This is a genomic window from Leptolyngbya sp. NK1-12 (assembly GCF_032598965.1).
GTDB lineage: Bacteria > Cyanobacteriota > Cyanobacteriia > Elainellales > Elainellaceae > Elainella.
Genome location: NZ_CP053586.1, coordinates 6,086,942 through 6,201,739 on the forward strand (window position 1 = coordinate 6,086,942; position 114,798 = coordinate 6,201,739).

Consider the following 114,798-nt stretch of genomic DNA (forward strand, 5'->3'; position numbering starts at 1 on the left):
AAGCCAAAATGTTTGTCACTCCTCTGCCGCAGCTTCAGCTACCCAGTGCTGCCGATTTTGGCATACCCGAATCTATTCCCAGCCTAGTGCTAACCTTGATAACCGGACGCAGCTACTCGCAGCACAACACCGTGGTTTACAAACCGGGCGATCGCTATCGCGGCATGCCTCACCGCAACTGTATTTTGATGCATGCAGATGATGTAGAACGAGCGGGATTTCGCGAACACCAGCAGGTAACAGTCCAGGGCGATGCTGGCAAACTAGAAAACGTCGAAATTATCCTCGGTTCGGTGCGTCCTGCCTCAGCTCTGATGTTTTATCCTGAAGTGAATGTTATCTTCAAAGCCAGAATCGACAAACGCTCAGGTACTCCGGCCTTTAAGCGCGTCCCGGTCGTCGTCTATGCCGGGTGAAGCCTGAATCGCTGCCAAAGCCTCATCGCACCAAGCCACCCAACTTTCTTGATAGCGAATGGCGCGGCGAATAATCAAATGCATATACAGATCCTTCAACTCCAGCGTTGCTAAATTTTGGGCAAACGGTTCATCTAAGGCTTGAACTTGTTGCAGCATTTCAGCGTGGAACTGGCGGCGGCGTTCGATTTCGCGAATCACCGCTGGTACAGGCACCAGATGTCCGGCTAGCCCCATGACACCCAGATCTTCCCGGATCGCGGCAGGTTCGGAGGGCTGCATCAACCAATCGATCAGTTCCTGCTGGCCTTGTTCGGTAATCGAATAGATTTTTTTGTCCAATCGTCCTGGCTGGGGAATCGCTTCATAGGTGACGTTGCCCTGTTGCTCTAGCTTGGTGAGTTCGGCATATACCTGCTGCTGGCTCGCCTTCCAAAAGCAACTGCCAAAGCCTTCGGCAAACTCCTTTGCCACCTCATAACCGCTGAGGGGCTGACGAGACAGAAATGCCAGAATTGTGTGCTTGAGTGCCATAGAGGGTGGAGGGTGGAGGGTGGAGGGTGGAGGGGTAGAGGGTGGAGGGGTAGAGGGTGGAGGGGTAGAGGGTGGAGGGGTAGAGGGATTGGCGTCTGCGGTAGGTTCTCACCAACTGCTTGACGAATTAGTTCTTTGAGTATACCTTAGTTTTTGTATTCAATTTTTTGAATACAAGAAGTAGATTATTGCGCCGGCGATGTCCCGGCTACACCTATGTCAACAATCAAGCAAGCCATTGGGCAATTGTCGCGGCCAGTTTCAGTAGTGGGAGTGGTGGGTGGGGTGTGCCTGCTGGGTGTTGGGATGGTTTATTGGGGAGTGCTGCATCGCCCTGCTCAACCGACAGTAACAGCAGCCGTGCCTGCGGTAGAAGCCGTATCAGCACTGGGACGCTTGGAGCCAGAAGGGGAGGTAATCCAGGTCTTTGCGCCCACTTCCCTGGATGGAGCCAGAGTGGAAACGTTGAAGGTGAATCACGGTCAGCAGGTGCGTCAGGGAGAGGTAATTGCCATTCTGGATACCTACGCTCGCCGTCAGGCCAGCCTGCAAGAAGCCGAACAACAAGTCGAGGTTGCGCTGGCCCGCCTAAAGCAGGTGGAGGCTGGAGCCAAACAGGGGCAAATTCAGGCTCAGCAGCGAGTCGTAGAGAGGCTGCAAGCCGAATTGCAAACCGAAACCGCTGCCCAACTGGCTACTATCAGCCGCATAGAAGCTGAACTCGACAATGCAACACTGGAAAACCAGCGCCACCAATACCTGCAAATCGAGGGAGCTGTTTCTGCCTCCTTGCGGGATCAAAAGCAGCTAACCGCAGACACTATCCAACAACGCTTAAACGAAGCCCAAGCCGAGTTAGCGCGGATCCGTCAGTCCCGCCAGATGCAAATTGCCGAAGCCAGAGCTACTCTAGCTCAGATTGCCGAAGTGCGCCCGATTGATGTGGAGGTAGCCCGGTCGGAAGTAGGGCAAGCACAGGCGAATTGGGCACGGGCCAAAGCCGACTTGGATCTGGCTGTTGTGCGTTCACCCCAGGACGGGCAGGTGCTCAAAATCCATACGCGCCCAGGTGAGTTAGTCGGTGAACAAGGAATTATTAGCCTGGGCCAAACGCAGCAGATGGTGGCTGTTGCTGAAGTTTATGAGGTGGATGTGAGCCGAGTCCGGGTGGGGCAGTCGGCTATTGTAATCAGCAAAAATCATGCCTTTCCCGATCGGTTGCAGGGCAGAGTTGTGGAAGTCGGATTAGAGATCAATAAACAGGATGTGCTCGACACTGATCCAGCCGCTCAGTTTGATGCTCGCGTTGTAGAAGTGAAGGTGCGGCTAGATCCGTCCTCCAGTCGTCGGGTTGCCGGATTGACGAACTTGAGTGTTCAGGTAGAAATTAATGTTCAGTCTTGATCTTCAAACTTTATGTTCTGTTAAATAGTTCATTATGGATACTGCTCAATCACCGTTTCATTCATCACTGAGGTCAAAATGGCAAATCTATCTGCCAATCGTGATTCTAATTTAAACCATGCTCAAAACTCTAAAGGTGCTCCAAACCGCATTAAGCGCAAACCGCCGCTGTTTCTCTCCTGGCTGCAGTTACGCAAGGAACGGGTCAGATTACTGGTGGCGATTGCCGGGATCAGCTTTGCAGACGTGCTGATGTTTTTGCAAATGGGATTTCGGGGGGCGTTGTTCAGTAGTGCGGTAGAGTTTCACCATAGTTTGAATGGCGAAATTGTGATGCTGAGCAGCCGCTATCGCTCATTGATTTCGCTGGATCGCTTTACAGAACGTCGCCTGTACCAAGCTGCCGGAGTGACAGGCGTGGAGTCGGTTAGCCCGATCTATCTCAATTTCATGCAGTGGCGCAATCCAGATAACAAAGAAATCTGGGACATTTTTGTGATTGGCATTCAACCAGACGATCAGGTCATGAATTTACCGGACGTGCAGGCAAACCAGCAGCGACTACGCGACCCCGATACAGCCTTGTTCAACAGAGGTTCCCGAACCGAATTTGGTCCGATTGCCCGACGGTTTCAAGCCGGAGAAGTGATTTCTACCGAAGTGAATCAACGACAAGTTCAAATTCGAGGTTTGTTTCAACTCAGTCCTACGTTTGGGATCAATGCCTATTTGATTACCAGCGATTTGAATTTTCTGCGTCTGGCTCGATTTCGGCAGGGTGGATTAATTGATGTTGGCGTGATCAAGCTTCAGCCTAATGCCGATGTAGAAACCGTGCTAGCCAGATTGCAATCGCGCTTACCAAACGATGTCAGAGTCATGACTAAAGCAGATTACGCCAAAGCCGAAGTCGCCTTTTGGAATGCCAGTACCCCGGTTGGCTACACGTTCGATTTGGGAGTGGTGATTGCCTTTATCGTAGGAGCCGTGATTGTTTACCAAATTCTCTACAGTGATGTGACTGATCATCTACCAGAATATGCCACGCTGAAAGCAATCGGATTCCGCGATCGCTATTTATTAGTAGTTGTATTTCAGGAATCGCTGATTCTGGCAGCGCTGGGATTTATTCCAGGCACCGCAATTGCGCTAGGACTTTATCAGATCACCCATGTCGCCACCTTATTGCCAATGGCGATGAATGCAGGACGAGTTGTATTTGTTTTTGTGCTCACTGCTTTGATGTGTTCGGTTGCAGCGTCAATGGCGGTACGCAAATTACAGCAAGCCGATCCAGCTGATATTTTTTAGAGGTTGATGATGATTCACACAATATCTTCTTTATCACCTACTAATCTGTCTACTTCAGGTAATGCCATTGCCATCCTCAATTTAAATCACTACTATGGTCATGGTTCACTGCGGAAACAGGTATTGACTGATATCAATTTACAGATTCAACGTGGTGAAATTGTGCTGCTAACAGGTCCTTCCGGCTCCGGCAAAACAACGTTGCTAACCTTGATTGGCGGGTTACGTTCAGTTCAGTCCGGCAGTTTGAAGATTCTGGGAGATGAATTGCTGAATGCCAATCGAGAGCAATTAACGCTGACGCGCCGCAAGATTGGATATATTTTCCAAGCCCACAATCTCCTGAACTTTCTCACCGCCTATCAAAATGTGGAAATGGCATTAGAAATACAGCACGTCAGTGCGCTAGAGGCCAATACTCGCATTACAGATATGTTGACCGCAGTTGGTTTGGCTGAGCGGTTGCACTACTATCCTGAAGCACTGTCGGGCGGACAAAAACAGCGAGTCGCCATTGCTCGTGCCCTCGTGAGCCAACCCCAAATCATCCTGGCCGACGAACCCACCGCTGCCCTCGATAAAAAATCAGGACGGGATGTAGTTGAAATACTGGAAAAACTAGCGAAAGAACAGGGTTGCACGATTCTACTCGTCACCCATGACAACCGGATTCTCGATTTGGCCGATCGAATTATCACGATGGAAGATGGGCATTTAGTGGATGGTTAAAACTTGGTTAAGAGGAGCCATAACAGACCTATCGTCATCGCTTAGCGATCTTGAATGTTTGTTAACTGATGCGGCACCGCGAAACAACCGCTATTCGGCGTAGTGTAAGGCTTGAAGCGTTGGTCAGATGTCATCTTTTTTTAGGATTTCTTGTCAAATCTACTGCTGTCTTTGGGCAAGTCCGCAGTTATGATGAAGAAGTCAGCGAGCGTTAATTTCGGATGTCTAAGTCGTTTTCATTAACTGGTGAGCGTCTCTCCGAATTTCAACCTCTGCATTTTTCAAATTCTGGAGACACGCCATGTCAATTTACGTTGGAAATCTATCCTACTCTGTCAGTGAAGAAGACCTGACCCAGGTTTTTGCAGAATATGGCAGCGTCAAGAGCGTTACCCTTCCGACCGATCGTGAAACGGGACGGATGCGCGGCTTTGCGTTTGTCGAAATGGAATCTGCCACTGATGAGTCTGCCGCCATCGAAGCGTTGGACGGTGCAGAGTGGATGGGGCGCGATCTGCGCGTCAGCAAAGCCAGACCCAAGGGAGAACGGCCTGCAAACGGAACCCGCGACAGCTTCAGCCGGAGTGGAGATAGCTTCAGCCGCGGTGGTCGTCGCTATTAGTCGCTCCCAGGGCGTTCGGTCGAGCACAAGCCTGAATAGCTCAAGTTTAAAGGAATTTGGTTCGACTAATTAACTTTAAAGAAAGCAAGCAGTGAGTTTTATCCCGCTTGCTTTTTTGCTTTCTAACGCTCCAATTCGTCGATCGCCTTCGGCACCCCTGCCGTTAAAATCTCGCAACCATCCGGCGTCACCAGCACATCATCTTCGATGCGAATCCCGATGCCGTGCCACTTGGGGTCTACCTCAGGCTGACCTTCCACCGGCTTGATGTAGGGCGAAATATAGATGCCGGGTTCTACCGTCAAAACCTGCCCTGGCGCTAAGTTATGGGGCGTTTCGCCATGCTGATAGACGCCGACATCATGCACATCCAGGCCGAGCCAGTGCCCGGTGCGGTGCATATAGAAAGGTTTGTACTTCTCTTCTTTGATAATTTCTTCGATATCGCCTTGCAGTAGCCCCAAATCCATCAGTCCTTCCACGATCACCCGCACTGCCGTATCGTGAATTTGCTGATAGGGATTTCCCGGCTGTACTTGGGCAATCGCTTGGAGTTGGGCCGTTAGAACAATTTCGTAGATCGCCTTTTGTTCGGGCGTGAACTTGCCGCTAATCGGAAAGGTGCGGGTAATGTCGGAATTGTAGTAGTCGTAGGCGCAACCCGCATCGATCAGCAGCAGATCGCCCGCCTGCATTTGGCGCGTATTTTCGGTGTAGTGCAGCACGCAAGCATTCGCTCCGGAGGCCACAATCGAGGGATAGGCCGGTCCCATTGCGCCCCGTTTACGAAAGATATGCTCCATTTCGGCCTGCACTTCATATTCATACTGACCCGGTCGGGCAAACTGGCGGGCATGGTTGTGGGCATCTACCGCGATTTGGGCCGCTGTTTGCATCAGCTCTAGTTCGGCAGCGCTTTTAATTTGGCGCATGGGATGCAGCACCGGAGCCGGATCTTCTAGCGCAATCGGACCGTACCCCTTCTTGGGATAGGTCGCCAACAGCTTTTGCCAATGCCGCAGCACCGTGTCGTTGAAGGCCCGGTCGCGTCCGAGGCGGTAATAGATGCGGTCGGCTTTCTCTAGATACTGAGGCAGCTTTTCGTCCAGTTCGTTGATCGGATAGACCTCATCTGCCCCAAATCGCTCTTTCGCCGCCTCAACCCCCACCCGATAGCCGGTCCAGGTTTCTTTCTCCAAATCCTTTGGCTGCACAAACAACACAAACTTGTGCTCTTCATGGTGGGGAGCCAGCACCGCCACGGCTTCCGGCTCGTTAAACCCAGTCAGATAGAAAAAATCGCTGTCTTGCCGAAAGTTGTACTCGACATCATTGTGCATCACCGCCATCGGCGCACTGCGAAAAATAGCGGTGCCTTTGCCAAGTTTGGCCATCAACTGTTCACGACGCTGGGCATACTCGGTTTGCATAGGTTGCTCAAGAAGAAGGGGGGAGGAGTTTGAGTTTTGAGTTTTGAGTTTTGAGTTTTGAGTTGGGGGAGGGGGAGGAGTTTGAGTTTTGAGTTTTGAATTTTGAGTTTTGAATCGGGAAAGCGAGTGATCGGCTTTAGAGCTTGAAGCAGCATTCGTGAAAAGCAATGTCAAGGCCGCCCTACCCTATTCATAAACTCAACACTCAAAACTATCTTATGTATCCAACCTACTAATTCATAAACTCAACACTCAAAACTCAACACTCAAAACTATCTCATGTATCCAACCTACAATAGAGCCAAGCATGGAGCCAAGCGCATTGGAGTGAGAGCATGACTTCGACTGTGCCAGTTTCGCCTCTTGGGCTGACTCTACCCGATCACACCCAGCTACCAGAGTCGGATGGAACGTTTGTGAAAAACTTTCAAGAGCACCCTGAGAGTGTCTTACTGACTGATTCTATCTATCCTACGCTACAGGCTCTCCATCCTGACGGTCAGTTCTGCATCGGCCAAGATTCTGGCATCTACTGGCGGTTGACCGATCCCCCTGAGCGCGGAGCTGTAGCTCCAGATTGGTTCTATGTCCCGAATGTGCCACCCACGCTAGACGGACAACCTCGTCGCTCTTATGTGCTTTGGCAAGAGTATGTGGCTCCCCTGATTGTGATTGAATTTGTCTCTGGCGATGGTTCAGAAGAACGCGACCGAACGCCTCCGGCCCAGGGAACCAATCGAGTCGGTAAATTTTGGGTCTATGAACAGGCCATCCGTGTGCCCTACTATGCCATCTACGAAGCCGAAAACGCGCAAGTCGAGGTCTACCATCTGCTAGACAACACCTATCAGCGCATGACGCCCAACCCTGAGGGACGGTATCCGATTCCGCCGATGGGAGTAGAATTGGGCCTCTGGCAGGGCCGCTACCAAAACATCGAACTACCCTGGTTGCGCTGGTGGGATCGGCAAGGAAATTTGCTGCTCACGGGTGACGAACGTGCCGAACAAGAACGACAGCGAGCCGAAGCAGAGAAACAAAAGCGGCAGCAGTTGGTAGAAAAATTGCGAAGGCTCGATCCAAGCCAACTAGAGGCGCTAGGAATTGCTCCAGAATTGCTTGATCTCTAATTAATTAGAAATTAATTTGGCTAAACCGACGCTATCAAGCTCTAGGCAAGCACAAAAGAATGTGAAGCACTTAAGCAAAAACCAGAGGAGGAACACAATGGCAGCAACGGTTAAAGTACAAATTTCATTTGAATCATTGATTGAAGCGCTGTCTTCTTTAAGTTTGACTGAACAGCGCCAAATTCTAGAAATTTTGGAGCAGAAAATCTTCGAGGCAGAGGAAGCATTATACGAAGATGATGCCGAAACGATTGCAGAAATTCAAGCTGTCCGTGCAGAGTATGAGGCCGGTGAGTATCAAACTTTAGAAGATTATCTTGCCGGTCGATCGCAGCTATCATCATGAGCTACAAAATCGTCATTTCTAAAGCAGTGCAAAAACAAATCAATGCTTTGCCAGGTGATGTTTACGATCGGGTGATTGAGAAGCTCCAGCACTTACTAGAAGAACCGCGTCCATCTGGCGTCGTTAAGCTCAAAGGCACTGACAATGAGTACCGAATTCGAGTTGGTGACTATCGAGTTCGATATGAGATTGATGATCAAAACAGGACAATTCAACTCTTGCAATGCAAGCATCGAAGAGAAGTCTACCGAGAGTAAATTGCATCAGCTAATGCTATCTCTGAACCCAGAGGAATAATTGTTAACTACAACTTTCACAAACAGGTTGTGAACAGGGGGTGAGGGGGCAGTGCCTCCACGCAAGGGTTTCACCCCTGCACCCCGTTTATATCCACGAAAGCGAGGTAGCTTTGTCTACCCCGCTCTTTTGCATCCGAAGTTGAGTAACCTGCGTAGGCGGATTTTAATCGCCAGATCCAGTTTTTGTCAGTCGATCAGCCTAGCAGTCCATGAACTGACCATTAGCTGAACAGGCTAATGCGAGTGGAAGGTAGAAAAGTCCATCGTTGTCCTCAAAAACTATCCTATGGGAATCAATTGGCATGGGAAGTTGCTGAGCGCAGCCCAATTGCAGGATTGAGTCTGGCTCAGAAACCTTTTGCCTCATAAAGATTACCCAGATGAAAACAAACCTTCAGGAGGATTAGTCTAAAATTCTTCCAAGCTCAAAATAAGGCTATGCCGATTCGCCGTTTAGAACCCCACGAAATTAACCTACATCGGGAAATCCGTTTGCGTGCCCTGCACGACTCGCCCAATTCGTTTGGTGAAACCCTGGCAGAAGCGGAAGCAAAACCGATCGCCTATTGGGAAGCGCTGACCGAATCCGTTACAACCGGCTCCCATGTCATGTTTCTGGCTTACAACAGCGACACAATTCAGGGATGCGTGTATGGGTTGCTGGATCGGGAACGCGAGCAGGCTGGCAGAATTGGCGGCATGTGGGTTGCGCCCGCGTATCGCCGGCAGGGAATCGGACAAACTTTACTTGAAGCGGTTTTAGCTTGGGCTGCCGAGCAAGGGCTAACTCATCTGGGCCTATGGGCACCCGTTGCTAATCCTGCGGCCATCCATTTATATCAAAACGCTGGGTTTCGCCCGACGGGACAGCAAAAAGTCCTCTCTGCTGCAAATACACCACTCCAGATTGTTGAAATGGAACTGAACATCCTCGGACCCTGATGCTCAGCCATCCACTCGTCAGCACCGATCAGGCATAGCTCATGACGCGAATCTGGGTGCTGCCTGGTAAATCGCCCGGAGCAACGCTGATCGAATTGCCTACCTGCTGCACCGGAGTACCGCCCATCAAGGCCAGAAAGTTATCGATTGGCAGAATATCGCAAGTTGCAGCATCAGCAGCGGCTGTGCGGAAGTGGGTGGGAATCACCAGTTTAGGATTGAGCAACTGAATCGCGGCTTGGGCTTCTTCGGGCGTAAAGGCTTTGGGACCATTGCCGACGGGAACCAACAGCACATCCGGACGCCCCATTAAAATCTGCTGCTCAGTCGTGATCGGAGCCGCCGCGCCGCCCAAATGCAGGATATTCACGCCACCCTGCACCCATCTCCAGGCCACGTTGGTGCCAAACCGCCGTCCGCCGACATCATCGTGATCCATGGCGATGCCGTTCACCTGTAGCCCATTCACGTCATACACGCCTGGTTCAAACAAAATTCGCGGATTTCCCGGCAGCCCTTCGACGGCTCCTTCGTCCAGCAAGCGGCTGCTAATCATCACCAAATCGGCTCCAACCTGAGGCGCAGAATAGCCCGCGGTACAGCCAACCGGACGAAAGGGGTTGACCAGAATCCGCCGTCCATCGCCCGTGAACAAAAAGCAGGTATGGCCCAGATATTGAATGCTGACCGCTCCCGATTGGGCCTGAGCCGGCAGCCGATCCACCAAGCTCAACCCTAAACCCGCCAATAAGCCTGCCCCTGTGTATTGTACAAACTGCCGTCGTTTCATCGTCTCCTCACATCCTTTTGATTGAATTTCACGCTTTGCCTTCAGCCAAGGCAATCTGGAATGTTTGATCAGGAATTATTACCATGCCAATCCAGAAGTCTTGAAACCATTCGAGCACTGATTCATTCGAGCACCCGTTGGAAACTGGTTCAGATCTGGCCGAATCACGTGATAGGTAAACCCTACCCGATAGTTGTCGATTTCCAGCCCGCGAAAGTGCCAGAATCCTGCCGAATTGTCACATCCTCCCACGAAGACGAGGCTGTTTGCTCCGGTCTGATTCCCGCGGCCAGACAAATTCACCATCAACAAAAAACTCTACCCTGTCTGCGGGCATTCAGCGATGAAAATTCTCTTTGGTGGGTGAGCAGTCAGCTTAGACGCCTGCATCCTGTGTCATGGCTGGATGAGTAGCCTGCTGAAGCAGAATGCACAGCACTAAATCTAGGTCTTCTGGAATTCGATAAAAACATAATTAAACATAGAAACCAAGGAGGTGTTGTCGCTGCCCTTCGGGCAGCAAAACACCTCCTTGGTTTTAATTAAGTTGAATTACTTAGCTGTCTAGTTCTTGCTAACGTCGTTGGCTGACTTCCAACAGAAAGTTTCTTAAAAGCTGTTTGCCCGACTGCGTCAGTACGCTTTCTGGATGGAATTGAACGCCCTGAATGTGGGGATAATCTCGATGCCGCACACCCATAATCGTGCCATCTTCCACCCAGGCGGTAATTTCCAGAATGTCGGGGCAAGTGTCGCGGTCAATTACCAAACTGTGGTAGCGGGTGGCCGTCAGCGGACTCTCCAAGCCAGCAAAGACCCCAGCACTAGTGTGCTGCACCGGAGAGGTTTTGCCATGCATCAGCTCAGAGGCGCTCGTAATTTTGCCGCCAAACACCTGACCGATCGCCTGATGCCCCAAGCAGACGCCTAACACCGGCACAGTCGGTCCGAGTTGCTCAATCACCGCCAGCGACACCCCCGAATCCTCCGGACGCCCCGGCCCCGGCGAAATCACAATCGCATCCGGCTGCAACCGCCGAATTTCCTCTAACGTAATCTTGTCGTTACGGTAAACCTGCACCTCAGCCGCAATCGGGATTTCCTGACCCAATTCACCCAAGTACTGCACTAGGTTGTAGGTAAAGCTATCGTAGTTATCGATGACGAGAATCATTGCAAAAGTTTTGCTTAAGTTTTGCTTAAGTTTTGAGTTTTGAGTTTTGAGTTTTGAGTTTTGAGTTTTGAGTTTTGAGTTTTGAGTTAGGGGGTTCAACAAGTTTTGAGTTTTGAGTTTTGAGTTAGGGGTTGAAGAAGTTTTGAATTAGAAATTATGAGCCTTGAGATTTGTCAGTTCAGATGTTTAAGTGCTTCTAAATCCACGGTTTCGACTGTTTCAACTCAAAACTTAAAATTCAAAACTCAAAACTCAAAACTATTACTCCCCGCTGTTTCAACTCAAAACTCAAAACTTAAAACTCAAAACTGTTTGAATCAAGGGTGGCAGCAGTAAAGAACCCGCAACTAAGACCGCTGCCAAGGCAGAAATCAGCACGGCTCCGGCGGCACAGTCTTTAGCAATTTTGGCAAGCTCATGATAAGTCTGACGCACCGTCAGGTCTACAACTGACTCAAGCGCGGTGTTCAGCAGTTCCATCGTCAGGACAGCCCCCGTAGTTAAGCCAATAATGGCAATTTCTACCCGACTCAGATGCAAAAAGATACTTAACCCAATCGCCACCAGACCCACCACGACATGAATTCGAAAGTTGCGCTGCGTCTGAAAGGTGTAACTAACGCCCGTCCAGGCATATCTGAAGCTCACAAATAAGTTGGAGGCAACGCGCCATGACAAGGTTCGGTTTGGCGAATTGGGAGGCGCAACAGGGCGGAGCGGCGGAGTCTCGGTTGAGAGTTCTTGGGTCATGAGTCGTACTCGTTAGCCAACAAAGCGAACAGGTGAAGAAAGCGGGATACTCATCATCGGGGACTCACGGACTAAAGGTGGACTAGTCCAGACTAAAGTAATGTTGCCACAGCTAGAAACGAATTCATTGAAAGTTTATCAACAGAAAATAGAAACGCTAAGTGGGCAATTAGTCCGATTCTAAGGCTAGTTTTGCAGCCACCAACGGCTAAGCTAGCAATTCCTCTTGATAATATCCGCTGCTGAGGCCGATCGTCTGTAGCAAAAACTCCTGCTGTTGTAACATGCGGCGCAGACTGGTTTCATCCGGATGATCCCACCCCAGTAGATGTAGCAACGCATGAGCTGCGAGCCAAGCCAACTCTTGCTCTAACGAATGACCCTGCTGTTGGGCTTGCGCTTGCGCCGTTTCTACCGAAATCACAATGTCGCCTAAATACAGAGGTTCTGTCTGGGCAACTGCTGGCAGCGGCAGCTCTGTTTCTAGGGCTGCAAAAGCTAACACATCAGTAGGCTGGTCTTTCTGGCGGTACTGAGCATTGAGCTGTTGGATTTCCGCATCATCGGTTAACCGCAAGCTCAGCTCATAGGCTTGTTCGCTGGCCAAATCGGGTTGCAGCGCCTCTAACCACGACCGGAACCAGCTGTCCCATGTAGCCAATTCAATCGGTGGGGCTGGAGCAGTTTCGCCTGCCTCTTTGGCCAGAGTTTGGACAATCTCGATGGAATTCTGTCCATCACTCGCTGCCCCATCGCCAAAGAAATAATCCTCGACATAGACTTCGACTTGTATCGGGCCGGTTGCCATGCAGCGACTCCCTCAGCGCGTCAGGTAGGCTAGACCCACCAAAACGGTTAGCAATCCGACTACGGTCAAGCTGAAATGATACAGCGACTTGCCGCGCTTGCGGACCATGTTGCGCATCGCCAACTTGACAAAACTGGGAGGCCGGCTAGGAGCCGTGGGTGCATTTGCTGTGGGCGGGGCAGAGGATTCTGGAATCGGTGACGATTGACTCATAGCAGAATTTGAACTCATTCAGTTCACACAAATTTAAGTTTAAGCTACTTTCACTGTAACAATTGAACACACTCCCATAAAGAAATTGCCCTCAGCCGCCTTCGTCAAGCCGCAGCTCGAGAGCAAATCATCGAGAGCAAATCATCGAGTGTGATTTAAGTTTTTTGAGTTTTAGGTGGAGTTTAAGCCAATACTTAAACGCTGCTGCTCTCTACAAGCTGATTCTCCTGACGCAAACAGCTTTCAATAAATTGATCTAGATCGCCGTTCATCACATCGGTAATAGCAGTAGTCTCGGTGCCAGTACGCAGATCCTTGACGAGCTGGTAGGGATGGAACACATAGTTGCGGATCTGGTTGCCCCAAGCTGCTTCTACGATGTCGCCCCGGATATCGGCAATTTCTTTGGCGCGTTGCTCTTGCGCAATCACCAGCAGTTTGGCTTTCAGGCGAGCTAGGGCTTTCTCTTTGTTTTGCAACTGGGAGCGTTCTTCGGTGCAGCGCACCATGATGCCCGTAGGCAGGTGTTTCACTAGAACCGCTGTTTCCACCTTGTTGACGTTTTGCCCACCTTTACCGCCAGAACGGGTAGTGGTGATCTCAAGATCCTTATCGGGAATCTCTAGCTCGATTGATTCATCCAAGATTGGCATCACCTCTATGCCCGCAAAGCTAGTTTGCCGCTTGCCGTTGGCATTAAAGGGAGAAATGCGGACCAGACGATGGGTGCCCTTTTCGACTTTGAGATAGCCATAGGCATATTTGCCTTCCACTTCCAGCGTGGCCGATTTAATTCCAGCCTCATCGCCTTCCGACAAGTCAGATAGGTGCACTTTGTAGCGATGCGCCTCGGCCCAGCGGGTATACATCCGCAGCAGCATTTCAGCCCAATCCTGAGCATCAGTACCGCCCGCCCCTGCCGTAATCGTGACAACCGCGCCATGCTGATCGTAGGGACCAGACAGAAGCTGCTGTAGCTCCCACTGATCGAGTTCTCGGCTTAGGAGATTGACGTTAGTTTGGGCTTCTTGCAGCAGGGCTTCGTCCGCTTCCAGTTCCAGCAGTTCCAAAATCGCTTTTGTATCGTCTAAGCTCGACTGCCAGCGATCGATTTGCTCCAAGTGGGATTTCAAGTCGTTCAGCTCTTGCAGCGTTTGCTGAGCCTTGGTTTGGTTATCCCAGAAGTCGGGCTGAGCGGCAATTTGCTCTAGATCTTGAATCTTGGCAGTCAGGGCCGGTACGTCAAAGATAGTCCTGGGTTTTCCCCAGGCGACTCGTCAATTCTTCAACTTCGCGCTTAATTTCGAGAGCTTCAAGCATAAGGGAATGTAGGCGTATAAATTTGTTCTGTAATTTTAGGGCTAAGTATCCAAAATACCTGCTAAAACGCAGGTAAAAGCAGTGAAGGCTTTGCTCCTACTAGTCTCTACTCTAGCTCAAGCAGTGATGGCCTGTTCATACCGCCGGTTTACTTCCTCCCAGTTGACTACATTCCACCAGGCATTGAGATACTCATCGCGTTTGTTGCGGTACTTCAGGTAGTAGGCATGCTCCCAGACATCATTGCCCATAACCGGATAAAGCCCCTGCATGAGTGGGCTGTCCTGATTAGCGGTACTGGTAACTTGTAGCCTGCCGTCGGGCATCATCACCAACCAGGACCAACCGCTACCAAAGCGTTTTGTTCCGGCTTCATTAAACGCTTTTTTGAAGGCATCAAAGCTGCCAAAGGTCTCTGCAATTGCCGCCGCCACAGGTCCAGTCGGTTCACCGCCGCCATTTGGACTCATAATTTCCCAGAACATCGAGTGATTGACATGGCCGCCGCCGTTATTGATCACGGTTTGGCGAATCGCTTCGGGAACGGTATTGATTTGACGCATGAGTTCTTCGGCAGTCAGCAGCTTCAGGTCAGGGTATTGATTGACGGCTGCATTCAGGTTCTTTACATAGGCCGCATGATGCTTGTCATGGTGGAACTGCATTGTCTCTGCATCAATGTACGGCTCGAGGGCGTTGTAATCGTAAGGAAGCGGCGGCAGCGTAAAGGTATCCCCCTGCGCTACTTTGGTGCCAAATAGCCCAGCCAACCCAGCCGCACTGGCACCCTCCGGCCTCAACCCGATCACACCCAGCACCGCGGCACCTGTTGTTGCACCCAGCAGTGAAAGAAACTGACGACGATTGCAAACCATAGCAGTTAGCCCTCTAGCGACTATCTAGCACCAAACCCAGCATCAATTAATTTCAGTATCAATCAACACTGTTCATAACAAACCATAGCGCGGGATGGGCTGGCTCACAAGCGAAGATAGGAGTCAGGCTTCCCAGAGCGTCAGCCGACGGGAGTCAGGAGTCAGGAGTTAGGAGCCAGGAGCTAAAACCAGAATGGCTCTTAACTTCATGATGAGGGTGTCCGTTGAGAATCCACTGGTTGAGAATCCACTGACTGTTATCTTGCGGCGGACCCTACTTCTGCCTCCTGCCCCCAGACCTCCTATTAATCTCGCTTAACTCAATTAACCTCGATTCTTAATCATCATCACTTCCACAATTTTTAGGGCCAATGTCTCGTTGATTTCTAGCGCGCGATAGAGCTGGTTTAAGAAATCCTGTTCCTGCTCAGTCACCACGCCATCGGCCAAAATTAAGTCAGTTGCGACGGCAAAAGCAGATTCTCGTAGCTCAAACGGCAACGAACCCTTGGCACCGTTGAACAAGGCATCGGCTCCCTGCCGCCGTAGAATTCCAAATAGTTTGTCGAACATACGGCGCATCACATCGCGTGGATAGCTTTTGAATAACTGCATCCGGTTGATTGAATTGATTAAGCCATCTAGTTCTTCGTCGGCCAAATAGCCATCCGAAGCAATCGCCGATAGGCAGATAGCGGCAAATGCTTCCGCTGGGTTAAAGGTTTCCTGCACCTGGCTTTGCACTCCAAAAACCTTGTCAAATAAACCCATGATGTTCTCCTTGGTTTGTTGATTTTCTTAGCATTCCCACATTGCAACTAAACCGTGGGAACCAAGAAACCCTAGCCAGAGGAGATAGCCAATTATGCATTTCTCGCTATGCTGGAAGATAAAGTTGAGCCATGCCGAATTGAGCAGGTTGATAAATTTTCATGCCTACTGATGAACTCGAAACTGAATTGCAATCTGCGGTAGAAAAGCGACGCAATTTTGCCATTATTTCTCACCCAGACGCAGGTAAAACAACGCTGACGGAAAAACTGCTGCTCTATGGAGGTGCAATTCACGAAGCTGGGGCAGTGAAAGCGCGACGGGCACAGCGGCATGCTACCTCCGACTGGATGGCTATGGAACAGCAGCGGGGCATTTCGATCACCTCAACCGTGCTGCAATTTCAATACGACGGCTACTGGATCAACCTGCTCGACACTCCCGGCCACCAAGATTTTAGTGAAGACACCTACCGCACCCTAGCGGCGGCTGATAATGCCGTGATGCTGGAAGATGCAGCCAAAGGTCTAGAGCCACAGACCCGCAAGCTGTTTGAAGTCTGCCGGATGCGGGGGATTCCCATCTTCACCTTCTTCAACAAGCTGGACCGGCCCGGACGCGATCCGTTTGAGCTGATGGACGAGATCGAGCAAGAGTTGGGTTTGCAGACCTATGCGGTCAACTGGCCAATCGGTATGGGCGATCGGTTTAAAGGAGTATTCGACCGCCGCCAGCGGCAGATTCATTTGTTTGAGCGGTCGGCCCACGGTAGCCGGGAAGCGGCTGATACGGTAATTGATTTGGGCGATCCGCGAATCGAAGACCTGTTAGAGCAGGATCTGTACTACAAGCTCAAAGAAGATCTAGAGCTGCTCGATGGCGTTGGGGCCGAGTTTGATCTGGATTTGATTCATCAAGGCAAAATGACGCCGGTTTTCTTTGGTAGCGCCATGACCAATTTTGGTGTCGAGCTGTTCTTGACTGCTTTTCTCGACTATGCGCTGAAACCCGCATCTCGCCGCAGCACGATTGGCGAAATTCAACCAACCCATCCAGACTTTTCGGGGTTTGTCTTCAAGCTGCAAGCCAATATGGACCCCAAACATCGGGACCGGATTGCCTTTATCCGCGTCTGCTCTGGCAAGTTCGAGAAGGATATGGTGGTGAACCATGCCCGCTCCGGCAAAACCGTGCGGCTCTCTCACCCCCAAAAGCTGTTTGGTCAGGATCGGGAATCGTTGGCCGAAGCCTATCCAGGTGACGTGATTGGCTTGAATAACCCCGGCGTATTTGCAATTGGCGATACGATTTATAACGGCCAAAAGCTGGAGTACGAAGGCATTCCTATGTTCTCGCCAGAGCTGTTTGCCTATTTGCGCAATCCTAACCCCTCAAAGTTCAAGCAATTCCGCAAGGGGGTGAATGAACTGCGCGAAGAAGGAGCGGTACAAATCATGTACTCTGCCGACGAATCGAAGCGGGATCCAATCTTGGCGGCGGTGGGTCAGCTTCAGTTTGAGGTGGTGCAGTTCCGCTTGCAGAATGAATATGGCGTGGAAACTCTGCTCGATCCGCTGCCCTATAGCGTTGCCCGTTGGGTGGAGGGCGGTTGGGAAGCCTTGCAAAAGGTAGGCCGTTTATTCAACACGGTTGCCGTTAAAGATAGCTGGGGCCGTCCGGTGCTGCTGTTTCGTAATGAGTGGAATTGTCAGCAGGTGGAAGGCGAGCACCCAGAGCTAAAGCTGAAGAAGGTGGCTCCGGTGGTGTCAGGTCAGGAGCCGGAAGCGCTTTAGAAAAAGCTAGGAGTCAGGAGTGGGGTTTGCTGTAGGGCAACGGTTAGCGGAGCATCAACGGGCAAACTCGCTGGTGCAGGAGTAGGTAATGTTCTGACTCCCGGCTCCTGCGGCCCTTTTCATGACTGATCAGCCTGCTATAGCTTTTTCCACTCTGGTAAGGTACGAGGGGTGTGGGGGCTTCGCCCCCACGTAGGGGCACGGCCCCTGCACCCTATTTTTTGTACTTCATTAGCCTGGAAAAGGCTGTATTACAAGTCTGAAGTTTTTGTTAATCCTACCTAGAAGGCGCGAACGGCCCTCCTATAGTTGAAAACGTTACAGGATATTGCTGAATCATGACTAATCGTAATAATCTGCTTCGCAACATCTTAGTGGGTGCTGGCATTGCTACCGTCGGCGCAATTGGCACCAAAGCCGCGGTTGATTACTTCAAGAATCGGGGTGAGGAAGATGTCCCGGATGAAAGCCAGGGTGATCAACTGCCTGCTTCTGCCGCAGAAGTGGCCTATGCCAAAGTCCAAGACGCCTCGCTGCAAAAATTCCTCGATGTTAGCTTTGGCGAACCAGGCCGCTATGTTCCCAATCGTCCAGCCAAGGTGTTCGACTACCAGGGCAAGCAGTACATGGTGGTTTGGGCACGCGACAATAAGAAAAACAAAAACCAAATGCTGGCCTTTATTTACACACCCGAAGGCCGCAAGATGATTGCCAGCGTTGGCTATACCAATCAGGAAACCGATTACAACATCAACTTGGGCAGCACTCCCTTTGCTGTAGAGGTAAAAGGGCAGAAACTGACCAGTGGCCAGGGCAAAACCAAAGGCGCTGATGAGGTTGACTTTGTGCTTGCTTAACTGACTTGAAAGATTTGCAAAGTTTGAAGATATAAGGCTAACTAAGCCCTCCTGCCCCCCAATTTGGGGGGTTTCTATCACTCAAAGCTTACCTAAGTGAACTGCTGACTCAGGGTGACTGGATTGTGAACGGTAATCTTTTTCTTATGAATGGAAATCATTTTGTCTTGCCGCAAGTCGCCTAGCAGCCGCGTTACTGTTACTCGCGTCGAGCCAATTGCCTCTGCAATCGCCTGGTGGGAAAGTTTGAGATCGATGGTGATGCCATCCTGAGCAGGAACACCAAAATCGCGGCAGAGAATTAGCAAAAAGCTAACTAGACGGGAACCCATATCCCGATGCGCCAAGGTTTCGATCATCATCTCAGTCTGCAGGATGCGAGACGACAAACCCTGCAGCATGATCATCGACAGCTCTGGGTTATCCTTGAGCGCCTTCTCAACCTGCTCAATGGGTACTGAAAGCAACTCCACGGGCGTAAAGGCAACAGCGTGGTAGAAGCGGTCGGCGCGGTGCCCGGTAATCAGAGAGAGTACGCCAAAGACGCTATTCTCGCGCAGCAAGGCTACGGTAATCTCTTCCCCAGCTTCGTAAACCCTAGAGAGTTTGACCGCCCCTCGCATCAGGAAGTAAACCCGTTCCGCTGGATCACCTGGAAAGAAGATGGTTTTGCCGCGCTCGTAAGTCTCTACGACAGGCGGGAAGGCACCACCGCTCAACTGACGGAATACATTTGCTAACGGTCTATCTTGCAACGCTACCATGCCTTTATCCCTAGCCTATTATCGTGAGCCTGTATGAGCCTGTAGTTGTAATAACCCCCGAAGCGCTCTTCGTACTTATTTACGCTTACTACCAGTTTTTAGCCAGAACTCTTAGGATAAATTGTGCTGCATAACACAATCATACTGTGATAGAACTCTGACTTTAAAACACTAAACTTAAGAATGCGATAGTTTTTTGTAGCAAGAATTACACAATGCTGAAATCTCAGACCAGAATGCTATTTGCTGAGATATTTTCAGAATTTTTTCTGAGTAATGAAAATAGAGCATAGCCGTTCAACCCAAAAGTTGCAAGGCAGTAGAACTTAAACCCCTGCTACTGCCTCTGGCAACGCTACATCTGGGCAACATCGGTTCACAAGACTTCCACAGCAGCAAGCTACAAAACTACACACCATGCCTAAGCAAAGACTAACGCCCAGCGTACAGGCTATGTCGCCAAAACTCAAAACTTAAAACTCCCTCACCAGTTTCTTTCCGTCCCCGTTTTTCAGTATTCTTGAGACGCCAAACGACATTGGGTGAAGGGTCATGTTGAATTTGTCTGGAAAAAATGCCCTGGTGACAGGAATCGCTAACAACCGCTCAATCGCTTGGGGAATTGCCCAACAGCTTCACGCCGCAGGAGCCAATCTGGGTATTACCTATCTGCCTGATGAAAAGGGCCGCAACGAAAAGAAAGTGGCAGATTTGGTAGAACCGCTCCAACCCAGTTTGTACCTCCCCTGTGATGTGCAGAATGAAGCTCAGATGCAGGAAACATTCGAGGTGATTCAGGATAAGTGGGGCCGCTTAGATATTTTGATTCACTGCCTTGCGTTTGCTAGCAAAGATGCCTTGAGCGGTGACTTCAGCAGCGTATCGCGTCAAGATTTCTCTCTAGCAATCGAAGTGAGCGCCTATTCGCTGGTCAGCCTCAGTCGCTATGCGAAGCCATTAATGACCGAGGGCGGCAGCATTCTCACTCTCAGCTATTTGGGCGGCGTGCGAGTGATCCCCAACTACAACACGATGGGGATCGCAAAAGCAGCGCTGGAAATGAATGTGCGCTACCTCGCGGCTGAACTGGGACCGCAAAAGGTACGAGTCAATGCGATCTCGGCTGGCCCAATTCGCACGCTAGCCTCTTCTGCCGTGGGTGGCATTCTAGACATGATTCACCATGTGGAACGGGCGGCTCCGCTGCGGCGTACCGTTACGCAACTGGAAGTTGGCAATGCAGCCGCATTTCTGTGCAGCGATCTGGCTAGCGGCATTACCGGGCAGATCCTCTACGTAGATGCGGGCTACGAAATTATGGGCATGTCTGAGCCTGCAAAAGCTGAGGAATAAGCTGAATTGCCTGAATTGATGGAACTGCGCCTGCCTGTCGTTGCTCTGAAGCCAGAGCGTTTTTTGCGGAAACTACTGAGCTACTGGTTTGACCAGACGTAACGATTCGTGAAATCACGGCAGAACAGAGGTCAATTTTTCGGTATTCTCCAGGAAGCTTGGCAGAACTTGATCAAACAAAATCGGTGATTCTAGCCTTACTCCTCAGCGAATGCAAGTGGTTTGATCGAGTTAACAGATGCAAGTTAACAGGCGTAAGCATCAAGGAATTCAGCAGCATGGTACTCTACATCACTGGCGCGCTTCTTGTCTTTGGCGTTTCATTTCGTGCCTTTTGGAAGGACACTTCTACACCCAAAACCGATCGCCTCTCCTGGATGGTTTTGATTATTGCTACACTCTTTTGGCCGCTAGTTTTGCCTTCCATTATCCGCAAGAAGCTCGCCAAATCGACAGCTACCCCGCTTAAGGCCCAATTGTCTCAGTAGCAGGGTTAATCTCAGTAGCAGGGTTATCGTCCAAGCAATCCCTACCCTAAGAATTGGTCACGTCAAATGGTTTACGTCACTCTGGTCTGAGTGGCGTTTTTTTGTCAGATGCTGAGGCAAAATAGAGATCTTGCAGAAAACTTTTGCAGAAACTTTTGCAGAAAATCTTGTAGCCATTCTTCGGCATCTCACCATGCAGACTCGCGACTCTCGCACCAACCTTCCCGACAATCAGCCTGCTTCGCGTCAGTTAGAATTTCCTAGCCGCACTGCTTCAGTCCATCGGGTTACCGGAGAAACGAATGTGCAGGTCAGCCTGAATCTAGACGGGCAAGGAAGCTGCATTGCCAAAACCGGCATTCCGTTTCTGGACCACATGCTGCATCAAATTTCGTCGCATGGGTTAATTGACCTAGACGTGCAGGCAACAGGTGACATCGAGATTGACGATCACCACACGAATGAGGATGTCGGGATCACGCTGGGGCAGGCATTGACCAAAGCGTTGGGCGATCGCAAAGGCATTGTCCGCTTTGGGCATTTTGTTGCACCCTTGGACGAAGCGCTGGTGCAAGTATCGCTGGATTTTTCTGGCCGCCCTCACCTCAGCTATGGGCTACAGATTCCCACCGAGCGGGTCGGTACCTACGACACCCAACTGGTACGCGAGTTTTTTGTAGCGGTGGTGAATCATGCCCAGATGACGCTCCACATCCGCCAGCTCGATGGCATCAATTCCCATCACATCATTGAAGCAACCTTCAAGGCGTTTGCTCGCGCTATGCGTATGGCAGTGGAAATTGACCCCCGGCGGGCGCAAACCATTCCTAGCTCGAAGGGAGTGCTGTAGACCGCTGATTCTGTCCAACCCTTGGCTGGTAATCGATTAGCAAAGCTGGAAATAGGGCCGCGATTAGCCGTACTCGCAGACGATGGTAGGCTAGAGAAATCCGCCTACTCCCGACTCGTCGAAGTCGCCCGACTCGCGTTTTGGGCGCTTGCTCGATCTGGGACTGTTCCCGAAAATAGTGCGCTTTTGCGTCTGGTGTGGATTGCCCTTTGCGAATCCGGATCGTTTCAATTCGGTCGTCAAAAAAATCCAGTCCCGCCATTTCGCTGTGGTGAACTGGAAAGCCACTCTTCACGGCGGCCAGCGCCATCGCGTAGGTGGGATGCTGGTGCAGTCCCAAAGTATCGGCGTAGATCGCCAATTCGCCCCACAACCGCAGAAATTCCTGTTCCCGTCCGGCTTGGGCCGTTACCACAAACAAAAACTCGTTGATGAACTTCACGTCAGGCGCATATAAATCCACATCTACTTTGCGGGCCATCGCTTCAATGATTTGCTTTTTGCGCTGACTACTAGCTGATGGGTTGGGCCGCTCGAACTGCTCCTGCCAGTGTTTCCGCAACTCACCGCAACTGCGAGCCGTTAAACCGGGCGCAAAGGTCAACGCTGGCACTGGCGCACAGATTCGCACATCCGCATCCAGGTACATCACCGCATCGGCCAAGCGGAGGGCTTGCTGCAGGGCAAATCGGCGTTCATGATAGGCCTGTACCCCGCGACACCAATGCTGAACAGCGATCACGTTGGCATGGTCGCGAAACCGTTCTGGCAAGTCGGTGAGGATCAGAAACGGCTGATTGGGCGCAAACTGGCGCAGATCGGCAGCCAGCAGTTGGGCAAGCCGCACATATTTATCACCAAAGGCGGCAGTGCAAAAGCAGAACTGGGAGTTGGATTGGGCCATACGGAAGGATGCTCGTCTCGATAGAAGTCGTCTCGATCAGAGTTCCCCAAAGCCAAAACTCACTCCTCATCCAGTGCTTCGCCGCCTACCACCACATTGCGAATCCGCAGACTCGGACCGCCACAGCCTACAGCTAGCCCGTTTTGTCCGCCTTTGCCGCAGCCGCCTGACTCATCCCAGTAGAAATCATCGCCAATTGCCTCAATGTCTGCCAGTGTGGTGAACACATTGCCCGACAGGTTGACATCCCGCACGGGTTCGGCAATTTTGCCGTCGCGAATCATCCAGGCTTCTCCCGCCGCAAAGGTAAACATTTCGCCATTAGTCATGCCGCCCAGCCAGTTGCGGGCATAGACGCCTTCTTTGATGCCATGAAACAGATCGGCAACGGGTGTAGTTCCCCGCTCAATCCAGGTGTTGGTCATGCGGACAAGGGGCGGATAGTGGTAGTTGAGGCAGCGGGCATTGCCGGTGGGGGCTTCGCCCAGCTTGCCAGCGGTTTCGCGGGAGTGCAGTCGCCCGACCAAAACGCCATCTTTGATCAACTGAGTCGTGGTAGCTGGAACCCCCTCATCGTCGTAGTAATAGCTGCCGCGATGCCCTTCGGGAGCTGCTCCATCAAAGATTTGCAGTTCAGGAGAGCCAAAGCGTCGTCCCAGTGTCATTACCTCCATCAGGTCGGGGTTTTCGTAGATCATGTCGGCTTCGGAAAGATGCCCAAACGCCTCATGTACAAACAATCCGGCTAGGATGGGATCGATCACAACGGTATAGGTATTGCCCTTTACCGGGGGGAGGGCCAAGGCCTCTACAGCCCGCTGTGCTGCGCTCTGCACTTGAGTATCAAGCTGTTCCAAGTCTTCGTAGGCTTTGCGGGAGCCGGTGGTTTCCCGCCCAGTCTGAACCGTTTCACCATTGCGAGCCGTCGCCGCGAAGCGCATTTCTAGATCAACCCAAGATTGCTCGATTAGTGTCCCATCGGAAGTAGCTAAGATCACGCGCTGAGCGCTATCGCCATACCGGACTGACGTGGTCGTGATCCGGTCGTCTACACTCCTAAGAATTTCGGCATAGTGGCTGCACAGGGCTTTCTTTTGAATCAGGGGAATTTGCCGAGGATCCGTGCCCGATAAGGGGAGATGGCAGCTAGCCTGGATCGGCTCAACTGAAGCTAGCGTGGTCTCCTCATCTCCTACAAGCCGTGCTGCTGCAATCGCTGCCTCAACCTGTTCCGTCAAACTAGACAAACGGTTAAAGCTGGCAAAGCCCCAGCCGCCTTTGTAGCAAGCACGCACCTGTCCGCCAATCGAGATGCCTTCGCTGAGGGTTTCCACCTTGTTACCCCGCAGTAGAATATCGGTGCCTTCAGCCTCTTCTAAGCGGATGGCTAAGTAGTCTACGCGATGGCGATAGCGGGCAACCAGATCGGAAAGCAGGTTTTTAGCATCGGCTAATGAAGTGGAGAGGCTCATAATGGTTTGATTGCGGGACTGCTTCTACGGTTGTATCAAATTATGGGGAAGCAATTGAATTTGAAGTCGGCAAAATTATCTTGTATGGCACAGGTATGGCAGAGTTGGGAAAGCGGAGATCAGGAGACAGAAGGCAGAGGTGCTTCCCTTGAGGCGGAAAACCAGGTGGCGTGGGAGCGAATGAAATGGTGAAGGCAGCGAAGCAAGCCAAAATTTGGCAGCGTAACTCTGGTTGGCGGCGAATGCTGGCCTTGGGGTGGGGCATGCTGATTGTGTTGAGCAGTCGCCCTGTGTACGCAGCAGATCAAGATACTTTATTCCTGCTGACTACTCCCCTCGATCCCGCCTTGTTTCAGCCTGGAGCCTCAATTGATCCTGCTGTTGTGACGCCCGACCGCATTTCCCAAACTGGATTGACCCCGCCCAGTCTCTGGTGGGCCGAGGAGCAGTTTGCTAATTTAAGCTGGGTGGGAGAGTCGTTTGGAAACACGGGTTGTATTGCGGAACGGTTCAGTCAGGAGTTGCTCAATTACTGGTTGGCCTATCCAGGAGCGGATGGGACACCCCGTCGAGTTGATCTGCTAGTGAATCAAGAGGTTTGGGGAAATTGTAATTATTTGCAGCGTTACGTTTTTGTGAATCGATTTGGCACAGCCGCAAAAGAGTTCGGCTATAGCGTGCGCGTATTCAACCTACAGGGCGAGCTGTTGGGAGCGCATATCTGCGAGTTTGATGATCAATTCAATGCCTCAACAATCAATTCCAGCTCAGCTAGCGACCCGACTAGCGGTACAGCCAGCGTACCTTGTCGCATCTTTCTCAATCCGTTCGGTCGCTCAGCCTTTCGCAGCACTCCTACCCCATTTGGCGTACCGTCTCCCACAAATGGCGGTACTGGTCAGAATTAGCAACTGGCAACAGAAATTCGCTGCGTTCGATTACCTCGTTAGAAGGTAACAACAGCGGATTTTGCTGAATGGCGGTCGGAAGCTGGGTGCGATTTTGGGTCACGAGCACCGGAGAAGCTGCCAAGCTGAGGAGAGAGAGCTGTTCGGCAATTTGGGGCTGCCAGCAAAATTCCAGCCATTGCTGAATAGGAGGCGGTTGATTGGCCTGGGTTGCTTTGGTTGGCTGGACCCACAGATCTGCCGTCAGAATTGTACCGCTAGCAGGTACAACAGCCGCAATCCGTCGATCTCGCTCAACTACCGGCAACACTTCGGTAGACCAGCCCACGGCAACCCAGCTATCTCCCAGCAATAGCGGCTGCAAATAGGCATCGGAACTATAGAATTTGACCTGCTGGTGTAGAGATTTCAGTTGCTCAGGTAGAGCAGCCACGGTTTCTAGATTGCCGGTGTTGGCAGATTGACCGAGTTGCTTCAATGTCAAACCAATCGTAGAGCGGGCGCTATCCAGCAGCGACAGATGGCCCTTCAGTTCGGGCCGCCACAGGTCTTTCCAGTCGGTTGGGGTCCAGCCCAATTGGCGAAATTTCTCGGTATTGTAAGCAACCACCAAACTACCCCAGCGGTAGGGCGCAGCCCAGAGCTGGCCGGTTTCACTAGGTAGCCCTTGAGCATCACGGCGCACAAGCTGTTGCCAAGCGGGAGGAAGCTGTTGCCAACCTGCAATCGACTCTAGCGACAGAGGCCGAATCAAGTTTTGTTGTACCGCAGCAGTTAACCAGAAGTCACCCAGAGTGACTAGATCCGCAACGGCAACCGGCCTAGCCAAATTGGGCAATCCAAATCTTGGTTGCTCCGGAGTGGGAGTTTGCCAGGTTTTGAGGAGCTGAAATAGATCCGCAAGCTGGTCACTAGCGCGAAACTCAACTGCAAGGCGGTGCTGAAACTCACCCAAAATCTGAGGCGGCAGCGAATTGGCCAACAAGCGCACCCGCAGGGCGGCCTCCTGTCTACTCTGGCATCCCATCAGCAGATAGTTTAGGGTCAAGGCTCCACCAGCCAGCAGCAGCGTTCGTCGATTCATCATGGCATCGTTCTGCCTCTACGTCAGCCTAACTGCTCTATTCTACGCTTCACCTACAGTCGGCAAAGTTTGGGTTGGTTAAACGAGATGGAAGGTATGCTGGCTAGCTGATCTCTCTAACTGCAAGTCAGTAAACTCGTCAGAGTTTTTGAATTTCGTAACCCTCTTTGGGTTTTGGATCGGCTCTCAATAGCTCGGCTTTATCTTCAGATCTCGGCTTTATCTTCAGAATTTGAATTTATTTAAACTTTTTGCAAAATTTGTAATTTTCCTTGAAGAATTACCAATCCAAATCCTTTAGTCGCTAGATAAATCAAAGAAATAGAATAAAACCCTTTTCGTGTCGTTTAGCAGCAAAATAAGGAATTTTTGCTGATTTTTATGTTCTGTCTTGGGCAAGGAAAGACTGGCAAATCGGTATTATTCTGAATCACAATAATTGTTGGAATTTGAATTCGATCATCCTGTCGGATCTTAAATAGACTTGCTATATCAAATTGGAATCATGCTGGTCTGAATGGATCTGATCTCCACTTTGGCTGAACCTTGTTGGCCACCAGTCAACCAAACCAATCAACTCTCTATCACCTCCTTGGCTTATTGCCTTGAAGTCTCGATAGATCGGCAAACGAAGTGATCGCAAACTTTAAGTACTTTGATGATGCAATTGCTACATTTTGCCTGTCATGTTTAGACCTGAGACTAAAAGTTAAATGATTCAGGAATATCACCTAATCATGACTATTTCCTTTTTAAGATATGAAGAACATTAATTAAACGAGTAGAGCGTCAAATGGATTCACTCCAAGACCAAGTTTTTGCTTTGAATATCAAGGTTGACGCGCTGCGCCAGACGCTTGAGCAGTTGGGTGATCAAACTGCTGAAATATTGTCGTTTGTGAAACAATTAGGGGCAGATTCTGATCATGGCGCTGCTCCTGATTTGTTGGCGCGACAAACCTACCATGCCTATCAAAGCCGCACTGTGCTCAATAGCGGCATGGAGCATAAAGACATCCTTTCTGATACAACCTACCCCGATGACTCTCAGAGTGGCGATCATAGCCTTGCCCCAGAGGTCCAAATCCAACGTCTCACTGCTCAGCTCACCGCAGCCTATAACCGAATTGCTGCCCTTGAAGAACAACTCCTAGCCAAACGCCTTTCTTGACGTTAAGTTCCTGCTGAAAAAATTGTCGCCGCTGTGCTGCCTGCTGGGTTATTGCACAGCTCTGTTTTTTAAGAGGCGTTTTTTAGAGCACGTAGTACCAATCCTCCAAGGAATCGGCATAGGCTGCAGTTTTCGCCGGTCGCTCCTCGTGCAAAAGACCTCATAATCACAGAGCAGAGGTTGGAAGCATTAAAGCTGCTGAGCTAGCGTTTCAATCGCCTCCAGTAGCCGAGACTGATCCCAACTTTGATAAAGCGTTGCCGCAATTGCACTACCTCCTGCCCCGACTCCTTCTTTAACGTAGCCCTGCTCATAGGCCCGCAGTGAAGCATAGCGAGAAGCAGCAAAACTCAGCTGAGTTGCCAGCAAGGGTGCATCTAGGAGGCGAGCTAGTCCAACGGTGTCTCCGGTTGGATCTTCAGCAACCCAACGGGTGGTTCCTACAACAACGTGCTCCGGTTGCCAATCGAGCTGTTGCGGCCATCGTCCTGGCTGAGCAATGGCTTCGATCAGAGCATAGACCGCCAACATTTGAGTGCCACCGGCCAACAGAACGCCACCGGTCCGGCTCGCTGCAATTGTCATTCCAGCTACGACGATTTGCATCGGGTCGCCTACTGCTGCTACTAATTCAAAGGGATCCCAGCCGTTCATCTCTCGATTGAATTCAGATTTCCTGGTCGGTCTCTGCCGTTGCACCAGCTTTTCTAAGCCTGTTTGCACCACCTCCCACTTTTGCTGATGATTACAGGTTGGATGGCTGCTATTCACCAGGCCCACGGCGTTCCAGCCCAATCCGGTCAGGATCGCTAAGGCTGTTGTTGTACCACCTACCACACATTCAGAGAGAATCACATAGCTCTGTGGCACTTGGGCCGCGAGCTGTTCTCCCCAGGCTAGGCCTTGCTGAAATAAATGCTGCACTGTCTCTAACGGTAGCGCTTCAGCTTGACTCAGACACCCTGCAGCCCTACCACCCAAATCAATTGCCGGTACCGAGAGCGGATGGGACAGCCCGGCATTAAACAAATAAACCGGAATCTGCTGACCAGTAACAACGGCACGGGTGATCAGCACTGGCGAGGCTCCAGCTTGCAGCGGCGGTAAGGCATATTTGGGATGGGACTGTACTCCCCGAATCAAAAACTCGGCATCGGCTAAGGCGGTGTATTGGCGGTCGGCTGGGGTGGCTCCGGCTGCTGAAATCCCTGGGATCAGACCGGTTTCCGTAAATCCCAAAACGCAGGCAAACAGGGGAGCTTTGGTTCGGAACCGCTGTAACCAGGCTTGGGCTTGCTCAAATTTAGTGTAAATACGAATCATTCAGGGGTTGGTGACTTGATTGGCTACTTTTCCTCGTCCATCAACACCTGAACCCAGTGGGGCGGATCAGGAATCGGGTTGCCCAGGCGTTCTAGCAGCAGCCAAGCTGCCAGATGAACTGTGAACAAATAAACAAAATCACTTACCAAAACCACCCCTACTGTAGCGATTTGGATCGTGGTCAGATTGGTTTGTCCCAGCACTTCCAGGCCCAGTAATCCCCAAGCGACCAATTTGCTGAGTGCCCATTGAATCAGATCGGTAATGCGATTGGTGAGGTAACTCCATAGATCCTCACCTAAAAACACCGACAGCAACGCCACACGCGTGAAAAATCCCAAGGTGGAAATCAGAGTTCCCACACTGATAGAGGCTAGCCAGGGAACCCGTCGTCGCCACATCGCCCCAAGCTGTACGCCCAAAATGCCGTAGGGAATAAAGAACAGCAGGCTGAGATAAGGCCCCATCAGCACCGACAGCAGCAACCCACAAACAATTGCTGACATCCAGGCGGCCCGCAGTCCCCAGCGCAAATAGACCAGCGCGATTGGAATCGGAAACAAAATCCGCATCCAGGGGCCAATGCTGAGATAGTAGCTGACTAACCACAGCAAACTGGCCGTGCTCGCCAGAAAGGCCGTTTCTACCATCATTAGCGGCGGTGTGGCCGTGCGGACATAGGCGGTGGCAGTAGAACTGGAATCGGAGTCGTTTCGGGTGTAGCTGAGGCTGGCTTCAACTTCTTCTAGTTCTTTTTCTAGCCTTGCTAAATCTGCTGCCGATCTAGGCAGATTGGATTGGGAGGAAGTGGATTCGGGCGGGGGATTACCGTGCGGATCACGATCTTCGGGAGGACTGCTCATGCCATATTTGCTTACATCGCAGATCTACTTTATCGTTATCTCTCTAGATTGGTTGGAATTCGAGTCAGGTGACATTTGGCCTCGGACTTAATCGCTGCTCAACTTCAATCCCTGCCCATCAGTGCCTGATCTACTTGCTGAAACAGCGCCTCAGAGGACGAGGAATTATCAAGCACCACATCGGCCTCAGCAATTTTGGCTGTAATCGGCATCTGGCTGGCAATCCGAGCCTGGATCTGATTGAGATTCAACCGATCCCGCTGCTTGAGCCGCTCAATTTGCTGCTGCTGAGAAGCAGACACAACCCAGATTTCCGTTACCAAATCGGTAAGTCCCGCTTCAAACAACAGCGGAATCACCAGCACCACCGTTGGGCAGCCTTGATCGACCAATCGATGTAAATCTGTCGTCATCTGGTGGCGCACATAGGGATGAATTTGCTGTTCGATCCACCGACGTTCAGCAGCATCGTTGAACAAAATATCGCCCAGTCGAGACCGATTGAGGGCACCAGTCGGCAGCAAAATCTCTGGCCCGTAGCGTTCAGCAAGGCGGCTCAAAATGGGGGAATCTGGCTCAACCGCTGCTCTGGCGTAAACATCGGCATCGAGGATCGGCAGCTTGTATCGGGTTTTTAGGTACTCAGAAACGGTCGTTTTGCCCATGCCCACACCGCCCGTGAGACCAATAATTCTCATGGCTGTACCCATTGCACAATTGCCGCGGTGAGTCCTTCTAGAGTATAGTCTGTCGCTTCTAGATCAACCCGTCCGAATAGCTGCTGGCAAGTGGTCGAGGTTTGGGGACCGATCGAGGCGAGGCAAAAGCTAGAAGGCAGCGGCAGGGCCGCGGGCAGGGTTTGCAGCAGTTGGTAAAAGCAGCTTACGGTTTTGGAACTGGCAAACGTAATGATATCGATTTGCTGCTGTTGCAGTGCAGTTGCAATGTCGGACGGCATCATTTTGGCACAGCCCGATTGATAGGCTGGCACCTCGGTGACTTCCGCTCCTTTCGCCGTTAGTTCTTTCACTAATATCTCTCGCCCGCCGGTTTCCACCCTAGGAAACAAGATTTTTAGCGACTGCACCGCTTCCGGGAAGTGTTCGACCAGTGAATCAGCTACAAAGTCAGGCGGAATAAAATCGGGCTGGCGGCCTTGATTTTGCAGTCTCTGAGCCGTTTTTTGACCAACTACCGCAATTTTTAGCGTAGCCAAATCTGCCAGCGAGCGCTGTTGAGCCGCTAAACGCTCAAAGAAATAATCGACCCCGTTGGTGGAAGTGAGAATCAGCCAGTCAAACTGGTCTAGATGGGCAATCGCCTGATCGAGGGCGTCCCAGCTAGAGGGGGGCGTAATTTCAATCGCGGGCATTTCTAAAACCGTCGCGCCTTGTTGTTGCAGCAGGGTCGTGAATTGGCTCGATTGACCCGCTGCACGAGTCACAAGAATAGTTTTGCCGGAAAGGGGAAGGAAAGTCACGGGTGAAGCTTTAGGGTTTGAGTTTTAAGTTCTGAAGTTTGAGGGGTGCGCTCTAAGAAGCTGTTTGACAAGGATTTTGTCTTCTGGCTTCGCCCCCTTTTCTGGGATGTCCGCAAGGCTATAATCTCCCACCAGTGGGGCACTTTGAATAGCAATTGGTTCAGGGAAGGCCCTCAGAATACGTAGGGGGATGTAGGGGGCTTTTCAAACCGATTCTAAATGCTGCGTTTATTCTCTAATGGATTGGGCAGCTTGTAGATAGGGTCGCAGGGCAACGACTTCCCCAATCACAATCACCGCTGGCGACAGGGAAGAGGCTGCCGTTTGGCGCACAATTGAGCCAAGCGTGCCTGTCCAAACCTGCTGTTGCGGCTGACCGGCCCAGCGAATGATGGCAACTGGGGTATCGAGGGAGCGTCCGTGGCGCAGCAGTTGGTCGATGATTTCTGGCAGTTGCCGAGCACCCATCAGGATTACCAGCGTTTCGATCTGGGCTAGGGCTTCCCACTCAAGGGCGTCGGGTTCGTGGGCCGTCATCACGGCAAAACAGCGGCTTAGCACCGGATCCGTGAGGGGGATACTGGCAAGCAACGGAGCAACTAGCGCTGACGAAAGACCAGGCACCACCTGAAATAAACAGCCTGCTTCAGTTAATGCTTGAATCTCAGCCGTGGAGCGGCCAAAAATAAATGGATCGCCACTTTTGAGCCGGACCACTTGCTTTCCCTGCTGGCAATAATCCACCAGAAGCTGGTTGATCTCGGCCTGGGGGGTGCTGGCTTCTCCGCCTCGCTTTCCCACTTCCAGCTTTAGGCAGGCACTAGGCGTTAATTCCAACAAGGCGTCACCCACCAAAGCGTCGTAAATCAACACCTCAGCTTGGGTCAGCAGTTGATGGGCCTGGAGGGTTAAATGCTCGATCCTGCCCGTGCCTGCGCCCACAAGATAAACCTTGCCAGAAGAGTCGGTCATGCCCCAATAATAAGAAACATTAAAAGGTAAAAATCGCTGAGCAGCGTTTCTCAGATAATACCGGACTCGTGTTCCTTGCTGATTACTTCTTGACTGGGGACATCGGCAGGAAAACCCGCTGATTCAACCTGTCAGTTTAAACAGGCCAGATATGCCCACTGCCCCCAAAACCTATTTCCGCTAACGTTCCTGAAAACCCTAGCTACAAAGATCACCCTGTCTTTACCACCAGACTTGGGGGTTTTGTAACTAGAAATACGATAGCGCTGAGACGCTCATTTTATGGTGCAGTTATTGGCTGTCGTATGCACCTTCTGCATCTATCCTGCATCTAACCAGTTAGCCCATGAAACAGCATTATTCCGTTGCCATTGTCGGAGGAGGACAGGCTGGTTTATCGATCAGCTACTGCCTCAAGGAGCGGGGATTTGACCATATTGTGTTTGAAAAACACCAGATTGGCTACGCTTGGCGAACCAAACGCTGGGATTCTTTTTGCCTGGTTACTCCTAACTGGCAATGTCAACTTCCTGGCCATCCCTATCGCGATGCAGAGCCAAACGGATTCATGCAAAAGGACGAAATTGTCCGGTACATCGAGGCGTATGCTGCATCATTTAACCCACCGGTGCGAGAAGGGGTTGAAGTGACTCGCCTTTGGCAGAACGAAGCCGATGATGTATTTGAGCTAACAACGACCAACGGCGACTACACAGCAGATCAGGTCGTGATTGCGTCGGGCAGCTACCATCAGCCTAAAATTCCCAGAATCGCGGAACGGTTGCCTCAGCATATTGTGCAATTGCATTCATCTGAATACCGAAATCCGCAGTCCTTGCCTGACAAAGCGGTGTTAGTGGTCGGTACGGGGCAGTCGGGCTGCCAAATTGCCGAAGATTTGCACTTGGCCGGTAAACAGGTCCATCTATGTGTCGGAGGTGCTCCTCGTTCTCCGCGCCGCTATCGAGGTAAAGATGTGGTCGATTGGCTGGATCAAATGGGCTACTACGATCTGTCAATTGATGAGCACCCTCAGAAAGAAAAAGTCAGAGCTAAAGCAAATCACTATGTAACCGGGCGCGATGGCGGACGCGAGATTGACCTGCGTCAGTTTGCTTTGGAAGGCATGCAGCTTTATGGCAGATTGAAAACCGTCAGCAACAATACGCTGGAATTTTACCCCAATCTAAAGCAAAACCTGGATCAGGCTGATGCGGTTGCTGAAAGCATCAAGAAAAGCATCGATCAGTTTATTCAAAATCACCAGATTGATGCTCCAACCGAACCACCCTATAGCCCCGTTTGGCAACCCGAAACCGAAGTACTGTCGTTGAATTACGAGCAGGCCAATATCGGTACCGTCATCTGGTGCACTGGCTATCAGTCTGACTTTAGCTGGGTTGAGGTGCCTGTGTTTGACGGCAAAGGTTATCCAGGGCACGAACGGGGAGTGACTGCGGTGCGCGGCCTGTATTTTCTAGGCCTGCCATGGCTCTACACCTGGGGTTCGGGCCGGTTTTCCGGCATCGCACGAGACGCCAACTACCTAGCTGACTACATCGCGGCCAGAAGAAAAGCATCCCACTCGAACGCATGGAGTGTGGTTAACGAGTATTTGCTTGGCTCCTGAGAAAGCGTCCAAATAATCAAAATCCTTTCCTTCTACAGGCTCAAGCGCAGCACAGAAGGAAAGGTTGTGTTTGCTTATCAAGTTTGCTAACCAATTGAATGAATCTGCTCAGATTAGCAACCATGCCGATTAAAGATTAAGCTGGTTGCCGCGCTTGTATTGCAGATAGGCCGCTACAAACAAACCGGCCAGTGTTACTGGAATCAGACCTAGCACAATGCCCGAAAGTAAAGGTTCAACCACTGCTTCATCTCCTTAGCGTCGATTTGGATTTTATCAAATTTAACGACCCAACTTTCTCTTAATGCTTTTTATTCTTCTATCATAATTCTTGAGGGAAGACAGACCAAGGAGGTCAACCCTCCCAAACGAGGCAGTTTGGTTTGAAAAGCATGCAAGACAGGGTTCGTACTTGCTCTGCTATGTGCCTTTTAGGATGCAAGACAAGCTTCAGGCTGAGGTAATGCTTTAGAAAAGTTAAATAACCTCTAGTTTTTAGATGAAGTAAGTTAAATTCTTGAGGTATGTCGCTGGTCTGCCTGCGCTTCTCGTTCACTAACCGTTTTTGATGGCAAAAGAGCTTTTGGATAACCAAATTGCAACCACCGACATCTCAGTTCAGAAGGCGGCTTGGATCGTTCTAGCGGTTTTGGTTGCCCTGCTAGTTGTGACATTAATGTTCTACCAGTCTCGCCGTTCTGATCCTTACGTACAGCATGTCTTAGGGCTGAATGGCAATCCGGCTCAGGGGCAGGTGATTTTTCAGTTGAATTGTGCCGGTTGTCATGGGGTTGCTGCAGATGGTCGAGTCGGTCCGAGTTTGCACCATGTCGCGTCCCGCAAGTCGCGAATTGGGCTGATTCATCAGGTAACCAGCGGTAAAACTCCCCCAATGCCGCAGTTTCAACCTAGCCCGCAGGAGATGGCAGACCTGCTGGAGTATTTGCAAACCCTCTGAAAATTTTCTATATCAAAATATTTTTAGCCAAGCAGTAGAAATTGCCACCAAAATCCGATACTCTTAGTACATGTCTGGTAGTACAGACATCCTATTTACGCTAATCACAAATAGCGATTAGCAAAACTAGGAATCAACAAAACTAGACAAGCTGAATCATTTGGTGATACAAATGTTCTAGGAGCGATTGATTGGCCCTTTATTTTCTGCCAATGGTAATGTTCTATGGACGCTCGTCTTACTGAAGTCCAGCAGCAGCTTTTTGACTGGCTGGTGGAATATATCAAGCAAAATCAGCATTCGCCGTCGATTCGTCAAATGATGCGAGCGATGGGGCTAAAGTCTCCTGCGCCGATCCAGAGTCGGCTGGAGCATCTCAGAGCAAAAGGATACATTGATTGGACTGAAGGTCGGGCGAGAACGATTCGGATTCTGCGGCCCCAAGGTCTACCCATTGTAGGGGCAATCGCCGCTGGTTCGGTGGTTGAATCCTTCTCAGACGCAGTAGAGCAGTTGGATTTCTCTAGCTCCCTGCTCCGACCTGGAGATTATGCCCTGCGGGTTCGGGGAGACAGTATGATCGACGCGCTAATTGCTGATGGCGATGTGGTGATTATGCGCCCGGTACAGGATCCCAAAACCGTCAAGAACGGTACGATTGTGGCAGCTAGGGTGAACGGTGAAGGTCAAACGCTGAAGTACTACCACCGCAAGGCCAACCAGGTAAAACTGGAACCAGCAAACCCCAACTATCCTGTCATAGAAGCTCCAGCAACCGATGTGGTGATTCAGGGCGTTCTAGTAGCCGTCTGGCGGGGCTATGGCTTTATGGCATCCTGAAGTTGCTCTCAAGCTCTTAATTAAAAAATGCTTGGACGTTTGGAAAGTGAATACAGCCATTGTTTTGGGCACCCAGATTGGATAGTCCATGAAATTTCTGGGTGTTGATTTGGGATGGCAGTCCCAGCCGAGTGGGTTATGTTGTTTAATTTGGCAGCAAGGAAAATTACAGTTGCTGCATCTAACCCGTTTGGCAACAATTCCTGATGTGCTGGCCTACATAGATGCTTGGGTGAGTCCTGAGGATCCCGCTATGGTTGCGGTTGATGCCCCAACTTTAATTGCCAATTTGACTGGAATGCGGTTGGCCGATCGGTTAGCTCACAGGTATTTTGGTCGCTATCATGCAGGCTGCTATCCGGCTAATTTGGGTCGTCCCTTTGCCCAACGCACCATCGAATTTGGCTTGAGCTTAGCTGCAAGAGGGTTTGTACATGCCCCAGCGATTACTCCCCAGCAATTAGGCCGCTATCAAATCGAGGTCTTTCCCCATCCGGCGATTGTGCATTTGTTTGGGTTAAGTCAGATTTTGAAGTACAAGAAGGGTAGAGTAGTCGAGCGGCGGGCCGAGTTGACTCGTTACCGTGATTACATCTTGACTGTTTTGCCGCAGTTGGAGCCGCCCCTGTTGCTTACCGATGCGGCTAGTAACTCTCTACTGCCACAGGTACCTGAGCGTGGCCCTGCTCTCAAAGCTTTAGAAGACCAACTGGACAGCCTGATTTGCGCCTATGTGGCTGCTCATTGGTGGTACTGGGGATCAGAACGCAATTGGGTACTCGGAGCCGAGACACCAGAGGCATGCTGTGTGGAAGGTTATATTGTGGTGCCGGTTGGCGTCAAACCTAATTGAAGGCTAGCGACTAAAACGCCTACACAAACAAAACCCGCCTTCGCGGGTTGCTATTGAATATTATGCGACTATGGATGTGCCCTCTGGCATTACTGAAGCTGCTTTAGCTTTGCTCTGGCTGATTTGAGTAACTGTTGTGCCTCTTGGTAGGCAGTGGTGCCTGGTTCAACGGACTCTAGTTGGTTAACAATGTGCTGGAGTTGGCCAACCACATAGCTGCGATCAAACTGCTGCAAATCAGGAGAAGTTGCTTTGATCAAATCTGCGATTTGTGCTTTGGCCTGCTGCATTGCCAATGTTGCGTCTGCTTCTTCCTGCTGCCGAACTTTGATTATTTCCAGATTCATAGTGTAAGTTGCCAGCAGTTTCTGGGCTTCTCTGTAGCCAGCTAAGTCACGACGAGAAACCTGCTCAAGTCTAGAAATAGCCAGCTTCCACAGATTGATCACCTTCTGCCAATGATCTACTGAATGCGGCGGCTTTTGACTCGCGTTCGCGGCCTGCCAAGCAAAATCTTTTGCAGCCTCAATCAAACTGATCGACTCGTGGGTCTGAAGGCCACCCTTTGCCTCGAACTCCCGCTGAGCTGCCTCTAGCTTTTGTTGTGCACTTCTTCCCGCTAGGGTCATGTCTGGAATCTGCTGCAATTGATCGAGCGCATCTTGCCATACCCGCAGTGCCGCCTGTTTTTCTGGAGAAGTTGCGGCTTCTTGGTGCTGCTGCATTGCTGCACCGAGGGTTTGTTCAGCTTGGGCTAGGGCAGTCTGAGCGTTTTTCTCTTGAAACAGTTTGGCTTCTAGCCGTCCCACTTCTGCACGGGCACGGTTTAAGCCGAGTGGATTGAGTCGCCAGTCGTACCAGCTCAGATAGGGGGTATCAGGCAGTTCACTCCAAACCCAAGTTGGCAGGCGGTCAAGACTTGCTTTGGCCTGTTTGAGTTTTTCCTCGCCCTGGTCCAGATCGCTGGGTGCCGTAGCTTGATCAATCAATTGACTGGCTGCTTCTAGGGCAGCTGAGGCTTGGCGGAAGTTGCGATCCATGCTGATGTAGCTGGGCAGAAGCAACAAAGGTGCTTCCTCCGCAATGGGATCACGGATGGGCGCGTAGGGCAGGTTCACCACGGCCAGCGCACCGACGGGAATTCCCAGCAAAATGGCAGTCCAAACAAGACGGTTCCAGGTCCGCCGTAACTTTACTGAAAGTGTCGGACGACTATGCAAAACTTCGGCCTCTAGCACAGATTCTCGTGCCATTTCTCGTGCCATTCGCTGCTCGAGTTCTTCGATGGTCCGTGGCGGAGTATTCTGAAGCGTTGGCCCAGCTGATGGTGCAGGGGAGGTTGAATTTTGTGAATTGTTTGGCTGTTTGGCTTTAGCCCAGAACGCGAGCTGATGCAGACTTTTCATATTCCAGCAAGTGATTCACTATCGTTTCAGCAATTCTCATTTTGGCGAAAAGCTGTTCAAGTCCTGGAAATATCGGTATTGTAAGAACATCTAAGAGAGCCAAGAGAGCCAGAACCGTTGAAAGAACGGGGGTTGTTTGACACAATAGTTGGTTCCTTTCGCCAGCGCCTGTCCTCGCTACCGGACAAACGCACGGGCAAGAATACCCGCTATGGGATGGAAGATGCAGCCTTGAGCGCGTTTAGCGTGTTCTTCACCCAAACCCCGTCATTTCTGGCATACCAGCGAATGATGGAGGGCAGTAAAGGTCATAGTAATGCCCAAAGTCTGTTTGGAGTACATCAGATACCGAGTGACAACCAGATTCGGGCGTTGCTCGATGGGGTGAAACCAGAGCAGGTATTTCCCATCTTTGAGGAAATCTTGCAGGTGTTGGAGCAACAGGGACAGTTGAAGAGATTGCGCTCGTTTGCCGACACTCTGCTCATGGCAATCGATGGCACCGAATACTTCGGTTCGAGCCAAATCCATTGCCCGCAGTGTTCAACGCGCCAGTTGAAGTCAGGAGAGATGTACTATTTTCATAGTGTGGTCACTCCAGTCATCGTTTGTCCGGGTCAATCTCAGGTGATTCCATTGGTGCCTGAGTTTGTCGTACCGCAAGATGGGCATGACAAACAAGACTGTGAGAATGCAGCCGCCAAACGGTGGTTTTTGCAGTACGGACAACGCTACCGTGCCTTCAATGTAACGGTTTTGGGCGATGACCTCTACTGTCATCAACCCTTATGCCAACAGCTCTTAGCTCAACAATTCGACTTCATTCTGGTATGCCGTCCGGAGTCTCACGCTACCCTCTATGAGCATCTCGAAGGCATTGATTTACCGACAGTGACGACCAAACGTTGGACTGGAAAGGTCGAGGAAACCTATACCTACCGCTACCTCAACGACGTGCCCCTCAAAGATGGGGATGATGCGCTCTTGGTGAATTGGTGCGAACTGACGGTGAGCCGCCCAGATGGGAAGGTAGTCTACAAAAATTCCTTTGCCACCAATCATCCAATTACCGACGACACTGTGGCAGAGGTCGTCCTAGCCGGTCGTACCCGCTGGAAGGTGGAAAACGAGAATAACAACACCCTCAAGACCAAGGGCTACAACCTCGAACACAATTTTGGGCATGGCAAGCAGCATCTTGCTTCATTCCTCGCTACCCTCAACATCCTGTCCCTGCTGTTTCATACCTTACTGGAGTTGCTCGACCAGAAATACAAGCTGTTGCGATCTCATTTGCCCACTCGCAAAACCTTTTTTGATGATTTGCGGGCGTTGACCCGTTACCTGTATTTCAACAATTGGGATCACCTGCTCACCTTTATGCTTGAGGGTTTAGAGCTAGAAATCCCACCTAACACCAGTTGATTTTCCATACTGAGAATTGCTGCTCTCGAAAATGACGCGAAAGGTGAGATTAATTCTAGGCTCGACGGGCTGCTGGGTTTTGGGAACTTGATGCAGCCAGTAATGTTGAGTTTCGCCTCGCATGAGCAAAAAGCTGCCGTGAGTTAACAGAATCTCGACTTTTTGCTGTGTTTGTCTGTGCTTAAAGCAAAATCGGCGGGTACCACCAAAACTAACGGAACCAATCACCGGATTCGGTCCCAACTCAGGCTCATCGTCGCTGTGCCACGCCACGCTGTCCTGACCGTTGCGGTAGAGATTCAACAACACACCGTTAAACCTGGTTTGCGCGACTGCTTCGACGCGAGTTTTGATCGCCTCTATGGTGGGCGTCCAGGGCTTGGAATGCTGTTCAAGGCCAGAGTAGGTGTAGGATTTTCCGGCATCTCCGTACCAAGCGGTCAACCTCGGCAAGGCCACTGACTTACCGAAGATTTGCATGGCATCTTGCTGCCAACTGATTTCGGCAAACAGCTTTGCTAAAAAGATTTGGCTTTCGGCAGCCGTGAAAAAATTCTTGTAGAGCAGCACCTCACCATCGCTGGGCAGCACTGCAACTGGAAAAACTGATTCAGCCTCGAAGCTATCTAGAGTACTGTTGTTTGTACTGTTGTTGGGGGCTAGGTTCTGCCAGAGACTGAGTTGATCGTAGATGAAATTTCTGGAAGTCATGAGGCAGAAGTGCTGTAGCCGCTGGGTGACAGTAGTTCCATTTTATTTCTATTTGAAGAATTGCGTTGAAGTGGCGGCAAGAAAGTTATGGCGGTTAAAACCGCTGCGATACAAACCAAATTGGCGACTCGGCTAAGCTCCGTCGAACGCCCTGTTAAGTAGTATGTGGATTAGTGAAAATTCGGTATATGCCAACGTTTATACTAGCCAGTTCGCTAGTGCCCAAATTCCCACAAGCGACAGAAAAACAAATAACCATGCTTGCCAAGTTGCCATTGGTTTACCTCCTTTTATGCGTCATCTATGCGTCATCTATGCGTCAGTGAAAGCTATAGTCCCGGCAAGTTTTACAATCAGGTCTAAATTAGATCTAATAATTTCTAATAATTAGGACAGAGTAACCAGGCGATTGGTCCCCTGTCCTAGAATCTTGACATCAATCAGCCTGGAGATGAACTGCCTTTGGTAGGAAGCTTTGAGCGGATGCAATCTCAAGAGTGCCCAATTGCTCACTCCAAAGGCTTAGAAGCAGGCTGAGTGTCAGGCTTAGAAGTCATCGCCCATGCCTGCGCCGGCGGCAGCTGGAGCCTTCTTCGGTTCGGGCTTATCCACCACAATGCACTCGGTGGTCAGCACCATGCCAGCAATTGAGGCCGCATTTTGCACAGCAGAGCGCGTTACTTTCGCTGGGTCAACAATGCCCGCCTCGAACATATCGACAAACTTATCTTGGGCGGCATCGTAACCCGTGTTGAAAGGCTGCTGCTTGACATGCTCAGCAATCACCGCACCGTTCTGACCGGCGTTCTCGGCAATTCGCTGGAGCGGAGCATAGAGGGCACGCGCCACAATCAAAGCACCCGTCAACTCCTCATTATGCAGATGGCTCTTGGCCCATTCTTCCAGTTCAGGCGCGAGGTGAGCCAGCGTAGTGCCACCACCGGGAACGATACCTTCTTCCACAGCAGCTTTAGTGGCGTTGATCGCATCCTCTAGGCGCAGCTTGCGGTCCTTCATTTCGGTTTCCGTCGCGGCCCCGACTTTCACCACAGCGACACCACCTGCCAGTTTCGCCAACCGCTCTTGCAGCTTTTCTTTGTCATAGCTAGAGTCGGTTTCTTCGATCTGACGGCGAATTTGCTCGCAGCGGGCCTTCACGGCTTTCTCGTTGCCGTCGGCCACAATCGTGGTGGTGTCTTTGGTGATAGTGACGCGGCGAGCCTGACCCAGCATCTCCAGCTTGACGTTTTCCAGCTTTAGACCCGTATCGTCGCTAATCACCTGACCGCCGGTGAGAATCGCCATATCCTCCAGCATCGCCTTACGCCGATCGCCAAAGCCAGGAGCCTTCACAGCCGCCACGTTCAGCACACCCCGCAGTTTGTTCACCACCAGGGTTGCCAGGGCTTCTTTCTCGATGTCTTCAGCAATGATCAGCAGAGGCTTACCGGACCGGGCCATTTGCTCCAGCACTGGCACCAGGTCCTGCACCAAGGTGATTTTCTTATCGGTGAGCAGCAGGTACGGCTCTTCGAGAACCGCTTCCATCCGCTCGGTGTCGGTGGCAAAGTAGGGCGAAATATAGCCCTTATCAAAGCGCATCCCCTCGGTAATTTCCAGTTCGGTGGTCATGGACTTGCCCTCTTCCAGAGAGATCACGCCTTCCTTGCCCACCTTGTCCATGGCTTCGGCAATCATCTGACCGACTTCATTATCGTTACCGGCGGAAATGGCTGCTACCTGAGCGACGGCCTTGGAATCATTTACCGGACGGGCATGTTCGGCAATGCGTTCCACTAGATGGTGTGTAGCTTTGTCAATGCCGCGCTTGAGGGCAATTGGATTGGCACCAGCAGCCACGTTGCGCAGACCTTCTTTCACCATTGCATGGGCCAGCACAGTTGCGGTTGTGGTTCCGTCACCAGCAGCATCATTCGTTTTAGCTGCCGCTTGACGCAATAGCGAAACGGCTGTGTTCTCGATGTGATCCTCTAGTTCGATCTCTTTAGCAATCGTCACACCATCATTGATAATCTGCGGCGCACCGTATTTTTTCTCTAGCACCACATTGCGACCTTTGGGGCCGAGAGTAACGGCAACCGCTTCCGACAAGGCATCAAAACCGCGCTCTAGCGCTCGACGAGCTTCATCACTGTAGGTAATTGTCTTAGCCATAGCCTTTAACTAGTTCTAAGTGTTGGGTTTTGAGTGTTGAATTAATCGAACCAGGTGTACTAGTTTGAAGTGTTGAGTTTTGAAGTGTTGAGTTCATTGAGTCAGGCACAAGCTTTGGACTTTATCTAACCCAAAGTTTAGAATTCAACCTCACCCAACTTAATATCAAATCCGATTAAACGCCCTAATCCCTTAAATGCTGATTGTACAGGCGTTTTGGCAAAACATTGAATTGTACAGGCGTTTTGGCAAAACGCCTCTACGTAAATTCTGGCGGCTCAACCGGATTTGATATTAAAATTCAAAACTCAAAACTTTCTTAGCTGACCGTTGCCAAAATGTCCTGTTCGCGTAGAAGAACATAATCCTCGCCGCCGAGTTTGATGTCGGTGCCGGCGTATTTGGAGTAGAGTACATTGTCACCGACTTGGACATCAATGGCTTGGAAGGAGCCGTCTTCATTGCGTTTACCAGGGCCGACCTGTACTACTTCCCCAACTTGGGGTTTTTCTTTGGCCGTGTCGGGTAGGATAATTCCGCCTGCGGTTTTCTCTTCGGCTTCCCGCACTTTGACCAAAATTCGGTCGCCCAGCGGTTTAACGGTTGTAACCCCTAAAGAAACAGTCGCCATAGATAGTCTCCCAACGTTTCCGTTAGATTGTGCGAATTAGTTTGACATAGATTGAATAACAGGATGAGACATACAGGAGGAAATCTAGATTGCGAAGCTACAATGCTAGATTGGACTGTTAGCCTCAAACGATGCTACCTACATCGGCGTGACAGTAAAGATTCAAGCCAGGAGGTATTCTCTCAACTTCTAGATGCTAATTTAGCCGTAAGACGTAGCAGGTGGCAATAAATTGGGCTGTACGGTTTGCCGAACTTACTAAGGAGAGCAGTAAATGGTGAATAGTGAGGGGTGAGGGGGAAGGGGTGAGGGGTGAGGGGGAAGGGGTGAGGGGTGAGGGGTGAGGGGTGAGGGGTGAGGGGGAAGGGGGAAGGGGGAAGGGGGAAGGGTGTTGACTATAAAGCGCTCGGGTTAGTAATTAGCAGTTATTCCTGTTCAAGTAGGTAGAGTTGCAGTGCGGTCAAGGGTGCTCGCACACTGCCCGCTAAAACGGCGGCCATGGCCACAATTGCATAAGCAGGCGGCAGCGCAATTTCACCCCGATGAAGACTCTCTAGATGAAGACTCTCTAGATGAAGACTCAATTTTGTGCGGCCTGATTCGGCTGGGAGAAATTAGATGATTCGGCTTGCCGTTGATTGGATTGGTTTGCCATTAATCGTTCTAGCGTTGCATTGAGACTATAGAGTTGACTCAGAGTTGCGTCTCTAGAAAGATTATCTCGAATATTATCTCGAATCCTTTGTTCGAGGATTTGAAGCTGTTGCTGAATGCGTTCAAGTTGGGCAGATGAGATCTCCGGAACTTGTTCAATCAGTGTGCGGGCTTGTTCAGATAGTTCTTGAGTTCGCTGGTTCAATGAGTTGAGCTGTTGTTCAAGGCGTCGGACTTGGTCAGGGTTGACTCTGCTTTGTTCTAGTGTTCTGACTTGCTCGCTTAACTGGCGCTGTTGATTGCGTAGACTCGCCTGTTCATTATGCAGCATCAGTGTGATTCCAGCTAGCGCACCGCCTAAGGCGAGAATTGCCGCAATCAATGATCCAGTTAACCAACGCATTTGTTTGCGCAGTTTATTGGTTTCATAGGTGGATAGGCGAGCGTTTGCGCTGATTGACTGGCGTAGCTCGTGCAACTCCTGAGTCAGTTTCGCTAAGGCTTGATTTGTTTGGTTGAACGAATTGTCTGAAATGTGAGAGTTAGAGCCATTATCGAGTTGAGAAGAAGTTGAGGAGTAATCGCCGTCGTAGAGCAGAGTAGTCTCTTGTTCCATATTGCCTCACCTCGTTGAGCGAGTTGGCTCAGCATTCTGATTCTGGAGAAGGCTCCCCACTGCGGAAGAGCCTTCACTGACTAATTGGCTAAATTAGCTTGCTAAATTAGCTTAAATTAGCTGCCGTGATTACCACCGTTGGGCACGGGTTCGCTAGCCGCTTCTAAAGTGGCCGTGGAAGCAGAATTAGCGAACTCACCCAAATTTACCTTCACGACGCGCCGTCGCTCTTGTTCGGTCTTTGGTAAGGTGAGGCTGAGAATGCCATCATGGAAGTCAGCGCGAACGCGGTCGTTTTCAATTGTGGCCGGTAGCGAGATCAAACGGCGGAACTTACCATAGGCGAACTCAGAACGTAGCCACTGCTGCGATTCGGATTGCTGCGGTTGAGGATATTCGCCCTCGATGAGAACTGCATCTCGCGTTACTTGGATATTCAGGCGGTTGCGATCAAGGCCGGGAAGCTGTGCCCGCAACACTAGGTTTTCAGGTGTATCCATCAGTTCGATGGCGGGATACCAAACCGCTTCTCGCTCGCTAGATGCCCCGGTGAACTCATCAAACACCTGATCGAGTTGACGCCGCAGAACTTCCATGCGTTCAAAGGGTTGCCAGGTTAGGTCAAAAGGTTGCCAACGCATGATTCTCATAGAGCTAGCCTCCTTTGCTAAAATTACTGAAATTGATTCTCTAACAGTTACCGAATTTGTGGACTGTATCAATTTATTCATCGAGCAGCATGATGAAGAGTTCAGATGCAGTCTTGCTGACTGTTCTGATTGGCTGCTCAGCTCTCTATCCAACAAATAGCAAACGATTCTGTGATTCTGGGTTTGCTAAAAGTAGGGGTTTCCGAACGTACAATTTGGCGGTTCTCCCAACCGCTAACCAACAAAAGTGGTTAATACTAACAAATTATAATAATTAAATAAATATAAAATCAAATCGTCAAAGCAATTAACTCAACACTTCTAAAGCGCAAGGCAACTTATCTATCACAGGTCTATCGCGGGTCTATCATAAGCGAGATATGTGCCCTCTATTCGCCCAATAGCTTGCGTTTTGATCTGACGTGCTTAACTTAGTTCAGAGATTAATCATCGATGGTGCCCACGAGATGGCATTACAAATTCTGCGGCACAATCAAGCCTTGCTTGAGGAAACCGCACAAACTTTGCTGCAAAAGGAAATATTAGAGGGTGAGGAACTGCGCTCCTATCTCGATCGGGCCGAGTCCCCGGCAGAACTGCCCCACTGGTTACGGCACGGCAAAGCAGCAGTTCAACTGCCCTTCCAATCTCTTCCTGCTATGCCCCAGTTGTGAACCCTCTACCGTTTAATTGGGTTGACCTACTGAATAACAGCTAAAGCAAGAAGGAATTTGCCTATGAATAACTCGACGAACCAAATCTTACCGATGCCAAGCAATGGCAACTCACTGTTGGACTATATCCAGACCTTACCGCCGGAAACGGTTTCTCAACTGTCCACCCCCGATCCAGAAGCCCGTCAAATGATGGAATATCAGCTGGCAGGCTTACTAGAAACGCTACCACCCCAGCACTTCGGCATCACGATCACGATGAATCGCCAGCACCTCGGCCATCTGTTAGCATCTGCGATGATGAGCGGCTATTTTCTCAGAAATGCCCAACAGCGACTGTTGCTAGAGCAGGCGTTACCAGCAGGTGAAGTACCGTAAAGATGATGCGGGACGGTTCGGAAGAAGGAAACAAAGTTTTCGAGAGAACCGAACTTCACAGCATTCCACAGCAGCTGATTTGCTGACTAATCTGAAATTAGATAGCTGAATTAAGCCATTCAACCAAGCTATCAAATCAGATCGTAGAACAAGACCGTAGAACAACGAAATTGGAGGTGAATGATATGTCTCTAATTCGTTGGCAACCGTTTCAAGAAATTGAAGCCTTGCAACGGGACATGAACCGTTTATTTGATCGCCTCATGACTACGAATGGCAGTCAGAACGGTTCAAGCTTTGCTCCCGCCGCAGAACTTGAAGAAACCGCTGATGCGATTCACCTGAAACTGGAAATTCCCGGATTAGACAAAAAGGACATCGATGTTCAGGTTTCCGCAGACGCCGTTTCGATTAGCGGCGAACGCAAAGAAGAAACTCGCACCGAAGAAAAAGGAATCACCCGAACCGAATTCCGCTACGGTAAATTCCAGCGAGTGATTCCACTCCCGGCACGAGTTGAAAATGCCAATGTGAAAGCCGAATACAAGAACGGCGTCCTGCAACTCACTCTGCCGAAATCAGAAGAAGAGAAGCGGAAGGTCGTTAAGGTGAACGTTGGCTAGAAGGGTAGGGGGTGAGGGGTGAGGGGTGAGGGGTGAGGGGTGAGGGGTAAGCAGGTTGTCCTGACAATCATAAGTTGATTGCTGGATGATTGATTGTTGATGTCTGCATCTCATTCACTCATCCACACACTCACCCCCTACCCCCTACCCCCTACCCCCTACCCCCTACCCCCTACCCCCTACCCCTACCCCTCACCAAATCTATAGCGAACAAAACAAGGGAGAAACGCGATGGCGAAAGTTGTTGGAATTGATTTGGGAACGACAAACTCCTGTGTGGCCGTGATGGAAGGCGGTCAACCGGTGGTGATTGCTAATGCTGAAGGGAATCGCACCACTCCATCGGTGGTGGCCTATACCAAGAATGGCGATAAATTGGTCGGGCAGATCGCCAAACGGCAGGCGGTGATGAACCCCGACAATACGTTTTATTCGGTGAAGCGATTTATCGGGCGCAAGTACGATGAAGTGACCGGCGAAGCCAAGCAGGTTTCCTACAAGGTGCTGCGGGATGCCAATGGTAACGTCAAGCTGGATTGCCCGATTCAGAAAAAGCAGTTTGCTCCGGAAGAGATTTCGGCTCAGGTGCTGCGCAAACTGATCGATGATGCCAGCAAATATCTGGGAGAGACAGTCAAACAAGCGGTGATTACGGTGCCGGCCTACTTCAACGACTCGCAGCGGCAAGCCACCAAAGATGCCGGACGAATTGCTGGCATTGAAGTGCTGCGGATCATCAACGAACCGACGGCCGCAGCTCTCGCCTATGGACTCGACAAGAAGAACAACGAAACCATCCTGGTGTTTGACTTGGGTGGCGGTACGTTTGACGTGTCGATTCTAGAAGTGGGCGATGGCGTGTTTGAAGTGAAGGCCACCAGTGGCGATACCCACTTGGGCGGTGACGACTTCGATAAAAAGATTGTGGATTGGTTAGCCATCGAATTTCAGCGTCACGAAGGGATTGATTTGCGCAAAGACAAACAAGCGCTGCAACGCCTCACCGAAGCCGCTGAGAAAGCCAAAATCGAACTGTCTGGAGCGACGCAAACTGCGATCAACCTACCCTTCATTACGGCAACTCAGGACGGTCCGAAGCACCTCGATATGACCCTGACGCGGGCACAGTTTGAGCAGATGTGCAGTGACCTGCTCGATCGCTGTCGGATTCCGGTGGAACAAGCGCTGCGCGACGCCAAACTATCGGCTGCGGATATCGATGAAGTGGTGCTGGTGGGTGGTTCCACGCGAATTCCGGCGGTGCAGCAACTCGTGCGCCAACTCACTGGTAAAGACCCCAATCAGGGCGTTAACCCGGATGAAGTGGTGGCGGTGGGTGCGGCGATTCAGGCGGGCGTACTGGCGGGTGATGTCAAAGATGTGCTGCTGCTGGATGTGACGCCGCTGTCGCTGGGGGTAGAAACCTTGGGCGGCGTGATGACCAAACTGATTCCGCGCAACACCACGATTCCGGTGAAGAAGTCCGAGATTTTCTCGACTGCTGCCGACGGGCAAACTAGCGTCGAAATTCATGTGCTGCAAGGCGAGCGGGAAATGGCCGCCGACAACAAGAGCCTCGGTACTTTCCGTCTCGATGGCATTCCTCCAGCACCGCGCGGCATGCCGCAAATCGAAGTTACGTTCGATATCGACGCCAATGGAATTCTCTCGGTCTCGGCTCAGGATAAAGCCACCGGCAAAGTTCAGTCGATCACAATCACGGGTGCTTCCACCTTGGATGAAAAAGATGTGGAGCGGATGGTGAAGGATGCCGAAGCCAATGCCGAAGCCGACCGCAAGCGCCGCGAGCAAATCGACACCAAAAATATGGCCGACTCGCTGGCCTACCAAGCCGAGAAGCAGCTCAAAGACTTGGGCGACAAAGTTTCAGCGGCAGACAGAAGTCGTGTTGCGGATCTGGTCAAGGAGCTGCGGCAAGCGATTGACCAAAATAACTATGACCGCATGAAAGCTTTGACGAACGATCTGCAACAAGCTCTGATGCAGGTAGGCAGCGCGGTTTATAGCCAAGCCCAGTCTGGTTCTGCTAGCGCCTCTGGTGCAAGTGGCAGCAACGCGGACGGCTCGGACGGCAATGATGTGATCGACGCGGACTTTGTTGAGAGTCGATAAACGAATTCTGCTCTAGTAGCCAGTCGTTGGTTTAGAGCATGAGGCGAGGTAGGGCGGGCTAGTCCTGCTCTACTTTCGTTTGGGGCGTTGTTGCATGAGAAATGATTGTTTACGGGTTTCGTTTCCTCTCGGCCCCGTTCGGCTGAGCTCACGTCGAATAAATCCCCCAATTCTGGGCAACTTTGAGTCGCTCTAATCCCTCAGCCTATAGCCCTGTTGTGCATTCCACGAAGGGGGTGACGGGCAAAAATCATACTAAATTCAGCAACATTCGTTTGAAATTAGGCATTTGCAATCAGGAGGTTGGAACGAGGAGGCAACAATGGCAGCAACCGATTTTAAGGACTACTACAAAATTCTGGGAGTGAGCATAACGGCCACGCCCGAAGAAATCAAACGAGCCTATCGCAAGCTGGCGCGAAAATACCACCCCGACCTAAACCCCAACGACAAAACAGCCGAAGCCCGCTTCAAGGAAATCAATGAGGCGCATGAAGTGCTCTCGGATCCAGAAAAACGCCAGAAGTATGATCAGTTTGGTCAGTACTGGCAGCAGGCGGCGGCGGGCGTGCCTCCCACAGGTGACTTCGGGCAAGGTGATTTTGGGCAATACAGCAGCTTCGACGACTTCATCAACGAACTGCTGGGCCGGTTTGGCAGTCGTGGCGGCAATCGGAGCGGCAATCGGCGAGTCTACACCTATCGCACTACTACACCCTCTGGAGTCCAGGACTTTGCTGGATTTAGTGGCTTTGACGATGCCTTTGGCGGATTTTCCGAAATGCCAGCTCAGGATACCGAAGCGACGATTGGCCTCACCTTCTCGGAAGCATTTCACGGCACGCAAAAGCGGCTGCAAATTGGGGACGCAACCATCACAGTGCGCATTCCGCCCGGAGCCAAGCCGGGTAGCCGGATTCGAGTCAAAGGCAAGGGCCAGATCAGTCCGTTTAGCCAGCAGCGCGGCGATTTGTACCTGACGATCGAACTCCTGCCCCATGCCTTTTTCCAGTTTCAGGGCGAGGATCTCGTTTGCGAGGTGCCAATTCGGCCCGATGAAGCGGTATTGGGAGCCAAGATCGAAGTACCCACGCCCGATGGTAAAGTAACTCTAACGGTGCCGCCCGGAGTGGACTCTGGGCAAACCCTGCGGCTGCGGGGCAAAGGCTGGCGCGACTCGAAGGGCAAACGTAGCGATCTGATGGTCAAACTGAAAATCGTCACTCCAAAGTCGCTTGCTGCCAACGAGCGAGAGTGTTACGAAAAACTGCATCACCTGAGCACGTTTAATCCTCGTCAAACGTTAACGGAGGTACGACTGTGAATTCAATGAATTCGACAATAAATTCGCTCAGTTTATCGCGTCTGGTGTGGTCCGAGACGGGCGAGCATCTGTATAGCTTCGAGCAGGCAGCCGTGCTTACCCAAACCTCGGTGACGGTGTTAGAGCGTTTTGCTAGTTTGGGCTTGATTGAGCCGGTTGGTGTGATGCTGCGGTCCCAAGATCTGCTGCGCGTCGTCAAAATTCTGCGGCTGCGGCGGGATCTGGGTTTGAATCTGGTAGGAGCAGTAATGGTGCTCGACATGGCCACCGAAATTGCCCAACTGCGATCGCAACTGCAAGCCTATCGCCACGCAAGGAACTAAACGATGGGTGTAACGGTGAATCGCTGTTTGGGAGTCTTTTCGCTGGCTATTTTGCTGGTCTCGACTCACTATGGGCTGGGGTTTTTGCTAGGCACGGCAGAACAGGTCCTGATCCGAGGCGTCAGCGGTAGTCTCTACGCCGTTTCGATTGGGTTAGGGACGCTGGCTTTGCTGGCGCTAGTCAAATTCTACTGGAACGAAATCGAGCAGATCTGGACATTGCTGGGCAACCGCTACGGCCAGTCGGTGAAAGTTGGCGTCGGGCTGATGTCCTGGACTTCGCTAATCGGAATTGAGGCGGTGCAGATTATTGCGGCGGCTTCAATTTTGAATGTGGCAGGCGTGCCAACCGTGCCTGCGATGGTAACGTTAACGTTATTGTTCGCAATTCTATCTCTGCTGCCGGTTGAACGAGCGAGCTGGGTGTTTCGCGGCCTGTTGCTGTTTAATTTGCTGGCCTTAGTTTATGCGCTGGTGGCTCTGCATGGTGTCTCGCTATACTGGGACGCACCGCTGCAATTCATTCCGGCTTTGTCCGATTTGACCCTAGCCAAGCGAATTGGCATCTCGCTGCCCACGATTTTGCTGGTGCTGATCGATATGAAATGTCAGCAGTTTATTGTGCAAGCCAAGGATGTGCGCACGGCCTATTGGGGTTGTCTGCTGGCGGCTCTGATGCTGTTGCTGCTTGCCTTTTTGCCTACAGCGGTGGTCGTGGCAGCGCAAGCGGCGCAAATTTTGCCGCCGGATTTAACCGGTAAAGAAGTGATTCCCTACATTCTGACTTGGATCGGAGGCGGGGCTAATCGGCTAGAGGGTCGAGTCCTGATTGCAGCGCTGGCAGTTCCGGCCCTGGGGTTGGGAAGCAATGTCCTGAGGATTCAAGCCAAAACAATTTTAGATCTAGAGGTGATTCCCCCAACCGAGATTAATCGGATTGGGATTGTAATTATTAACGCTCTGTTAGCGTTGGCGGTTGCCTTCAAAGGTGGTGAAATCATTCAGTTGATTCTTTGTTTTTACGCAGCTTATCTCTCGACCGTATGGATTCCATTCATCGCCTTTTTATTAGCTGAATTCAAGATCTATTACTTTTCTGCTACGAGTGTGCGAACCGCTTTGATAGCAGGTAGTATCTCAGCCTTGATTACGTTAGGAATCACTATTTTGATGCCAAAGGCACTCTCTTCTTTAAGCCCAGAACTCATCATTTTGCTGATTGGGTTGGGGTTTGGTAGCTTCGGGTTATCGAGTGTGCATTTGATTGAGAAATTTGCAGCCTACCTACCAACTCAGGACAAAACCCAGGCTTAGCAAGCACAAAACTATCAAGACTGCCAAGGAAGCCAGTTCCCATCCAAGACTTGTTCTATAGTGAACCAAGGTTCTTCAGGAATCTGAGTGGCATCCAGTTCACTAGCTTTGAGAAAGAGCTTTCTACCATTCTTCTGCTCTGAGAAAGTATTCTGCAAAAAATTTCTTAAACTGGGACTAGCATTCAATAGTGCTTGAATTTGCAATCGAAAGTTGGCGACCTCTACATTCCAACCCTGGTTGACTGACAAATCGTCTGGGCATGAAAGGCAAGCTAGGAGGGAAGGAGAGCTTAATTTATGCTGGAGAGTTACCACACCTAACAGCAAAAACAATGGCTCCCACGTCCCGACTCTATAATGCGTTGAATGATTTTCTGCGTCAATGTGACATCGGTCGCTGAAGGCAAGAGGAGCAATGGATCACCCAAGCGACTGACTGCCCTGATCTCTGGCATTACTCAGGCAGACCTGTTTGTCTACGCCTTCGACAACATTCCCTATCCTGTCACTGCCCAGGGCAAGGAGTTAACCGACTGGGAGCGGGCATTCCAGCACATCAAGGCTGGTGCCACCCCCAGCATCGGTGCGCCGCTGGAAGTGATGCGGAAGAAGCGGCAAATCGTAGACCAAATCATTGTCGTGACAGACGAAGGCGAGAATGCGGCTCTCTACTTTGGTGAGGTTTACAAGATCTACTGCCGGGAGTTGGCAGTTATGCCCAAGGTGGTGATTGTCCGTGTGGGCGGTTACTGCAACTGGCTAGAGAGTCAACTGAAGGGACAGCAGGCACCTGTAGAGACGTTTACCTTTGCGGGAGACTACTACAGCTTGCCCAACCTTCGCTGTTGATCCACCCTTCTCGTCTGGATTTGCTGATGGAGATTCTGGACACGCCACTGCCTGTGCGAAAGGATAAGTAGAGTTAGAATAGGGCATGGTTCAATTCATTAATGAGCCATACCCTCTCTGCTCTGCTGTGTTAGTTTTGGGCAAAGGAGACGTTGCTGATGGTACAAGTTCCACAAAAAACTATCACGCTAGAGGAGTTTCTGAAGTTACCAGAAACCAAGCCAGCCAGTGAATACATTGATGGACGCATTATTCAAAAACCAATGCCACAGGGGAAGCACAGTAAATTACAGGGAAAACTGGTCACAGCAATTAATCAAGTTGTAGAAGATCAAAAGATTGCATTAGCTTTTCCAGAATTGCGGTGTACATTTGGCGGAAGGTCAATCGTTCCTGATGTGACTGTCTTTGCCTGGGGTAGAATCCCGGTTGATGAGAATGGCGACATTGCAAATATTTTTCCGATTTGTCCAGATTGGACGATCGAGATTCTTTCTCCGGATCAAAGCCCAACAAAAGTGACAGGCAATATTCTGCATTGTCTAAAACACGGATGTCAGATGGGTTGGTTGGTCGATCCAGATGAGCGATCGCTTCTCATCTACCCATCAGGACAACAACCCGAATTCCTTCAAGAAGAAGATGCTTTACCAGTTCCCAATTTAGTTGCTGACCTACAACTTGCTGTTGCTGATGTATTTGGTTGGTTGAAGTTGTAGAAGCAGATGCCCGTAAATAACGTTTACCTTCGCAGGAGACTACTACAGTTTGCCCAACCTTTGCTGCTGACCCGTCCTTCTCGTCTGGAACTGCTGATGGAGATTCTAGACACGTTACTGCCTGTGCGAAAGGATAAGTAGAACCAAAGGTGCGTAATACCAATCGCACCTTTACTCTTCCAAGGAAACTGAGTTTAGAATAGAACTCAAAACATCTTGAATGTATGGGTGCTGAGGGTGAACAGAAACAGAATCGCGAGGCTGTGTTTCAGCCTGAGTTTATTGAAGATCTGGAATATTGGGTTGAAACCGATCGAAAGATGGCACTCCGCATTATCAAGCTGGTCAAAGAAATTCTCCGGGAACCCTTTGAAGGAACTGGCAAGCCAGAACCTCTGAAATACGACTTAGCTGGATGTTGGTCACGCCGCCTTAACAGGGAGCACCGAATTGTTTACAAAGTCAGCGCTCGCCAAATTGACTTTCTGCAAGCACGATATCACTACGAGTAACATGATTGAGAGGTTCAAACTATGTCAACTCAAATTCCTTATGTTGATGCTCAAGTAAATCTAGGTGAATTGTGCGATCGCGTTGTTGAAACAGGTGAAGCAGTGATTATCACTCGCCCCGATGGTAAAAATGTTGCTCTAGTTTCTGAAGCTGAATTGTCAAGTTTACTGGAAACGCTTTATCTGTTGCGATCGCCTGCCAATGCAGCTCGTTTAACGGCAGCATTAGAGCGCTCGAAATCAGGTGAAGTACAGCCGCAAGCGATTGATGAATTGATTAGAACATTTGCGCTTGAAGAGAATGATTCTGACAACGAGTTAGCATCTTTCAGCTAAATTAGTTGTTTGATGTGCCCTTCTCGTCTGGAACTGCTGATGGAGATTCTGGACACACTGCTGCCTGTGCGATCGGATAAGTGAGGTAAAAGGCTAAGTACAGGACAAAAATTGAAGAACGTGGAAAACATCATCGACGAACAACTCCAGATTCAATCATATTTGACGCAGGTGGTCAAAGCCATAACGAAAGATGCTCTTGGCTTTACGCCCATGTTTTTTGACTGGAAGCGTTGTTTGTTCGGCCAACCATTCCCCGGTGCGAACTGCCCAACATAAGGCAATGGTCAGCAGCGCTCACAACCAGGTGGGCAAGCGTACCGTAATCCAACTCAAACTAGCCCAAAAACCGTTGCAGGCGTTTATAGTTGGATGCCAGTTTAGCGGTGCCAACAAATCCTGCCGCCAGTTGGGCCAAGTTCACAGTCTTGACCTGAAACAGGGTTACGGTGTACACCGATCTCGATCGCGAATGCAATACAAGGGTTTGATCCCCCTCCATCTCCCTAAACCCCTACGGGGATGCGCCTTCGGCGTAGATCAAGGGGGACTTCAAGCCCGGTTTGGTATGGGCTTCGCCTCCGGTTCCCTCCGTTGGGAAAGGGGGGAGGGGGGATCTTCAACTGGTGTATACACCGTAGCCAATTCTGAGGGAAACTGAGCAAAAATGGGGATCGGAAGTCCCCCAGTATATAGCCCTAACGGGCATACCAGAAAGAGGGATTTAGGCTTCGACGTGAGCTCAGCCGAACGGGGGCGATGCAAGACATCAAACTTCACCTTCATACTTTGATTCAGCAACGCCCAATATCCGTCCGATAGGCATCGCCCAAATTCTGGGCAAAGAACCCTGGCCGCAAAATAGTGTAAGTGCGGTTGTGAGCTTTTAGATGCTGCTCAACCGCATGATGAGGCACAAACGGATTCTGATCTGCTCCTGTGACCGACACGAACATCCTGTGACCGACACGAACACAATCTGTTCAGCCCCTGACTCGTAGGCGGTGTCAATAAAGGGATTGAGCGTTTGCTTGGTGTTGGCGATGGCTGGCGGTCGCAACAGAAATACAGCGCGGCACCCGGAAATGGCAGGTGCATATGTTTCGGGCTTGGTGAAATCAAAAGGTTCTTGCCGTTGGGCGTGGATGGCAAGGAGTAGAATCAACAGGCTAATATAGACCCAAAATCTTTCTTGAAAAAAATCTTAAAGTGTGCTTTCTAGACTTGATCGAGGCAGAACTCTGGCTAGAATTGGGAAGGAAGACTCGATCTTGAGCCTTCGGTTTGGCTGAAATTGGCTGAATCAGCATCAAATTGCTCGTCAGTTTGATGCTTGTTAATCGCTTGTTAACCTAGTTATTGGCAATTTGGTTGCTGCTAATCCTGTTGTGGGAGGACATCAAACCTATGACCGACTTGAATCGAGGAATCATGGAATTTAAGGGGGCGGACAGCCTACCCGTCGTAGCGCTCTCTGGCATTGTGATCCTGGGCGCAATTGCATTCTTGATTGTGTGGGCGTTGCAATCGGCCTATGCAGTCGGTTGAGCTGCCTAATCGTTGCTAATCAATTAAGCCAATCAATTAAATTGTTAAACTGTGGAGGGCAGCCTGATCTAATCGCGCTGTCCTTTTGTTTTTCAGGCCGTTGTGGAGCATCCGGCCCTTGCAATATACTACAGTCATGCTACAATACGTGAATCCTAGTCTTCATGACTGAATTATGATGATTAATTAGATCTCTACTCAAGCAATGCCGCTCCAGGCTGCCGCTATCCAGACGCATTAACTTTGTTGGATCGCTTGCCCTGAGGGCAAGGTTTCGGTTCTCAAATTTAGATTTTTCAGATTCGTTTCAGATGCCGCCCCTTGCTTAGCAAATCGCCTAGGCAAGCTGGTTTTGTTGCGCTCACCTCCCAAGCTGTCTGATTCGGGTTTTTCCCTGCTCGATTGCAACCAATTTAATGCAGCTCAAACGCGCTAATCACAAGCGCTAACGTCTTGTGCTGCCTACCCTCTAGCCTGAGTTGAACACCCAAGCTCTAGACACCTTCAACCCAAATGGGAGGATATTTTATGGCCAAGTTTCGCGACATCCTGCAGTACTACCGATCCTATTGGTCGCTGTCAATTTTTAGCATTACGGCCAGCAGTTTATTTGAACTGGTCGATTTGGCTGTACCTTACATCATGGGTCAACTGCTGAATGTTTTGTCGAATCAACCGCTAGATCAGCCTTTGCAGAATTTGATCGATCAGTCTGTGCCAACCCAAGCCAATGGGCGTGAGGCGGCATTACTGCTGCTGCTCGGCGTCATTTTTCTTGTCACGGTTGTGCGAGCGCCGGTTCAACCGTGGCTGAGCAGTTGGTTCCACTGGGATATTGCCTTCAAAACCAGACGAGATCACACCCTGGAAGCGATTAGGAAAGTTCTGACCCTGCCGTTGGAATTTTATGATGAAAATAATCCAGGTCGTGTTTCTGGACGTGTTGCCAGAGGTTTATCAAATCACACCTGGACTTATCCTGAAATTGCTGGACAAATGATTCCCAAAATCATTCGCGTAATTGGGATTTTTGTGATGATTCTGCTGATTGAATGGCGGATCGCAATACTGTTTCTCTGTTCATTTGTCTTCATTCTCAGCTTCACCTTGAAGAATCTGACTCGTTTGATGAAGAAGGAAGAAATCCTGGATAAACACGAAGAGAATACGGAAAGTCGCACGTCGGAGATTATTACGAACATCAAAACGGTCAAAGCATTTGCTACCGAAGCTGCAGAACTAAAACACCAAAAGCGCCGCATCCAGCGGGAGTTTACTTTCCTCAACTACGGCATTCACAAAGGTTATACCAAGCTGTTTTCCTGGCAGCGTTTGGTGATCGAGTCGTCGGTGTTCACGGTGCTGGCATTAACCCTATGGGCCACGGTGCGGGGGCAGATTTCCCTGGGGCATTTTGTCACGGTGCTGACAATTTCTAGCATGGCCTATGCCGAACTCGAACCCATTAGCCAGCTTGCCGAAGTGTTCGCCCGTCGCTATGCCTCGATGCAACGATTACACGAGTTCATGGAACTGCCCTCTGGCACCGATGCGGCCCTGCTGGAACAAGCTGAGGCACACCCCGCCGCCGTGCGGCAGTACCAGTTTACGGGTAAGGTGCATTTTGATCAGCTCAGCTTTGGCTACGACGCCGATCGCCCAGTGTTGCAGAACATTGACTTGCTGATTGAACCGAATCAAACCGTGGCTCTAGTAGGACGGTCCGGTTCAGGCAAGTCCACGCTGGTGAAACTGCTGTTCCGCTATTTTGATCCCACCGCCGGTCGAATTTTGATCGACGGTCAGGATATTCGGCAGCTCGATATTACTGGCTACCGCAAACGGTTGGCGATTGTGCATCAGGAAGTGGATGTCTTCAACGGCACGCTGCTTGATAACCTGATTTACGGCAACCCGACGGCATCCATAACCGAAATTGAATCGGCTTGTGCGATTGCCCGGGTGGATGAATTTGTGCGGTTGTTACCCAAGGGGTACAAGACGATTGTCGGCGAGCGAGGGGTGCGTCTATCGGGTGGCCAGCGGCAGCGGTTGGGAATTGCTCGCGCTCTGTTGATGAATCCCGATGTCTTAGTATTTGATGAAGCCACCTCTAGCTTGGACTACGAGTCGGAGCGGACGATTCAACTTGCTATGCGCAGTATTCTGGGCACTCGTACCACCATCATCATTGCCCACCGACTCAGTACCGTGCGAGAAGCAGACAAAATTGTGGTGCTGGACCAAGGGCGGATTATCGAAGTTGGTAGCCACGACGAGTTGTTGAATCACGGTGGCATCTATCACCGTCTGCATACACTGCAGGAAACAGGTGAGTTAATTGCCTAGTTGATGGAAGCTGGTAACTAAAACGGCTGTTTTTGAAAAAGAGCTACAAAAGCAGCGGATATTACAGAATAAACTCACCCCGCCGCTTGCGGTGGGGTATTTCGGTTCACATGACCGAATACGAATGCCCCAAGGGGCGGGGAATCTAACCCCAAATAGATTGAATTTAGTAGGCTGTGAATCCGCTCTTTAGCCATTTATGTCAAATATAGCCTTTTTCAGGCTAGTGAAGTCCGAAAAACGGGGTGCAGGGGCAGTGCCCCCATACTTCCTGTACCTCACATGAGTGAAAAACGCTGTAAGTAGATCAACATCATTAATTTGAAGATCCGTAGGGCTAGCGTCTCGCGGGCGTGGGCAAGATGCCCGCACTATATCTACCGTTTGATTTGGTTGACCTACTTACCTAAAACCTTGATGTTTTATCATGTTTCAAACTGCCAATTTACCGGCTCCCAGGTAAAGCCACCGCCTGCCCGAGGGCGAATATGGCCCAGTCCCGGAAATGGAAAATGATAGGCATACATCAGCTCGCGACTGTCCGAGATTTGCTGCAAAATTCGCTGACGGGCTTCAACAGCCTGAGCGGGGTCAGCATCAAAGATGGGCTGCCAGTCGGGATGCCAGAGATTGATATGGTGCGTGTGCACAACATCGGCGGTATGGGTCAGGAACTGATTGCCAGAACGGATGCGAATTGCGACCTGGCCGGGCGTATGCCCAGACGCTGGTATCGCAGAAAATCCAGAAATAATCTCCTGTTCAGGCTCAAAAATCGTCAGGCGCGACTGGATAGCTCCGAGCTGGCGCTTGGCAGTTTCAATCATCTTCTGCTTTGCCGCTTCATCTAAACCCATCTTGGGTAAACTTACCTGCGGCTGCATCCAGAATTCGTTCTCTAAACGTGGCACATAAAATTGGGCATTGGTAAACACAGAATTGCCAGACGCATCCAGCAAACCGCCAACGTGATCGCCGTGGGCATGACTAATGATAATCGTGTCAATATCTGCGGGATTGATCTGGGCCGCCTGCAAATTGGCTAACAGTTTACCGGCTGTATCACCGGACAACGCGCCGTTTCCCGTGTCAATTAAGACTCGATGTTGACCGGTGTTGACGTATAGAACATTGCAATGGGCCGTCAGGGTTTCGGTTTCAAACCCAGCTTGCAGCACTTCAGCCAATTGATTTGGGCTGGCATTACCGGCAAATCCAGCCGCCGGAACCGACAGGGTGCCATCGCTCACCGAAACCAGCTCAAAATCGCCCAACTTGAAACGGTAAAAGCCGGGATTGCGCAACTGCGGAGAAGGCTGCATCACCTGAGCGGCCTGACCAGCGTGACTGGCAATCGGCAAGACCATGGCAGCGGTCGCTAGTGATGCGGTTTGCAGAAAAGCCCGACGAGAGAAACGAATGTCCATAGTTGAGTCAACTGATAGATGAATGAATGGGTGTATCGAGAACGGTAAGCTGTGGTTCGAAATAAATGAAGGAAATCAGAAAACGAAGCGATATTGATCAGCTCAAACATCAAAACAGGAGACACAAGCTTAAAACTGCAAAATCGCGAAAGCAAAATTTTTCGACCAATGCAATTGATATTCGCATGATCTGGCTGCATTGGTGCACTTCTTATGGCTTCTTCGTGTATCTTGTGGAATCTTAAAATAGCATTGAGTCTCTAGTGCTCAAGAAACGCAGCTTAAGTCACTGATACCATTTCCCTTTGATTGAGCTACAGATCACCAAGCTCAACAGACTAGATTGTGCAGGTTCCGTAACTTAAAACTCAAAACTCAAAACTAAGAACTGGTATGACCCTTGATTTGCTCGAATTACAGAACAAAAAAAGAGCGGTCGAACGATCGCTCCTGCACAAGTCCAGATACTTAGATTACTGTTCATACCGTCAACGCATAAACTCTTCTAGCTTGCGCGTCAGGTTATCAATCAAACTGCCGGACTCATGGCTTGCTTCAACTTCAGCCTGAATTCGTTCCACTGTTTCTGCTGGCAAATCTAGTAGCTCTACCAGTTTCCGATAGGCAGCTTCTTCTTCTTCATTGATATTCTCTTCTTCCGGCGAACGGGCACTAGAGCAGATCACTTCATAGCCGAGCCACAGCACCAGCTCTTTTTCTTCGGTCGATTGCAGTTTGGGTGTCAGCTCCTCAAGCGGGATATTTTGCATCATGTAGTCTTGTAATTCTTGGCGTAGCATTTGCTGCTGAGGCGCATCAGCAGCAAAAATGCTGCTGAATCGGTCTAGCATCACATCAACTTCTTCAGTGGCTAAACCGCCATCGGCCCAAGCCATCGCTGTGACAACTCGCAGCAAATTCATTTGGCGTGGTGTGATCGAAGGAGGCGGTGGAGTTTGTATCATGGCAGAATCTCCGACAAGTTCGACAGTAGAGATAGAACGAAAGCAATCAAACGAATTCAAAGGCCGCAAGCGAACCTAACTGAATCCGGTCCCTTCTAGCCACAAGCTACCACGAGAACATCAGGACTCCTTGGACCTTAAGCTTCTTGTTCGGAATGGGTTACGGTTCATGAGGATTTGTTGAGAGTTTTTAGCACAAGTCTGCTCTCTTGACTGAACTAATCAAGATGGGTTAAGAAAGATTGCAATCAGGGTGAAGTGAACCTGCCGCTGACCGCTCACCCCCACCGGCAGCAGCACAAGTTCCGGCTTAAGTAAACCCGACAAAGGCTAAATTAGCCTCATGTGATCTACTACAAATGGCGGTTTCTGTAGTTTCATTTTTCAGAAGTATTAAATCGAACCAGGAAAAGGCTGTAGTCCAGATCTACTGGATCTCCCCCTTTTATTTGAGGAAGTACAGAAGTCAACCGTTCTTTTGTGGTAGAAATTTATATATGGGCGAGGAGTGCGTAATAATGGCTACATGGTTTGGGCTACATTTGGTGTGTTCCAGTCTAATCCCCTAGACACTGCCCCAGTGGGAAGTGCCCCAAAAAGTACCACAGCAAATAATCCGGTAGGTACTTCAGAAAGTACCGCAGCAACTACCACCGAATAGATCCCTAAATGTGAGGCTGTAGCTCCTCTGCTGAGTTAGTTCAAGGCATGGTTTAAAGGCAACTGTTCTATAATGCCTTTCTCATCAGGGTGTTCTCCATGAGTTGACTAGCGCCCCAGGAAGAGAATGAAGCACATCAAAATTACGTTTGACAGCAAAATTCCCCAAAGTTTTTGGGAGTCTGAAAAAGTTCAAAGAATGGCTCCAACGCCGCTATTCGACTACGGCTGTTTAATTCGCCTGCCCGATCGTCGTGCCCCTGTTGTAATGAAAGCGCTATCCAAATGGATGGCAGAACAAGGCTACCAGAAGTATTCGATCGAGCAGGTGAAATGAGTCAGGTTGCCAATTCGTGCTGTTTTTGCTCTTAAGAAATTGTCTGGCTAGAAATTGTCTTGCTATAAGACAGAGATGCATATCGCGTTCGAAAACCGACAGACTCATAGAGCGTTTGCGCTGAGTTCGGATTTTGGGTATCCACACCCAGTTTGGCGGTATCCATTCCGGCTGCCTTCAGCCGCTGTAAACCTGTCAGCAGGATGGCTCTTGCCAACCCCATGCGCCGAAAGCCACGCCGTGTTCCCAAGCTATTAATCCAGCCTTCACGCCGGTCTTTTTGTTGGTTTTCTTCGGCATCAATATGGCCGTGGCAAAAGGCTGCAAAGGTTCCGTCTGGAGCAACGGCAATTAGATCTAGCTCTGGACAGTAAACTGGCGTTGATAGCCAGTAGCTGTGCTCGGCTACTGTTTGAGGATGGAAATTCCAGTGATCGATGAACGTTTGATTGTACATCTCTACCCACGCAGCCGCATCTTCGACACCCCGCGTCTGGATAATTTGAAACCCTTCTGGCAAAATTGGCTCAGGAATCGATTCGGTCAACGATCGAGCCATAGTTAGGAAACGGCGTTCGTAACTATATCCGTGCTGTTGATAGAACACAATGCAGTTTGATTGGCAATCACGACAGCTCAGCTGCAGTTTGGCGGGCAGTTGGTGTACCGTGGCTTCCTGATGGACCCGTGCTTCAGCCCAAGCGAGTATATCTCTCTCGATACCTTGCCAGCGCTCGGTGGGCAGCACCCGAAACCAAAGAAATCCATCTAATGACTCTAAAGGTTCAGGCGGAGTCCAGAGGTCGGCATAGGCAATTAAGCGCCCCGCTTCATCCTCCCACAACCGCACGTTTTGCGTTGGGTCAAAGTCTGGCTCGGCAAAGCTGAGGCCCAGATCAGTAGCAGAATAAAAATTGTCTTCGCGGTCAACTGCTTCACAGGCATTCAGGAAGTCCACAATCAGTGGTAGATCGACTTCACCTCTGTAGGGGCGTGTTGTTAGGACTGGCATAGTTAAATTGCTCTCCTGAATATCTGGAGTTTCACCAGAAGAGGCGGCGCTCCAGGGAATAGTTGGACTTTAATTCATGCAGCTGCTTGGTTACTGCTTGAGCGGATTGGCGCTTGCGAGCGGTCAGGGCAGCAGCGGAATTTGAGTTTGATTGGCAGTCAGACTTGGAGCGGGATTGGGCAGGCTCCTGTTTGGCCGGAACAAAAAATTCAAGGAAATGAATGTAGAGCAACATAGGAATTCTGAAGTAAGGCTAAGGTGAATTAATGCTGAAATACTGAGATAGCTAAGGAGCTAAGGTTAGATGAGCGTTGTAGATATATCTGAGGCAGAAGAGTGAAGAAAATTAAATTCCTGAAAGATGGAGTCAACTACAGTTCCAAGGAGGACAATTTCTAATCTCAATGACTGATCACAATTCAGACTTGCGCTAACCATCCGGCAGACTGCAAGAATTTAGCAACGTCGTACTACATTATAATACATTCAGACTACAAGTGATTCCGAATCCGAAATGGCCGATTGGGGATAATATGCCAACGTCAATCAGTCTCCTAGTAAATAAGCCCCGATCGACCTCTAGTAGATAAATGAAGAAGCCCCGACTGCGGCCACCTGCCACAAATTAAACAAAACCGTCTCGATCGTCGAGTTGAGTGCCGTCACAAATACACCTTCGCCGCTCTCATCAGAACATACCCACGTTCCCTGAAGGCTGACTTCCAAGTATTCGCTATCTACTGGAGATATGAAAAGATTAGGTTCTTGGCAGGCTAAGGCTTCTAGATTAGAACGTTTCACTAGATTAATGGGCAACAGCAACGAAGCCGTGCTGCGCTCTATCACCAAGCGATGGCCCATTCTCACCGCTAAGATCACCCGCAGGGTTAACCAGTCTTCCACGGTTTCTTGCAGGTGTTCCAAATATAAACCGCTGTCTAAATAAGTAACTTTCAGCATGACCGAGAGACTCCATCAGTACTAAAAATGCCATCAAATCAATGACCCCCACTTCCGTTGAGTAGAAGCGGGGGCCGAACACCAAATACAGGTATTTCTAGTCCTCTCTTGGTACGAGACTGCCTCGCTGGCTGCCGCCGTACCTCCCGCTTCTCTGCGACCCGACTCGATCTAAGCGCTGTTTCAGAATGAATTGATCCAAAATGGATTGACCCAGAATCGCTGGATCCAGCCGCCGCCAAATAGGTCGAACACTATTAACTTGCGCACGCTTAACTTGCGCACGCTTAACCTGTGCATGCTTAACTTGTGTGCACTTAACTTGTGCGTGATTACCTGCACCAATTTCTGCTGTGCCATTGCCCCACCTCCACCGACATACCACCAACTGGCATGCCGCCAGCTGACATGCCACCAGCGACAACCACTTGCTACCCCAAGTGGGCGCTGCAGCTATCGCTCTATCAGTGGTCATGAGGTAACGAATCATGGTTCTCCTTTAGAAAAACTGGAAAGATAAGGCTTGCATCTCTCAGTTAACATACTACACTTGTATTACGGAAGTGTCTAGATCTTTCGTGAAAGTTTGAATCAAGGAGGTTTATAAGCGTTGAGTTTTAAGTTGTGGGTTTGGAATTTAAGGAATAGTCCTACCAACTTGTAGCTGTCCGAGCAGCTACACCTGCCCATCGTTCTATTCCGGAAATAATCCAAAACTACGTGTTATGCACAGGCTGTGCCAACAAGACACTGCTACGCAGAAGCAAGCCGCAAAACTCAAATCTTGAACCTTGCTCAAACTTTCTTTGTTCAGTTAGCGATCAAATTTTGGAGGAACTGTGATGTATACGATTAACCGCACGGCCACTACTGATATGGAAGTCACCAGCATCCGTCTAGAGCGGGAACTGAAGGAGAAACTCAAGGAGTTGTCTGGCAATCAAGGCTATCAGGCGTTAATTCGCGATGTGCTTTGGAACTATGTACGGCAGAAATCAGGAGAGTATCAATTTCGGTGTTCGCAGGAGGATATCCGGGCCAGCGTACAGGCAGTTGCTAATCAAGAAGAGCGCTGTGTCCTCACGGGTCAATTGATCCGACCAAAGGAGCCAATGCTGTTAGGACTCACCACCACCGGCGAGATGGTGCCCCTCAGTGTGGGTAGCTTGGCCGATTAACTCAGTCACCATCTATCGAGCAACGCAACATCTGCTCGTAACTCAAAGCATCTGGATAGCTGTCCGCCACATGAATTTGCTGTCCGGGTGCTTTGTCTTAGGACGTAATTTTTCTTGTTGTCATCCGATGGTTCAACCTTGGTTTTATGCTGAGATACTGAACGCAGAACTCAGATCTACGAATTGAGGAGTGGCATGAAACCGATGATGAAGGCCGTTGTGATGACCGCAGTGGGTGACCCAGAAGTCCTGCAAGTTCGAGAGGTTCCCAAACCCCAAATCCAGCACAGCACCGAGCTGCTGGTGCGTTTGAAGGCAGCAGGGATAAATCCAATCGATACTAAAATTCGCCAGCGGGGGGCCTTCTATCCAGATGCCTTGCCTGCCATTTTGGGCTGTGATGGAGCTGGGATCGTGGAAGCGGTTGGGGATGGCGTGCAATCTTTTCAAGTGGGTGATGCGGTCTATTTCTGCAATGGCGGGTTGGGAGGGCATCCCGGCAACTATGCTGAGTATGCTGTAGTGGATGAACGCTTCGCGGCTCGAAAGCCCGCATCTCTGAGTTTTGCCGAAGCAGCGGCAGTGCCGTTGGTGCTGATCACTGCATGGGAGGCGTTGTATGACCGGGGCCGGCTGGAAGCAGGGCGACGGGTGTTGATTCAGGCGGGGGCTGGTGGCGTTGGGCATATCGCAATTCAGCTTGCCAAACTGGCCGGCGCAACGGTTTGTACCACTGTCAGCTCCTCAGAAAAGGCAGAGTTTGTGCGTTCGCTGGGGGCCGATTGGGTGATTTTGTATCGTCAAACCGATGTGGCGCAGGCAGCGATGGATTGGACGGATGGAGAAGGAGTCGATTTGACGTTTGATACAGTAGGGGGACCTGTGCTATCCCAATCATTTGCAGTCACCAGCATTTACGGCGATGTAGTCACCCTGTTGGCCCCTGACCCTAATACCGACTGGAAAACAGCTCGCGACCGCAATCTCCGCCTCAGCTATGAATTGATGCTCACCCCAATGCTGAAAGGAATCACAAAAGCCCAGCAAGATCAGGCCAAAATTTTGCAGCAGGGAGCACGGTTGTTCGACGGTGGTGAGCTAAAAATTCACCTCCAGCAAACGCTGCCCCTAGAATCGGCAGCAACAGCCCATCAGTTGATCGGAACAGGATCAACGACCGGAAAAATTGTGCTGTCGATGGACTGAATTGATGCTAGCCAGACCTGTTTAGCTAGATATACTCTGCGATAATCGGCTACGGTTCTCTATTCTCAAGCCTTTCAGAGTTTAATCATCTGTGGCATTTCCTGGGAAATCACTGCACATTTAGAAGACGCATTGAAAAAGTACCTCTTTAGATATAGCTGCGAATGGACTGGCACATATTATCTTTTAGCGAACGAATTGGAATTTTTTATTAGGATTGCACTTAAGCCTTGATTCTAGGTATATATCTAAGTAAGACTTGCGGTTTCCTCATTAAGACTACGTTACATCCTGGTTTTGTACTGATTTCTGTAAAAGACAAGATTCTGAGTTGTCGCTTCTGGGTTTTTATACGTTCTGGGTTTTTACACTACGGCAGCCCCGTAACGCAACCTCATGTAAACAAGGAGTGCTTTACAATGTTTTTTCCCAACATTAGGTTATTGACTGGTGCCGCATCGCTGATTGCTTGTTTGGCTGCGGCCTATCCAAGTGTTGCCCGCCCACTCGCTTCACAAGAAGATACTCTAAGCAATTCACAAGTAACTAATTCACAAGTAACACCACAAGACGTTGCTCAACTTGATGTAAGTCAAGTCAATCGTCCGCCTGAGGAAGGGGTGCCTCCTCGTCCGACTGACTCTGTACGTGGCACGATTACTTCAATTCAAGGCGATCGAGTCACCATCGAGCTAGAGAATGGCGAAACTCGCACCTATTCAATTGCGGCAGAAAATGAGAATCGGGACGGCCTCGAAGTTGGAAATCAGGTTGTGCTCACAGTTGCAAGGGGGTTTGTTCTGGCAGTCAGCAACCAGGTGGTCGAAGTTGAACCTGCTCCGGTAGTGATTCGCCGCGAAGCTCCCGTACAGGAACCCGTTGCTCGTCCAGCTCCGGCTCCCCCTCCAGCTCCGGCTCCCCGTCCAGCCCCTGCACCTGCTCCGGCAGCCCAACCTGCACCCCAGCCGGTACGCGGCATGTGGTAGGTAGACGGGAGTTGTCCTAGGACTGGAATTCCCTAGTTGAGCAGTCGCCAGTTGAGCAGCCACTGGTAGAGCAGTGAGCAGTAAGCAATAGAAGTATGGGCAAGGGATATCAAATCTGGTATCCCTTTTGTTGGTTGATGGCTGTGTTGCTTAGTTAAAAGCCAGCGTTAGAAGCCAGCTTCGGTAGATTGCTGCCGTGACAAGCTGCAGCTAAATTCGGCCAATTTTACTCTATAGGAGCTTCGATACATTGCGCTGGAACTTCGACTGCTTAAAATAATTCAAAAGAGTTAGATATGTAAATATTTCAGGCGACGATATAAAACGGTTATGATTACTGTGCTTCGTCCGCTGCCTCGGTGCAGCATTCGACTATTGCTGCAAGTTTTGGTGGTGGGTATTCTTTCCTCTGTTGGTGTTTTACTAGAAGTTACTCCAAGTTCATCCCCGACTTCGTCTAGCCTCACCTCGCTCAGTTTTACGGTGGGCAGAGTAGCCTTTGCCCAATCTGTGTCCGATCAGGAGGTGCAAAGCTATGCCCGGTCTGTGTTGGCAATTGAGCCGATTCGGCAGGCGGCCTACAACAAAATCAAGCAGATGTCTGGTTCTAGTGATGTTCCCGTCGTGGCTTGCCATCGGCCTAGTAGCTTGAGCGATCTACCCGATACCATCCGCGATATTGCGGTTGATTACTGCAATCAGGCAATTGCTATTGTAGAGCGCAACAATCTCACCATCACTCGCTTTAATCAAATCACGGTTGCCCACCAGGCTAATCCTGACCTGTCGAATCGGATCCAGCAGGTGATTAATCAGTTGCAGAGCAACGGTCAGTAGGGCTAGCTTGGCGGTTGGGATGAGCCGATGATGAGCCGGTTCAGCTTAGGTGATGCAGGCCCAGCAGGTCAGCCTTGGTTGCCGGACAGTTGATCTTAAGTAGGATAGGGACAGCACTGTATTTGAGGCAAATTTTATGCCGAGACTGAATCCGTTCTCGCTGCAAATGCAAATAACCCGCATGTTTGACCAGGGCCAATCCTTTTTTGCTACCACCCGCGTTCAGGACTGGCTCCGCGAGCATAATCAAGACCCCAATGCCTATGACATTAGCTTTGTGCAAAAGCCAGCTCCTCCTGGCTCCGGTCAGGTGATGGTAGTGGAGATTGGCCTCCAGCGACGCGACGGTCAACCAGTTGATCCCTGGTTGTTGGAAGAGGTGAATCGCTGGGCGTAGGGGCGTAGGGGTAGATGAGTAAGGGGTAGATGGGATGAAGGGAATGTTTTTGCCCAGAAGCCAATGCTAGAAATCGAAGTAGATGTAGGGCGGGGTTTCGTTGGGGGCCAACAGCCAAGCGGCAAATAGGCAAAGGGGAACAAGCAGCAGCTTCACGGTCCAGGCGAGTTGCAGTTTGAGGGCGCGGTTGAGGCCGTAGGCAATGCCCATCCCTACCACAATAGCCCAGAGCAAGAGAGCCAGATGGGGCCGGTCGATCTGCAAGCTCTCTACATAGACTTTTTGGGCAAACTGTACATCTGCCGTATGACCAAACAAGCGCTGCACAACAAGACTGGACTGGCTCAAATCGGGGAGGCGAAAGAAAATCCAGGTGGTAAAGACCATGAGTTGGGTTAGTGCCCAAGCTGCTATTGCGCCGGGTACACTGCTCCACCAGTTTTTCAGGATTTGCCAATGGTCGGAGGCGACAGCTGTGAGGCGATGAATCACTAGGGCTAGGCCATGTAAACCACCCCAAACCACAAACCCCCAAGCTGCGCCATGCCAAATTCCGGCGATAACCATCACAATCATCAAATTGCAGCAGGTGCGCCAGAGGCCACGCCGAGATCCACCCAGGGGAAAATAGAGATAGTTGCGCAGCCAGTCCCCTAGCGTCATGTGCCAGCGACGCCAAAAGTCAGCAATGTTGGTTGAGAAGTAGGGAAAGTCAAAGTTTTGGGGCAAATCAAACCCCAGCAGGATCGCGCAACCCCGCGCCACATCGACATAGCCACTGAAATCGAGGTAAAGCTGCAATCCGTAGGCCAAGGTTGCTAACCAGAGATCGCCACTACCGGCCCGTTCTAGATTGCCAAAAATCAAATTAACTACAGTACCGAGATGATCGGCCAGTACGAGCTTTTTCACTGCACCGCTAGCAATCAGCCAGAGGGCGTCGATGATTTGACTCGTGGCCGGAAACTTGAGGGACTGGACTTGGGCCGCAAAGGGATGAAAGCGTGTAATCGGGCCAGAGAGCAGTTTCGGAAAAAACAGCTTATAGGAGGAAAATTTCAAAAAACTCTGGGTGGCCGGAGCACCGCGATACACATCCACGAGGTAGGCAATGCACTCAAAGCTAAAGAAACTAATGCCCAGAGGTGCAATCACATGCTGACGAATCCAGTCGGCCTGTTCGTTCGCTCCTGCAATGCCTGCAATACCGCCAAACGACTCTAGGAGAAATGGCACATATTTGAAGCCCAACAGCAGCAGTAAATTCAGGCCAATCCCAATCCAGAGTAGGGCTAGCCGACGGCGGTTCCAGTCCTGCTGGGCAAACGGCCAGTCCCGATCCTCCACACGCCAATCCATTGGGGTGCCAATCGCCTGCCCCCCATAAAACGTCACGAGCGTAATTGCCAGCAGCAGCGGTACGTACTGAATTTGCAGCGAGCTGTAGAATACCAGGCTAGCAATCAGCAAAACCCATAACCGTAACGACCGCCGCTCGACCGACCAAAAAATGCCGAGAGTGCTGAGGAAAAACAACCCATAAATAATAGAGAGAAATGTCATGGATCCGATACTGTATGCGATGCAAGGGTAGGTGCAGGGGGAAGTAAGAAATAGGGACTAGCCAGAAATTAGAGACTAGTACTGGGTGCCGTACTCGATGCTAGATCAAATGGAATCAGATGGAATCAGATGGGATCGGCAGCGGTTGGGGTCCCGATGCCGGTAGGGGCGCTTTAGGCAATGCTCTAGTCGATTCGACACGGCCAAATTGCTGAGCGGCGCAGAGGGAACAAACTGACCAGCGAGTTAGTTCTCCTTCTGGAGTGGGACTATGGCAGCTTGGGCAGAGGGGCAAATGCTGGGATTGGGCACGCACGGTTCTGGCCCAGTTCAAAAAAGCGGTTTGCGGGTCTTGCCTAGCAAGGCGCGGAGCAGCATCGCGGGATCGGGACTGCCGAGGTAAGCAGGAGGTGCTGACCCGACTGGGGTGATCCCGCCATAGGATAACGATTTCTGAAAAATTCTCAACGTCTTGGCGATTTTTGTCGGTTTGCCAGTGGGCGGTCGAGAAGCGAATATCGGTTAGATCCAGCTCTAGACGAGCGTTAAGTTTTTCTAAAATCCGATGCCGCTCAAAGGCCAGATTCTGCGCCCAAACCGAACTAGAGGTGGCGACTTGCAGAATCCGCCGCTGAATGCCGGTGGGACGAGTTTGGGCCGCTACCACTGCTCCGACTACATCAAACCAGCAGGCTAGGAGAAGCTGAAACTGTTTGCGCTTGCACCAACTCTCTTGATTAGCAATGGTATCGAGTAACTGAGGCAGTGATTGAAAACCCATGACACACTAGCAGTAGCTTAAAAACATAAACATTTAATGGGGTGAGACTTGGTCAATTGGCTCTAACGTAACTTTCGCAAATGTTAATCCGCACCCAGTTAGAAATCTAATTTGGCAAGATTCGGGCTTTGAGCTGGTTTTCAGCAGAAACTTGAAAGAGTTCTAGAATAAACGCAGCTTTTTTCTAAAAATCCGTTATTATTGTTACCCATTAGAGTCGCCATCCAAATCTGAGCCTATATATAGCGCTTATACTGGCAATCTGCAAGCTGTTCCTCTAGATGTAGCAATTAGATACAGTGAGTAGGGCGGTAGGTGCAGTAGAGGCCAATTCCTAGAACCGTCGATTAGCTGGATCGAGCCTTGGGTTTAGTCGAATCCATCGCTTGCTCGATGCAAAAGTTCCATTCCATCAATTACTTTCGGCTCTGATCAGGAGTACTGTAATGCGTCAACCATCCTCGATTGAACCCTTTACCCCTTCGCCTACCGTAGTGCTGCATCCAGCCCTCCAAGCAGCACTAGAAAATTTGGATGTGCAGATCGAGGAGGAACTGATCCGATATCGTCGTCAGCGTCGCCACCCCGCTACCACCGTGCCCCGCCGGAAGCCGTTTCCTGCCACCAGTTCAGGCGCAGCCGCCATTGGCATTTTGAACCATAGTATTCAGCTACCAACGCCCCGCTCCTCTATTTATGGCTCGTCTTATGGCTCGTCTACTTATGACAGCCATAACAGCTATGACAGTCAGGCAACTCGTCAGGTAGGTCAGTCTCAGGTAGGTCAGTCTGCGGCTCAGATCAATCCACCTCCACCTCCACCCACTCCACCGGTTCATCCAGTTCATCAAACAGCTCATCAGACAGTTCATCAGACGGTGGTCTCACGTCCGCAACCGCCAGAAATGGCTGTACCGACAGCGTCTCCGGCTCCAGTCACGTTTGCAGCAGACCCTCGGGCCAACCGAGCCGCTGATGAAGCGACCGCTGCCCGCATTGCTAGCTATGCCGAGCAGCATGATCTCTCAGCCTATACACCTAGTTCTACGCTACAAAAGTTCGTCCAGCAGCCGGTTTCCTACTCGACCTCAGATGCCTCCAATGCTCCGGATGATTACCTGGCATCCTCAGAAGAGCTGTTGCGCAGTATTGGCGAAGCAGATCCAGACCAACCCAGTGATCTAAATACCCATTCGCTGCTAAATACCCTGCTCACGCCCATGGGGATCGGGTCGATGCTGCTCCTCGTGTTGGCGAGCACAACATTGGGCTATGTAATTATGAATCCAGGCAGCTTAGGGCTTTGGACTCCTGATGCCAATCCAGACTCATCTGCCAACTCCTCCACCAACCCTGTGGCAACCGCTGGAGGGACAGTTCCTTCTCCCGATCTGACTTCGGATGAGTTTGTAGACCTGGATTTGGGAACGCTCAGCACCCTGCCTAAGCAAACCTCTCGTTCTGGTGCTCAAACCGAAAAATCGACTAAATCAACTCAATCCCAATCAGCCAAGTCCAACACTTCGGTAGGCAAGCCGAGTACTCCTGCCGTCAGCAGCCCGCCCCAAGCTGCCGCTGCTGCTGCTCCCTCGGAAATTCCTGTGGCTCCCGCTCCTCAACCCAGCCTTTCAACCGTTGTGGTGCCTGCCGCTCCCCCAGTGATGTCGGTGCCAGAGCCTGCCATACCTGCTCCAGTCCCAGAACCCGCTCCCGTTTCACCAGAACCCATCAGTACTGTGCCACCGCCGATTGAGCCAGTCCCGGCCGCAGAACCCGCTCCCAGCGTAGCTGCTGCTTCAACTGATCCGATCGCTCCGACCGCTGCAACTACCCCGCCTGCTCAGAACAACTACTATTACGTTGTGACGGAATACAGCGGAGATGCCAGCTTGCAGCAAGCTCGCAGTGCCGTGCCCGATGCCTATGTCCGCAACCTTCCCGATGAGGGAGCCAAGGTGCAGCTTGGTGCATTTAACGATGAAACCAAAGCGCAAGAACTGCTCCAGCAATTGCAGCAACAGGGCATTGAAGCCCAAGTCTACCAGCCCTGAGGGCCTATCCAAAAAATCCTGCGGGGTTTTGAAATTCAAAAACTCTGAGGGGTTTACTGACTTGCAGTCAGAGAAATCGGATAGGTAGTTAGTAGGCACTGAACTAGATGCCCTGATTTGACATCAGTGTGGTTTTCTGGTTCATTGAAATTTCAAAATTCTTCAAATATCGCTTCAGATCTGGTTTTGTTTACGATTTGCTTCTATTCGCTGGGCAAGTGTTTTGTTAGTCTAGTTAAGACAGTCTCCGAAGTAAATCTTTACAAATCATAATGAGCACCATCACTCAGGTTAAACACGACGTTAAAGATCTTTCCCTGGCTCCAATTGGCAAGCAGCGGATTGAGTGGGCCGGACGGGAAATGCCCGTGCTGCGCCAAATTCAAGATCGGTTTGCGCAAGAAAAGCCATTGGCAGGAATTCGTTTGGTGGCTTGCTGTCACGTCACGACTGAAACAGCCCACTTGGCAATTGCCCTCAAGAATGCAGGAGCCGATGCGCTGCTGATTGCCAGCAACCCGCTTTCCACCCAGGATGATGTAGCGGCCAGCCTGGTTGTAGACTACGGCATTTCGGTGTTTGCCATCAAAGGCGAAGACAACGAAACCTATCACCGTCATGTCCGCACTGCCCTCGATCACAAGCCCAACGTCATCATTGATGATGGTAGCGACGTGGTAGCCACGCTGATTCAAGAGCGGCAAAACCAGCTTCCTGACCTGATCGGTTCAACCGAAGAAACCACGACTGGCATTGTGCGCCTCAAAGCAATGCTGGCGGATGGGGTGCTCACCTTCCCGGCTATGAACGTCAACGATGCAGAGACCAAGCATTTCTTTGATAATCGTTACGGGACCGGCCAATCTACCCTGGATGGCGTTATTCGTGCTACCAACATTCTGCTAGCCGGTAAGGCTGTCGTTGTAGCTGGCTATGGCTGGTGCGGTAAAGGTACAGCAATGCGGGCACGTGGTCTAGGTGCCAATGTGATCGTGACGGAGATCGACCCGGTCAAGGCGATTGAAGCGGCAATGGATGGCTTCCGAGTGCTGCCAATGGCGCTGGCGGCTCCGCTGGGCGACCTGTTCATCACCGTGACGGGCAACAAGCATGTGATCCGCAAGGAGCACTTCGAGGTCATGAAGGATGGTGCGATTGTCTGCAACTCTGGCCACTTCGATATCGAGATTGATCTCAAGTCCCTGAAGGAAATGGCGAGTGAAGTCAAAACGGTGCGCAACTTCACTGAAGAATACCGGCTCACCAATGGCAAGTCGGTTGTGGTATTAGGCGAAGGCCGGTTGGTCAACCTAGCAGCGGCAGAAGGCCACCCCAGTGCCGTGATGGATATGAGCTTTGCCAACCAAGCTCTGGCTTGCGAATACTTGGTGAAGAACAAGGGCAAGCTGGAGCCGGGCATCCACTCGATTCCGGAAGAACTCGACCGGGAAATTGCTCGTCTGAAGCTGCAAGCAATGGGTATTGCCATCGACAGCCTCACTGCTGAGCAAATTGAGTACATCAACTCCTGGACCATGGGAACCTGATGGCTCTAAGGCGATAACTTCAATGGAGCAGGCAAATGCCTGCTTCTGTTTTTTAGCCATAACTCGCATTAATAGCCAATTTCGTAACTAGGGCGTTCAGCAACCGTATCCAGCAACAGTTAGGAGTGACCTCATGGCAGAATGGATTACCCAAATCATGACCTCAATGGGCTATTGGGGCATCGGTATACTGATGTTTCTGGAAAATTTGTTTCCGCCAATTCCGTCCGAGCTGATTATGCCGCTAGCCGGATTCACGATTGGTCAGGGCAAAATGGCGTTTGTACCAGCAGTTGCTGCCGGAGTAATTGGGACCATGCTGGGGGCTTTGCCTTGGTACTATATTGGCAGTTATTTGGGGGAAACCCGCCTGAAAAACTGGCTGGATCGCTATGGGAAGTGGCTCGGTATTTCGGGAGAAGAAATCGACAAGGCCCAGCGTTGGTTTTACCGGCACGGTACAAAAGCGGTGTTTTTCGGTCGTTTAGTACCAGGAGTGCGGACGCTGATTTCGGTGCCGGCTGGGTTCAGCAGAATGCGATTTGGGGAATTTCTGGTCTATTCTACGCTGGGTACATTGGCGTGGGTGTTGCTGCTTACCTTTGCCGGATATCTGCTGGGTGACAACTACGAGCTAGTAGAAGAATATCTTGGCCCAGTTTCCAAAGTTGTTCTGGGTCTAATTCTAGTGGCCTGTATTGCTTGGCTGGTGCGGCATCGCCAGAAACGACGCAACCGCAATAACTCAACGCCGTTAAAGTAGACTAGCCGAGCACATCAGCTAGATCAACCGAACCACCTCCCCCACTGCACCAACTCATTCAGCAAATCTGTTAAATAAACACAGGCTCAGCAAGCGATAGCGGGTTGCTACTGTAGGATGAAGTAGCCCATCTGCTGCATTGCTGCCGATTTTTGCTGGTTTTCTATGTCTATTCCTCGCGTTGTTCTACATAAACACAAAGCTGATGCCGTCAAACGGTTTCATCCCTGGATTTTCTCCGGTGCAATCAAGCAAACCGAAGGCGAACTGCGGGAAGGGGCAGTGGTTGACGTGTATAGCCATGCAGGAGAGTTTTTGGCAACTGGTCACTACGGAACAGGCACGATTGCTGTCAAAATTTTTGCTTTTGCACCTGTCTCCGATCTAGAACAGCTATTCCTAGAAAAACTGCAAACCGCCTATCAACTCCGGCAGCAGCTCGGTTTAGTCAACAGTCCCACCACCAACTGCTATCGCTTGATTAATGCAGAAGGCGACGGATTTCCTGGCTTAATTATCGACTGGTACAACGGTGTCGCGGTCATGCAGGCCCACTCGATTGGCATGTACGAGCAGCGCTCGGTTCTGGTCAGGGGTTTGCAGCATATCTATGGTGCGGCACTCAAAGCGGTTTACGACAAAAGCGCCTCGCTGTTGTTTCGCCATGCGGCCTCTCAGGATGCTTCTAGGCAGGACCAGTACTTACTAGGCGAATCTAGCCCACTAGAGGTGTTGGAATTTGGACATCGCTTTTTAGTCGATTGGCAGACGGGGCAAAAAACTGGCTTCTTTCTCGATCAGCGCGAGCATCGAGCCTTATTGGCCCACTACGCCAAAGATCAGAAAGTGCTAAATACTTTCTGTTATTCGGGCGGGTTTTCCATCTATGCGCTGCAGGCGGGTGCTAGAGTGGTGCATTCGGTGGATAGCTCTGCCAAGGCAGTGGCGTGGACAAAGGATAACGTGGCGTTGAACCCAACCACAGGCGATCACGCCGCTTTTACCGACGATGTGTTTACCTTCTTAAAAGACTGTGATGCTGACTACGACATCATTGTGCTCGATCCGCCTGCATTTGCTAAAAATCTCTCGGCACGGCATCAGGCAGTGATGGCCTACAAGCGACTGAACCAGCTTGCAATCAGTAAATTGCGGCGCGGCGGCCTGCTGTTCACGTTTTCCTGTTCGCAGGTTGTGATTCCAGAGTACTTCAATGGTGCGGTAATGGCAGCCGCGATTGAAACTGGGAGACCCACGCGAATTCTGCATCATCTTACCCAACCCGCCGACCACCCTGTCAGCATCTACCACCCGGAAGGCTTGTACCTAAAGGGGCTAGTGTTGCGCGTTGATTAGGCGGCTCGGCTCCTAAGCTCTGATCTCCTGCTGCACATGGGCCAGTAACCCTTCGCAAGCATCTAGCAGCAAATCAATTACATAGTTAAAGCCAGCTTCGCCCCCGTAGTAAGGGTCAGGCACTTCCCGATCGCGGTGCTGGGTACAAAAATCGCACATCAGCTTTACCTTGTGCTGGTACTTCCCTTCACGGTCCAGGTAGAGTAGATTTTCGTAATTGTCTTTGTCCATCGCCAAAATCAGGTCAAATGCTTCAAAGTCTGATAGCTCAAACTGACGCGCTTGACCTGATAGGGTAATATTTCGGCGAGCAGCGGCGGCGGTCATCCGGCGATCCGGTGGACTGCCAACATGATAGCTAGACGTACCGGCAGAATCACAGATGATTTGCCCTTCCAAGCCCCGCTGCTGGATCAAATGATTCATGATCCCTTCGGCTGAAGGCGAACGGCAGATATTGCCTAAACAGACAAACAGCAGCTTGTAAGGTAATGCCATAGGGACTTGGAGTAGCTAGCTTTAAGAAACTTAAACCCCCTTCAGTGTAGCGCTTTGGCTGACCACCTCGGTGGCTTGGCCTATAAAATTAGACCAAAAATCAGGCCCAGATCAGCCTACACAAGAGCAGACTACATAGGATTCAAACTACACATGGGCACCCAGAATTTGAGCCAAACCTGGAACCGCTTCTTCAACATCACTCTTGACTGACTTGCGGAGCTTATTATAGGAGGCCCGCACGACTCCATTCTTGGATTTCTCAATCTTGGCATCAGTAATGCTGAGCAGGGCATCCGCTGTTTGGGCACGGTTTTGGGTTAAATAGGTCACTGGATCACCCGACTGTACGCCTTCCTCCCACATCGGATCTAGCACCGCAACCACTTCTGGCAACAGTCGTTGAATTGCGGCTGGGACATAGCCCGGTTCAAGGCCTTTGACTACACCGTAAGCTGCTTTGAGAGCCAGTCCAGAAATGCCGCTTTTCGCAGCAACCTGCTCGTCAATCAGTTTGGCACAGTCTGCCACTAAACTCTCTTGGGTTGCTTGATTGCTAATTTTATCGCTCAGGCTCATAGGGACGCTTCTCAAGATAATGGTCTAATTCAGTAATGGTCAATAAAGGTGTGCCAGTCTTCGATTATTAATAAGTATTGGCAGAATGTCATATTTTAGCTCTATGTTTCGCCGTTATTTAACAAAGGCATGAATTTTTCTTTACGGTTTGCAGTGCTCACCCTTTGGTGCTGAGGCTCTGGCTAGCGCCACAGTTTGTGACTAGTTTTTAGGCTTGATTCAATCTGCGAAACGAAGCAACCCGATTGGAAGAGCAGGTGGCGGGTTTGGGGATGCTTTAGGTAATTGCGAAACTTCTCTAGAATCTGATTGCCATTGGTCTGTAATTGTCAGATGGCCTCTTGTTGTAGTCCTCTGTCTTCGCTCTACAAGCAGACAATTCAGCATTGCGCCATCCCTGACATTATCCACCTGACCTATCAATCTGAACTCCAGACATTTCCTGTAACGACATTCATTGTGCTCCCTCATAAAGTAGTAAATGTGAGGGGGATGAAGTTACACACATTACACCTCACAACAGACCAAGACAAGGAAAAGAAAATCATCTAATTGTTGACTACTATTTTCTTTGATCAATGTCTGATTTTGGTTACGAATCATTCTCACATTCATTTCATTTATTAACGGAGAAAACAATGATTAACGCTAATTCTGCTCTGTTCACCGATTTGACCTCTGAAGAAGGAGCCACTGTCAGTGGTGGAGGACTGCAACTCCAAGTCAAATCGATTCAATGCATTAAAGCAGGCGCAGATATCGTCGGTAATGACGAAACGATGCTCAAAATCAACGGTGAACAAGCCTGGAAAGGTAGCATGGGTGCAGGCAGCTTCAAGCTATTTGAGCCACGGCTTACAAGACCGGTTGAGGTAGGAAACTTTGTCGGGCTATATGACGAAGATGGTATTTTCAGTCGTGATGATTTCATGGGAGGATTTAACATCACTGGTGTCAAAGGCCCCACAACCGTTAAGCTGTCTGGCAGCGGCTCCACCTATCAGGTGACCTATAGAGTGATTGAGGTTGACGATTTCTAAGCCATTGATTGTTCTCTGTCAAGGTTGACTGCCATATTCAGTAGGTAGGCACAATTAATGAGAATCTAAATGCCTCAATGATGTCTACCTACTTTACTGATTTCATATCTAAACATTACAGCGGCAACTCATCAGGACAGTATATCAAACAGTATTTCAGCGCGTTGCCGAAATTATTCCCTCTACCGCTCTTAGTCTAACCATGAAATATCCCATTGTTCGGCAGCACAGCGAAGAAGACTGTGGGGCTGCCTGTCTTGCTACGATTGCCAAATTTTACGGACGAACATTTGCCATCAGTCGGATGCGCGAAGCTGTAGGAACCGGTGCCCAGGGAACCACACTGCTGGGTCTGACACGGGGAGCCGAAGCGTTTGGATTTCATGCCCGCCAAGTCAAGGCCAACGAACAAATTATCGAGCGGCTCAGCGAAGTTCCGCTTCCGGCCATCATTCACTGGAAAGGCTATCACTGGGTCGTGTTGTATGGACAAAAAGGCAATAAATATGTGGTTGCCGATCCGGGTATTGGTATTCGCTATTTGACCCAGCGAGAGTTGATGGCGGGTTGGGGCAACGGCGTGATGATGTTGTTATCGCCCGATGACACCCGCTTTTATCAACAGGAGGAAGACTCAGCAGGCGGGTTTGGTCGATTTTTAGCTCGTACTTGGCCCTATCGCACGATTCTGGCGCAGGCGATTGCGATCAACTTTGCTGTAGGGCTACTGTCTCTGGCTTCGCCATTAATGATGCAGTTGCTTACCGATGATGTATTAGTGCGGGGAGATACTCAATTACTGACGACAGTGGCGATCGGCGTGATTGTGATGAATTTGTTTCGCAGTGTCGTTGGGCTTGTGCAGGCGCATCTGATCGGTCACTTCAGCCAGCGGCTCCATCTTGGACTAGTGATGGAATATGGACGCAAGTTGTTGCATCTACCCCTCAGCTATTTTGAAAGTCGGCGCAGTGGTGAAGTAGTCAGTCGGATCGCCGATGTGAACGCGGTTAACGGACTGGTATCGCAAATTGTGTTAGGTTTGCCCAGCCAGTTCTTTATCGCCATGATCTCACTGGCCTTGATGCTGTGCTATAGCTGGCAACTCACGGTGGCATCGGTGATTGTCTTCATTCTGGTGACGGGCGTGAATCTGCTGTTTTTACCGGCTCTGCGCCAAAAGACCCGCAACATGATTGTTCTAGGCACAGAAAACCAGGGCTTTTTGGTGGAAACCTTCCGCGGCGTACAGGTGCTAAAAACAACCCAGGCTACCCCTCAGGCATGGCAGGAATATCAGAGCAACTATGGCCGATTGGCCAACCTAGGCTGGAGCACCATGAAGTTAGGGCTTTACAGCGGCACCATTACGGGCGTTCTCTCCACCTTTACCAGCATTGCTCTGCTCTGGCTGGGCAGCTACCTGGTGATTGACGGCACTATGTCGATCGGTCAACTAATGGCCTACAACGGCATGAGCGGCAATTTCCTCGGCTTTTTGGGGGCGGTGATTGGGTTAGTGGATGAGATAATTACAGCCCAAATTATTGTGCAGCGGCTGAAGGAAGTGATCGACGCGACGCCAGAAGACGACGGAGATGTGAAGAAACCCTGGGCTGAAATTTTGGGCAATACTGACATTACCTGCACCGAACTCAACTTTCACCACACGGGTCGGGTTGATCTGCTGCAAGACTTTTCGTTAACGATTCCCGGAGGCCAAACCATTGCTCTGATTGGCAAGTCGGGCTGCGGCAAAAGCACCCTGGCAAAATTACTGGCCGGGCTGTACTTCAGCCAAACTGGCAATATTCGCTACGGACTCTATAACCAGCACGATCTGGCGCTGGAGTGCCTGCGGCAACAGGTGGTCTTAGTGCCCCAAGATCCCCATTTCTGGAGCCGTTCCATTGTCGATAACTTCCGGTTTAGCTATCCTCACATCGGCTTTGACCAAATTGTGCAAGCCTGTCAGGTTGTCGGGGCAGACGAATTTATTAGCGAACTGCCAGATAAATATCAAACCGTGTTGGGTGAATTTGGCGCTAATCTCTCTGGCGGACAAAAGCAGCGCTTGGCGATTGCTCGTGCTTTGGTCACAAACCCACCGGTGCTAATTTTGGATGAATCGACGGGCGCGCTTGACCCGGTCAGCGAGGCGCAGGTATTAACTCGACTGCTGAAGCATCGCCAGGGCAAAACTACGATTCTGATCAGCCACCGTCCCCAAGTGATTCGTCAAGCCGACTGGATCGTGATGCTCGAAAAAGGCCGTCTCAAGATTCAAGGTACTCCTCAAGAGTTGATGCACCAACCCGGAGAACACCTGGAATTTCTAGGCGAAGACAGTTCCATCAACGCTGAATGGATCAAAACCCTGAAACTCTCCCCCAGCTATAACGGCAGCAACGGCACAAACGGGAAATCTCTGCTTTATAACGGCGCATCCAGCAACGGTGCATCTGCCACCTAACACCTTGCCTCGATTCGAGAATCTGTACATTTTTTTCTGTCACTTAACTGCTGACTCACCCACGAATCAATTGCGGGCTAATAAAACAGGTGCACTTAAGTACATCAAGCCTTTGTCTAGTCTGACATCTATCTAGTCTGTTAGTAGACTGCTGTGATTAACCCACCCTTCACTTCAGGTGAAACATCACTCAAAACTCAAAACTCAAAACTCAAAACTGACAATCATGCTGAGCCAACATTCTCCTAAAACCTTACCTCTATTTCAAGAAGCTGAATTCCTGCCGCCAATTAGCCGCTGGATTCACTTTGGTGGATTGTTTGTCGTGGCAACTGTAGCGCTTGCATTTCCCTTGTCTGCTGTTGTCAAATACAAATCGGTAGTGCGAACCCAGGCCATTGTCCGTCCGACGGGTGAATTGCGGGTGGTCCAGGCGGCGGCTGAAGGCGCGATTCAAGACATTTTGATTGCAGAAAACCAGCAGGTCAAGCAGGGAGACGTTATTGCCACGATTGATGATTCGCACTTGCAAACCCAGAAAAACCAACTCCTCAACAATATTCAGCAAGCTGAACTGCAACTCACCCAGCTCAATGCTCAGATTCACGCTGTCGATCGCCAGATTTTAGCAGAGTCCCATCGCATTCATCGCTCAGTTGTCTCTGCGGAGGCGGAACTGGCTCATCGTCAACGCCAATACCGCGATCAGCAAATTGTCACCGTTGCTGAAGTAGAGGAAGCCACAGCGGCCCTGAGAGCAGCTGAGGCCGCTTATGGAGCCGCTCAGACAAGGCGCAATCGCTACCGTCCGGTGGCGGAGGCGGGTGCCCTCTCCCAAGACGAATTTGAGGAAGCTCAACTAGCCGCTGACCAGCAAGCACAGGAAGTCGAAGCGGCTAAAGCACGGTTGCAGTCGGCCCAGGCGGCGCTTCACCCTAGTTCAGCAGAAGTGGCGATCGCGAGTGAAAAAATTGCGCAGGAAAGTGCTGCAGGAGAATCTACGCTAGCAACCTTGAACAAAGAGCAGCAATCTCTGGTGCAGCAGCGAGCCGAAGTTGAAAAACAGCTCGAAAATGATCGCCAATCGCTGCAACAAACCGCAGTTGACCTGAACCGAACGGTCGTTACCGCTCCGGCGGATGGCATTTTGTTTCAGCTTAATCTACGCAATTCCAACCAAATTGTCCGACCGGGTGAAGCGGTTGCCCAGGTAGCGCCGAGCGCCAGTCCGCTGGTGCTGAAAGCAATAGTGCCTGCCCAGGATATCAGCAAAGTTGAAATCGGGCATCAGGCGCAGATGCGAGTAGCGGCTTGTCCCTATCCTGACTATGGCACGCTCAAAGGCGAAGTGACAGCAATCGCCCCTGACACCTCAACCCCTCAAAATCGCAATGGCTCGGACCTGTCGGAACCCCAGCCTGGTGTGAAGGGCGCATTCTATGAAGTGACGATTAAACCAGACCGACTGACGCTGGGGCGAGGCACCAATCAATGTGAAATGCAGCTCGGTATGGAAGGACGGGCCGACATTGTCACCCGAGAAGAAACGGTACTGCAATTTCTCCTGCGCAAAGCACGCCTGATCGCAGATTTGTAGTCACAGATTTATAGTCACAGATTTTCATTAACATTTGTAGTCACAGGTTTTCATGAACAGATCTGTAGCAGGTTGAATAACTGAAACGCTCTATAATCTGCCTATCGAAGCCGACTTGAGGCTAACGATAAGCTGGGGGTGCCCTATGGAACTGGATTTGGAACGCGCAATTGCCACAGCCGATCAAGCCCTGTTTGACGGTCTGGGACGGCACCTGAGTGATGTTGAAACTGAAATTCTCCGCGGGGCATGGCAGGGGTTCACCTATGACCAAATTGCGGAGGTGTCGGGCTATTCAGATAGCTATTTGCGACGCGATGTCGGCAACAAGTTGTGGCGATCGCTGAGTCAAGCTCTAGGCGAAACCGTCAGCAAAACCGACTTCCGTGAAGCGCTGCAACGCTATCTGATCCAGCATCCGACCCAGAATCTGCCTCAGGTCCACTCTGCTAACCATCAGGCTTTAGCTGCAGAGAATGATAATCGCGATGCTCCTGAGCAAACTGCATCCACTGCTGCCCTGACTGCTACAGGACTGACTGCTACAGGACTGACTGCTACAGGACTGACTGCTACAGTGCCTTCTACAGTGCCTTCTACAATTGTGGAAACCGCGCAACCAGCGATCTACGTGGCGCGACCTCCGATTGAGGCCATCTGCTATGACACTCTGCTGCAGCCTGGGTCGCTCGTTCGCATCAAAGCGCCTGCCCTGATGGGCAAAACATTGTTGATGGAACATACTCTGGCTCAGCTGTCTACCCAAGCGCTGCGAACAGTCATCCTTAGCTTTGAACTCGCCGATCGCAAAGCTCACTTTTCCGACCTCGATCGATTTTTACGCTGGTTTTGCGTCAACATCAGCCGCGAATTAGGAATGCCGAACCAGATCGAGACCTATTGGGATGAAGCAAGCATGGGCAGCAAGGCAAGCTGCACGAGCTATGTCGAAGAGTATCTGTTGGCCGCCGATGATCGCCCGCTTGTCCTCTGTCTGGATGATGTCGATCTACTGTTCCCTTATCCAGAAATCTATGAGGACTTTTTCGGCTTGCTGCGCTCATGGTATGAAAAAGCGCGTCGGCGGATGAATTGGAAAAAGCTGCGCCTCTGCATTGTTCACGCTACCGATGTTTATATTCAGCTCAATATCAACCAGTCTCCTTTCAATATAGGCGTTCCACTGAATCTGCCAGAGCTTAACCCTAGTCAGATCCTCGATCTGGCCCAGCAGCACCACCTGCTTGCCAATATTGATCTGACGCCTCTGATCCACCTGGTGGGCGGGCATCCCTATTTGCTGGAGCTGGCGTTTTTGGCGCTCAAGAGTCATCCTGATTTGTCTTTAGAGAATCTGATTCAATCGGCCCCTACGGAAGCCGGCATCTACGCCAATCATCTGCGGGAATGTTGGCTGCGCATTCGCGGCAATTCCGACTTAACTCATGCCCTCAGTCAGGTAATGCGTGCCACTCAGCCGATCCATCTGGAGTCGGTGCAAGCCTACCAGCTGCAAAGCATGGGGCTGATTCGGCTACAAGGCAATCAGGCTGCGCCGCGCTGTCCCCTTTATCGTCAGTATTTCAATGCCCAACTGCAGCGATCGTTAGAGTAGGCAGGGCGATCATGAGTAAATTTGCCTCATACCATTACCAACCGGGCGGCAGTCTGACATCAGACGCACCGAGCTATGTGATGCGACAGGCGGACCACGACCTGTTTGAGGCGCTGCTGCATGGCACCTATTGCTATATTCTCAACTCGCGCCAGATGGGTAAGTCGTCCCTGCGGGTACGGACGATGGAGCGACTGGCTGAACAGGGTATCCTCAGCGTCGAGGTTGAACTGCTTGGGATTGGCAGTCAGCATATTACGGCTTCCCAGTGGTATGGCGGCATGATTGCCGAACTGATCAGCGGCCTCGATTTGCAGGTGAATCGACGAGCTTGGCTGCGAGAACACGAAGATCTTTCGCCGGTGCAGCAATTGGGCACGTTTGTCGAACAGGTGGTGTTAGCCCAAGTGACCCAGCCACTAGTTCTGTTTTTTGATGAAATCGACAGCGTGTTGGGGCTGAGCTTTCCCACCGATGATTTCTTTGGTTTGGTGCGGAGCTGGTATGAGCGGCGAGCGTCCCAGCCCAGCTATCGTCGCTTAACCGTGGTGATGTTAGGCGTAGCGACCCCCGCAGCCCTAATCCGGGACGAAACAGCAACCCCGTTTAACATTGGTCAGGCGATTGAGCTACAGGGCTTTCAGCCTGAGGAAAGCGGTGCTCTTGCTGCTGGGCTGGTGCCCTACGTTGATTGCCCTGAGGCCGTGCTTCAGACCATTCTCGACTGGACGGGAGGGCAGCCATTTCTGACCCAGAAGCTGTGCTGGCTAGTGACGCGACAGAATCAGCCTATCCCAGCCGGAGCCGAAGCCCAGCGGATTGCCGAGCTGGTACGCACCCAGTTGATGGAAAACTGGGAAACGCAGGATGAACCAGAGCACTTACGGACCATCCGCGATCGGCTGCTGCGCCATTCCCGACGGCCCGAACGGCTGCTGCGCTATTACCAAACCCTGTTGCAGCACGGAGCCGTTCCTGCCACTGATTCATCCGAACAAACCGAATTACGCCTGACGGGCTTAGTGACCCAGCAGCACGGACGCCTAATGCCGTTTAACCGCGTCTACACCACCATCTTTGATCGGGCATGGGTGGCTCAACAGCTCCAGACCCTACATCAGCAGTCTCGCTCGGCAGCGCCCTGGCTTCCTGTTTGGCAGGCGGTTGCGGCAGGCGTGAGCAGTGTTCTCTTTGTGCTGGCCGTTCGCTCGCTTGGGTTACTGCAGGGTCTCGAATTGCAAACCTACGATCAGATGATGCGATGGCGTCCTGTCGAACCTAGCGACAATCGCTTCCTGGTGATCACGGTCAGCGAAGCCGATATCCAGTACCAGGATCAATTGGGCATGGAGCGCCGAGGTTCCCTAGCGGATCAAGCCCTCCTCCAGGTTTTGGATAGACTCGCCCCCCATCAACCTCGCGTAGTTGGGCTGGATTTCTACCACGACTTTCCGCTGCTGCCGGAATTAGAGTCTAGGCTGCGGTCAATGAATAACTTCGTGCCTGTATGCGTAATTGCAGAGACCAAAGATGTAGAAACCCCTATCAGTATTCCTGCACCGCCAGGATTACCAACTCATAGACTCGGTTTCACCGATTTTGCTGTGGATTCAGACTACAGGGTCCGGCGGCAACTTCTGGGCATGGATCGGTCTCAGGCTTGCCCCACGAGCCGTTCATTCAACCTGCAAGTTGCACTGCGCTATTTAGAACAGGAGGGCATCACGCTTCAATTTTTGGATGATCGCCACATCCGCCTCGGTAAAACGATTATTCCTGAGCTACAGCCGACTGCCGGGGGATATCGGCTTTCTCCAGCCGAGCGAGCAGGCTTCCAGGTATTGGTAAATTACCGGACCGCTGATCCAGCGCGAGTCTCACTGACACAAGTCTTGCGCGGAGACTTAAAAGCAACGTTGGTCAACGATCGCATGGTACTCATCGGTTTGGAAGATCCCCAAGATGCCCTGTTTGCCCCTGGACGATCGCAGCGAATGCTAGGTGTGATCATGCACGCCCATATGGCCAGTCAGTTAATTGATGCTGGATTGGGCCACCGTTCCCTGCTCTGGTGGTGGCCGGAGTGGCTAGAAATAGTCTGGATTGCAGGATGGGGACTCGTGGGCAGTGGAGTCACTTGGTGGCTTGGCAGAGTTGATCAACGCTCGGTGGGGCGGGTGAGCGTCACCGTTGGTGGGCTGATCATGGCAGTGGGCGGTATTAGCTATGGAGTGCTGTTGCACGGTGGATGGATTCCTGCTCTGCCAAGCATGATCGCCATTGCTGTTGCGGCAGGAGTAGTGCTGGTTTTGCTATTGCGAAAGCTATTTTTAGCTTGACGGCGTCAACATTGGGTAGCCGTCCCCTGGTTATTTTCACTTGTTCATTTTTGCTAGTTTGTTCTCGCTGATTTGAATGACAACTAACCCCCCTGGATGTCACATGACTTACTCTAAGCGTGCTTCAATTCTCTCTACCGTTTCAGGCGCGATTGCCAGCTTGGTGTTGCTCTCAACCGGAGCGATTGCTTCCTCGATGACAACAGAATCTCGCCAAAACGCCTATCGTCCCAACCTTGACATGGTCTCTCAAGCTTCTAATGGTGGGTTTGACGGACAGGGCCGCCCCCAGAGCCGTACTTCTGGTGGGGCACGAGGTAGCTGTAGCGATCAGTTAATTGCCTTGCTGCCGGGTCCAAACCCCATATCGAATACAACCAATTCCTGTAGTCTACCCTCTGAGGCCGATGCGACGCAGACGATTACAGCAACGCCAACACTGTGGTTTTATGTGCCAGCCCGGCAGCAGAGCGTCCAGGCCGAACTGGTGCTATTAGATCAAAACCAACAGGCCATCTCAATCGAAACGGTGACTCTGGCACCTACTGCTGGGATTGTGGGCGTGCAGATCCGCCATCCGCTTGCAGTCAATCGATCCTATCAGTGGGTGTTCTCCTTGTTGGAAACCAACAGTCCTTCCCTCAATCGTTCTGTGGAAGGAACCATTCGTCGGGTTGAACTGGCTCCTCCGCTGGTCCAGCAACTAGCAGCCGAATCCACACTGCGCGAGCGGATTACCCTCCTGGCTCAACAGGGAATTTGGCAGGATGCGCTGACCGAGATCATCGTGATGCGCCAGACGGCTCCCCATGACGCTACAGTCAGGCAAGATTGGCAGCAGTTCGTAGAATCGGTAGGTTTGTCGGTAATTGTCAACGCACCAGTCCTGAACTGAACTTCCTATTGCCAATTTCCCACCAGCACATAGGGTGCCCAAAACACGGGAGCACGGTAGCCAGGAGAATGCAGCAGATTGACCTGGGCACGTCGCAGGGCTTCGGCTCGGGTCATCCCGGCGTCTGGTTTAGCCAGTTCTTGGTAGAGTCGCCCCACCAGTTCCGACGTGCTCTGATCGTCAACATACCAAAGCGAACCAATTGTGCTGCGTGCCCCCGATTGAATCGTGATTCCTGCCAATCCTAAAGTGGCCCGATCATCCCCGTCAGCCGTTTTGCAGGCACTGAGCACAAGCAGCTCGATCGCTTTGGTATTCTGGTTTTCGCGAGTTTGGAGAATGTTGCTGAAATCCTTCAGGATGATGCGTCGGTCCCATGCCAGCAAGAAAGTGTCATTTGGATCGGAGCTAAACTGCCCGTGAGTCGCAATATGGACGATTGGGGCATCAGAACGGCCAATCCATATTTGCAGTGCCTCGCTGGTAAAAGACTGGTTTAAGACATCATGGCTAGAAACCTCGGTTGCAATCTGGTTCAGTTCGCGTTCTACATTGACTAAGGGAGCAAAGTTGGCGTGGGGAGGAAAGTCTGGGCGAATTTCTGACAACCCAAAGGCAAGCACATCGAGCTGCAAATTAGGCAAAGGTGTAGAGGCAGGAATTTGCAAACCAGGGCTAAGCGCAATCGCGTAAGCTTCAACCAAAAACCGTTCTCCATCATAAAGCGCTGCCATCGGCAGATTCCGGATCACCCCATCGGAGACAAACACGAGTGTCTGCACCTGTTGCTCTTCTAGAGCAGCTCGAAACGGACGAATCAGCCAATCATAAACCTGCTGCGACTGCGCCAGGAAAGCATCAGACAGGTAGCGTTGCTCCACTTGCTGCCGCAATTGTTCTAGCTGGTGAGTCGCCTCGTCACGAGCAATAGCAACCGCATGGAACTGAATCATATCAGACTGGGGCAGACGGGCAAGGACCACGAGCTGATCAGGCAACAGAATCGGGTAGAGGATGGCGGCCTTGGGATCGGTTTGCGGCTGACCCAAGGCAATGGTGGGAGTCAAATTGCAGCTGAGAAAATTTTCTAGTTCTGTCAGTTGTAAGGCATCAATCTCCTCGATACCAAGTTGCAAATTGGCTTGGCTGGGTGGTGTGCCATTGGGTGAGGCTAACAGCAACGACACCAATTCCCGATAGACTGGCTCAACGTCGTCCCGAAACGAGAGCTGCACCTGCGACTCAACGGCTAGTAAATCTTGCCGCACTGTGCTGAGGGTTGCCGCCGCTGCCTGATAATGAGCGATTGCGGCTTCCGTTTGTCCCTGCGCTTGATAGATGCGCCCCAGTTGCCACTGCCACTGATAGGCAATCGACCATGCCTGAACCGATTGGGCCAGTCCCAGTGCCTGTTGAGTCGCAGTTTGAGCCTGCGCCCAGGCAGCTGGAGTCTGCTCCTGAAGGGCGAGGAGTTCGTAAAACTGACCCAGTGTGCCCCAGGCATAGGACTGCGCTTGGGGGTCATCCAATCCATCGGCCTGCTGCTGGATCTGCTCTAAAAGCTGGCGAATTAGGTCTGGAGATGTAGTTGCAAATGCTGTAAATGCAGATTGCGCCCTTCTATCCTGCCAGCGCTGCATCAAGCCACGGGCTAAATCAATCTGGCTATAGAGAACCGCACGACTGGGTGGAAGGGGATTGCTCAGCCATTTCGCCATTTCCTGGTCTTGAGCCTGGAGCTGGCGTTGAAATTCCTGTTGTTCTGGAGTCTCAGCTTGAGCGGCAAGCCAATGATTCAGCTGAATTAAAAAGTTGAACCTTTGAATAGCGGCCTGCATCCTGAGCAAGCGATTGCTAGCTTCCAGCCGATCGGCCTCATCCTGGTGTTCGCTCAACCTCGCATCGATGGCACTGTAGTGCTCTAGAGCCTGTCTAGCCAGGTTCAGTGCAGCCTGCCGATCGGTCTCCTGGTTTGAGCGGTCTGCCAGAAATGCCATACGCTGGTATTGCGCTGCCTCCACATGGGCCAGATTCAGCAGAGACAGCCCAATGGTTTGTGGATCTGCCAGGGATTGGGCTAGTTCAAGACTGGTGTGCAGCAAGGATTGCGCCTGAGGTAGAAACCCCTTGAGGCGAAAGATATTACCTAAACTGCGGAGGGTGAGGAGTTGCAGGGAAACATCAGGCTGGGAGAGGACGTGCTGCAAGACCTGCTCGGCATCGGGCGGCTGGTTGACATCACAGCTCTGATCATCCAGGTCAATGGCTGCTAGCAATACCTGACAGGCTCGACGGTAATAGCCGTTAATTTCCAAGGCTCTAGCTTGATTGATCCGGCTTCCCGTCACACCTGGGTCATAGTTCAAGTCTTGATAGATCTGGGTGACTCGTTGCCAGATCAAGATGGCCTGTTCCACCTCGCCTTCAGCCAATTTGAGTTGCCCCTGTACATTCAGTGCCTGAGCCAGCAAATGCGATCGCTGATTAGAGGGTGTTATCGCCTCTAGTCGTTGCAGTGCAGTATCAATCGCAGTTTGAGCCTCTTCCCAACGCCCCATTTTCTGGTAGGCCATCCCCAGATAGGTCCATAGGGTAGCCTGTGCCAAATCAGTTGCCAGATCAGTTACCAAATTATCACCTTGAGTTTTGAGCGCCGTTTGCCAAATGGCAATGGCTTCTTCCCAGCGTCCTTGCTGATAAGCACCTCTGCCTCGCTCAATCGCATTAAGACCAACATCAGCCCCCACAGGCGCAGCAGCTTGCGAAAAGCCAGGAGTTGCTGGAACAGCTACTGTCAGCACGAATCCAAGCAAAAATGCCAGCACGAGCCGCCAAATTCTCAGAAAGGTCGAACTGAAAGGGCGGAGAGGCTGCATCGTCATGGCGGATTAGAGGATGAATCAGACAAAGAACATGTAGGCGATTGCAGCGAACTATAGGGTGTGACCGTGGGTGCGGTTGCCGTCAGCACAATCCTGCCGTCAGCACTTTTCACCCAGCCCTGAGCTTCCACAATTGCATTCACCGAATTGGCTGCTAGATTGGCATCTGGTGAATTAGCATCTGATTCTAGGGGTGCTGAAGCAGCTGTATGGGAAATGCGTTGATCTGGGTTGCCCATGTCTTCCCACAGATCGTGAGTGGTGATTGTCTCGCCAGGTCCTAACGGAAGACCACCATGCCCAGTTTCTATAAAGCTGGAGGTCCCTTGGCCGGGCTGACAGCGTTGGCTGATGGCGCTAGTTAATACTTCATTTGGTAACTCCGCCGTTCCGGCGCTGGGGTCTACACCCAGTTGTTCTAACTCAACCAGGCCCTGCGCTCCAAACTCTGAGCTGGCATCAATATCATTGGTGCGATTCTCTGGCAAAAATGACCCTTCATCCAGGCCGAAAATCCGCTGAGCATTGATTTGGATTCTGCCGCCATTGCCCAGTTGAGCGCGAGCAACAATGTCGTTATTTTGATTGGCACGTGTGAGCACAAACCCATCGGCAGCATCGATCGTGATATTCCCGCCATTCGCGGCATCCAGAGCCTCTGCGGAAATCAGGCTGCGATCTTGCATGAATAGAATATTTGAGACATTCAGGGCGATTACCGCTCCATCTTCGGCTCTACCCTGTCCTCCAGTTATGGCAATAATCTGGCCGTTATCGAGGCGTATTGTACCAGCATTCACAGTCAGACTACCAGCTTGTCCACTGCGATTGCCAACAGTAATCAACGACTCATTCAAAATCTGCAATTCTTCCGCCTGTATTTTAAGGTCTCCAGCAATTCCTCCCGGTCGATTACCGTTGCTTTGACTACTAACACTAACTTGAGCACCATCCCGCACAGTGAAGCGATCGGTTATTAAGGTGAGGTTGCCTGCAGGACCAGTACCAAAGCGATTCCCGGCATTTTCAAATTGTCGAGATCGTCCGGTTTCAGCACCGATCAAACTGGGGAGAAAGTTATCAGGGGCTATGGCATCATTTCGATTTGCTTCCAGAAGCGTTGTTCCTCCAATCACTTCAATCGCATCACGCGCCCGAATCGTGATATTTCCTCCTGCGCCTTTGCCAAACGTCGATGCTAAAACCTCAGCGCCCGATCGCAAAATCAACTGACCTGCATCAATCTCGATTGAACCCGATTGACCGCTGCCTCGTGTTTGCACCGAGATACCGCTTGGGCGCTGCCGCTGTTGAGATACACCATCAATGATCACCCGTTCGCTAGCCCTGATCCGAATGCTACCTCCCCCGCTCCGTTCAATGGTTGAAGCGGATATTCTACCGCCTTCGGTAATCTGCAAACGGGCGGTGGAGATCTCCACCCCTCCTGCGGCTCCTTCACCACGAGCATCACTGGCAATTTTGCTGGGTCTTTCACGGTTGTTGCTGCCATTGCCGTTACCCTCACCGTCACCATTACCACCTGGATTATTGTCACCGCCACCGCCACCGCCGTTGCCATTATTTAAATTATTACCATTGGGATTCGCTAAATTATTACCATTGCTGCCTGAATTGTTTCTATTGCTATTGTCATTACCATTATTCGATCGATTTAAAGTATCGGTAGATGAACCGTTCACTATAATTAAGCCATCTACATCAATATTGACTGATCCACTGTTGCCCGTTGTGTTTTCTAAGGCCGAGGACGAAATTTGAGCGCCATCTTCAACCCTTAACTGTGATGCTCGAATCATAATGCCTTCACCGTTAAGGTTGCCTCGGGTGTCTGCCGTCAGCGTTGAGCCTTCAATAAGGTGAATACTGTGCCCTTGCATTCGAATCGCTCCCCCCCCTTCGCCGCTAGTGTTGATACTGGCTCCATCAACGAATCGGATATTTCCCCGAACGTCAGATGCAATTCGGCCCAGTTGAGGTTGCGACGGGCGGGCAAAGCGAAGGGCAACGCTGCTTGGTTCTCTGACAGCTGCCAGTTCAACAACTCCATCACGGGTAGTGGCTCTACCGCCATCAAAGCTAATCCGCCCGCCCAAAAAAATCAGGCTGCGTCCAGCACTCCCTTGCAGTCCCGTCCCGGCGTTGCTCCCCACTCCTTTGCCAGCCGAACTGATAGACTGGTTCACAATTGGAGCCGACGCTCGTTGGGTAAAGTCAATTGCTGACGGATTCACAGTTAGCAGCGGTGGTGCTTCTGGGCTATGGGCACTGAAATAGCCTTGATCACCAAATCGAACGTGATCGGCAGTAGTTGCAACAAAACTGCCTCGAATATCCAGTCGAGCGTTGGGACCGAAAATGATGCCATTTGGGTTGATCAAGAATAGATTGGCATCCCCCAATACTCCTAATGTTCCCAGAACGCTCGATGCATTGCGTCCGGTAACCCGACTCAGGATGTTAGCAATGCCAGCAGGATTGGCAAAATATACTCCTCGCCCTTCGCCAACGTTGAAATCTGCAAAACTGTGAAACAAATTAGCGCCCCGCCTAGCTCCTCCATCGATCCGATCGGTCTTGGCATTCTGCCGCGTGAGACGAGATCGTTCGTTTCCCAACGTCGCATCTGGAACAACTTGCGCCAGTACATGGGTTAACACACAATTTCCACCACTAATAGCGATATAAATCACAACACTGGCGGTGATTGTTCCAAGTTTCGATAGGCAGCATCCACTTGTTTTCCTCATCTGACATTTCTCATACGAATCTCAGAAAGGTGAGTTACAGCCTTGCGGGTATCCTAGAAAAGCAGGCTAATCCAGTAGCTTTATCAATTCTCAGCCATTCTCTTATTTTCCTCTTTATTTGACTTCTGAGCATTCTCAGCCGAAAACTTATCCTGATTGTACTGCTACATAGCAATCAGAGACTGGCATAAAAAACGGGTAGCACTGGGCTACCCGCATTTCACAAGATTCACTTAATGAATTCAGTTGAAGTGTCAACTGAAGTGACAATCCGACAAGAACCTACACGCCAACGGCTTTCTTCGCAACCTGAGCCAATTCGCCCTTAGCATACTTGGCAGCATAGTCCTCTAGAGAGACCTGCTTGATCTTGCTGGCATTGCCTGCGGCCCAGAACTGCTGATAGCGATCAGCACATACTTTCTGCATGTACTTGATGGAAGGCTTGAGGAAGTGACGGGGGTCAAATTCCTTGGGATTTTGCTGCAACGCTTCCCGCACGGCTGCGGTGATCGCCAAACGGTTGTCGGTGTCAATGTTGACCTTACGCACACCGCTCTTGATGCCTTTCTGGATTTCTTCTACAGGCACACCATAGGTTTCGGGAATGGCACCGCCATACTGGTTGATCAGCGCAATCAAATCTTCCGGCACCGAAGAAGAACCATGCATCACCAAATGGGTGTTAGGCAGGCGGCCATGGATTTCTTCAATCCGGCTGATAGCCAGAATTTCGCCGGTTGGCTTGCGGGTGAACTTGTAAGCACCGTGGCTGGTACCAATGGCAACAGCTAGCGCATCTACCTGAGTCCGCTCCACAAAGTCAACGGCTTCATCAGGATCAGTCAGCAGCATCGAGTGATCCAGTTCGCCTTCAAACCCGTGACCGTCTTCGGCTTCACCTTTACCCGTCTCCAGAGAACCCAGGCAACCCAGCTCACCTTCTACAGATGCGCCAATTGCATGAGCCACTTTCACGACTTCGCTGGTAACGGCCACGTTGTACTCGTAGCTAGCCGGGGTTTTGGCATCTGCTTCCAGCGAGCCATCCATCATGACGCTGGTGAAGCCATTTTTGATCGCAGAGTAGCAAGTAGCCGGCTCGTTACCGTGGTCTTGGTGCATGACGATGGGAATATGAGGATAGGTCTCAACCGCAGCCAAGATCAGGTGACGGAGGAAATTTTCGCCAGCATACTTACGAGCACCACGAGAGGCTTGCAAAATCACAGGGCTGTCGGTTTCATGGGCAGCCTGCATAATTGCCTGGATTTGCTCCATGTTGTTGACGTTGAAAGCAGGGATACCGTAGCCGTTCTCGGCTGCGTGATCCAGCAGCAGTCGCATGGGCACAAGCGCCATAGGGAGTCCTCCTAAGTTGGTGTGATCAGCTAGTTCTAAGACAAACGAATTCTAAGGATAATCTTAAGATACTTTACTCACCGTAGTGAATTGTATCTACCGATTCCAGGTCAAACCCTTTCAGGTGTGGCACCCAGATAGGTAAACGCCACATTTTCTACAAAAAGAAAAATAAATCTTAAAGAGTTCACCCATAGTTAAGTATAAATGCTTAAGGGTGTTTTTGGGCAAGGGGGGTAGGGGGTAGGGGGTAGGGGGTAGGGGGTAGGGAGTAGGGGGTAGGGGGTAGGGAGTAGGGGGTAGGGAGTAGGGAGTAGGGGGTAGGGGGTAAGAGGGTGAGACTTAGGCTTTTGCTTATTTAGGAAGCTCTAGGAAGTAGGTTTTCTAAAGCATTGGTGGTTAGTGGTTTGGCTAAGTTGCTGAGGTCGAAGGCTCTACTATGCTGTTCAGGACCGCAGCTCTACCCCCCTACCCCTCACCCCCTACCCCCTACCCCCTACCCCTCACCCTCCCCCTGCCTCCGAATATATTGGGAAAAGCTTGCAATAAGCACGCACTAGCGTTGAGAATATTGAGTTGTAGTGAATAGACTGCTCTTTGGTTTGAGTAGTCACAGTGTTTTCACGATAGATAAATGGGCAATTAGGAAACGAAAAATGAGCAAAATTTCTCGGCGTGCCTTTATTGGTGTGAGTGCAGCAGCCGCGGCAGTGACCGTGGGTCAGATGGGCAAATCGAAGGCTGTGGCCCAACAAGGTCCGGCAATTCGAGTCGCTCAAACCGATAATGTGGTTAATCTTTACTCATCGCGTCACTACGATACCGATCAGACGCTCTACGACAGCTTTACGGCAGCAACTGGTGTTAAGGTGAACCTGATCGAGGCAGAAGCCGATCCGCTGATTGAGCGGATTAAGAGCGAAGGAGCAAACAGCCCTGCTGATGTCCTGATGACGGTTGATATTGGCCGTCTCTGGCGAGCGGAAGCCGAAGGACTGTTTCAACCCATCAGCTCCAATGCCCTCAATCAAGCTATTCCTGCTAATTTGCGCCATCCAGAAGGCTTGTGGTATGGCTTCTCGAAGCGGGCACGGGTAATCATGTACAACAAGTCGAAGGTGAATCCAGCCCAGTTGTCTACCTATGAGGCGCTGGTTGAACCCCAATGGCAAGGCCAAATTCTGACCCGTTCTTCGACCAACATCTATAGCATTTCGCTGGTCGCTTCGATGCTGGCGGCCCATGGTCCCCAGGAAACCGAAGCTTGGGTGCGTGGCTTAGTCGCAAACTTTGCCCGCCCGCCGGAAGGCAATGACACAGCCCAAATTCAAGCTTGTGCGGCTGGGGTGGGGTCCTTGGCTCTGGCAAATACTTACTACCTGATTCGCTTGGCCAAGTCCGACACCCCAGAAGACAGAGCGGTTGCCGAACAGGTGAATATCTTTTTCCCCAACCAACGAGACCGTGGCACCCATGTCAATATCAGCGGCGCGGGTGTTTTGAAAACTGCTCCTAATAAGGAAGCCGCCATTCGGTTCCTAGAGCATCTGGCCACACCCGAATCCCAAGCTATTTTTGCTCAGGGCAATAACGAATACCCAGTGGTTGAAGGCGTAACGCTTGATCCGATCTTGGCTAGCTACGGCAGCTTTAAGGAAGACCCAATTAACGCGGCTGAGATTGGCCGAAATAGTGCTGAAGCACTGCGGATCATGGACCGGGCTGGGTGGAAGTAGGAAGAGTTTAGGAGCCAGAGGTTAGAAGAAAACCTGGCTCCTTACATCCAAGCAACGAAAAACTCAGAGAATCAGGGTCCCGAAAAAACGACTTCATCGAGGTCTTTACGGCTGAGGGAGTATTTAAAAGAGCGCTGGATGTCGCGACCATCTTCTGCAGCACCGATGTAACGGACTGTTAAGGAGTCTACCTCTAGCCACAAGTCAGCTTCCCAGGTAGTCTTTTTCACATGCCAGCGGTGGAGGTCAGCTTCGTCTTGCTGGCAGCCCTGCGTCCTTAACCAGTCTTCGATATCTGGCAGGGGATGATTATAGAGCGGAGTATCAGAAGGGGGTAACGCCATTTCCAGTCAAACGGTGATTTCCTTTCCTCATTCTAGCCGCTTCACACTTCTTTACAAACAATGATGGCAAACCGGGATGCCCGATTGGAATTAATTACCCGATTGGAATTAATTAAGGGTTAATCAAGGATTTACTCATCTAGTAGGGGCATTTGTTGCTATTTGAAGTAAGGTTAGGGATTGCACCAGGGAGATTGGTAAAACTTGATTGCTGATGCTTTGGGCGTAGGTGGCCCCTAAATAAAAGCGGTAGTCTGGGTTTTGAGCGAGATGAGTCTGAAAAAACGCCACGCTTAGCGCCTTCAGGTAGGCTTGGGCTACTTTAGGATCGGGGCCGATGATTTCGGAGGGCAGTGGAATCACATCGGCGGCAGTGGGGTTGGGCACGTCGATCGTCGAGAAATGGGTGCCACCTTGGAGGAGTACCAAGTATTTATTGGGTGTAGCTAACCAGGTGAAGGGGCGAATTTGCTCGATCAGGGCTGGGGCAATCGTATCGGCACTGCCGCTCATCAGCATCACCGGGATTTGAATATCAGAAAAATCTGCGGCTCCGATCAGGCTGCTGCCAATCGAGTTGATTGCCACAATTGCTTTGACCCGCTCATCGTATAGATCGGACAGAGGTTGCGGCAACTCTAGAGCACGACACTGGAGCAGCAGGGAGAGGTTGAGAGGATCATTGCGGTCACAGTCGAGCTGAAGTTGCTGTAGATCAATGCGCCCACCCGCCAATGCCAGTGCCGTATAGCCACCGAAGGATTGGCCCACGACGCCGACTTGCTCAAGGTTCAAGCGGTCCTGAATTTGGGGATCGGTTTGGTTGAGTTGGGTGAGTCGGTCAAGCAGGTATTTGATATCTAGCGGTCGGTCGATAAATTCGGCAGGAGCGGTGACTTGGCTGGCGGTTCCGGCAATCAGCGCTTGGAGCTGCTGAGCATTGCTGCCTGGATGTTCGGGAACGGCTACGGCAAATCCATAGGAGGCAAGCTGTTTAGCTAAATAGGCGTAGCTGCTGCGATCGGACCCCAAGCCGTGGGAAATCACCACGACGGGAGCCTGCAAAACGGGTGAGTTGCGAGTCTGAGGTAGGTAGAGGTCTACCGGAAACTGTCGGTTCCGGCTAATGTCGTTAAGCTGAATCGAAACTACCTGCCAGCCAAACGAGCCGAGGTTCTGGAGGTCAGGTTGGGGTGCACGGTTAAGGGGGGCAATTTGCGCTTCCAATTCGGCTTCCTGTAAGGATTGTTCGGCAACTAGGGCTGCTGCTTCCTGGGTTTGCTGAATCAATCGCTGTAGATCGCTCAGGAGCTGAAGCGTGCGGTTGAGGTCGATGCGAATATTGCTGAGGGGAAATTCACGCAGCACATTCAGCATGGTCAGCCCCTGGGGATCGTTGGCAGCCAGAATTAGGGCCGAACGAATGGCATAAAAGCCCGACAGGTTGGAGTCGGTGCGTACCAATTCTCCTAGCCGCCGCAGCAAAATTTCGCCTTGTTCGGTGTAGAGGAACTGGGTGACGGGCACGACGCCTAAGTTGACAGGGGCCACCAGTGCCTGCCGCAGTTGTTCTTGTTGGGCATCGTTGAGATAGCGCAGATAATCGCGTAGATCGCTAGAGACCGTACCATCTGTAGCGTACTGTTCTAGGGCATCAATCCTGATCGAGCGTTCCAACAACCCGTAAGAGATGGTAATACGTTCAGCGGCGATGGTAGCTCCGGCATCTAGCAGGGGTGGCAGTAATCCGATACTCAGAATTAGCTTGGCCCAATGCAGCCAATGACTGCGAGCAAAACGAACCAACCTGGGGGCAACTGAGTAGGAGTTGGCGCTTGGCGTGCCGTGATCAGTAGTTTGTTTATCAGTGGCCTGTTTATCAGTGGCCTGTTTATCAGTGGCTTGACCGTGAGTGGCTTGACCCAAAATTGCAACATCCCTTGCCACTCCAGAAGCTGATTTTTCTGACTGCACGTCAGTAGCCCAGCGATTCATAAATAGCCTGTCCTAACCAGAGGTCTCTGTTTTTTTCTAAGCAGAGGTCAGTATCACTCTAGCAAGACTGAAGCCGAGCCGCCCTGGTCAATAGTTTAGGTAGAAAAACTTACGGATCTGGCGTATCTGAAACCGATGCCTGATGCAGTAGTTCTAGTAGTTGGGCTTCTGAGAGCTGGGAAATGCCTAACGCTTCGGCCTTGGCCAGCTTAGAACCAGCCTCTGCTCCTACCACTACGTAATCTGTCTTGGCACTGACTGAACTGGCCACTTTACCGCCCGCCTCTTGAATCAGGTTTTTAGCTTCATCCCGTTTCAAGCTAGGCAAAGTGCCTGTAATCACGAAGGTTTTGCCGGCTAGGGGTTGGGCAGCTGGACGGTGTGGAGTTGCTGCGGCTAACTGCACCCCTGCAGCCTGGAGCCGCTCGATCAGGGTTTGGTTGGCCGGTACCCGAAACCAATCGTGCACCGACTGGGCAATTTCTGCTCCAATCCCATACACGGCCTCGATCTCGGCGGGTGTGGCGGCGGCTAGGGCTTCTGCCGTTGGAAATTGGTCTGCCAGGGTTTGGGCATTCACACTACCCACATGCCGGATGCCCAGCCCATACAGGACTCGTGGCCAGGGTTGGGTTTTAGATTGGGCAATCGCCTCAACCAGGTTCTGGGCCGACTTTTGGCCCATGCGCTCAACGGTCAGCAGTTGCTCCACCGTCAGATCATAAATATCGGCTACCGAGTGCAGCAGGCCCTGGTCCACAAATTGCTCGATCCACCTCTCACCCAAACCCCGGATATCCAGGGCGTCTCGGCTAGCCCAGTGCAGTAGGGAGCGCCGCAGGATGGCTGGACAGGAGGCATTAATGCAGCGGGTTACCGCTTCCCCTACTTCTCGCTCTAGTTGAGTGCCGCATTCTGGGCAGTGGGTCGGCATCTGGAATGGCTGTGCTCCGGCAGGCCGCAGTTCTGGTAACACCCGCAGCACCTCTGGAATAATCTCTCCCGCCTTGCGGACAATCACCGTATCTCCAATGCGGATATCCAGTTCGGCCACTCGATCGGCATTGTGCAGGGTAGCACGCGAAACAGTTGTGCCGGCTAGCTGGACTGGACGCAACTCGGCTAAGGGGGTTACGGCTCCGGTGCGGCCCACATTGACGCTAATCCGTTCCACGATGGTGGGAGCCTCTTCTGCCGGATATTTCAGAGCAATTGCCCAGCGGGGAAACTTTTGCGTAAAGCCGAGTTGATTTTGCAGCCCGAAGGAATTGAGCTTGACCACAACACCATCGGTCATGTAAGGCAGCTCTAAACGTTCGGTAGACCAGCGGTTATAGTAGTCCTCTACTTCTGTCAGCGACCGACAGAGTTGACGATTGGGGTTGACCTTAAACCCGATAGATTGCAGTAGCTCTAGGGCTTCCCATTGAGTATGCGGTAGGGGAAAAGGCGGAGTGGAAGAGGTGACGGAGGTGGGGGAGATAGAGGGAGTAGGGGAGGTGGCAAGGAGTTGGAGTTGTTCAATTTGGGCGTCCTGATCTTCAGCGGCTTCGCTATCCTGGGCCTTTGCTCCGACAATATGAATCGTGTAGGCAAAAAAATCGAGCTGGCGTTTAGCGACGACGCGGGCATCCAACTGGCGCAGGGTACCTGCGGTAGCGTTGCGGGGGTTGGCAAACAGAGCTTCTCCAGCCTGTTCCCGTTCCCGATTGATCTGACGAAACACATCCAGGCCCAAAAACGCTTCTCCTCGCACCTCAACTAGGGGAGGGGCCGGGTCCAGGTTAAGTCTGAGCGGAATCGAGCGAATGGTCCGAACGTTCTGGGTGATTTCTTCGCCGGTAATTCCATCGCCTCGGGTAGCTCCCCGGACAAGAATGCCGTTCTCGTAGGTGAGGGCGAGAGCGTTGCCGTCAATTTTGAGTTCACAGACATAATCAAACGTTTCCATCTGGGGAACTACGCGACGCCAGCGCTCTTGCCAGTTGGCAAAGTCTTGTAGGTCAAAGGCATTCTCCAGACTGTAGAGGGGAATGTTGTGCCGCACCGAGGCAAAGCGGGTTGCTGGTTTTTCACCCACACGCTGAGTGGGGCTGTCGGGCGTGATCCATTGAGGATGAGCGGCTTCTAGCTCCTGTAATTCCCTATAGAGCTGGTCATAGACGGCATCGGGCATGGTGGGCGCATCGAGTACGTAATACTCGTAGCTCGCCTTTTGCAACAGCGTTTTCAGCTCTTCGATGCGGTGCTGGGCCTGGTGTTGGGCGGTTAATTCGTCCGTTGAAGCCATGAATCTGAAGCCATGAATCGCAACGATGGGGGGTCTCTGGCCTGACGATTGTAACCAAAAATTGCGATTTTGGAATACTACTACGGTTCAAATAGATCGAGCGGCAAGTGTCCAAACATCTCGTTCACATCAGTTGCTTCTGCCGATTGGCAGGAAACTAGCACCCCCCGATAGTTGCCTGTGTAGGCATCGGCATAGCAAAGGCCGGTATTAGGATTGAATTTGATGTAGACGGCACCATCCATGACGGCTCGTTCGACGGGAGTCCAGTCACCTTGGCCGTATCCCAAGGCGGTTGCATAGGAGTTGAGCGCCCGCATTGCCTCCGCTTGGGAACCTGCGCAAATACCTAGGATTTGATAATCTGACGCTGCTGCAACGATCTGTAGTGCCCGCTGCAGACCGGCTCTGTCGATTGAACTGGGCGGTTGATCAGATCCCTGATGGGATGGCGCTTGACTCAAGCAGTTGGATTGCCGCAGCAGTTGGCAGGCAGCATCTACGGTAAGGGAGATTTCATCAGGACTTGTCATGAACTGAAAGGAGGTTGACAAAAGCAATCATTTATTAATTTTGCACTAAATCTTTTAACAAATCATTAATTCAATTCCTAGTTGGATAAGGCCCAAATCATAAGCCGCATACTTTTAATTCGTAACTTTGATTTCCTTAACTTAGTTTTTAATAAATTGCCATATTTATTTTTATTACAGAACGTAATTTTCTGCTGTCCTTTAATCTTGCATGTAATCTTGCGTGATCCCCGCGTTAGTTCTGCGACAATTCGCTTTATTCATTAGGACAGATGCCGAGTAATCGAGCGAACGATATACCTATTTTTAGGTGTTTCTTTTGTTTTTAAAGAAATGCTTAATATTTGAGGCTTGGTGGTTTTTCCGTGATCCCTAGTTAGTTTACAGAAATATCCGTAGAGTTACCCAAAACCCTTGTGGAAATACTCAGGTGTTGGAAATGTATCCGTAACTTAACAGGAGTCTAAAGAGAATCTAAATTGTTATCTTCTCTTCGGGATCGTTGAAAACTTTACCACACGAGCTTTACATGCCCGTTATTCGTTCAAAACCTATAAATAGCTGAGATGAGAATGAAGTGGAAGATTCGCTCTGGGAATGCCTCGTCTATGAAACCCGTGAATGACAGAATTTCTGCTTGCCGTCACTGCCGCTCCTACAGGGCAGAAGGGCGTCGAGGTGGATATTGTCAGCAGCTTGGGGTACCGGTGCAAGGAAGCTGGAAAACTTGCTCTCTCGCCATGGCTCCCTTTACTGCGAATTGGCAGCAGCTAGCGGGGATCGGTTCGTGGCTATCGCCTTCTAGCGATCCCGAAACTCAGATTACCTCTGAATTGGCTTTACCAACTCTTACTTTACCGGAAACAGAGGCGATTCCGGTGGTTCCAGTTACTCCAATCATGACCGAAGAGATGCTGATGGGCTTGGAGTAACCTAGTCTGGAGTAATCTTTAACCTGGAATACCCTTTAATTCGCTTTAGCTTCGAGGACAGACTGAATCGGTTCTGGAACAGTCGTGAGGAAGTCATAGCCCGTGAGCTGCTCGATGGCATCAATGGAAGTACGATAGCTCTTCCAGGCCATTTCTTTGATCCCCTGTTGATTGGGCATAATCACAGCAATCACGGGTGTTTCTGTCTTCAAGCTTTCTACTCCCAAGCCGGGACGATCCAGGACGACAACGATCTTCCAGAGCTGATCTGGGACGGTAATCTTACCTGCGGCGATAGCTGTGCGCTTTCCTTTCAAGCCGATCCCGCCTTCGCCATGGCCGCCAGCAATAATGTATAGCTCCTTGCCCTGACGCGCCAACTCTCGACAGTAGCTCTCCAGGCGTTCCCATGGGCCTTGGTTGTTATCGGGTGCTTGCGGCAGAATATTGGTCATCACAAATACGGATTTGCTGTCTGTTTCGGACCCGTTGCGGTCGGCAGCCGGAATCAAATGGCCTCGGTCAAATCCAGTACCGGTATAGTCCCTTGGCTGCACCTGATACCATCCCGACGGTAGCGATGCATCTGGCTCGAAGGGTGGACGTGGCAATTGCCCTAGCCAGTTTTGGTTGAGCTGCCAGCTGGCCCAATTGGGAATTCCTTTATCGCGATTGTAGGATAGGGCGTACTGGGGCCGACTGATCAGATAGTTTTTAGCGTTAAAAATCGTAGCGCCGCTAGGGTTACCCAATAGTAGATGGGGGCTATCTTGCCCAATCGAGGCCGGATTGAGCAGCATCGTGCAGCTCGATAGCAAAATAGCCAGCCCCAGCATGCCTAATCTCTGCCATAGCCGTTGCCCGAATTTCATTTCCCTACCCCTGCTCCATCGCCCCTATTCATCCGTCCTGCTCATCACCCCTGTTCATCCGTCCACAGCATCATGCCCCGCCAAACTAAACCCAACGCTACTAAGCCCAAGCTCACGAGCCAAACGGACCATTCCACCCAAAACGCCAAACCCACACATACGACTAAACCAAGGCCGTTAAGCCAACGGGGACAAACACGAGGTGCACTGGCCTGTCGCAGAGCGGCCCAATGCATCAGAGCATAGTGCAGCAGGAACGCAAAGGCACTGAACGACCAAATCGTCTGTACATCGCCGACCCACAAAATACAGCTTAAAATCAAACTGACCAACCCTAGCGCCAGTTGGGGAGAGAGGGTTTCTGCTTCCTGGTTAGGCCAAGCTTCAGGCGGGCTGACCGCTTGATTCAGGTGTTGTAACCGTTCTGTCAATTGAGGTAGGAGCGACAAAATCATGCCGCTCATGGCAGCCACGGCTCCTAGGGTAATCAAATAAACACCGCCGGGTAGGGCCAAACTGCGCATCACCATAACCAGAGGAGCCGCTGATGCGGTGACTGAACTGCCTAAAACCCCAGCACCTACTGTTTGAATGCCAACGATTGCAACGGCCAGATACAGTGACCAGGCTAGGCCAATCGCTAAACCAATGGCGCTCAAGAGCTGTCTGGCCGATCTAAAGTTAGGCTGGGGGGCCAGAGATTCGAAGCCCGCGTAAGCTGCGGTCATCAGCGTTGTTGCCTGTAAGAGGGCTATCGGGGTCGCTCTATCGTTGGCTTGGGCCAACAGTACAGCCTCTGCACTGCTGGTTTGGCTAATTTTGAGCAGGCCCGCCCCAATTAAGCCCAACAGCGAAACGGCAGCGATCATAACCGTGACTCGCCTGAGTCGGGCTAAGGAGCGCCCGCGCCAACTCAACCGGGTCAATCCCACAATCACCAATAGGGCGATTGGTACGAGCCAGATAGGAGCCGGGTGGTACAAACCACTAAGTAAATAGCCGGCTACGCCCAGAGCGGCGGCAGCGCCAGAGGTCAGCTTGGCCAGAAACAGGGTGGATTGGGCTGCAAATTGCAGCCAAGTTTGGTGGCTTGGTATCTCAGGAGGGGTGACATTAGCAACTTCAACCCAACTGTTGCCCAAGGCAACTACGGCTGCAAAGGTCAAGGCCCAAACTGCATCAGCCGCCGCCACATCAGCCGCAATACCAATGCCCACGAAGACGCCCGTGCCCAAAATCAAACTCAACCTTAAGCGTACTTGCTGCCAAAATTTCACGGTCGCAGCAGCCTCAGGAGCGATTTTGGGAGGAGCAAACGGTTTGGACATTTGGGGTTTGGCATTCAGGAAGATATGGGAGCGATATTTTAACGGGAGTAGAGGCGTGAATGGGTTGGTGATAGCTAGGTTCTGGGTATGTTCTGCAATCAGGTGCTGCTACAGGCACTAGCAGATGGGACCTAAAGCAACCGTTATTCCTGGTTTATTCCTCGTTTATGGCTGGTTTCATCTATTACTCGTTCATGTTGCGATAGGTGGCAACGGCGGAGGGTGAAACCCGATTGAGATAGCGGAAGATCCAGTATTTGAAGATAGTGTCTAGAATCACCGGGAATGTAGCGATAAATAGGAAAATAAAATCTCGATTGGCCGGTAGACCTAGATGGCGAGACACGCTTTCGAGCAGTACTTCCCAACCATGGGGTGAGTGGAAGCCGACAAAGATATCAGTAAACAAAATAATGATAAACGCTTTGGCACTGTCGCTGAGACCATAGATTAGCGTATCCATAAAGGATTTGAGCACCGCGATTTCCCGTTTGCTGGTGACAATGACCACGACAAAGGCCAGTAGGCCCAACAAGTCGGAAAAGACATTCTTGATGGCATCGGAACCAATTCGACGGTACTGGGCTTCAATTTCGCTGGCTCTCTCTCTGACCCGCTCGACAATTGCTTCATCGCCAATCGGCGGAGCTTTACCAATCAGAATCTCAAACCGCAGCCGCTGCTCAAACCGCTGGAGTTCGTTGAGGGCTTCTTCTTCGAGTTCGTAATTCAAAAATGGCGACTCCTGAGCTGACTGCTCTCTGACCCGATCCACAATGGGGCCCACCAGGAAATTTTTTGAAATCTGCTGGGTCAACAGGGGGATGATAATCATCAGCAGAACCAGCCGAATTGAAATGATGGTCTTGGAGCGGGAGACCCGAAAATCCTGCAAAACCTCCTGCTCGGCTTGGGGATCGAGGTCGCGCTTAATCCGATCAACCGTTTCTAGAATAGAACGAGGCAACACGCCGGTTTTATCTGTAATTGATTTAAGATCGCGTTTGGGTAGGTCATCAGAGGAGTTCAAGCCATTAGCTTGGTTGAGAGATGGGCTACTGGCCTTAGCAATATTTGGCTCCGTGACAATGATGACCGATCCGGGTTCTGGTTGCTCATAGCGAGCAACCACGTCGTCGATAAACCGCAATTTTTTCAGAATTAAATTGGGCTGATCGATCACGCTGATTGTGCGTAAATCGGTCGCATTTTCATTAAGTTGAATTTCAGTTACCGATTGATTGGACAGGCGCACAACCGAACGACTAGCCTTGAATTCAATCAGTCTCACTTTAATAATGTTGAGATACTTTTTTAATTCCCCCTGAAAGTAAGCTTGAGCACTTTTGCTATAGTTGCCTGAATTCAGCAAGATTCGATTGCCGTTAAAGTGGGCATCCTCGAGTCCTTTAATTCTCAAGGCAGCTTCATAGGCTTCGTTCAGCGCTCGCTCAGGAGTGCGAAGCAACCAGCGATTGGCGGCTTGGAGAGAGCTTCTAACCGGACCCAAAAAAGAATTGTGCATGGTTTCTGTCGCACGACATTACACGACATTAATAGAAAATTAGCAGTGCTTGAGCGCCCAAATAATTTAAGAGTTTCTTTAAAGTTTGAGTTTAAGGCCACAAATTAGCTGATAGGGAAACCGCTTCCAATCTAATTTAATCAATTCGATGAATTAGCGATAGAGCCATTTGAGCTATCAGCAACTGTCCGTCACTGTCCGTCACTATCAGTCGTTATTTGATAGCTGTTAATTAGAAACTGATTGACTAAAAACAGTAACAATCCATTTAAACTTTTTCCTGATTTTTTGCTTGAGCTTTGTGTCAACGTTGCTCCTGTATTGTTCAATCTAAAGATCTAGAATTAAATTATGCAGTATCATAACAAATCCTTCCAAGCGGGGTCGGTACCTACAACTTCGATCTGGTATACAGGAGCTACTGGCAGCGGTAAAACCACTCGGTTAATTGAGCAGTTACGCCACTGGACTGGGGTGCAAACTGCTGGGGTACAAAGCCCGGAATCGGGGTTTTCGCTGGTATCTCAAGCGCCGCCATGTCTGATTTTTGCCGCTAGTAGCAGCAACCGTCTGTCTCTGCTAGACCGAATCGCACCAGCCGCAACTCCAGCAAGCTCAACTCTGTTTGAGTGTTTCACACCCGTTGGCTTTTTTCAAAATGAGGTGATGCAATTCTGGCCGCTGCTGATGGCGCAATTGGAGTTAAAGACAGAGGCTCCGATGCGTCTGCATCCTGAAACCGAACAGGAGTTGGCGGCGCGGCTTTGGCAGCCTCAGCTAGAATCGGGGCAGTTACGGCAGACTGGCGTCCCCGATGCAATGATGGTGCAGCGGACGTTGGAGCTATTGCGCTTGGCAGCAGCGAGTGGCACTCCCCACGAACAAATTCCCCTGCTGTTAGAAGAGGGTTTGACCGAGCAAGCTGGCTCACCACAGCTGTGGCGACAGATGGGTGATGCAGTGAACCGCTGGTGGCGCTGGTGCTTGGAACGGGGGATTCTAACCTACGCCATTTTGAGCGAACTGTACTGGCGCTATCTGCTGCCCAATCCTCGCTATCAGCAGCAGTTAAAACAGCGCTATCGAGCTGTGCTGGCCGATGACGTAGACGAGTATCCCGCGGCAGCCCGTGCCCTATTTGAGTTTTTTCTGGATCAGGACATTCCGGCGGCGTTCAGCTTTAATCCTCAGGGCGGGATTCGTCTAGGGCTGGGAGCCGACCCCGACTACTGGGCTGGTTTGGCCGAGCGCTGTCGAGTGGAACTCCTTCAACCTCCTGCGGATAATTTGGCGGTTGGCTGGGGGCAGGTCGTAGTAGAAGCGATTCGGAACCCGCTGTCGATGCCCCAGTTACCCGACTCGGTGCGGCTGATTCAAACCGTGTCGAAGGCCCAACTGCTGCGCCAAACTGCTGAAATCATCGCTACAGCAGTTCAGTCTCAGGAGGTGCAACCGCAGGAGATCGCGATTATTGCGCCGGGTTTGGATGCGATTACTCGCTACACGCTGGAAGAAATTTTGAGCAGCAAGGGGATTCCACTGGTTTTGCTCAATCTGCAGCAGCCGTTGGTGCGGTCGCCGTTGGTGCGCTCCCTTTTGACTCTGCTGGCCCTGATCTATCCCAACTTAGGCCGTTTGGTGGACCGGGAGGCGGTGGCCGAGATGCTGGTAATTTTGAGCCAGAGCCAACCTCGTGCGGCGGTGGCTGCATCTGCACCTGATGCCCCTTCGTTTTCGATCACGCCTCAGGGAATGGCGGGAAAGCCGCGCATCGATCCAGTCCGGGCAGGGCTACTGGCCGATCATTGTTTTGTGCCAGATCCGCTGACTCCCCAACTGCTGCCAGCCACGAGTTTTCCCCGCTGGGATCGGTTGGGCTATCAGGCTGCCGAAGCCTATGGCGAATTTTTGCAGTGGCTCACAGTTCAGCAACAGCAGGCTACTATCAGCCCGGCAGTAATGATAGAACGGGCTATTCAGCGGTTTTTCAGCGGTGAGTTGACCTACGACCAACAGACGCTGCTGCGGGAGTTGATGGAGGCTGCCCAGCACTATTGGGAGGTAGAGAGTCGGTTGGGGCAGTTTAATCGCACTCCGGTTTCTGCTGCGACCACTGCCGGTCGATTCATTCAGCTGTTGCGAGCCGGAACCATCACGGGCAATCCGCCTGCTGAAGCAAGGGATCCTGCCAAACCAGCCGTCACCCTAGCCACGATCTATCAATACCGCAGCGAGCGACTTTACCATCGCTGGCAGTTTTGGCTCGATGCTGGTTCCCCGTTTTGGCTAACGGGACGGGTCAGTTTATTTGCAGCACCACTGTTCCTGCGCCAACGGCTAAACCGGATTTGGACCGCGGCTGACGAATTTACGGCAAACCAGAATTACCTGGAGCGGGAAATTGTAGACTTACTGGGTCGTGTGACCGATTCCTCTGATCAACGGTCAGTACGGGTCTACCTCTGCCACTGTGATTTGGCGGTGAATGGGCAAGAGCAATCTGGAGCCTTGATGCCGATTGTGAATGCGGCAGTGCCGGTGAATTAAATCTGGTGGGTTCAATCCCATCGTGTTTGCCAGAAGAGATAGAACGCCCACAACAATGTCTCTGTCCTAACTATCATGGCGACGGCTATACCTTCAAGAATCCGTATCGTTGCTGACATCACTAACATTACTGACATCACTGACATCAGCCGTGACAAACGCTTTGACCAGCGTTACGACCAATCCATAAACCAGCGTGCCAACGACAATCAGCATCAGGGCGGAGAGGGCTGAAAACGGCGCGACAATGGCGAGCAGTAGTAACAGGGTGAGGACTACCGTCGCTAGGGTTCTGTTCATTGGGCTTCCTCCCAGATAGGGAACGTCCTTTCAGCTTAGGAGGCTGATTCTGGCTTGCCCTCTGACCAGATGGGGATTCTTCGCGAACTACCCTAAACCCAGCTGATGCTTCAGGGCTTCAGGCACACTCACAGCCGCGTCTAGGCCCCGCACATCTTCCCACTTGGTGCGTTCGCTCCACTTCACCTCACCAGCAGTCAGATCGCTTAATTCGGCTCCGATCAGGTTAGCGCTGCTCAGGTCAGCCCCGCAAAGATCGGCCCCGATCAAGTCGGCACTGTTAAGGCTGGCGTTGCAGAGGCTGGCTCCACAGAGGCTGGCTCCATTCAGGTACGCTCCGATCAAATCGGCTCCGCTTAAGTCGGCGTGGCGCAGGTTGACATCACTCAGGTCAGCTCCGTGGAGATTGGCATCGCTCAGATCCACATGGCCCAAATCAGCAGCGTTGAGACTGGCTCCACTTAAGCTCGCTCCAATCAGGTAGGCACGGCTGAGGTCCGCACTTTGGAGGCTAGCCCCCCGCAGGTAGGCTCCACTGAGGTCGGCATCCCGCAGGTCGGCGCGGCTGAGGCTGGCTCCAACCAGATTGGCGCTGCTCAGGTCAGCTCCACTCAGGGAAGCGCTGCTTAGATCGGCCCCCCGCAGGTTGGCTCCGATCAAATTGGCCCCCCGCAGATCGGCGCTGCTGAGGTTGGCTCCATCCAAACTGGCTCCAACCAGATTGGCACGGCTGAGGTTGGCTCCGCGTAAATGGGTGCGGCTGAGGTCAGCACTGCGCAGGTCGGCTCCACTGAAATCAATGCCGCTGAGGTCGGTGCCCGTCAAAACCACACCACTGAGGTTGGTTCCACTCAGATAGGGGCCAACAATGGCTCGAAAGGCGCTGGGCGAAACGCAGTGGCTGTAGCCGATCATCCGCAGCAATCGTTCGGGGACAAAGTCTGGACTGCCTTGGCGTCCGCAGGGATAAAAGGCAATTTCGTCCTGGGATTCGTTTTGAGAGCGGGCGTAGCGATGCAGCTCTAGCAGCAGAATCATCACGTTGAATCCAGCATAGATATCGGCTTGTCGCTGTCCTAGGGCTGGATGGGGCTGGCGCAGCAGGCGGGAGGCTTTTTGGGGCAGGCTTTCCGGTGGGGCATCCATAAATTGACCTCCACACCAGCGCCAGTAAAAGCTTTCTAGCCGCTTGAACAGATAGGCGGCATCTAGGTCAGGGTTGGCGTTCAGCAGCACCATCAGGTATTCGGTCATTTCGGCGGTGAGGCCACCGTAGCCCAGCAGGTCGAAGATTTGCCAGTCCATCGTTTCGGTAGGCACCAGCGGTTCCGGCTTTTGGCGGCGAGTCAGGGTGGTAGCCCAGTCCTCTAGGGCTTCGTGCAGACGGCGACTGCAAAACAGCTTGCCAAAACTGTTGTGGGTAAAGCGGATATAGCTCTGATCGCCCCGGCTGTAGAGCGTCACCAGGGGATTGGTGAGGGCGTGGTCTTGCAGTTTGGTCTGCAGTTCGGCAAGTAGGGCTTGTACTTCCTGGTCGTGCTGGAGTCGGGTAGCAATTTGGGCTAGCGGCACGGTTTCCGATCCGGTTTGTACGGCCCATAGGCCCACTTCGGCTAGCAGGCGGCGCAGGCTCTCAATTTCGGTGGGGCTGAGCTGTCGCTGTAACAAACCAGGCCGGTGCTTGGTCAGTGCCCAGTAGAAGATTTGCTGATACAGCAGAAATTTGGCTCTGGCGACGTTGGTTTCCTCCAGCATGTCGAGCCGCAGTTCTCCATCCCGATGCATTGCCGCTAAGAAGTACAGCATTAGGGGTTCACGGGTCAAATGAGCATTTTGCTCCGGAACGTCAATGTTCTGCAACATAGCCTTGAGGCTGGAAGTAGCTGCGCCTGTTAGCCGTTCCCACTGTGCTAGCCAGCGGGTTTGAAGCGCGGCATCAAATGGCAGAATTTCCACCCTAGCCAGATTAGGAGGCAATAACCGCTCCAGGGTTTTGATCATCAGCGAGCGCCCGGTAATGATGATCCGATGCCCCATTTCTGGATGGCTGGCACAGCTTTCTTGAAATTTACCAACCTGCTGGAAGAACTGCTCGAGGCTGCTGTTGTCCTCTAGATTTAGCTCACTGAATCCATCTAGCAGAAACAAAAAGCGGGTGTCACCCTGGGCCAACCAGTCGGGGTCTTGGGTCCAATGGGAAGGCACGGCCTGCCGCAAAAGTTCCTCAAAGTCATTGCCAAGCGACCGTAGTTCCTGAAGCGGAATCAACACCGGCGTCCAACGGGGGTATTGCTGCTGCCTGACCCAGTCGGCAAACATGCGGCAAAAGGTGGATTTACCTCGCCCGAAACCGCCCTGCACTAGCAAGACCTGATCGGCTTCGGTCTGACTGAGCTGAGCTTTGGTCCATTCTTCCAGATCGACTGGCGGCTGGTCAAAATCAGGTTCGCCATCGCTGGTGAGGATCTGTGCTTTTAGCGGTACATAGATGTCACGCAGACTGAAGGACTCATTAAAGACCAGCTCTGCTGGACGCGGTTGAATATAGTCATCTAGGTAGGCATCGAGACGCAGGTGACGCTCTAAACGGTCTGCATCGTCATCGCGGTACCAGGCCACCCAGGGCTGCATCGCGGCTCCCGCCTGCTCTAGGGCCGGCAGGATTTGGGGTTCAGTATTAAAAGCAATTTGAGCCGCAATCTGCTGAGCTGGCGCTGGCTGAAGCCCCAACTGGGTGAGCCGAGCTGCTAAGAGGCGATTCAGGACGGTTGCCAATCGAGACGTAGAGAAAGCCACGACTGCCTGCCGCGCATCCTGCCCCTCTAGCTTTAAGCCTGTTAGTATCCGAAACTGGTGCTGAACGGCCTCGGCAGCGGCTGCCTGCCCAACTTGCCCAATCCAGCGCTGAATTTTGGGCCGCTGAAACGTTGCGCAAAACTGATCCAGATAAGCCGCCTGCCCCAGTAGCTCAACGGCCTGCCCCAAACTGGGAGCCTGCTGGGTGCGGATCTGATACCGCTGCAACAGCTCGGCAGCCAACGGCACAAACGCAGGGTTTTCTCTTGATAAATCCGGTAAGGCGGCAGCTAACTCGGCTAGCGGTAAGGTCAAAACGGCGAATAGAGAATTTTGCTGTTCTAGAACGGGTAACAGCCGCTGCAGACGAGCCAGCACCATTCCTGAGGAAGCGGAGTCGGAATTGGCTGAGGAGTGGGTGGAAGCAAGGTCTCTGAGGTCCGCCTGCAAGAGCTTCCAGATCGGCATGGTCATGGCTGCCTCTGATGTGTGGATGCCTCATCGAAGGTAGCTCACTTTTTGAAGCAGCAGCAAGATTGCACACGAAATTTGACGTAAAACAACACCTGCTAACAGCACTGTGACATTACCTGTATGTGACATTACCTGAGCCTGTAACAGCATCTGGCGTTGCTTATACCCCGAGTTAAAGTACCTAGGCTTTACACGCTTGTGTGTAAATCTGATTGCCAACCGCCGCAATGTTGAGCGGGCCAACGTCTGTCTTAGGTACGAGGCTGCCTAAATTTGAACTGCCTAAGATGCTAGGTGATCGTCCAAGACTATGGTTGCGCAGGAGAACTTGACCGATGGCTACCGTCAATCCAATCGAGCTGCAGAAATACCTGAAAGGCATGAACTATCCAGCCTCTAAAGATGACTTGATCGACCATGCCGAGGAACAGGGCGCAGATGACGATATTCTCGATCTGCTGGAACAACTTCCCGACGAGGAGTACGAAACGCCTACCGACGTCAACCAAGCCGTTGGCGAATTGGAATAGAGGTTGGGTTAGTACGGTCTGAGCACTGGTCAGCGTTTGGCTTTCCAACCAGCGCTCAGCACAATTGGGTCAAGCAAACTTGCGGCCTACTCCAGCGTTTTCAGGTAGGCTTCAATCGCTTCGTTGACTAATGCGGTCATCGGCTTACCGTGCTGTTCTGCCGCTGCTTTGAGTTTGCTATAGGCCGGATCGTAAACCCCAACCCGATGACGAGTGCGTTTCGCGGTTGTGGCGGGTTCATAGGTGGCCGCAAACTGGCGTAGCGTATCGAATCCGACTCGATCACAGAAATCGCCGAAGCTCTCGCGCTTTTTGCGGTTTTTCTTGAAGTAGACGAACAGCGGCTCCAGCGTTGTTTCCAGATCATCAATTTCCATGTTGTCGATGTAGGGCCGGGAGAGACGAGTTTGGTTGGGTGCTGCTCCTAGCCACAGTTGATAGGCGCTGGGCGATTGGCCCACAAATCCCAATTCCGCTAGGTAAGGACGGGCGCAACCGTTAGGACAACCCGTCATTCGAATAACGAAATGCTCGTCCTTCAAGCCCACCTTCATCAGCAAGGCCCGAATCCGCTCCAGAATACTGGGCAGCGCCCGTTCCGATTCGGTGATGGCTAAACCACAGGTGGGCAAGGCTGGACAGGCCATCGAGTAGCGCACCAGCGTATCAATTGCAGTTTCGCGCTGCACGCCGCAGCGATCCAGAATCGCTTGAATGGCAACCTGGTCTGCTGGATCGATCTCGTACAGAATCAAGTTTTGGCTAGCGGTCAGCCGCATTGGCAGGGCGAACTTCTGTTCGATTTCCCGCAGGGCGGTCTTGAGCTGGAAGCTGCCCTCGTCTTTGATCCGTCCGTTTTCGATTGAAATGCCCAAAAACAGCTTGCCGTCTCCCTGCTCGTGCCAGCCCAAGTAATCGAGATACTGGAATTCCGGCAGCGGACGGAACGGCTGAATCGGTTTGCCAAAGTATTCTTCCACCTTGGCCCGAAACTTTTCGACGCCCCAGTCGTGCAGCAAATACTTCATGCGAGCGTGACGGCGGTTAAACCGATCGCCATAGTCCCGCTGGGTCGCGACAATCGCCTTCATCAGGTCGTAGACATCGGCCTTATCGACATAGCCAATTGGGTCAGCAATGCGAACAAAGGTTTCCTCTTTGTTGTGGGTACGACCCAAGCCACCGCCGGCGTAGACATCAAAGCCTTCCAGTTCTCCGGCTGCATTGGTCAGCACCACGAGCGCCACATCCTGCGAGAACAAATCTACCGAATTGTCGCCGGGTACCGTGACGCAACACTTAAACTTGCGCGGCATGTAGTAAGTGCCGTAGATTGGCTCTTCCTTGTCGTGAAAGATGGTGCCAGTGCCATTGCGCTGGAGCGCAGCGACCACTTCTGGGTTGGGTTCTGCCGTAATCGCTTTTTCGCCATCCAGCCAAATTTCGTAATAGGCTCCGGTTCGGGGCGTCAGCAGGTCAGCAATATTGTCGGCATACTCGCGAGCATAGCAATAGTCCTGCCGGTTCTTGTAAGGAGCGGGCGGAGCCATGACATTACGGTTGAGGTCGCCACATGCACCCAGGGTCGATCCCATGTTGCGCACGATTTCGGCAATGACTGTTTTGAGGTTACGCTTCAGAATGCCGTGAATCTGGAAACCTTGCCGAGTGGTCGCCCGCAGGGTGTGGTTGCCGTAGGTTTCCGAGAGCTGATCCAGCGCCAAGTAGAGCTGGGCCGGAATAAAGCCGCCCGGATTCCGGGTACGCAGCATGAACTGGTAGTCCTTCTCCTGCCCTTTGATCCGGTTATCTCGGTTGTCTTGCTGGTACGAGCCGTGGAATTTCAGGATCTGAGCTGCGTCTTCGCTGAAGTGGGTTGTGTCTTGCAGAATTTCAGTAGCGACAGGTTCGCGCAGTGCTCGACTGCGTTCTTTCAGCCCTTCGACTTTAGAAACTCTCGGTGCGGTAATCGGTTGGGAAGGAGTGGTAACCATTGCAGCTAACTCAGCACTTGTAATCTAGCGACTTTACTTTAGGGCGATCAAGTCCCTCATCTATAACCCCTCATCTATATCCGGTTTCCCGCTCGGATTTAGGGTGAAAGGGACTGTCTGATCTTAGCATTGCATTATTTGATTAACTGCTGGAGCTTTATTAGAAAAAGTTTGACTTTAAAAACACTAGTGGGTGGGATTGGTCACTGCTTCCTTGTCCTGCTCCTTTGTTATCAGTTGTTATCAGTGACCTGGAATCAATCACCACAAGCTCCCAGCCACAGATTCTGCAGCTATGCAATCAGCTTCTACTCTACCTCCTGGCTGCTGGCTGCTGCCTGCTTCAATCACCTAATATTTGCAATCGCCTGCCGCTGTAACTCCATCAGTTCCTTAATACCTTTTTCGGCTAAGTCCAGAATGCGGTTGAGTTGGTGACGGCTAAAGCTACCGGCTTCGGCGGTGCCCTGAATTTCGATCAACTCCAGGTTGCTATCCATGACAACGTTAAAGTCAGTTGTTGCGGCTACGTCTTCGGTGTAGTTGAGGTCCAGCATCGGTTCCTTTTCTAGCAGCCCCACCGACACGGCCGCAATTTGCTGCCGAATTGGTGACTTAGCAAGTTCGCCTGCTTGCACCAATGAGTTGACTGCATCCGAAAGGGCCACAAACCCGCCCGTAATCGAAGTTGTGCGCGTACCGGCATCCGCCTGGAGCACATCGGCATCTACAGTGAGGGTGCGTTC

106 protein-coding genes and 1 pseudogene (2 of these 107 only partly in view) are annotated in these 114,798 nt (G+C 51.3%); 54 read left to right on the top strand and 53 right to left on the bottom strand.

The window, feature by feature from the left end; all coding sequences use genetic code 11:
* A protein-coding gene (locus HJG54_RS26115; protein WP_316432153.1) for an FdhF/YdeP family oxidoreductase crosses the window boundary here: on the top strand, positions 1-416 show its 3' portion. Its footprint begins 1,864 nt before the window's first position; 416 of the gene's 2,280 nt are visible here — the last part of the coding sequence; the start codon falls outside the window, past its left edge; its stop codon occupies positions 414-416.
* Here HJG54_RS26115 and HJG54_RS26120 read toward each other — a convergent pair.
* A complete protein-coding gene (locus HJG54_RS26120; RefSeq protein WP_316432154.1) occupies positions 366-950 on the bottom strand; it encodes a PadR family transcriptional regulator in 585 nt (194 codons plus the stop codon). The two genes, HJG54_RS26115 and HJG54_RS26120, sit on opposite strands and share 51 nt — an antisense overlap.
* Positions 951-1,166: 216 nt before the next feature.
* On the opposite strand from HJG54_RS26120, the gene HJG54_RS26125 reads away from it, so the two are divergent.
* The 4 genes from HJG54_RS26125 to HJG54_RS26140 all read left to right on the top strand — a co-directional run bounded on the left by HJG54_RS26125 (position 1,167) and on the right by HJG54_RS26140 (position 5,016).
* Positions 1,167-2,354, top strand: a complete 1,188-nt coding sequence (locus HJG54_RS26125; protein ID WP_316432155.1) for an ABC exporter membrane fusion protein — start codon at positions 1,167-1,169, stop codon at positions 2,352-2,354.
* Between the two features lie 78 nt (positions 2,355-2,432).
* On the top strand, positions 2,433-3,665 hold the full coding sequence (gene devC / locus HJG54_RS26130; RefSeq protein WP_316432156.1) for an ABC transporter permease DevC: 1,233 nt from the start codon (positions 2,433-2,435) through the stop codon (positions 3,663-3,665).
* A 6-nt stretch (positions 3,666-3,671) separates the two neighbouring features.
* Positions 3,672-4,394, top strand: coding sequence for a DevA family ABC transporter ATP-binding protein (locus HJG54_RS26135; protein ID WP_316432157.1), 723 nt, complete (start codon positions 3,672-3,674; stop codon positions 4,392-4,394).
* A 301-nt stretch (positions 4,395-4,695) separates the two neighbouring features.
* Complete coding sequence (locus tag HJG54_RS26140; RefSeq protein WP_316432158.1) at positions 4,696-5,016, top strand: RNA recognition motif domain-containing protein; 321 nt, start codon at positions 4,696-4,698, stop codon at positions 5,014-5,016.
* A 122-nt stretch (positions 5,017-5,138) separates the two neighbouring features.
* Here HJG54_RS26140 and HJG54_RS26145 read toward each other — a convergent pair whose 3' ends face one another.
* Positions 5,139-6,446, bottom strand: coding sequence for an aminopeptidase P N-terminal domain-containing protein (locus HJG54_RS26145; protein WP_316432159.1), 1,308 nt, complete (start codon positions 6,444-6,446; stop codon positions 5,139-5,141).
* A gap of 335 nt (positions 6,447-6,781) precedes the next feature.
* On the opposite strand from HJG54_RS26145, the gene HJG54_RS26150 reads away from it, so the two are divergent.
* The 4 genes from HJG54_RS26150 to HJG54_RS26165 all read left to right on the top strand — a co-directional run bounded on the left by HJG54_RS26150 (position 6,782) and on the right by HJG54_RS26165 (position 9,163).
* Positions 6,782-7,576 carry a Uma2 family endonuclease gene (locus HJG54_RS26150; protein WP_316432160.1) on the top strand — a complete coding sequence of 265 codons (795 nt, stop codon included), beginning with the start codon at positions 6,782-6,784 and terminating at the stop codon, positions 7,574-7,576.
* 97 nt (positions 7,577-7,673) lie between these two features.
* Positions 7,674-7,922 (top strand): hypothetical protein, encoded by a 249-nt coding sequence (locus HJG54_RS26155; protein WP_316432161.1) that lies wholly within the window; start codon positions 7,674-7,676, stop codon positions 7,920-7,922.
* Complete coding sequence (locus tag HJG54_RS26160; RefSeq protein ID WP_316432162.1) at positions 7,919-8,179, top strand: type II toxin-antitoxin system RelE family toxin; 261 nt, start codon at positions 7,919-7,921, stop codon at positions 8,177-8,179. Before HJG54_RS26155 ends, HJG54_RS26160 begins: the two co-directional genes overlap by 4 nt.
* Before the next feature lie 480 nt (positions 8,180-8,659).
* Positions 8,660-9,163 (top strand): GNAT family N-acetyltransferase, encoded by a 504-nt coding sequence (locus HJG54_RS26165; protein ID WP_316432163.1) that lies wholly within the window; start codon positions 8,660-8,662, stop codon positions 9,161-9,163.
* 28 nt (positions 9,164-9,191) lie between these two features.
* Here HJG54_RS26165 and HJG54_RS26170 read toward each other — a convergent pair whose 3' ends face one another.
* The 9 genes from HJG54_RS26170 to HJG54_RS26210 form a co-directional block, all read right to left on the bottom strand.
* Positions 9,192-9,953, bottom strand: a complete 762-nt coding sequence (locus tag HJG54_RS26170) for an MBL fold metallo-hydrolase (RefSeq protein ID WP_316432164.1) — start codon at positions 9,951-9,953, stop codon at positions 9,192-9,194.
* Between the two features lie 78 nt (positions 9,954-10,031).
* A complete protein-coding gene (locus HJG54_RS26175; protein WP_316432165.1) occupies positions 10,032-10,259 on the bottom strand; it encodes a hypothetical protein in 228 nt (75 codons plus the stop codon).
* Between the two features lie 268 nt (positions 10,260-10,527).
* Positions 10,528-11,127 (bottom strand): anthranilate synthase component II, encoded by a 600-nt coding sequence (locus HJG54_RS26180; RefSeq protein ID WP_316432166.1) that lies wholly within the window; start codon positions 11,125-11,127, stop codon positions 10,528-10,530.
* A gap of 288 nt (positions 11,128-11,415) precedes the next feature.
* Positions 11,416-11,877 (bottom strand): diacylglycerol kinase family protein, encoded by a 462-nt coding sequence (locus HJG54_RS26185; protein ID WP_035999255.1) that lies wholly within the window; start codon positions 11,875-11,877, stop codon positions 11,416-11,418.
* A gap of 208 nt (positions 11,878-12,085) precedes the next feature.
* Positions 12,086-12,685, bottom strand: a complete 600-nt coding sequence (ybeY, locus tag HJG54_RS26190; RefSeq protein WP_316432167.1) for an rRNA maturation RNase YbeY — start codon at positions 12,683-12,685, stop codon at positions 12,086-12,088.
* A 12-nt stretch (positions 12,686-12,697) separates the two neighbouring features.
* Positions 12,698-12,898 carry a DUF3285 domain-containing protein gene (locus tag HJG54_RS26195; RefSeq protein ID WP_316432168.1) on the bottom strand — a complete coding sequence of 67 codons (201 nt, stop codon included), beginning with the start codon at positions 12,896-12,898 and terminating at the stop codon, positions 12,698-12,700.
* A 194-nt stretch (positions 12,899-13,092) separates the two neighbouring features.
* A protein-coding gene (prfB, locus tag HJG54_RS26200) for a peptide chain release factor 2 (RefSeq protein ID WP_420717294.1) occupies positions 13,093-14,218 on the bottom strand; the annotation gives its coding sequence in 2 pieces (ribosomal slippage) (positions 13,093-14,142 and positions 14,144-14,218; 1,125 coding nt in all).
* Between the two features lie 116 nt (positions 14,219-14,334).
* Positions 14,335-15,093, bottom strand: coding sequence for a superoxide dismutase (locus HJG54_RS26205; RefSeq protein ID WP_316432169.1), 759 nt, complete (start codon positions 15,091-15,093; stop codon positions 14,335-14,337).
* A 324-nt stretch (positions 15,094-15,417) separates the two neighbouring features.
* Positions 15,418-15,864: a tellurite resistance TerB family protein gene (locus tag HJG54_RS26210; RefSeq protein WP_316432170.1), complete on the bottom strand. Its 447-nt coding sequence runs from the start codon at positions 15,862-15,864 to the stop codon at positions 15,418-15,420.
* A gap of 161 nt (positions 15,865-16,025) precedes the next feature.
* Here HJG54_RS26210 and prfC point away from each other — a divergent pair, with 161 nt between their 5' ends.
* Complete coding sequence (prfC, locus tag HJG54_RS26215) at positions 16,026-17,657, top strand: peptide chain release factor 3 (protein ID WP_316432171.1); 1,632 nt, start codon at positions 16,026-16,028, stop codon at positions 17,655-17,657.
* Positions 17,658-17,995: 338 nt separating this feature from the next.
* Entirely contained in the window at positions 17,996-18,514 is a 519-nt protein-coding gene (locus tag HJG54_RS26220) for a hypothetical protein (protein ID WP_316432172.1), read from the top strand.
* Positions 18,515-18,606: 92 nt separating this feature from the next.
* Here HJG54_RS26220 and ntcA read toward each other — a convergent pair whose 3' ends face one another.
* Positions 18,607-19,278, bottom strand: a complete 672-nt coding sequence (ntcA, locus tag HJG54_RS26225) for a global nitrogen regulator NtcA (protein WP_035999246.1) — start codon at positions 19,276-19,278, stop codon at positions 18,607-18,609.
* A 552-nt stretch (positions 19,279-19,830) separates the two neighbouring features.
* Here ntcA and fabI point away from each other — a divergent pair.
* The 3 genes from fabI (at position 19,831) to hisB (ending at position 21,969) form a co-directional block, all read left to right on the top strand.
* A complete protein-coding gene (fabI, locus tag HJG54_RS26230; protein ID WP_316432173.1) occupies positions 19,831-20,631 on the top strand; it encodes an enoyl-ACP reductase FabI in 801 nt (266 codons plus the stop codon).
* 278 nt (positions 20,632-20,909) lie between these two features.
* Positions 20,910-21,119 (top strand): hypothetical protein, encoded by a 210-nt coding sequence (locus HJG54_RS26235; protein ID WP_316432174.1) that lies wholly within the window; start codon positions 20,910-20,912, stop codon positions 21,117-21,119.
* A 193-nt stretch (positions 21,120-21,312) separates the two neighbouring features.
* A complete protein-coding gene (hisB, locus tag HJG54_RS26240; protein WP_035999236.1) occupies positions 21,313-21,969 on the top strand; it encodes an imidazoleglycerol-phosphate dehydratase HisB in 657 nt (218 codons plus the stop codon).
* Here the strand turns inward: hisB and HJG54_RS26245 are convergent.
* Entirely contained in the window at positions 21,947-22,873 is a 927-nt protein-coding gene (locus HJG54_RS26245) for a hypothetical protein (protein WP_316432175.1), read from the bottom strand. The genes hisB and HJG54_RS26245 overlap by 23 nt on opposite strands.
* A 59-nt stretch (positions 22,874-22,932) precedes the next feature.
* A complete protein-coding gene (locus HJG54_RS26250; RefSeq protein ID WP_316432176.1) occupies positions 22,933-24,345 on the bottom strand; it encodes a TldD/PmbA family protein in 1,413 nt (470 codons plus the stop codon).
* A gap of 185 nt (positions 24,346-24,530) precedes the next feature.
* On the opposite strand from HJG54_RS26250, the gene HJG54_RS26255 reads away from it, so the two are divergent.
* Entirely contained in the window at positions 24,531-25,253 is a 723-nt protein-coding gene (locus HJG54_RS26255; protein WP_316432177.1) for a hypothetical protein, read from the top strand.
* Here HJG54_RS26255 and HJG54_RS26260 read toward each other — a convergent pair.
* Positions 25,201-26,340 (bottom strand): extracellular solute-binding protein, encoded by a 1,140-nt coding sequence (locus HJG54_RS26260; protein WP_316432178.1) that lies wholly within the window; start codon positions 26,338-26,340, stop codon positions 25,201-25,203. The genes HJG54_RS26255 and HJG54_RS26260 overlap by 53 nt on opposite strands.
* A 790-nt stretch (positions 26,341-27,130) precedes the next feature.
* Between HJG54_RS26260 and HJG54_RS26265 the strand changes: the two genes are divergently transcribed.
* Entirely contained in the window at positions 27,131-27,508 is a 378-nt protein-coding gene (locus tag HJG54_RS26265) for a hypothetical protein (RefSeq protein WP_316432179.1), read from the top strand.
* Between the two features lie 189 nt (positions 27,509-27,697).
* Here the strand turns inward: HJG54_RS26265 and cobT are convergent, their stop codons facing one another.
* From cobT to cobA, 5 genes are all read right to left on the bottom strand, one after another.
* A complete protein-coding gene (gene cobT, locus HJG54_RS26270; protein ID WP_316432180.1) occupies positions 27,698-28,831 on the bottom strand; it encodes a nicotinate mononucleotide-dependent phosphoribosyltransferase CobT in 1,134 nt (377 codons plus the stop codon).
* 23 nt (positions 28,832-28,854) lie between these two features.
* The gene (locus tag HJG54_RS26275; RefSeq protein WP_316432181.1) at positions 28,855-29,694 is read right to left on the bottom strand and encodes a DUF2232 domain-containing protein; all 840 of its coding nucleotides are present in this window, start codon (positions 29,692-29,694) and stop codon (positions 28,855-28,857) included.
* 104 nt (positions 29,695-29,798) lie between these two features.
* Positions 29,799-30,392, bottom strand: coding sequence for a dephospho-CoA kinase (coaE, locus tag HJG54_RS26280; RefSeq protein WP_316432182.1), 594 nt, complete (start codon positions 30,390-30,392; stop codon positions 29,799-29,801).
* Positions 30,389-31,174, bottom strand: coding sequence for a uroporphyrinogen-III synthase (locus HJG54_RS26285; protein WP_316432183.1), 786 nt, complete (start codon positions 31,172-31,174; stop codon positions 30,389-30,391). The genes coaE and HJG54_RS26285 overlap by 4 nt, the downstream gene beginning before the upstream one ends.
* A 228-nt stretch (positions 31,175-31,402) precedes the next feature.
* Positions 31,403-32,146: a uroporphyrinogen-III C-methyltransferase gene (gene cobA / locus HJG54_RS26290; RefSeq protein ID WP_316432184.1), complete on the bottom strand. Its 744-nt coding sequence runs from the start codon at positions 32,144-32,146 to the stop codon at positions 31,403-31,405.
* Between the two features lie 346 nt (positions 32,147-32,492).
* Here cobA and HJG54_RS26295 point away from each other — a divergent pair, with 346 nt between their 5' ends.
* Positions 32,493-33,776 carry an MSMEG_0569 family flavin-dependent oxidoreductase gene (locus HJG54_RS26295; protein ID WP_316432185.1) on the top strand — a complete coding sequence of 428 codons (1,284 nt, stop codon included), beginning with the start codon at positions 32,493-32,495 and terminating at the stop codon, positions 33,774-33,776.
* A gap of 129 nt (positions 33,777-33,905) precedes the next feature.
* On the opposite strand, the gene petG is transcribed toward HJG54_RS26295, so the two are convergent.
* A complete protein-coding gene (petG, locus tag HJG54_RS26300) occupies positions 33,906-34,019 on the bottom strand; it encodes a cytochrome b6-f complex subunit V (protein ID WP_035999205.1) in 114 nt (37 codons plus the stop codon).
* Positions 34,020-34,344: 325 nt separating this feature from the next.
* Between petG and HJG54_RS26305 the strand changes: the two genes are divergently transcribed.
* The 3 genes from HJG54_RS26305 (at position 34,345) to HJG54_RS26315 (ending at position 36,427) form a co-directional block, all read left to right on the top strand.
* Positions 34,345-34,734, top strand: coding sequence for a c-type cytochrome (locus tag HJG54_RS26305; protein WP_316432186.1), 390 nt, complete (start codon positions 34,345-34,347; stop codon positions 34,732-34,734).
* A 225-nt stretch (positions 34,735-34,959) separates the two neighbouring features.
* On the top strand, positions 34,960-35,574 hold the full coding sequence (gene lexA / locus HJG54_RS26310; RefSeq protein WP_035999203.1) for a transcriptional repressor LexA: 615 nt from the start codon (positions 34,960-34,962) through the stop codon (positions 35,572-35,574).
* An 88-nt stretch (positions 35,575-35,662) separates the two neighbouring features.
* Positions 35,663-36,427 carry a DUF429 domain-containing protein gene (locus tag HJG54_RS26315; RefSeq protein ID WP_316432187.1) on the top strand — a complete coding sequence of 255 codons (765 nt, stop codon included), beginning with the start codon at positions 35,663-35,665 and terminating at the stop codon, positions 36,425-36,427.
* An 89-nt stretch (positions 36,428-36,516) separates the two neighbouring features.
* Here the strand turns inward: HJG54_RS26315 and HJG54_RS26320 are convergent, their stop codons facing one another.
* Positions 36,517-37,680: a hypothetical protein gene (locus HJG54_RS26320; RefSeq protein ID WP_316432188.1), complete on the bottom strand. Its 1,164-nt coding sequence runs from the start codon at positions 37,678-37,680 to the stop codon at positions 36,517-36,519.
* Positions 37,681-37,977: 297 nt separating this feature from the next.
* On the opposite strand from HJG54_RS26320, the gene HJG54_RS26325 reads away from it, so the two are divergent.
* On the top strand, positions 37,978-39,258 hold the full coding sequence (locus HJG54_RS26325; protein WP_316435595.1) for a transposase: 1,281 nt from the start codon (positions 37,978-37,980) through the stop codon (positions 39,256-39,258).
* Here HJG54_RS26325 and HJG54_RS26330 read toward each other — a convergent pair.
* The 6 genes from HJG54_RS26330 to HJG54_RS26355 form a co-directional block, all read right to left on the bottom strand.
* Positions 39,232-39,969, bottom strand: a complete 738-nt coding sequence (locus HJG54_RS26330; RefSeq protein ID WP_316432189.1) for an alpha-ketoglutarate-dependent dioxygenase AlkB family protein — start codon at positions 39,967-39,969, stop codon at positions 39,232-39,234. The two genes, HJG54_RS26325 and HJG54_RS26330, sit on opposite strands and share 27 nt — an antisense overlap.
* 546 nt (positions 39,970-40,515) lie before the next feature.
* Positions 40,516-42,144, bottom strand: a complete 1,629-nt coding sequence (groL, locus tag HJG54_RS26335) for a chaperonin GroEL (RefSeq protein WP_316432190.1) — start codon at positions 42,142-42,144, stop codon at positions 40,516-40,518.
* Between the two features lie 319 nt (positions 42,145-42,463).
* Entirely contained in the window at positions 42,464-42,775 is a 312-nt protein-coding gene (gene groES, locus HJG54_RS26340) for a co-chaperone GroES (protein WP_035999452.1), read from the bottom strand.
* A 425-nt stretch (positions 42,776-43,200) separates the two neighbouring features.
* Positions 43,201-43,359 (bottom strand): hypothetical protein, encoded by a 159-nt coding sequence (locus HJG54_RS26345; RefSeq protein ID WP_316432191.1) that lies wholly within the window; start codon positions 43,357-43,359, stop codon positions 43,201-43,203.
* Positions 43,356-44,045, bottom strand: coding sequence for a hypothetical protein (locus tag HJG54_RS26350; RefSeq protein WP_316432192.1), 690 nt, complete (start codon positions 44,043-44,045; stop codon positions 43,356-43,358). The genes HJG54_RS26345 and HJG54_RS26350 overlap by 4 nt, the downstream gene beginning before the upstream one ends.
* Before the next feature lie 116 nt (positions 44,046-44,161).
* Complete coding sequence (locus tag HJG54_RS26355) at positions 44,162-44,695, bottom strand: Hsp20/alpha crystallin family protein (RefSeq protein ID WP_316432193.1); 534 nt, start codon at positions 44,693-44,695, stop codon at positions 44,162-44,164.
* A gap of 467 nt (positions 44,696-45,162) precedes the next feature.
* On the opposite strand from HJG54_RS26355, the gene HJG54_RS26360 reads away from it, so the two are divergent.
* From HJG54_RS26360 to HJG54_RS26390, 7 genes are all read left to right on the top strand, one after another.
* Positions 45,163-45,369, top strand: a complete 207-nt coding sequence (locus HJG54_RS26360; protein WP_316432194.1) for a hypothetical protein — start codon at positions 45,163-45,165, stop codon at positions 45,367-45,369.
* Between the two features lie 63 nt (positions 45,370-45,432).
* Positions 45,433-45,747, top strand: a complete 315-nt coding sequence (locus HJG54_RS26365; RefSeq protein WP_316432195.1) for a DUF760 domain-containing protein — start codon at positions 45,433-45,435, stop codon at positions 45,745-45,747.
* A 185-nt stretch (positions 45,748-45,932) separates the two neighbouring features.
* A complete protein-coding gene (locus HJG54_RS26370) occupies positions 45,933-46,370 on the top strand; it encodes an Hsp20/alpha crystallin family protein (RefSeq protein WP_316432196.1) in 438 nt (145 codons plus the stop codon).
* A 231-nt stretch (positions 46,371-46,601) separates the two neighbouring features.
* The gene (gene dnaK / locus HJG54_RS26375) at positions 46,602-48,503 is read left to right on the top strand and encodes a molecular chaperone DnaK (RefSeq protein ID WP_316432197.1); all 1,902 of its coding nucleotides are present in this window, start codon (positions 46,602-46,604) and stop codon (positions 48,501-48,503) included.
* A gap of 322 nt (positions 48,504-48,825) precedes the next feature.
* Positions 48,826-49,827: a J domain-containing protein gene (locus HJG54_RS26380; protein ID WP_316432198.1), complete on the top strand. Its 1,002-nt coding sequence runs from the start codon at positions 48,826-48,828 to the stop codon at positions 49,825-49,827.
* A gap of 5 nt (positions 49,828-49,832) precedes the next feature.
* A complete protein-coding gene (locus HJG54_RS26385) occupies positions 49,833-50,150 on the top strand; it encodes a chaperone modulator CbpM (protein WP_316432199.1) in 318 nt (105 codons plus the stop codon).
* A gap of 3 nt (positions 50,151-50,153) precedes the next feature.
* Positions 50,154-51,464: a hypothetical protein gene (locus HJG54_RS26390; RefSeq protein WP_316432200.1), complete on the top strand. Its 1,311-nt coding sequence runs from the start codon at positions 50,154-50,156 to the stop codon at positions 51,462-51,464.
* Between the two features lie 14 nt (positions 51,465-51,478).
* Here HJG54_RS26390 and HJG54_RS26395 read toward each other — a convergent pair whose 3' ends face one another.
* Positions 51,479-51,781 carry a DUF29 family protein gene (locus HJG54_RS26395; RefSeq protein WP_316435670.1) on the bottom strand — a complete coding sequence of 101 codons (303 nt, stop codon included), beginning with the start codon at positions 51,779-51,781 and terminating at the stop codon, positions 51,479-51,481.
* Between the two features lie 69 nt (positions 51,782-51,850).
* Here HJG54_RS26395 and HJG54_RS26400 point away from each other — a divergent pair, with 69 nt between their 5' ends.
* The 4 genes from HJG54_RS26400 (at position 51,851) to HJG54_RS26415 (ending at position 53,882) form a co-directional block, all read left to right on the top strand.
* Positions 51,851-52,315, top strand: coding sequence for a hypothetical protein (locus HJG54_RS26400; protein WP_316432201.1), 465 nt, complete (start codon positions 51,851-51,853; stop codon positions 52,313-52,315).
* 158 nt (positions 52,316-52,473) lie between these two features.
* Positions 52,474-53,034 (top strand): Uma2 family endonuclease, encoded by a 561-nt coding sequence (locus HJG54_RS26405; protein ID WP_316432202.1) that lies wholly within the window; start codon positions 52,474-52,476, stop codon positions 53,032-53,034.
* Between the two features lie 224 nt (positions 53,035-53,258).
* Positions 53,259-53,546, top strand: a complete 288-nt coding sequence (locus HJG54_RS26410; protein ID WP_316432203.1) for a Txe/YoeB family addiction module toxin — start codon at positions 53,259-53,261, stop codon at positions 53,544-53,546.
* Between the two features lie 21 nt (positions 53,547-53,567).
* The gene (locus HJG54_RS26415) at positions 53,568-53,882 is read left to right on the top strand and encodes a type II toxin-antitoxin system Phd/YefM family antitoxin (protein WP_316432204.1); all 315 of its coding nucleotides are present in this window, start codon (positions 53,568-53,570) and stop codon (positions 53,880-53,882) included.
* Between the two features lie 93 nt (positions 53,883-53,975).
* Here HJG54_RS26415 and HJG54_RS35585 read toward each other — a convergent pair.
* A pseudogene (locus tag HJG54_RS35585) lies at positions 53,976-54,179 on the bottom strand (IS4 family transposase); the annotation flags it as partial.
* A gap of 497 nt (positions 54,180-54,676) precedes the next feature.
* Entirely contained in the window at positions 54,677-54,838 is a 162-nt protein-coding gene (locus HJG54_RS26425) for a hypothetical protein (protein WP_316432205.1), read from the bottom strand.
* Positions 54,839-55,289: 451 nt separating this feature from the next.
* On the opposite strand from HJG54_RS26425, the gene HJG54_RS26430 reads away from it, so the two are divergent.
* Both HJG54_RS26430 and HJG54_RS26435 read left to right on the top strand, forming a co-directional pair.
* Positions 55,290-55,430 carry a hypothetical protein gene (locus HJG54_RS26430; protein WP_316432206.1) on the top strand — a complete coding sequence of 47 codons (141 nt, stop codon included), beginning with the start codon at positions 55,290-55,292 and terminating at the stop codon, positions 55,428-55,430.
* A gap of 528 nt (positions 55,431-55,958) precedes the next feature.
* A complete protein-coding gene (locus tag HJG54_RS26435) occupies positions 55,959-57,779 on the top strand; it encodes an ABC transporter ATP-binding protein (protein ID WP_316432207.1) in 1,821 nt (606 codons plus the stop codon).
* Between the two features lie 425 nt (positions 57,780-58,204).
* Here HJG54_RS26435 and HJG54_RS26440 read toward each other — a convergent pair whose 3' ends face one another.
* Together HJG54_RS26440 and HJG54_RS26445 are read right to left on the bottom strand one after the other, a co-directional pair.
* Positions 58,205-59,206, bottom strand: coding sequence for an MBL fold metallo-hydrolase (locus HJG54_RS26440; protein WP_316432208.1), 1,002 nt, complete (start codon positions 59,204-59,206; stop codon positions 58,205-58,207).
* A 488-nt stretch (positions 59,207-59,694) separates the two neighbouring features.
* Positions 59,695-60,171 carry a TerB family tellurite resistance protein gene (locus HJG54_RS26445; protein WP_211619834.1) on the bottom strand — a complete coding sequence of 159 codons (477 nt, stop codon included), beginning with the start codon at positions 60,169-60,171 and terminating at the stop codon, positions 59,695-59,697.
* 787 nt (positions 60,172-60,958) lie between these two features.
* On the opposite strand from HJG54_RS26445, the gene HJG54_RS26450 reads away from it, so the two are divergent.
* A complete protein-coding gene (locus HJG54_RS26450; RefSeq protein WP_035999105.1) occupies positions 60,959-61,168 on the top strand; it encodes a hypothetical protein in 210 nt (69 codons plus the stop codon).
* 31 nt (positions 61,169-61,199) lie between these two features.
* Here HJG54_RS26450 and HJG54_RS26455 read toward each other — a convergent pair whose 3' ends face one another.
* Complete coding sequence (locus HJG54_RS26455) at positions 61,200-62,180, bottom strand: GNAT family N-acetyltransferase (RefSeq protein ID WP_316432209.1); 981 nt, start codon at positions 62,178-62,180, stop codon at positions 61,200-61,202.
* A gap of 579 nt (positions 62,181-62,759) precedes the next feature.
* A complete protein-coding gene (locus HJG54_RS26460; protein ID WP_035999097.1) occupies positions 62,760-63,140 on the bottom strand; it encodes an alr0857 family protein in 381 nt (126 codons plus the stop codon).
* An 842-nt stretch (positions 63,141-63,982) separates the two neighbouring features.
* On the opposite strand from HJG54_RS26460, the gene HJG54_RS26465 reads away from it, so the two are divergent.
* The 5 genes from HJG54_RS26465 (at position 63,983) to HJG54_RS26485 (ending at position 67,744) form a co-directional block, all read left to right on the top strand.
* Complete coding sequence (locus HJG54_RS26465; RefSeq protein WP_035999092.1) at positions 63,983-64,318, top strand: hypothetical protein; 336 nt, start codon at positions 63,983-63,985, stop codon at positions 64,316-64,318.
* Positions 64,319-64,522: 204 nt separating this feature from the next.
* Positions 64,523-65,524: a zinc-dependent alcohol dehydrogenase family protein gene (locus HJG54_RS26470; RefSeq protein WP_316432210.1), complete on the top strand. Its 1,002-nt coding sequence runs from the start codon at positions 64,523-64,525 to the stop codon at positions 65,522-65,524.
* Positions 65,525-65,943: 419 nt separating this feature from the next.
* The gene (locus HJG54_RS26475; RefSeq protein WP_316432211.1) at positions 65,944-66,510 is read left to right on the top strand and encodes a DUF1344 domain-containing protein; all 567 of its coding nucleotides are present in this window, start codon (positions 65,944-65,946) and stop codon (positions 66,508-66,510) included.
* A 330-nt stretch (positions 66,511-66,840) separates the two neighbouring features.
* Positions 66,841-67,347 carry a DUF4168 domain-containing protein gene (locus HJG54_RS26480; protein ID WP_316432212.1) on the top strand — a complete coding sequence of 169 codons (507 nt, stop codon included), beginning with the start codon at positions 66,841-66,843 and terminating at the stop codon, positions 67,345-67,347.
* Between the two features lie 136 nt (positions 67,348-67,483).
* Complete coding sequence (locus HJG54_RS26485; protein WP_316432213.1) at positions 67,484-67,744, top strand: hypothetical protein; 261 nt, start codon at positions 67,484-67,486, stop codon at positions 67,742-67,744.
* A 66-nt stretch (positions 67,745-67,810) separates the two neighbouring features.
* Here HJG54_RS26485 and HJG54_RS26490 read toward each other — a convergent pair whose 3' ends face one another.
* A complete protein-coding gene (locus HJG54_RS26490) occupies positions 67,811-69,307 on the bottom strand; it encodes an MBOAT family O-acyltransferase (protein ID WP_316432214.1) in 1,497 nt (498 codons plus the stop codon).
* 115 nt (positions 69,308-69,422) lie between these two features.
* On the bottom strand, positions 69,423-70,088 hold the full coding sequence (locus tag HJG54_RS26495; protein ID WP_316432215.1) for a DUF721 domain-containing protein: 666 nt from the start codon (positions 70,086-70,088) through the stop codon (positions 69,423-69,425).
* 446 nt (positions 70,089-70,534) lie between these two features.
* Here HJG54_RS26495 and HJG54_RS26500 point away from each other — a divergent pair, with 446 nt between their 5' ends.
* The 4 genes from HJG54_RS26500 to HJG54_RS26515 all read left to right on the top strand — a co-directional run bounded on the left by HJG54_RS26500 (position 70,535) and on the right by HJG54_RS26515 (position 75,805).
* Positions 70,535-72,139, top strand: a complete 1,605-nt coding sequence (locus HJG54_RS26500) for an SPOR domain-containing protein (RefSeq protein WP_316432216.1) — start codon at positions 70,535-70,537, stop codon at positions 72,137-72,139.
* A 272-nt stretch (positions 72,140-72,411) separates the two neighbouring features.
* Positions 72,412-73,686, top strand: a complete 1,275-nt coding sequence (gene ahcY, locus HJG54_RS26505) for an adenosylhomocysteinase (protein ID WP_316432217.1) — start codon at positions 72,412-72,414, stop codon at positions 73,684-73,686.
* Between the two features lie 133 nt (positions 73,687-73,819).
* Positions 73,820-74,449, top strand: a complete 630-nt coding sequence (locus HJG54_RS26510) for a DedA family protein (RefSeq protein WP_316432218.1) — start codon at positions 73,820-73,822, stop codon at positions 74,447-74,449.
* A gap of 165 nt (positions 74,450-74,614) precedes the next feature.
* The gene (locus HJG54_RS26515) at positions 74,615-75,805 is read left to right on the top strand and encodes a class I SAM-dependent rRNA methyltransferase (protein ID WP_316432219.1); all 1,191 of its coding nucleotides are present in this window, start codon (positions 74,615-74,617) and stop codon (positions 75,803-75,805) included.
* A 12-nt stretch (positions 75,806-75,817) separates the two neighbouring features.
* On the opposite strand, the gene HJG54_RS26520 is transcribed toward HJG54_RS26515, so the two are convergent.
* Both HJG54_RS26520 and HJG54_RS26525 read right to left on the bottom strand, forming a co-directional pair.
* Positions 75,818-76,303 carry a low molecular weight protein-tyrosine-phosphatase gene (locus tag HJG54_RS26520; RefSeq protein ID WP_035999068.1) on the bottom strand — a complete coding sequence of 162 codons (486 nt, stop codon included), beginning with the start codon at positions 76,301-76,303 and terminating at the stop codon, positions 75,818-75,820.
* A 147-nt stretch (positions 76,304-76,450) separates the two neighbouring features.
* Positions 76,451-76,882, bottom strand: coding sequence for a DUF6918 family protein (locus tag HJG54_RS26525; RefSeq protein ID WP_316432220.1), 432 nt, complete (start codon positions 76,880-76,882; stop codon positions 76,451-76,453).
* A 638-nt stretch (positions 76,883-77,520) separates the two neighbouring features.
* On the opposite strand from HJG54_RS26525, the gene HJG54_RS26530 reads away from it, so the two are divergent.
* From HJG54_RS26530 to HJG54_RS26555, 6 genes are all read left to right on the top strand, one after another.
* Positions 77,521-77,922, top strand: a complete 402-nt coding sequence (locus HJG54_RS26530; protein ID WP_316432221.1) for a hypothetical protein — start codon at positions 77,521-77,523, stop codon at positions 77,920-77,922.
* A 202-nt stretch (positions 77,923-78,124) separates the two neighbouring features.
* Positions 78,125-80,395: a peptidase domain-containing ABC transporter gene (locus HJG54_RS26535; protein ID WP_316432222.1), complete on the top strand. Its 2,271-nt coding sequence runs from the start codon at positions 78,125-78,127 to the stop codon at positions 80,393-80,395.
* A 226-nt stretch (positions 80,396-80,621) separates the two neighbouring features.
* Positions 80,622-81,992 (top strand): HlyD family efflux transporter periplasmic adaptor subunit, encoded by a 1,371-nt coding sequence (locus HJG54_RS26540; RefSeq protein ID WP_316432223.1) that lies wholly within the window; start codon positions 80,622-80,624, stop codon positions 81,990-81,992.
* Positions 81,993-82,137: 145 nt separating this feature from the next.
* Positions 82,138-83,607: an AAA-like domain-containing protein gene (locus tag HJG54_RS26545; RefSeq protein ID WP_316432224.1), complete on the top strand. Its 1,470-nt coding sequence runs from the start codon at positions 82,138-82,140 to the stop codon at positions 83,605-83,607.
* Between the two features lie 11 nt (positions 83,608-83,618).
* The gene (locus HJG54_RS26550) at positions 83,619-85,946 is read left to right on the top strand and encodes a CHASE2 domain-containing protein (RefSeq protein WP_316432225.1); all 2,328 of its coding nucleotides are present in this window, start codon (positions 83,619-83,621) and stop codon (positions 85,944-85,946) included.
* A 103-nt stretch (positions 85,947-86,049) separates the two neighbouring features.
* On the top strand, positions 86,050-86,841 hold the full coding sequence (locus HJG54_RS26555; protein ID WP_316432226.1) for a DUF928 domain-containing protein: 792 nt from the start codon (positions 86,050-86,052) through the stop codon (positions 86,839-86,841).
* A 5-nt stretch (positions 86,842-86,846) separates the two neighbouring features.
* On the opposite strand, the gene HJG54_RS26560 is transcribed toward HJG54_RS26555, so the two are convergent.
* The 3 genes from HJG54_RS26560 to fba form a co-directional block, all read right to left on the bottom strand.
* Positions 86,847-89,723, bottom strand: coding sequence for a CHAT domain-containing protein (locus HJG54_RS26560; RefSeq protein ID WP_316432227.1), 2,877 nt, complete (start codon positions 89,721-89,723; stop codon positions 86,847-86,849).
* On the bottom strand, positions 89,720-92,404 hold the full coding sequence (locus tag HJG54_RS26565; RefSeq protein WP_316432228.1) for a filamentous hemagglutinin N-terminal domain-containing protein: 2,685 nt from the start codon (positions 92,402-92,404) through the stop codon (positions 89,720-89,722). The genes HJG54_RS26560 and HJG54_RS26565 overlap by 4 nt, the downstream gene beginning before the upstream one ends.
* A 372-nt stretch (positions 92,405-92,776) precedes the next feature.
* Positions 92,777-93,856, bottom strand: a complete 1,080-nt coding sequence (gene fba / locus HJG54_RS26570) for a class II fructose-bisphosphate aldolase (RefSeq protein WP_316432229.1) — start codon at positions 93,854-93,856, stop codon at positions 92,777-92,779.
* A 656-nt stretch (positions 93,857-94,512) separates the two neighbouring features.
* Between fba and HJG54_RS26575 the strand changes: the two genes are divergently transcribed.
* Positions 94,513-95,592 (top strand): Fe(3+) ABC transporter substrate-binding protein, encoded by a 1,080-nt coding sequence (locus HJG54_RS26575; RefSeq protein ID WP_316432230.1) that lies wholly within the window; start codon positions 94,513-94,515, stop codon positions 95,590-95,592.
* A 71-nt stretch (positions 95,593-95,663) separates the two neighbouring features.
* Here the strand turns inward: HJG54_RS26575 and HJG54_RS26580 are convergent, their stop codons facing one another.
* From HJG54_RS26580 to HJG54_RS26595, 4 genes are all read right to left on the bottom strand, one after another.
* Entirely contained in the window at positions 95,664-95,936 is a 273-nt protein-coding gene (locus HJG54_RS26580) for a DUF3143 domain-containing protein (RefSeq protein WP_035999040.1), read from the bottom strand.
* A 135-nt stretch (positions 95,937-96,071) separates the two neighbouring features.
* Positions 96,072-97,931 (bottom strand): alpha/beta hydrolase, encoded by a 1,860-nt coding sequence (locus tag HJG54_RS26585; RefSeq protein ID WP_316432231.1) that lies wholly within the window; start codon positions 97,929-97,931, stop codon positions 96,072-96,074.
* Positions 97,932-98,040: 109 nt separating this feature from the next.
* Entirely contained in the window at positions 98,041-100,221 is a 2,181-nt protein-coding gene (gene ligA, locus HJG54_RS26590; protein WP_316432232.1) for an NAD-dependent DNA ligase LigA, read from the bottom strand.
* Between the two features lie 80 nt (positions 100,222-100,301).
* Positions 100,302-100,754: a DUF1824 family protein gene (locus HJG54_RS26595; RefSeq protein WP_316432233.1), complete on the bottom strand. Its 453-nt coding sequence runs from the start codon at positions 100,752-100,754 to the stop codon at positions 100,302-100,304.
* Positions 100,755-101,326: 572 nt separating this feature from the next.
* On the opposite strand from HJG54_RS26595, the gene HJG54_RS26600 reads away from it, so the two are divergent.
* Positions 101,327-101,686 carry a hypothetical protein gene (locus tag HJG54_RS26600; RefSeq protein ID WP_316432234.1) on the top strand — a complete coding sequence of 120 codons (360 nt, stop codon included), beginning with the start codon at positions 101,327-101,329 and terminating at the stop codon, positions 101,684-101,686.
* Between the two features lie 35 nt (positions 101,687-101,721).
* On the opposite strand, the gene HJG54_RS26605 is transcribed toward HJG54_RS26600, so the two are convergent.
* The 3 genes from HJG54_RS26605 to HJG54_RS26615 all read right to left on the bottom strand — a co-directional run bounded on the left by HJG54_RS26605 (position 101,722) and on the right by HJG54_RS26615 (position 105,411).
* Positions 101,722-102,558: a DNA/RNA non-specific endonuclease gene (locus HJG54_RS26605; RefSeq protein ID WP_316432235.1), complete on the bottom strand. Its 837-nt coding sequence runs from the start codon at positions 102,556-102,558 to the stop codon at positions 101,722-101,724.
* A 44-nt stretch (positions 102,559-102,602) separates the two neighbouring features.
* Positions 102,603-103,886, bottom strand: a complete 1,284-nt coding sequence (locus HJG54_RS26610) for a hypothetical protein (protein ID WP_316432236.1) — start codon at positions 103,884-103,886, stop codon at positions 102,603-102,605.
* 184 nt (positions 103,887-104,070) lie between these two features.
* Positions 104,071-105,411, bottom strand: coding sequence for a proton extrusion protein PcxA (locus HJG54_RS26615; protein WP_316432237.1), 1,341 nt, complete (start codon positions 105,409-105,411; stop codon positions 104,071-104,073).
* A 351-nt stretch (positions 105,412-105,762) separates the two neighbouring features.
* On the opposite strand from HJG54_RS26615, the gene HJG54_RS26620 reads away from it, so the two are divergent.
* The gene (locus HJG54_RS26620; RefSeq protein ID WP_316432238.1) at positions 105,763-107,958 is read left to right on the top strand and encodes a recombinase family protein; all 2,196 of its coding nucleotides are present in this window, start codon (positions 105,763-105,765) and stop codon (positions 107,956-107,958) included.
* Positions 107,959-108,051: 93 nt separating this feature from the next.
* Here HJG54_RS26620 and HJG54_RS26625 read toward each other — a convergent pair whose 3' ends face one another.
* Together HJG54_RS26625 and HJG54_RS26630 are read right to left on the bottom strand one after the other, a co-directional pair.
* Positions 108,052-108,258 (bottom strand): hypothetical protein, encoded by a 207-nt coding sequence (locus HJG54_RS26625; RefSeq protein ID WP_316432239.1) that lies wholly within the window; start codon positions 108,256-108,258, stop codon positions 108,052-108,054.
* An 87-nt stretch (positions 108,259-108,345) separates the two neighbouring features.
* Positions 108,346-111,528 (bottom strand): pentapeptide repeat-containing protein, encoded by a 3,183-nt coding sequence (locus HJG54_RS26630; protein ID WP_316432240.1) that lies wholly within the window; start codon positions 111,526-111,528, stop codon positions 108,346-108,348.
* Between the two features lie 335 nt (positions 111,529-111,863).
* Between HJG54_RS26630 and HJG54_RS26635 the strand changes: the two genes are divergently transcribed.
* Complete coding sequence (locus HJG54_RS26635) at positions 111,864-112,058, top strand: DUF2795 domain-containing protein (protein ID WP_316432241.1); 195 nt, start codon at positions 111,864-111,866, stop codon at positions 112,056-112,058.
* 86 nt (positions 112,059-112,144) lie between these two features.
* Here HJG54_RS26635 and sir read toward each other — a convergent pair whose 3' ends face one another.
* On the bottom strand, positions 112,145-114,052 hold the full coding sequence (gene sir / locus HJG54_RS26640) for a sulfite reductase, ferredoxin dependent (RefSeq protein ID WP_316432242.1): 1,908 nt from the start codon (positions 114,050-114,052) through the stop codon (positions 112,145-112,147).
* A 347-nt stretch (positions 114,053-114,399) separates the two neighbouring features.
* Positions 114,400-114,798, bottom strand: partial view of a ribonuclease PH gene (gene rph, locus HJG54_RS26645; protein WP_316432243.1) — the 3' portion only. The gene runs 327 nt beyond the window's last position; the window shows 399 of its 726 coding nt (coding positions 328-726); its start codon lies beyond the right edge, outside the window — the gene reads right to left on this strand; it ends in the stop codon at positions 114,400-114,402.

Excerpts from the sequence above, each read along its gene's own strand:
- HJG54_RS26120 (WP_316432154.1), bottom strand. The coding sequence starts at position 950 with ATGGCACTCAAGCACACAATTCTGGCATTTCTGTCTCGTCAGCCCCTC.
- HJG54_RS26125 (WP_316432155.1), top strand. The coding sequence starts at position 1,167 with ATGTCAACAATCAAGCAAGCCATTGGGCAATTGTCGCGGCCAGTTTCA.
- devC (WP_316432156.1), top strand. The coding sequence starts at position 2,433 with ATGGCAAATCTATCTGCCAATCGTGATTCTAATTTAAACCATGCTCAA.
- HJG54_RS26135 (WP_316432157.1), top strand. The coding sequence starts at position 3,672 with ATGATGATTCACACAATATCTTCTTTATCACCTACTAATCTGTCTACT.
- HJG54_RS26140 (WP_316432158.1), top strand. The coding sequence starts at position 4,696 with ATGTCAATTTACGTTGGAAATCTATCCTACTCTGTCAGTGAAGAAGAC.
- HJG54_RS26145 (WP_316432159.1), bottom strand. The coding sequence starts at position 6,446 with ATGCAAACCGAGTATGCCCAGCGTCGTGAACAGTTGATGGCCAAACTT.
- HJG54_RS26150 (WP_316432160.1), top strand. The coding sequence starts at position 6,782 with ATGACTTCGACTGTGCCAGTTTCGCCTCTTGGGCTGACTCTACCCGAT.
- HJG54_RS26155 (WP_316432161.1), top strand. The coding sequence starts at position 7,674 with ATGGCAGCAACGGTTAAAGTACAAATTTCATTTGAATCATTGATTGAA.
- HJG54_RS26160 (WP_316432162.1), top strand. The coding sequence starts at position 7,919 with ATGAGCTACAAAATCGTCATTTCTAAAGCAGTGCAAAAACAAATCAAT.
- HJG54_RS26165 (WP_316432163.1), top strand. The coding sequence starts at position 8,660 with ATGCCGATTCGCCGTTTAGAACCCCACGAAATTAACCTACATCGGGAA.
- HJG54_RS26170 (WP_316432164.1), bottom strand. The coding sequence starts at position 9,953 with ATGAAACGACGGCAGTTTGTACAATACACAGGGGCAGGCTTATTGGCG.
- HJG54_RS26175 (WP_316432165.1), bottom strand. The coding sequence starts at position 10,259 with ATGGTGAATTTGTCTGGCCGCGGGAATCAGACCGGAGCAAACAGCCTC.
- HJG54_RS26180 (WP_316432166.1), bottom strand. The coding sequence starts at position 11,127 with ATGATTCTCGTCATCGATAACTACGATAGCTTTACCTACAACCTAGTG.
- HJG54_RS26185 (WP_035999255.1), bottom strand. The coding sequence starts at position 11,877 with ATGACCCAAGAACTCTCAACCGAGACTCCGCCGCTCCGCCCTGTTGCG.
- ybeY (WP_316432167.1), bottom strand. The coding sequence starts at position 12,685 with ATGGCAACCGGCCCGATACAAGTCGAAGTCTATGTCGAGGATTATTTC.
- HJG54_RS26195 (WP_316432168.1), bottom strand. The coding sequence starts at position 12,898 with ATGAGTCAATCGTCACCGATTCCAGAATCCTCTGCCCCGCCCACAGCA.
- HJG54_RS26205 (WP_316432169.1), bottom strand. The coding sequence starts at position 15,093 with ATGGTTTGCAATCGTCGTCAGTTTCTTTCACTGCTGGGTGCAACAACA.
- HJG54_RS26210 (WP_316432170.1), bottom strand. The coding sequence starts at position 15,864 with ATGGGTTTATTTGACAAGGTTTTTGGAGTGCAAAGCCAGGTGCAGGAA.
- prfC (WP_316432171.1), top strand. The coding sequence starts at position 16,026 with ATGCCTACTGATGAACTCGAAACTGAATTGCAATCTGCGGTAGAAAAG.
- HJG54_RS26220 (WP_316432172.1), top strand. The coding sequence starts at position 17,996 with ATGACTAATCGTAATAATCTGCTTCGCAACATCTTAGTGGGTGCTGGC.
- ntcA (WP_035999246.1), bottom strand. The coding sequence starts at position 19,278 with ATGGTAGCGTTGCAAGATAGACCGTTAGCAAATGTATTCCGTCAGTTG.
- fabI (WP_316432173.1), top strand. The coding sequence starts at position 19,831 with ATGTTGAATTTGTCTGGAAAAAATGCCCTGGTGACAGGAATCGCTAAC.
- HJG54_RS26235 (WP_316432174.1), top strand. The coding sequence starts at position 20,910 with ATGGTACTCTACATCACTGGCGCGCTTCTTGTCTTTGGCGTTTCATTT.
- hisB (WP_035999236.1), top strand. The coding sequence starts at position 21,313 with ATGCAGACTCGCGACTCTCGCACCAACCTTCCCGACAATCAGCCTGCT.
- HJG54_RS26245 (WP_316432175.1), bottom strand. The coding sequence starts at position 22,873 with ATGGCCCAATCCAACTCCCAGTTCTGCTTTTGCACTGCCGCCTTTGGT.
- HJG54_RS26250 (WP_316432176.1), bottom strand. The coding sequence starts at position 24,345 with ATGAGCCTCTCCACTTCATTAGCCGATGCTAAAAACCTGCTTTCCGAT.
- HJG54_RS26255 (WP_316432177.1), top strand. The coding sequence starts at position 24,531 with ATGGTGAAGGCAGCGAAGCAAGCCAAAATTTGGCAGCGTAACTCTGGT.
- HJG54_RS26260 (WP_316432178.1), bottom strand. The coding sequence starts at position 26,340 with ATGATGAATCGACGAACGCTGCTGCTGGCTGGTGGAGCCTTGACCCTA.
- HJG54_RS26265 (WP_316432179.1), top strand. The coding sequence starts at position 27,131 with ATGGATTCACTCCAAGACCAAGTTTTTGCTTTGAATATCAAGGTTGAC.
- cobT (WP_316432180.1), bottom strand. The coding sequence starts at position 28,831 with ATGATTCGTATTTACACTAAATTTGAGCAAGCCCAAGCCTGGTTACAG.
- HJG54_RS26275 (WP_316432181.1), bottom strand. The coding sequence starts at position 29,694 with ATGAGCAGTCCTCCCGAAGATCGTGATCCGCACGGTAATCCCCCGCCC.
- coaE (WP_316432182.1), bottom strand. The coding sequence starts at position 30,392 with ATGAGAATTATTGGTCTCACGGGCGGTGTGGGCATGGGCAAAACGACC.
- cobA (WP_316432184.1), bottom strand. The coding sequence starts at position 32,146 with ATGACCGACTCTTCTGGCAAGGTTTATCTTGTGGGCGCAGGCACGGGC.
- HJG54_RS26295 (WP_316432185.1), top strand. The coding sequence starts at position 32,493 with ATGAAACAGCATTATTCCGTTGCCATTGTCGGAGGAGGACAGGCTGGT.
- HJG54_RS26305 (WP_316432186.1), top strand. The coding sequence starts at position 34,345 with ATGGCAAAAGAGCTTTTGGATAACCAAATTGCAACCACCGACATCTCA.
- lexA (WP_035999203.1), top strand. The coding sequence starts at position 34,960 with ATGGACGCTCGTCTTACTGAAGTCCAGCAGCAGCTTTTTGACTGGCTG.
- HJG54_RS26315 (WP_316432187.1), top strand. The coding sequence starts at position 35,663 with ATGAAATTTCTGGGTGTTGATTTGGGATGGCAGTCCCAGCCGAGTGGG.
- HJG54_RS26320 (WP_316432188.1), bottom strand. The coding sequence starts at position 37,680 with ATGGCACGAGAATCTGTGCTAGAGGCCGAAGTTTTGCATAGTCGTCCG.
- HJG54_RS26330 (WP_316432189.1), bottom strand. The coding sequence starts at position 39,969 with ATGACTTCCAGAAATTTCATCTACGATCAACTCAGTCTCTGGCAGAAC.
- groL (WP_316432190.1), bottom strand. The coding sequence starts at position 42,144 with ATGGCTAAGACAATTACCTACAGTGATGAAGCTCGTCGAGCGCTAGAG.
- groES (WP_035999452.1), bottom strand. The coding sequence starts at position 42,775 with ATGGCGACTGTTTCTTTAGGGGTTACAACCGTTAAACCGCTGGGCGAC.
- HJG54_RS26350 (WP_316432192.1), bottom strand. The coding sequence starts at position 44,045 with ATGGAACAAGAGACTACTCTGCTCTACGACGGCGATTACTCCTCAACT.
- HJG54_RS26355 (WP_316432193.1), bottom strand. The coding sequence starts at position 44,695 with ATGAGAATCATGCGTTGGCAACCTTTTGACCTAACCTGGCAACCCTTT.
- HJG54_RS26360 (WP_316432194.1), top strand. The coding sequence starts at position 45,163 with ATGGCATTACAAATTCTGCGGCACAATCAAGCCTTGCTTGAGGAAACC.
- HJG54_RS26365 (WP_316432195.1), top strand. The coding sequence starts at position 45,433 with ATGAATAACTCGACGAACCAAATCTTACCGATGCCAAGCAATGGCAAC.
- HJG54_RS26370 (WP_316432196.1), top strand. The coding sequence starts at position 45,933 with ATGTCTCTAATTCGTTGGCAACCGTTTCAAGAAATTGAAGCCTTGCAA.
- dnaK (WP_316432197.1), top strand. The coding sequence starts at position 46,602 with ATGGCGAAAGTTGTTGGAATTGATTTGGGAACGACAAACTCCTGTGTG.
- HJG54_RS26380 (WP_316432198.1), top strand. The coding sequence starts at position 48,826 with ATGGCAGCAACCGATTTTAAGGACTACTACAAAATTCTGGGAGTGAGC.
- HJG54_RS26385 (WP_316432199.1), top strand. The coding sequence starts at position 49,833 with ATGAATTCGACAATAAATTCGCTCAGTTTATCGCGTCTGGTGTGGTCC.
- HJG54_RS26390 (WP_316432200.1), top strand. The coding sequence starts at position 50,154 with ATGGGTGTAACGGTGAATCGCTGTTTGGGAGTCTTTTCGCTGGCTATT.
- HJG54_RS26405 (WP_316432202.1), top strand. The coding sequence starts at position 52,474 with ATGGTACAAGTTCCACAAAAAACTATCACGCTAGAGGAGTTTCTGAAG.
- HJG54_RS26410 (WP_316432203.1), top strand. The coding sequence starts at position 53,259 with ATGGGTGCTGAGGGTGAACAGAAACAGAATCGCGAGGCTGTGTTTCAG.
- HJG54_RS26415 (WP_316432204.1), top strand. The coding sequence starts at position 53,568 with ATGTCAACTCAAATTCCTTATGTTGATGCTCAAGTAAATCTAGGTGAA.
- HJG54_RS26425 (WP_316432205.1), bottom strand. The coding sequence starts at position 54,838 with ATGTTCGTGTCGGTCACAGGAGCAGATCAGAATCCGTTTGTGCCTCAT.
- HJG54_RS26430 (WP_316432206.1), top strand. The coding sequence starts at position 55,290 with ATGACCGACTTGAATCGAGGAATCATGGAATTTAAGGGGGCGGACAGC.
- HJG54_RS26435 (WP_316432207.1), top strand. The coding sequence starts at position 55,959 with ATGGCCAAGTTTCGCGACATCCTGCAGTACTACCGATCCTATTGGTCG.
- HJG54_RS26440 (WP_316432208.1), bottom strand. The coding sequence starts at position 59,206 with ATGGACATTCGTTTCTCTCGTCGGGCTTTTCTGCAAACCGCATCACTA.
- HJG54_RS26445 (WP_211619834.1), bottom strand. The coding sequence starts at position 60,171 with ATGATACAAACTCCACCGCCTCCTTCGATCACACCACGCCAAATGAAT.
- HJG54_RS26450 (WP_035999105.1), top strand. The coding sequence starts at position 60,959 with ATGAAGCACATCAAAATTACGTTTGACAGCAAAATTCCCCAAAGTTTT.
- HJG54_RS26455 (WP_316432209.1), bottom strand. The coding sequence starts at position 62,180 with ATGCCAGTCCTAACAACACGCCCCTACAGAGGTGAAGTCGATCTACCA.
- HJG54_RS26460 (WP_035999097.1), bottom strand. The coding sequence starts at position 63,140 with ATGCTGAAAGTTACTTATTTAGACAGCGGTTTATATTTGGAACACCTG.
- HJG54_RS26465 (WP_035999092.1), top strand. The coding sequence starts at position 63,983 with ATGTATACGATTAACCGCACGGCCACTACTGATATGGAAGTCACCAGC.
- HJG54_RS26470 (WP_316432210.1), top strand. The coding sequence starts at position 64,523 with ATGATGAAGGCCGTTGTGATGACCGCAGTGGGTGACCCAGAAGTCCTG.
- HJG54_RS26475 (WP_316432211.1), top strand. The coding sequence starts at position 65,944 with ATGTTTTTTCCCAACATTAGGTTATTGACTGGTGCCGCATCGCTGATT.
- HJG54_RS26480 (WP_316432212.1), top strand. The coding sequence starts at position 66,841 with ATGATTACTGTGCTTCGTCCGCTGCCTCGGTGCAGCATTCGACTATTG.
- HJG54_RS26485 (WP_316432213.1), top strand. The coding sequence starts at position 67,484 with ATGCCGAGACTGAATCCGTTCTCGCTGCAAATGCAAATAACCCGCATG.
- HJG54_RS26490 (WP_316432214.1), bottom strand. The coding sequence starts at position 69,307 with ATGACATTTCTCTCTATTATTTATGGGTTGTTTTTCCTCAGCACTCTC.
- HJG54_RS26495 (WP_316432215.1), bottom strand. The coding sequence starts at position 70,088 with ATGGGTTTTCAATCACTGCCTCAGTTACTCGATACCATTGCTAATCAA.
- HJG54_RS26500 (WP_316432216.1), top strand. The coding sequence starts at position 70,535 with ATGCGTCAACCATCCTCGATTGAACCCTTTACCCCTTCGCCTACCGTA.
- ahcY (WP_316432217.1), top strand. The coding sequence starts at position 72,412 with ATGAGCACCATCACTCAGGTTAAACACGACGTTAAAGATCTTTCCCTG.
- HJG54_RS26510 (WP_316432218.1), top strand. The coding sequence starts at position 73,820 with ATGGCAGAATGGATTACCCAAATCATGACCTCAATGGGCTATTGGGGC.
- HJG54_RS26515 (WP_316432219.1), top strand. The coding sequence starts at position 74,615 with ATGTCTATTCCTCGCGTTGTTCTACATAAACACAAAGCTGATGCCGTC.
- HJG54_RS26520 (WP_035999068.1), bottom strand. The coding sequence starts at position 76,303 with ATGGCATTACCTTACAAGCTGCTGTTTGTCTGTTTAGGCAATATCTGC.
- HJG54_RS26525 (WP_316432220.1), bottom strand. The coding sequence starts at position 76,882 with ATGAGCCTGAGCGATAAAATTAGCAATCAAGCAACCCAAGAGAGTTTA.
- HJG54_RS26530 (WP_316432221.1), top strand. The coding sequence starts at position 77,521 with ATGATTAACGCTAATTCTGCTCTGTTCACCGATTTGACCTCTGAAGAA.
- HJG54_RS26535 (WP_316432222.1), top strand. The coding sequence starts at position 78,125 with ATGAAATATCCCATTGTTCGGCAGCACAGCGAAGAAGACTGTGGGGCT.
- HJG54_RS26540 (WP_316432223.1), top strand. The coding sequence starts at position 80,622 with ATGCTGAGCCAACATTCTCCTAAAACCTTACCTCTATTTCAAGAAGCT.
- HJG54_RS26545 (WP_316432224.1), top strand. The coding sequence starts at position 82,138 with ATGGAACTGGATTTGGAACGCGCAATTGCCACAGCCGATCAAGCCCTG.
- HJG54_RS26550 (WP_316432225.1), top strand. The coding sequence starts at position 83,619 with ATGAGTAAATTTGCCTCATACCATTACCAACCGGGCGGCAGTCTGACA.
- HJG54_RS26555 (WP_316432226.1), top strand. The coding sequence starts at position 86,050 with ATGACTTACTCTAAGCGTGCTTCAATTCTCTCTACCGTTTCAGGCGCG.
- HJG54_RS26560 (WP_316432227.1), bottom strand. The coding sequence starts at position 89,723 with ATGACGATGCAGCCTCTCCGCCCTTTCAGTTCGACCTTTCTGAGAATT.
- fba (WP_316432229.1), bottom strand. The coding sequence starts at position 93,856 with ATGGCGCTTGTGCCCATGCGACTGCTGCTGGATCACGCAGCCGAGAAC.
- HJG54_RS26575 (WP_316432230.1), top strand. The coding sequence starts at position 94,513 with ATGAGCAAAATTTCTCGGCGTGCCTTTATTGGTGTGAGTGCAGCAGCC.
- HJG54_RS26580 (WP_035999040.1), bottom strand. The coding sequence starts at position 95,936 with ATGGCGTTACCCCCTTCTGATACTCCGCTCTATAATCATCCCCTGCCA.
- HJG54_RS26585 (WP_316432231.1), bottom strand. The coding sequence starts at position 97,931 with ATGAATCGCTGGGCTACTGACGTGCAGTCAGAAAAATCAGCTTCTGGA.
- ligA (WP_316432232.1), bottom strand. The coding sequence starts at position 100,221 with ATGGCTTCAACGGACGAATTAACCGCCCAACACCAGGCCCAGCACCGC.
- HJG54_RS26595 (WP_316432233.1), bottom strand. The coding sequence starts at position 100,754 with ATGACAAGTCCTGATGAAATCTCCCTTACCGTAGATGCTGCCTGCCAA.
- HJG54_RS26600 (WP_316432234.1), top strand. The coding sequence starts at position 101,327 with ATGAAGTGGAAGATTCGCTCTGGGAATGCCTCGTCTATGAAACCCGTG.
- HJG54_RS26605 (WP_316432235.1), bottom strand. The coding sequence starts at position 102,558 with ATGAAATTCGGGCAACGGCTATGGCAGAGATTAGGCATGCTGGGGCTG.
- HJG54_RS26610 (WP_316432236.1), bottom strand. The coding sequence starts at position 103,886 with ATGTCCAAACCGTTTGCTCCTCCCAAAATCGCTCCTGAGGCTGCTGCG.
- HJG54_RS26615 (WP_316432237.1), bottom strand. The coding sequence starts at position 105,411 with ATGCACAATTCTTTTTTGGGTCCGGTTAGAAGCTCTCTCCAAGCCGCC.
- HJG54_RS26620 (WP_316432238.1), top strand. The coding sequence starts at position 105,763 with ATGCAGTATCATAACAAATCCTTCCAAGCGGGGTCGGTACCTACAACT.
- HJG54_RS26625 (WP_316432239.1), bottom strand. The coding sequence starts at position 108,258 with ATGAACAGAACCCTAGCGACGGTAGTCCTCACCCTGTTACTACTGCTC.
- HJG54_RS26630 (WP_316432240.1), bottom strand. The coding sequence starts at position 111,528 with ATGACCATGCCGATCTGGAAGCTCTTGCAGGCGGACCTCAGAGACCTT.
- HJG54_RS26635 (WP_316432241.1), top strand. The coding sequence starts at position 111,864 with ATGGCTACCGTCAATCCAATCGAGCTGCAGAAATACCTGAAAGGCATG.
- sir (WP_316432242.1), bottom strand. The coding sequence starts at position 114,052 with ATGGTTACCACTCCTTCCCAACCGATTACCGCACCGAGAGTTTCTAAA.